This window comes from Streptomyces marinisediminis, from assembly GCF_026262575.1.
Classification (GTDB): domain Bacteria; phylum Actinomycetota; class Actinomycetes; order Streptomycetales; family Streptomycetaceae; genus Streptomyces; species Streptomyces marinisediminis.
The window spans coordinates 56,575-170,877 of the sequence record NZ_JAPKFL010000002.1 but is presented as its reverse complement, the minus strand read 5'-3'; the positions used below and the strand labels follow the sequence as shown (position 1 = coordinate 170,877).

Genomic DNA, 114,303 nt, shown 5'->3' with positions numbered 1-114,303 from the left:
ACGCCAAGCCGGGCGCGGGCGTCCCGGGCCGGGGTCGGTACCCGCGTCGAAGCCCGGGAGTTCTGGTGCCGCGGCTCGCACCGCCGGCGCCCCGGAGCCGGGCGTACCGGCGGCCCGGAGAGCGTCAGAAGCGGAGCTGGACCGCGCCCGCGAACCGGTCGTGCAGGCCCCGCGTGTCCCGGTCCCACACCAGCGCCGGGATGACGAGGAGCAGCAGCAGCGTCCGCAGCAGGACGCGGGGCAGCGACAGCCGTCCGCCGTCCACGGAGACCACCCGCAGGCCCACGATCCGCTTGCCCGGGGTGCAGCCCAGCGTGCCCAGGGTCAGGAACGACATGACGCCGAACAGCAGCAGCGCCCAGTTGCCCGCGTCCCGCGAGCCGTCACCGGCGAGCAGGCCGTAGGCGATCAGCAGGCACAGCAGCCAGTCGATGAAGATCGCCGCGAGCCGGCGGCCCGGTGGCGCGATCGATCCGGAGCCTTCCTCCGGGAGCCCGAGCCGTTCGCCGCGGTAGCCGAAGTCGACCCCCATGTCCTCGGCCGCGGCGCGCGGGCCCGAGAGCCATGATCCGATTGCCTGCCGTTTGTCCACCCGACCACGGTAACCCGCCCGGCGCGGCGCTCGGACGGCGGCCGCCCGCACCGTCCGGCGGGCGGCGACCGTATGCCACCGCACCGCGGTGGCGCCGACGACGCCCGGGTCACCGCTGGGTCACCGGCCGGGCACCGCCCGTCCGGTTAACATCGGCGAAACAATCGGGTCATGCTGGAGAAATGCCGCCTGCCTAGGGTCGAGGAACAGCGGACCACCGCACTGGGCTGCGACCTGAAGCTGCAATCCCGTCCCGTCGCGGCGGGACTAGGAGGATTTGGATGTTCCAGAACGCCGAAGAGGTAAAGAAGTACATCGCGGACAACGACGTCAAGTTCATCGACGTCCGGTTCTGCGACCTCCCCGGGATCATGCAGCACTTCACCGTCCCGGCCGCCACGTTCGACCCGGCCGAGAACCTGATGTTCGACGGCTCCTCGATCCGCGGCTTCCAGGCGATCCACGAGTCCGACATGGCGCTCGTCGCGGACCTGTCCACCGCGCGCCTGGACCCGTTCCGCAGGGACGCCACGCTCAACATCAACTTCTTCATCCACGACCCGATCACCGGCGAGCAGTACAGCCGTGACCCGCGCAACGTGGCGAAGAAGGCCGAGGCCTACCTCGCGTCCTCCGGCATCGCGGACACCGCGTTCTTCGGCCCCGAGGCCGAGTTCTACGTCTTCGACGACGTCCGTTTCGAGACCAAGGCCAACGCGGGCTACTACCACATCGACTCCGTGGCCGGTGCCTGGAACACCGGGGCGATCGAGGACGGCGGCAACCGCGGGTACAAGGTCCGCTACAAGGGCGGCTACTTCCCGGCCCCGCCGGTCGACCACTTCGCCGACCTGCGCGCGGAGATCTCCCTTGAGCTGGCCGAGGCGGGCCTGGAGGTCGAGCGCCAGCACCACGAGGTGGGCACCGCGGGCCAGGCGGAGATCAACTACAAGTTCAACACGCTGCTGGCCGCCGCCGACGACCTGATGCTGTTCAAGTACATCGTCAAGAACGTCGCCTGGCGCAACGGCAAGACCGCCACCTTCATGCCCAAGCCGATCTTCGGCGACAACGGCTCCGGCATGCACGTGCACCAGTCCCTGTGGAGCGGCGGCGAGCCCCTGTTCTACGACGAGCAGGGCTACGCGGGCCTCTCCGACACCGCCCGCTACTACATCGGCGGCATCCTCAAGCACGCCCCGTCGCTGCTGGCCTTCACCAACCCGACGATGAACTCCTACCACCGCCTGGTCCCGGGCTTCGAGGCCCCGGTCAACCTGGTGTACTCGCAGCGCAACCGCTCCGCCGCGATGCGCATCCCGATCACCGGCTCGAACCCGAAGGCCAAGCGCGTCGAGTTCCGCGCCCCGGACCCGTCCTCCAACCCCTACCTGGCCTTCGCCGCGCTGCTGATGGCGGGCCTGGACGGCGTCAAGAACAAGATCGAGCCCGCCGAGCCGATCGACAAGGACCTCTACGAGCTCGCCCCCGACGAGCACGCCAACGTGGCCCAGGTCCCCACCTCGCTCCCGGCCGTCCTGGACGCCCTGGAGGCCGACAACGAGTACCTCCAGGCCGGCGGCGTCTTCACCGCCGACCTGATCGAGACGTGGATCGACTACAAGCGCACCCACGAGATCGCCCCGATGCAGCTCCGCCCCCACCCCCACGAGTTCGAGCTGTACTTCGACATCTGAGAGCCGCCCCGCCGCTATCAGCGGCGGTACCCGGAAAACCGCTCTGAGCTGCGACTTCATCTCTCATCGCTTGTCACCGGTTCCGGTCGATTCTCGGAGTCTTGTGTAATCTCTGTGCAAGATGATCACCGGGAACTGACAGCACAGCAGAGACCCCCCGACCATCAATCGGGGGGTCTCTGTCGTTCGCGTCAGCGGCAGGGCGGTGCCTGCTCCACCTGCTCGCCGTTCGCGGTGGCGAGCAGGCGGCACAAGCGGGCGTGTAGCGACTCGGCTTCGTGGAGCGGCAGGGTAAGCGTCAGGTCCGCGTGGTGGCGCTCGTTCCGCAGGAGCCAGAGCGGGATGGTGATGCGGCCGTCATCGGTCAGCCGGGCGGGCTGTCCGGTGATCATTTCGATGCGCCAGTCAGCGGCCATCGTGTGCCACCCCCGTGCCCATCTCGGCCTTGAGCCACGCGGGGGAGTGCGGCTGCTCCGCGTACCAGCGGGCGCAGTCCTTGCACCCGTAGTGCGCGAACGCGGGGCCGCTGCTCCGCTCGAAGAGGCCAATCATGATCTCCGCACCCGGCTGCCTGCACAGGTTGCAGACCTTGTTCGGGTCAAGCGGGCCACTGACGGGCCGCTCTGGTCCCCACTCGGCCCCGTGCCGGTTCCGGTGCAAGCTGTCGTGGTCGGCTGGCTCGGTGCAGGGGAAGCGGTCGGGGTGGCCGAACGGCCGGTAGCGCTCGCCGGGGTGGTGAGCGCCGCATGTGGGCACGTTCATGCCGACCTCCCGACGTGCACGCCGTGCATTACCTCAGCGCCGACGTCGACACCGTCGAGGGCAAACGCCAGGGCCTGCCGCCGCTGGTGCTGCTCGTGCGCGACGAAGTAGGGCCGGACCACCGGAAGAGCGTCGGCGTCGATGATCGTGTCTTCCGGACGGCACGCCCGCAGAGTCGGCGCCGGTTGCGGCGGCGGGACAGGACGGAGGCGTACGGCGGAGGGCGGGCGGCTGGTCACCAGCACCGCAAGCCCCCTCACCAGTTCGAACCAGCGGCGGATAGTCTCGGTCATGTCGACGCTCCTGTAAGCGTGGGCCATGCCCCCGGGCCGTTCGCGCGGTCGCGGGGGTGCTGTCACTCACAGCGTCTCGACATGCACAGACCGGAAATATCAGAGTTCACTGATAGCTCCGGCCAAAGGGTGACGCTAAGTCATACGCCCAGCCATGCGCCGAAGTTCGAGAATGTCTCCGGCATCCTGCGCTTGGCAGACTCCAGCCCGGCGTAGGTCTCCCTGACCAAGGGGTGGTACTTCGTCTGCTGGGGGGCCACCTTCCGCGCGTGCTGGAGGCTCTTGAACGCCGAATCGGCGCGGCCCATCCAGAGCTGAGCGCGGGCGACCTCGGCGTAGTGGTGGCTGGTGCGCGACTTCGGCCAGTCCTCGGGGATCGTGAGCGTGGAAGCCGTCTCGACGGCTTCGGGGTACAAGTCCTGTTCGGCCAGCGCCGCCACGCGGTGCACGCCGACGTTCGTCGGACCGAAGGCGAGCCAGTGCACGCGCTCAGCAGGGCCAGTGCGCGCCGCGATCCGCTCGGCTTCGTCAAGGTGCCCCTGTGCCGCGTCCCCGTCCTGGCTGCGGGCGTACAGCACGGACGCCCCGAGGTGGAGCTGCCCGGACGCCACGTCGCGCTCCCGGCTGCTCGGGGCACCGTCCACCGTGGCGAGTCCGAGACTGACCAGACGCTTGCCGGTTCGGTACTGGCCCGCTCGGAGATAGGCCAGGGCGCGCATGTACTGGCGCACACCGGAGAGCACCGGGTCCGAGGCGCGCTGTGCCGCCCACTCCATGCGATCAAGGGCGACCGTGCACAGGTCGTGGTAACCGAGCTTCGTCGTCACGTCATAGGCGGTCCGGTACGTGGACGCGAGCACCTGCCAGGCCCGGTCTGAGGCGTCGGAGTGGGCCGCCGTCGTGGCTTCGTGGATGAGGCTCGGCAGCGTCGTGGCCACCGCCTTGAGATCGGTGGCGCGTACCAGGGCGCACAACTGCTCGGCGTCCCGAGCCAAGTCGTCCAACGCACGAGGTGCGACGTCGACATCGGGTCCGAGGTCGTACACATCCAGAGCTTCGCGGATCGGCTGAATGAGCCCGTCCAGTTGATCGCGGCGCAGTTCTTCGAGGTACGGCTGCCCGGTCAGTTCAGAGACCGGGATAGACAGGGCACGCGCCAACGCACCGATCACAGAAGGGCTCGCGGGCATCACGCCCTGCTCCACCTTCGTGATGGTGCTGTACGACACGTGGGACAGATCGGCGAGCTCTCGCTGTGTCAGTCGGCGGACCTTGCGCACGTGCGCGACACGTGCGCCGGTGTGCTCGTCAGTGTGCAGGGGCATACTGGGCTCCGTTCTGCGTCGACAACAGAACAGTACTCCCGGCCCGGCGTCGGGGTACGTGCGTACGGCCCCCGTGCCAACGGGGGCCGTAGTGCTGAGGCGACGCTCCCAACTGTCCCGCTATCAGGGGCTCAGTCGCGTCGTGCCGGGCGAGCCGCGTGGAGCACGACGCAGAACGTCACGACGCGCTGGCGGCCCAGCAGAGCCGTGTTCACTGCTCATGTACGTCGTTCTCGCGCTCCAGCTCGGCCAGCCGCTCGCGCGCGCGTGCGCCGGTGCCTGCCCACCGCGAGGGCGGGTGCCCGTCGAGTACGGCCCGCAGTTCCGCGCACTCCTGCTCCCTTGCCGCCGCCGCGCTGGCGAGCCCGCCGACGACGGATCACGCCACGGCGCCGGCACTCCGCACCGCAGTAGGCCGGCGGCGGCCCGTCGACGCGGGCCGTAGCGGCTCAGAGCAGATGCGGCAGCGGCCAGCCATGAGTTTCCGGCACCTCAGCACCGATGTTCAAGATCTGCCGGACCCGCCAATGATCACGCTGGTAGTGGAAGCTGACGAGAGATGACCGTGCCATCGAGCGCCTTTTGACCTGCCAGGCCCGGTCCAATAAGCGCGAGTGCGACGGGCCCGGGTTGTGCCTCATCCTACTCGGGGAAGTCGTCATGCGAGTGGGGCTCTTCCACCCTGCATGTGCGCTGGCGTGATGGAGGGTGAGGACGGCATGGACGAGGGCGGTGGTGCGGGTGGCCGAGCATCGCGGCTTGCACAAGAAGCGACAGGACTTGATGGCGGCCATGGCCGTTTGTCGAGGTCCTCGTAGCGGCGGTGCCCGTTCTCGGTGTCCTCGATCACCCCGGTGAGCCGGCCGGTGAACCGGCTGTGGACCTCGGCGAGGGTTGGGGCGAAGTAGCCGCCAACATCCAGCAAGCTGACCGTCCCGCCTGCGGCCCGGGACTCGAGGTAGTCCAGGGCGGTGTCGTCGTCGGTGAACAGCTCGCGGGTGAGGGTATCGACCGGAACGGCCTGCTCGACCTCGCGCTTGGCGGCCGGGTGGATGGACTTCGGCTTGGGCAGCACCGCGGTGAGCCGGGTCATCGCGGCGACCGCGCGGACGAACGCGGGACGCTCGGCGAGTAGGTGCGTGATCAGGAACGACGCGGTCTGCTCACCCGGGTCGAACTGGGTGGCGATCCGGGCGAAGTAGGCGTCCAGCCGGGCGCGTTCGAAGGTTTCCATGGCAGTTCCCTCTCATCCGTTCCGTCCGGGCCGTGCGAGGAGATGTGGGTTCAGCGGGTGCGGGCGCGTCCGAACAGCAGCCGGTCGGCTGCGAGGACGGCGTCCAGGTAGGTGTCGACCTGGGCGGCGTCAGCGGACTGCGGCAGCGGGTCCAGGCCGAGCAGGAGGATCGCCTCGCCGTTGCGGGCGAGTAGTTCGGTCCAGGACCGGCGGGTGGGCAGCCGCAGCCGGCGGGAGGCGCCGGGGATGTGCAGCAGCACCTGATCGCCGACGGTCTGAAGGCAGGGCTCCAGCTCCGGGATGACCTCCCAGGCGCCGGTCAGGCCACCGAGGGCGGCGGACAGCCGCCGCATCCTGGCCTCGGCCGTCTCGGTGGTGCCCGAGCCGGTCAGGGCAGGGGTGTGGGTGATCAGGATGTGCGCGATCTCGCCCCCGTCCGGGCGGGTGCCGGGCCAGGTCCAGGCGGCGAGCGACACCAGCAGCCGCAGCTCGGGGCCGGGCGGGGTGAGAAGGACGCTCATGGGGTCGTGCCTTCAGCAGTCTTGAAGCAGGACCAGACGACCTTCCCGAACGGGGTACGGTCGTGGGCTCCCCAACCGTCGACGAGCGTGTCCACCAGGACCAGGCCGCGTCCGGAGGTGTCCGTGCTGGCGGCTTGGCGGGCCTGGGGGTGCTGGCTGCGGCTGTCGTGCACTTCCAGGCGTACAACTTCGTCGTCGACGTCGAGCTTGACCAGGAAGCCGCGGCCGGGGGCGGTGCCGTGGACCAGCGCGTTGGTGACGAGCTCGGAGACGCAGAGCCGGATGTCCTCGGCGCGGTCGGACAGGCCCCAGTCCGTCAGGGCCTCGGAGGCGAAGGACCGTGCCTGGCCGACCGACTCGGGCCGGGCCTCGAAGAACCGCTGGGTCGTCTTGGTCATCACGGTCCTCATGACTCGGCGTCCAGGACGCGGGTGGTGCCGGGATGGCGGCGGCGGACGGGGCCGCTGCGGGAGACGGAGTGGTGGGTGGTGCGGGGCTTACGGACCAGCAGCAGCCGCGAGCCGGCCGCCTCGATCCGGCGCCCGCGTCCAGCGGCTATGGCCTTCGGCCCCAGGTGCGACATGGCCGGGGCGATCACGCCATAGACGTCCGGCAGCGCGAGCACGTCCAGCAGCCCGGTGAACGCCGCCGACGCCGGCCCGGCGGCCGCGTCGCGGTCGGTAAAGACGCCGGACAGCTGCAGCTCGTGGCTGCGACAGTACTCGGCGAGCGAGGTGACCAGCGCGTCCTGCCGTGCTCGGGAGACCCGCACCAGCCGCAGAAAGCCGTAAACGACCGGGCCACTGACCGGGCGATGCTCCGTGAGGGGTTCCATGCTCAGGACCGTCCAAAAGGCTCGACAGGTGGTGACGTCTTAAGCGTGTCGTCCGGCCAACTTGCAGCCAATCAACGGCCGTTCTACTTCCGTTCCACTTCTGTCCCGCTGCCTGCACGGATCTGCTTCGATGACCGGTGGAAGGGAGCGACGCGTGGCGACCGTGCACCACTGGACCGGCCTGGAGGCCAAGGCCCTGCGGCTCGCCCTGCGACTGAGCGTGCGGGCCTTCGCCCAGCAGCTCGGCCTGGCGGTCGCGACTGTGTCCAAGTGGGAGTCCAAGCTCGCCATCACCGAACCCAGACCCGACACCCAGGCCATCCTCGACACCGCTCTCGGCCGCGCGGACGCCGCCGTCCACCTGCGGTTCGAAACGCTCCTGTCCGAGATGACCAGCCCGCTGACCACTGCCCGGCGGCGTGTCACCGCCTCCGGCCCCCGGGCCTGGGAGTACGAATCCTGGGCCGACGACCTCGACCGTGTCGTGGTCGCCCTGTCCCGGCAGAACTTCGCCTTCGCCGACAGCCTCCTCACCCGGTGGCTCGGCCGGTTCAAGGCCCCCGAGCTGGACGAGAAGGGCCTGTATCTCTTCGCCCGCTCCACCGCCCTGCTCGGCGACCTGAGGCGCGACCAGGGCGTCGTCCTGGGCCCGCTGTCCGCCCAGCACTCCTATGCCAGCGCCCGCGCGGTCTTCACCCAGCTCGACATCCCCCGCCGCGTCGCCCAGCTTGACCTGTCCCTCGCCGTGGTCACCGAGATGTCCGGGAAGCTGGAGATCGCCGCCCGCAACTACGAAACCCTCGCCGTCGACGACCGGCTCTCCCGCCGCGACCGGGCCAGGGCCCGGCTGTGGGTGGGGACTGCGCTGAGCAAGGACGGCCAGCACGACTATGCGACCCGCGTCATGCAGGCCGCGACCCGTGACTTCGAAGACCTCACCGAACCGGACGACTGGTCGGTGGCCCACCAGAAACTCGCCCTCGCCCGCCGCGGCGCCGGCGACCTCACCCAGGCCCTGCACTTCATCGACATCGCCCGCAACAGCGGGACCACCGAATCACCGATGCAACGCGTGCGACTGGACACCGCTCATGGCCACATCCTGCTCTCCGACACGGCGACCCGGGATGATGGACACCTCGTCCTCGACCAGGTCGCCCAGGTGGCCGCGCAGTACGGACTCGTGCACCAACTGCGCAGTATTGAGGGCATCAAGGCCATGAGCGAGGGGCCGACCGGCCCCCGGCAACGGTGACCAGGGAGAACGCGTGAGCAACGACCAGCAGGCCATCACTGAGGACCAGTGGCGCCAGGCCAAGCTGATCTGGGACTACCACCAGATGCAGCACGAGCTGCGGCCCGTCAACGTGGCGATCGGGCTGGGCAGCCACGACCTCGGCGTCGCCGCCCATGCCGCCGAGCTGTATCGCTCTGGGCTCTTCCCGACCCTGGTGTTCACCGGTGGCAACAGCCCCACCACTGCCAAGGTCTTCCCGCGCGGTGAGGCCGTCCACTTCCGCGAGCACGCCATCGACCTCGGCGTCCCCGCCGAGGCGATCCTGCTCGAGCCGAACGCGGCGAACACAGGGCAGAACATCACCCTCTCGCGTGAGGTCCTCGCCGCCGCCGGCATCCACCCCAAGACGGTGCTGCTGGTCTCTAAGCCCTATATGGAAAGGCGGTCGTTCGCGACCGCCCGCAAGCTGTGGCACGATGTCGAGATTCTGTGTGCGTCGGAGCCGCTGGAGTTCGACGACTACCTGAAGTCCATCGGCGACGAGAAGCTCGTCCTGGACATGCTCGTCGGCGACCTCCAGCGGGTCATCGAGTATCCGAAGCTCGGATTCGCCATCGAGCAACAGGTCCCGGAGGACGTGCATGCCGCGTACGAATCCCTCATCCGCGACGGCTTCACCAGCCGCCTCATCGCCTCGTGACCTGCCTGCCCCTGGCGGGCTGTGCGCGATCCACCAGCCCAACGTGTTCCCGAGGCTGACGACGCTGGCCAAGCTGTTCGCGGCGGACTACTGGATCGTCCTGGACGACGTGCAGTTCACCCACCGCGACTACCAGCACCGAGCCCGTCTCGCCGACCTCGATGACCCGGCCCGTCAGCAGTGGCTCACCATCCCCACCCACCTCCCGGACGGGCGGTCCACCCTCATCCGGGACGCCGTGATCGACGACCCCGCCCTGGCCCGCCGCCGGACCGCCGGGATGCTGCCGCAGCACTATGGCGCCAGCCCCCACTGGCCCGCTTTCGCGAAGGCCCTGGACCCCGTGCTGGACGCGTTCACCACCGGACGGACCGCGGCCGTCGCCCAGATGTCCACCCGCGTCTTGCTGGACCTGATCGGCTGGCGGGGCCAGATCCTCACCAGCAGCCGTCTGACCGTCCGGCCGGGCCGATCCGTCCGGCTCGCCGACCTGGCCGCCGCGACCGGCGCCCGCACCTATCTGTGTGGGACCGGCGGCATGAGCTATCTCGATCCGGATCCGTTCGCGGCCCAGAACGTCGCCGTGGCCCCGTTCCGGCCGCCGGCCACTGGCATCTGGTCCTCCGGTCGCCGCCTCAGTGCCCTGTGGGCCCTGGCAGCACTCGGCCCGGACGCCACGGCCGCCCGCCTCCGGACTCTCGCCGCCGACCAATGCCGTCTGCAGACGGCAGCCTGAGCGAGCCGTCCCCCTCCTCGAGACGGGGGGAGGTACACCGAACGTCCCCAATCGCGTACGACTCGGTGAGCGACGTGCGCGGTTCAGGAGTTCTCCCGCCGGATCATCTCCCGCAGGCTAGTCCGGGCGGCTGCCAGTGAGCTGTACTGATCTTCGTGGAGTCCCTGAAGCCTGGGTTACGCTTCCAGGCGTGAGGAGAACCACGAGCAATGCCAGCACCCCGTAGATATCCCGATGAGCTGCGTGAGCGGGCGGTGCGCGAGGTCCGCTCGACCGGCCGTCCTGTGGCCCACGTCGCCCGCGACCTCGGCATCCACAAGGAAGCCCTGAGGTCCTGGGTCCGCCAGGCCGAGGCGGACGCCGGTGAGCGTGACGACCGGCTGGGGACTGCCGAGCGCGACGAGTTGAAGGAACTTCGCAAGGAGAACGCCGGGTTGAGGCGGGCCAACGAGATCCTGAAGGCCGCCTCGGTGTTTTTTGCCCTGGAGATCGACCGTCCCCGGACGAGGCCGAGCAGGTGATCGACCACCTGCGCGACAAGGGCCTCGGGGTCGATCCCGTCTGCCGGGTGCTGGAGCTGTCGCCGTCGACGTACTTCGCGCGCAAGACGCGGCCGAAGTCGGCCCGCCGCCTGCGCGACGAAGAACTGGTCCCGCTGGTCACAGCCGCGTGGGAGGACTCCGGCCGCACCTACGGCGCCCGCCGCGTCACCCGCGCCCTGGTCCGCGCGGGACACGCGGTGGCCCGCTGCACGGTCGAGCGGCTGATGCGCGAGCTCGGCATCGAGGGCGTCATCCGCGGGCAGCGCCGCCGCACCACGGTCCCCGAGCCGGCCGCGCCGCGCCCGCCGGACCTGGTCAACCGCCGTTTCACCGCCGAGCGGCCCAACCAGTTGTGGCTGGCGGACCTGACCTCCATCCGCACCTGGTCGGGGTGGGTCTACGTGGCGTTCGTCCTGGACGCGTAATGCACGCCGGATCGTGGGCTGGCAGGCCGCCACGCACCTGCGCACGGACCTGCCGCTGGACGCGCTGGAGATGGCGCTGTGGCGGCAGAGGGTCAAGAAGGACGCCGGGCTCATCCACCACAGCGGCAGAGGGTCGCAGTACGTGTCCATTCGATATACGGAGCGTCTCGCGGAGGTTGGAGCTTCCGCGTCGGTCGGTTCCGTCGCGGACAGTTACGACAACGCGATGGCCGAGGCCCTCAACGGCACATGCAAGGCCGAACTGATCGAACATCAGGGGCCATGGCGGGACTTCGACCAGGTCGAGCGGGCCGTCTTCCAGTGGGTCGCGTGGTACAACGGTGAACGACTCCACTCCGCCCTCGGCTACGTACCACCCGACGAGTACGAACAGGCACACTGGGCGCAACTGGACGACGTCCCGCAGACCGCTTGAACACACGATCGCGGACTCCACGAAACTCGGTGCAGCTCACTCCGAGCGTGGGCGCGGAGGCTGCCCGCCGTACGGGCGGGTGCAGCACCCGCGACTTCGAGCAGGACCGAAGCAGCCTGATACGAACCGGCTGATGCCTCGCCACATCGTGTGGCGAGGCCTCTGACCGTCATCAGCGGCGTCGGCCCGCGTTCCTCGGACTCCGTGTTCGTGCCGCGGCCGAAGGTGTGGTGCGGGGGAGAGGGGTGACGTGCCGGGGACGTTGGTTCGGCTGCGGGCTGCCTGAGTGCGCCGGTGCGGTTGCGCGGTGATACGCCAGTTGAGGCCGCGGCGGTGCGCCCGGCGCCGGCGGGTTTTCGGTGGGTGGCGACTTCGGCGGGGACTTTCCGGGAGTGTGGCGGCGGTGTCGGCCCGGGCGAGGGTGGTGGTCAGTGTGGCGCAGGCGGTGTCGGTGAGGGACGGCTGGCTTCTCGCGCGGCCTGGGGACGTGCCCGCGGCGGCGTGGTCACTGGCCCACTCGGCCGTCGATGCGCTCGCGCAGGAGGTCGGCGTGGCCGCAGTGCCGCGCGTACTCGGCGATCTGCATCACCAGGATGTCGCGGAGCGGGGCCTCCCCGGTCCGCGTGCCGAGGTCGGTGCGTCCGGCGATGAAACGGTCGGTCAGTTCACTCTCGGTCCGCCACTGGCGCCACGCGTCCTCCACGACGGCCGGGTCGGCGACCGCGCCGTTCCAGTCGCCGTCCCGGTCTTCGGCGGTGCGGTAGATCCTGGGCGAGTCCTCGCCCGCCAACCGGCGGAAGTGCCGTTCTTCCTCGGCCATGTGCCGCACCAGGCCGAGCAGGGACATGGTGGACGGCGGTACGGAGCGCCGGGCCATCTGTCCGGCGTCCAGGCCCGCACACTTCATCTCGAGGGTGAGGCGGAAGTGGCGCAGGTAGTCCAGCAGCGTGCCGCGTTCGTCGACCGTCTCGGTTTCGGCCTCGCGCGGGTCGTCGTCCGGGTCGACCCACATGTCGGGGTAGACGGTGGCGACGGTCCACCGGGTCACCGCCGCTTCGTTGTCGCGCTCGCCTGGTTCCATGGGTGCATCCTGGTGCGCATCGACCCCGTCCGCCACTGAAATATCGCGTCTGAGGCGGCAGGCGGCAGGCGGCCGGCGGTCGGCGGTCGGCCGGGCGCGTCCCGCCTCCGCGGCGTCCCGTCCGCCGGGGGGGCCGTGCAGACGTTTCCGGGTCGCCGCCCGCTGCCGGAGGTCCGCCCGGGTCCGGAGGCCGTGCGGCGCACCCGTGGCTCCGGCTGCGGCCCCGGGGCGGCCCGGCTGGAGGAGGGGGCCGAACGGGTGAGGTTTTTTGCCGGGGTGGCAACTTCGGTTGTTGGGGTGGGGGTGGCCGCGCAGGCTCGGTGTGGCGGTCTGCGAGGGGAACCGCGCGGGGGAGAGCAACCGTGAGCAGTGTGAGAAGGGTCAGGACGGCGCATGACGGCACATCGGCACCATGAGGACATCGACTGGGAGGCCATGGCCGACCAACTGGAGCGCGAGGCGGAGCTGTACGCGGACTTCCTCGGGGACGCGGGGGAGTGGCTGCGCAAGCTGCGCGGGGACGACCCGGCCGTGCGCCGGGTGCTCGACGTGGGCAGCGGGCCCGGGGTGGTGAGCTGCCACCTGGCGCGCGCCTTCCCGGACGCGGAGGTCGTCGCCGTCGACCAGGCCGCCGGGCTGCTGGAGCGGGCGCGGCAGCGGGCCGTCGAGCAGCGGCTCGCCGAGCGGGTGCGCACGCAGCGCGCCGAGCTGCCCGAGCAGTTCGGGGAGCTGCCGAAGGCGGACGTGGTGTGGACGAGCCATGCCGTGCACCACATCGGGGACCAGCAGGCGGCGCTGGAGGGGCTGGCGGCGACACTGCGGCCGGGTGGCCTGCTGGCCGTGGTCGAGCGGGGGCTGCCCGCGCGCTACCTGCCCCGGGACATCGGCATCGGCCGCCCGGGGTTGCAGGCCCGGCTCGACGCGGCGAGCGAGGACGGTTTCAACGCCATGCGCGCGGAGCTGCCCGGCACGGTGGCGACGGTGGAGGACTGGCCGGGGCTGCTGACGCGGGCCGGGCTGCGGCCGGCCGGCAGCCGCACCTTCCTCACCGAGCACCCCGCGCCGCTGGAGGAGCGGGCGCGCGCGTACCTGCACACGCGCCTGGCCCGGACGATGGAGCAGAGCGGCGAGCAGCTCGACGCCGAGGACCGCGCCACCGTGGCCCGCCTGCTGGACCCGCAGGACCCGGCCGGGCTGCTGCGCCGGGCCGACGCCTTCTACCTGACGGCCACCACGGTCCACACCGCCCGCGCGGCCGGCTGAGCCGGGGCCGCGCTACTTCGTGGCCACGATCAGCGGCGAGGCGGCCAGGACGTCGAGGGTCTCGACGGTGCGGAACCCGGCCGCCGTCAGCCAGGCGCGGTAGGTGCTGAGGGGGAAGACGTCGCCGTCCGCGGAGAACAGGAGCAGGTCGGTGGCCGCGAAGAGCAGGGGGAGGTCGGGAGCGGTGCGCTCGTCGTTGGGCAGCCAGTCCCCGATGAGCAGCGTGCCGCCCTCGCGCAGCGCGGTGTAGGCCCTGTGCAGCAGCCGAGGCCCCCACTCGGGGCCCTCGGTGTGCACGATGTACCCGAGCGTCACCAGGTCGTAGCCGGTGCCGAAGTCGGTCTCGCGCAGGTCGCCGCAGCGGTGTTCGTAGCGGTCCGCGACGCCGAAGCGCTCGGCGTGGGCACGGGTGACCTCGGAGACCTCGGCGTGGTCGACGGTCGTCACGCGGGCTTCGGGCTGGTCCAGGGCGAAGGCCAGGGACCAGGCGCCGGAGCCCGCGGCGACGTCGAGGATGCGGCGGAAGCCCGCCCGGGTCTCCTCCGGCAGCGCGGCCACGGCCGCCCGGGCCGCGCCGAAGCTCATGGGGAACCAGGCGGAGACCAGGGCGGGGAAGTTCTCCCGGCCGTCCCGCTCCTTCTCCCAGCGCGCGACGGGCCGCCCGGTGCGCGCCACGTCGGTCAGCCGGGGCCACTGCTGCCACAGGGTCCGCGTCTCGCGGCACAGCGCGCCGAGGTAGGACGGTGAGTCGCGCACGAGGTAGCGGCGCGCCGCGGGGGTCAGGGCGTAGCCGGGGCCGTCGTGGGCCGGATCGAGGTAGCCGAGCGCCGTCAGGGCGTCCAGCAGGCGGCGCACGGCGCGGGGGTGGGCGGCCGCCGCGGTGGCGACGTCCTCGGCCGTGCGGGCACCGGCGGCCAGGTGGGAGAAGAGGTCGAGCTCGACGGCGGTGACCAGCACCTGCGTGGCCCGGGGGGCCCACAGGTCGTCGATGATCTGCTCCGGGGTGACGAACGCGCCCGCCTCGTCCACCGTCTCGCCTCCTCGCGGCCCCGTGTCACGTCCCGATGTCACGGCGTGATCATCGATGCCGGTGTCTTGTCCGCTGGTCATCGCTGATGATCGGATCGTTACGATACCCGTCGGCCTGCCGAAGTCACCCGGGGCGCGGGTGCGTTGTCCGGTACGGCGGCCGTACAGACCGACATGGGGATGAGACATGACTGCCAGGACACGGCGTGTTGAGGCTCCACGCGCCCGGAACCTGCTGGACGTCCTGCGCGAGCGCGCCGCGGCGGCCCCGGAGGCGGTGGCCTTCACCTTCCCCGCGTTCGACGAGCGCACCGGCCTGGAACTGCCCGGCACGCGGCTGACCAGGGGCCGGCTCGACGCGCGGGCCCGCGCCGTGGCCGCGGGCCTCCAGGCGGTGGGGGCGGGCCGGGGGCGGGTGTTGCTGCTGCTGCCGCCGGGCCCGGACTTCGTCGGCGCGCTCTTCGGCGGCTTCTACGCGGGCTGCTGCGTCGTCGCCTGCGCACCGCCCAAGGCCGGGGCGACGGACGCAGAAAGGTATCTGCAGATCGGGGCGGACGCCGACGTGGCCGCGGTCGTCGCCCACCGGGACCGGGCCGCCGAGCTGCGCCGTGCCTGGGCGGCCTCCGGGGCCCCCGACGTGCCGTGGCTGGACGTCGACGGACCCGGCGCCGCTCCGGAGGACTGGGCGCCCCCCGTCGTCGACGGCGGCGACCTGGCACTGCTCCAGTACACCTCCGGCTCCACGGGGGCGCCCAAGGGCGTTATGGTCACCCAGGACAACCTCCTGGAGCAGCTCCGCGTCTTCCGCGACCTGGCCGAACTCCCCGACGGCGCCGACGTGGTGACCTGGATGCCCGTCTACCACGCGCTCGGCATCGCCGGGACGGTGACCCTCTCGCAGTTCATCGGCGGCCACTGCACGCTGCTGACCCCGGACGACTTCGTCGCCGAACCCTTCCGCTGGCTCAAGGCCGTCTCCGACGCCACCGGGCCCGTCTTCAGCTGCGGCCCCAACTTCGCCTACGACCGCTGCGTGGAGCGCGTCACGCCCGAGCAGCGCGCCCGGCTCGACCTCAGCCGCTGGCACGCCGCGTTCAACGCCGCCGAGCGCATCCAGCGCCGCACCATCGAGGCGTTCACCGAGACCTTCGCCCCGCACGGCTTCCGCCGCGCCGCGTGGTTCCCCGGCTACGGGCTCACCGAGGTCACCCTCGGCGTCTGCGGGCGCCGCACCCCGCGGCCGTCGGCCCTCACCCTGGACGCGGCGGCGCTCGAAGCCGGGCGCGCCCGGGAGGCCGAGGGCGGCGAGCGCGCCACGGAGCTGGTGGGCTGCGGCGTGCCGCACCCGCGAGTGCGGCTGCGCGTGGTCGACCCGGTCTCCCTCACCGAGTGCGCCGAGGGCGAGGTGGGGGAGGTGTGGCTCGCCGGGACGGTCGTCAACCAGGGCTACTTCCGCCGCCCCGAGCAGACGGCCGAGACCTTCGACGCGCGGCTGGCCGACGGCGACGGACCCTACCTGCGCTCGGGCGACCTGGCGTTCCGGCACGGCGAGGAAATCGTGGTGTGCGGGCGGCTCAAGGAGCTCGTCATCATCCGCGGCCGCAACATCCACCCGCAGGACGTGGAGGCCGCCGCCCGCCGCGCCCACCCGGCGCTCGCCACGGCTCCGGCCGCCGCGTTCTCCGTCGACGCCGAGGAGGGGGAGCGGCTCGTCCTCGTGCAGTCGGTCACCGGCGTCGCCGAGGCGGAGCTGCCCGCGGTGGCCGCCGCCGCGCGGGCCGCCGTCGCGGCCGAGCAGGAGGTCGAGCCGCACGCCGTCGTCCTCGTCGCGCCCGAGGAGATACCGATGACCGGCAGCGGCAAGATCCGCCGCACCACCTGCCGGCAGGCGTACCTGGACGGCGCGCTCACGGCGCTGTACGCCGCGGGGGCCGCCGGTCCGGGCGGGGGGCGCGCCGACGCGGGCCGGCTGGCGACGGGACCGGAGGCGGGGGCGGTCGCGCGGGTGGCGGGCCAGGGGGAGCCGGGGGCGGCCCCGCTGCGCCAGACGCTGCTCGCGCTGCCCACCGCGCTGCGGCCGCCGGTCCTGGCCGCCGAGGTGCGGCGCCGCATCGCCCTGGCCCTGGGGACCGGACCGGACGCCGTGCCGCAGGACCAGCCGCTGGTGCGCCTGGGCCTGGAGTCCCTGCGCACCGTCGAGCTGCGCCACGCGCTCGCCCGCGACTTCCGTGTCGCCCTGCCGCTGGCCGAGTTCCTGCGCGGCACCGTCGAGGACGTGGCCGCCCGCATCGCGGCGGAGCTGGCGGGCCCCGCCGGACACACCGGTCACGCCGGTCACGCCGGACACGTCCGTCCCGCCGGACACACGGACGCCGACCCCGGCCCCGGCTCCGCGCCCGGCGCCGCGCCCGGACCCGGCGACGGGTCCGCGTCAGGCGCGTCCGGCGCCGCGGCCCGGCCCGCGCCGACGTCCGACCCGGCCGCCCGGTACGAGCCGTTCCCGCTCACCGAGCTCCAGCACGCCTACTTCGTCGGCCGCGGCGGCGGCTACGAGCTCGGCTCCACCTCCATCTACCTCTACACCGAGTACGACACCGTCGGCCTGGACCTGGCCCGGCTGCGCCGGGCGCTGAACGCCCTGGTCCGGCGGCACGACATGCTGCGGGCCCAGGTGGGCTCCGACGGCACGCAGCGGGTCCTGCCCGACGTCGGCGAGGTGCCCGTCACCGAGTACGACCTGCGCGCGGCCCCCGCCGAACGCCGCGAGGCCCACCTGCGCGAGCTGCGCGAGCGGTTGAGCCACCAGGTGCTGCCGCTGGACTCCTGGCCGCTGTTCGACGTCCGCGTCACCTGGACGGAGGGCGCCCGCGCCCGGGTGCACGTGGGCATCGACCTGCTCGTCGCCGACGTCGCCAGCGTCCGCCTGTTCTTCCTCGAACTCGGTGACCTCTACGCCGATCCCGACGCGCCCCTGCCCGCGCTGCCCGTGTCCTTCCGCGACCACGTGCTCGCGGCCGAGCGCCTGCGCGAGAGCGACGCCCACGCCCAGGCCCGCGCCTACTGGCGGCGCCGCGCCGAGACGCTGCCGCCCAACCCCCGGCTGCCGCTGCGCCCCCGCGCCGCGTCCGACGGTCCGGTGCGCCGTACCCGGCGCGCGGCCCGGCTGGAGGCCGCCGCCTGGGCCCGGGTGCGCGAGCGCGCCGCCGCGCGCGGCCTGACCCCCTCGGCCGTCCAGCTCGCCGCGTACGCCACGGTGCTCGGCACCTGGTCCCGCGACGGCCACTTCACCCTGGACGTGCCGCTGTTCAACCGGCACCCGCCGCACCCGGGCATCGAGGGGGTCATCGGCGACTTCACCACCGTCACCCTGCTGGAAGTGGACCTGCGTCCCGGCGGCGGGTTCACGGCGCTGGCCGAGCGCCTCCAGCGGCAGTTGTGGCAGGACCTGGAGCACCGGCAGGTCAGCGGCGTGGCGGTCATGCGCGAGATCGCCCGGCACCGCGGCCTGCCCGCGACCGACTTCGCCTCCGTGGTGTTCGCCAGCGCCCGCGAACAGGGCCGCGACCAGGAGTTCGCCCAGGGCGAGCTGGGCGCGCGCTGGCTGGGGGAGACCGTCTACGCCGTCTCCCAGACGCCGCAGGTACTCCTTGACCACCAGGTGTACGAGGACCGCGGCGCGCTCTCCTACAACTGGGACGCCGCCGAGGAGCTGTTCCGGCCGGGGACGCTGGACGCCATGTTCGACGCCTACACGCGTCTGCTGGGCGCCCTGGCGGCCGAGGACGAGGCCGCGTGGGGGCCGGACGGCACCGACGTGCTGCCCGAGGCGGACCGGGCCCTGCTGGCCGCCGCCAACGACACCGCGGGGCCGGTGCCCGAGGGGCTGCTGTGCAGCGGGTTCGTCGCGCGGGCCACCGCCCACCCCGAGCGCACCGCCGTCGTCGCGGCGGGCCGGACGCTGACCTACGGCACCCTGCACCGGCGGGCCTGCCGGCTGGCCCGCCGGCTGCGCGCGGCGGGCGCCGCACCGGGGCGGCTCGTCGCCGTCGGACTGGGCAAGGGGGCCGAGCAGGTCGTCGCCGTGCTCGCCGCGCACCTCGCGGGGGCCGCGTACCTGCCCGTCGACCCGGACCTGCCGCCCGCCCGGCAGCGCCGGCTGCTGGAGCACTCCGGCGCCCCGCTGCTGCTGACGCCGCCGACGGGCCCGGGGTGCGAGCCGCCGCCGGGCGTCACCGTGCTGACCGTGGACCCGCGCGCCGGGGAGGCGGTGAGCGACGCGCCGCTGGAGCCGGTGGCCACGCCCGCCGACCTGGCCTACGTGCTCTACACCTCCGGCTCGACGGGCACCCCCAAGGGCGTCGCCGTCTCGCACCGGGCCGCCCTGGGCACCGTCGCCGACTTCGCCGAGCGGTGCGCGCTGGGCCCGGCGGACCGGGTGCTGGCGCTGTCCGCGCTCGGCTTCGACCTCTCCGTCGCCGACCTCTTCGGCGTGCTCGGCGCGGGCGGCACCGTCGTACTCCCCGAACCGGAGGCGGGCGCCGACCCGGCGCGCTGGCTGGAGCTGCTCGCCGAGCACCGGGTGAGCGTGTGGAACTCGGTGCCCGCGCTGCTCCAGATGCTCGTCGACCACGTGGGCACCGGCGTGCCGCACCCGGGGCTCGCGCACCTGCGGCACGTGTGGCTGTCCGGCGACTGGGTGCCCGTCGACCTGCCGGGACGGCTGCGCGCGCTCGCCCCGGACGCGCGCGTCACCGCCGCGGGCGGCGCCACGGAGGCGGCCATCTGGTCCGTCGCCCACGAGGTGGTGCCCGCCGACGCCGGACGCGACACCGTCCCGTACGGCACCGCCCTGCGCAACCAGCGCGCCGACGTGCGCAACGACCGGCTGGAGCCCTGCCCGGTCGGGGTCGTCGGGGAGATCTGCATCGGCGGGGCCGGGCTGGCCGAGGGCTACTGGCGCGACCCCGAGCGCACCGCCGCCGCCTTCGTCACCGACCCGCGCACCGGCGAGCGGCTCTACCGCACCGGCGACCTCGGACGCTGGCTGCCGGAGGGCGAGATCGAGATCCTCGGGCGGGAGGACCGGCAGGTCAAGATCCGCGGCCACCGCATCGAGCTGGGCGAGGTGGAGGCCGCCCTGCTGCGGCAGCCGGAGGTGGCCGCGGCCGCCGTGACCGTCGTCGGCGGCGACGACGGCACCGCGCGGCGGCTGGCCGCCGTCGTCGTCCCGGCGGACGCGGACCGGACGCGGCCGGGCGCGGCGGGCGCGGCGCACACGGGCCCGGTGGGCGCCGAGGCGGACGGGGCCGACGCGCAGCCGGACGCCGCCGCTCGGCCGGGCGCCGGGGCGGAGCCGGGCGCCGAGGCGGCGGGCGGGGCCGAGGCCGGGTACCGCGCGTGGTTCGGCGACGTCCTCACCGACCCGCTGGAGCGGCTCGCCTTCACCGCCCGCCGCCCGGGCCTGCGCACCGACCTGCCCGGCCCGGCCCACCCGCTGCCCGGCGCCGAGCCCACCGCCGCCCCGGCCCGCGCCAGCCACCGCGCGTTCGCGCCGCACCCGGTCTCCGTGCACGCCCTGGCCCGCCTGCTGGAGCCGCTGCGCTCCCACGAGGGCGGCTCGGGGCCCCGGTACCGCTACGCCTCGGCGGGCGGCCTCTACCCGGTGCAGACCTACCTCTACCTCGCCCCCGGGCGGGTGGCCGGGCTGGACGGGGGCGTCTACTACCACGATCCGCGCGAGCACCGCCTCGTCGCGGTCACCGGCGGCCCCGTCGTCGAGGCCGCCGTGCACGTCCCCGACAACCGGCGGATGTTCCGCGAGGCCGCGTTCTCCGTCTTCCTCGTCGCCCGGCGCGCCGCCGTCGACCCGCTGTACGGGGCCCGCGCGCGGGACTTCTGCCTGCTGGAGACGGGGCAGATGAGCCAACTGCTGGAGGAGGCCGCGCCCACCGCGGGGCTGGGCATGTGCCAGGTCGGCGTGGTGCGCGCCACCGGCGCGCTGCGCCGCGCACTCGCGCTGGAGAAGGGTGACGAGCTGCTGCACGGCCTGCTCGGCGGCGCGCTCCCGGCCCCGGACGCGACGACGGCGGGCCGGGCCGCACCGGACGCGCGCCCGCTGGCCGAGGTGCTGCGCGAACGGCTGGCCGCCGCGCTGCCCGCCCCGCTCGTCCCCGCCACCTTCACCGAGGTGCCCCGGCTGCCGCTGACCGGGCGCGGCAAGCTGGACCGCCGCGCGCTGACCCGGCTCGCGGCGCGGGCGCCCGCCGGAACGGCCGCCGCGCCCGAGGACCCGGGCGCCCCCGGGGCCGCCGGCGACACCGAGCGCGTCCTGCTGCGCGTGCTCCGCGCCGAGCTGGGGCTCGACGGCCTCACCGTGCACGACCACCTGCCCGACCTGGGGGTGGACTCCGTCGTCATGGTGCGCCTGCACCGGGCGGTCCAGTCGGCGCTGGGGCGCGCCTTCCCGCTGGTCACCATGTTCGAGCAGCCCACCGTCCGCCGGCTGGCCGACCACCTGGCCGAAGCGGACGGCGACGGTGCCCCGCCCGCGGCGGACGGGACCGCCGCCCGGCCGCCCGCCCGCACCCGCAGTGAACGCCGCCGCGCCGCGCGGCGCCAGGCCTAGCGCGACAGGAGCCCCCATGCCACCGACCGAGCCCGCGCTCCGCCTCTTCTGCCTGCCCTACGCGGGCGGCACGGCCCGCGCCTACGCCGACTGGCAGGACGCGCTGCCCGCCGGTATCGAGGTGTGCCCCGTCGAACTCCCCGGCCGGGGCAGGCGCTTCGGCGACCCCGTGCACACCGGGCTCGAACCGCTCGTCGACGACGTCGTGGCCACCGTCGCCGACCGGCTCGACCGCCCGTACGCCCTGTACGGGCACAGCTTCGGCGCCCTCGTGGCGTTCGAGACCGCGCGGCGCCTCCAGGAGCGGGGGCGCCCGCCCGCCCGGCTCGCCGTCGCGGCCTTCCGCTCCCCGGGCACCCCGCCCGCCGACCCGCCGCTGTCGGCCCTGCCCGACGCCGGGTTCCGCCGCTTCCTGGGCGAGCTGGGCGGCACGCCGCGCGAACTCCTGGACGACGACGCCTTCATGGAGCTGATGCTCCCCGTCATCCGGGCCGACTTCCGCATCGCCGAGACCTACGGCGACCGGCCGGACGCCCGGGTGAACTGCCCCCTGACCGCCTTCGGCAGCGCGGACGACCAGCGCTTCGGCCTGCCCGAAGTGCGCGGCTGGACGGCTCACACCACCGCGCGCGCCACCTTCCACCAGGTCCCGGGCGGCCACTTCTTCCTGCACAGCCACCGCGACCGGCTTCTGGAGCTCCTCGCCGCCGAACTCACCCGCTGACCGGCGCGCGGCCCCGCCCCGTTCCCCGCCCCGCACGCCCCGGCCCCGGGACGCGCCGGAGCCGCCGCCGCGGGGCGGGGGCTCCGGTCGCCGGTGGGTTCAGCCCGCGGCGCGGTGCGCGGCGAGGTAGCCGGTCATGGCCTCGGTGAGCCGGCCGCGCAGCAGGTGCCGGTCGGCCTCGGCGAACGGGGCCGCCACCCGCGCGGTGATGTCCTGGCCCACGTGCGCCTGGACGATCGCGCGGGCCTGCGCGGCCATGCGGTGCGCGGTCCGCGAGTCGGCTCCGGCGACCCTCTCCACGGCCGGCGCCGCCAGCCGCAGCAGCTTCAGCGCCAGCGCCCCCGCCCGGCCCGTCAGCGGGCGCTCGTCCGTCGTCAGGCCCCAGCCGAACGGGTACTGCGGGGCGTACCGGGCGTCGCCGACGTTGATCGGCACCTGTGCCGCGGACTTCGGCCACGTCACCGGGAGCCGCCCGGTGAAGGGCCGCTCGCCGTACAGCACGTCCGCGACGCCGCCGCCCTCGGTGCCCGGCAGCCAGGAGGCCACCAGCGCGTCGATGGCGCCGAGCCGGTCGCCCAGGAGCTGCGGGCGGCCGGAGACGATCAGGACGGCGCACTCCATGGCCGCGCACACGGTGTCCACGGCCGCCCGGTCGGCCTCGGACAGCTCCAGGTCGTGCCCGTTGCCGACGTCGCCGACGCCTTCCGCGTACGGCGTCTCGCCGACGACGACCACGCCCACCTCGTGGCCCTCGGTCGGCGCCGAGGCGTCGCGCGAGTAGGTGACCGACTCCGCTCCGGCCGCCTCGCGCATGCCCTCCAGGATGGTGGTGCCCGGCGTCGTCTCCCCCGAGGCGCCCTGCCAGGTGATGGTCCAGCCGCCGGACTGGTTGCCGATGTCGTCGGCGTTGGACCCGGCGACGTACACCTTCCGCGAGGGGTCGAGCGGCAGCAGGCCGCCCTCGTTCTTCAGCAGCACCTGGGAGGCGGCCACCGCCTCGCGCGCCACCGCGCGGTGCTCGGCGGAGCCGACGCGGTCCAGGTGGGCGGGGTCGGCGTAGGGCCGCTCGAACAGGCCGAGCCGGAACTTCTGGGCGAGGATGCGCGCCACGGCGTCGTCGACCCGCTCCGCGGGGACACGGCCCGCCCTGACCTCCGCCACGAGGGTGGCGTGGAAGTCCCGGTAGGCGGTGGGGACCATCACCATGTCGACGCCCGCGTTGACGGAGGTGCGCACGTCGCTCGGGTAGTCGCCGGGGATCTGGTCGATGGCCTGCCAGTCGCTGATCACGAAGCCCTCGAACCCCATGCCGTCCTTGAGCACGCCGTTGATCATCTCGTCGTGCGCGTGCATCTTGACCGGCCCGGCGTCGTCGTCGGTGAGGTCCAGCGACGAGTAGGACGGCATCACGCTGCCGACGCCCCGCTCCACCGCGTCCTCGAACGGCGCGAGGTGCACGGCCGCCAGCTCCTCGCGGCTGATCCGCGTCACGCCCTGGTCGATGGTGTAGTCGCCGGTGGTCGAGGAGCCGTACTCGGTGCCGCCGTCGCCGACGTAGTGCTTCGCGGTGGCCAGCACCCGGTCGTCCGCGTCCAGCGCGGAGCCGTCGGCCGGGCCCTGGAGGCCCCGGACGACCGTGTTCATCGCGGTGACCAGCGCGGGATCCTCGCCGAACGACTCGTACCCGCGGCCCCAGCGCTCGTCGCGCGTCACGCACAGGCAGGGCGAGAAGTTCCACGGCACGCCCGTCGCGCGGACCTCGGCGGCGGTGACCTCGCCGGTGCGCTCGGCCAGCTCGGGGTCGCGCCCCGCGCCGAGGCCGATGTTGTGCGGCATGATCGTCGCCCCGACGACGTTGTTGTGGCCGTGCACGGCGTCGACGCCGTAGAGCAACGGGATCTGGAGGCGGCTCGCCCGGGTGCGGAGCTGGAAGCCGTCGACCATCCGCGCCCACGCCTCGGCGGTGTTGGGCGTGGGCACGGAACCGCCGCCGGAGAGCAGCGAGCCCAGGTCGTAGGCGGCGATGTCGCCCGGGGTGCGCAGGGCGCCGCGCTCGGCCTGGGTCATCTGCCCCGCCTTCTCCGCCGGCGTCATGCGGCCCAGCAGGTCCGCGACGCGTTCGGCCACCGGCAGCCGGGCGTCCAGGTAGGGCAGGCCGTGCGCGTTGACGACGACGCGCGGCTCCTCGGCGGGCGCGGCGGCGCCGGCGACGTCGAGCGTGAGCGGTACCGTCTCGGCCGCTTCCGCGTCCGCGTCCCGCAGGGTGGCGACGGACACCGTGCGGGTGGCGCCGGACTCCGTGCCCGCCGGGAAGGTCAGCGTGCCGGAGGAGGCGGTGTAGTCCTCGCCCGGGGTGGCGGTGCCGTCCCCGGTCGCGTAGCCGACGGTCACCGGGGCGGCGAGCGGCTCCGCGCCGGTGGTGGCGACGGTGACCGCCACGCGCGCCGTGCCGCCCTCGTCCACCGGGTGCACGGCGTCCACGGTGACCCGCGCGGTGCGCGTCGGGTCGGGCGTGCCGTACAGCTCGACGCCGTCCATCGCGAACGTGCCGGCCCGCCCGGTGGGCAGGGTCACCGCGTAGCCCCACACCTGGGAGAGCCCCAGCACCTGGTCGATGCCGCCGACGGGCTGGTGGTCGGTGCGGTAGGTGAACCGGCTGAACGGCAGCTCCACCAGCCGCCAGCCCTGCCAGTCGTCGGTGAAGGACGCCGTCCACAGCTCGGACGCCTCGCCGTGCGCGCCTCCGTCCTTGATCTCGACCTGGACGCGGGGGCCGGGCCCGGGCGGCAGCGGCGCGGTGTCCTGGGTGTGCTGGGTGTTCTGCCCGTACCACCACAGGCGCAGACCCCGGTGCGCGCTCCAGTCGTGCGGGGGTTCGGCCTCGGCGAAGTTGTGGCTGAAGCCCCCGTAGCCGCTGATGTCGTAGCGCCCTTCGAGCACGCTGTCGCCCTCGGGCGCGTCGGCACGGGCGACGAGGTCGAGCGCGGGGTGGTCGTCGGCGTCGCCGCCCCAGGTGAACAGGCCGCCGTCGGGCGGTCCGGCGAAGGGCACCTCGCCCTCGAACCGGTCCACCGGCACCGGGTCCGGCTCCGCGGCGGCGGACGGCCCCGCGGTGGTGAAGGGCAGCAGCCCCGCGAGGACCGCGACGGAGGCGAGCAGGGCGGTTCTGCGCCGCCCCACCCGTCGTTTCCTGTATGTCCTGGGCATGACATTCCCTTCGTTGGGAGCGCTCACACGGGTCTCGGCGGAGTTAACTGGGCGGTGGGTATGCCGTCAAGGCTTCACGCCAGAACTGGCGCCGGATCAACTCGTATGGCGTGCCCACGCCTTCTGTGTTCACCTTCCGAACGCGGCGGCCCCGGGTCGGCGGGCGCCGCCCGCACCCCTTGAGACGGCGGCGGCCGTGCGGGTGTGCGATCGTTGCGGGCCATGAGCACACCCGACGCGCCCGACACGGGCGCCCCGTCCGCCCCGCCCGGCGCCTCCGCGGCGGGCGCCTCCGCGTCCGGTCCGGCCGCCGCGTCCGGCGCCGTGCGCGACCCGGCCGGGGCGCGGGAGCGGGTGCTGTACGGCTGCATGGGTCTGGGCGGCGCCTGGGACACCACGCCCTACGGACCCGCCGACATCGACCACGCCGAGGCCGCGATCAGCGCCGCGCTCGACAGCGGGATCACCGCCTTCGACCACGCCGACATCTACCGCCACGGCAAGGCGGAGGCCGTCTTCGGCGAGGTCCTGGCCCGGGCGCCGGGGCTGCGCGAGCGCGTCACCGTGCAGACCAAGTGCGGCATCCGCCCGCCCGAACCGGGCCGACCCGGCCAATACGACCTGCGCGGCGCCACCATCGTGCGGCGCGTCGAGGAAAGCCTCACCCGGCTGCGCACCGACGCCGTCGACGTGCTGCTGCTGCACCGCCCGGACCCCCTGGCCGACCCGGCCGACGTCGCCGCCGCGCTGCACACGCTGCACCGCCAGGGACTGGTGCGGCGCTTCGGCGTCTCCAACATGAGCGGGCCGCAGATCGCGCTCCTCCAGGCGCACCTGGACGTGCCGCTCGTCGCCAACCAGCTCGAACTGAGCCTGCACCGGCGGGACTGGCTGGAGTCCGGGGTGCTGGTCAACACCCCGGCCGCCGCCGAGGTGGGCTTCCCGCACGGCACGGTCGAGCACTGCGTGGCGCACGGCCTGCGGCTCCAGGCGTGGGGCGCGCTCGCCCAGGGCCGCTTCACCGGTCGGCCCGGCACGCCGTCCGAGGAGGCCACGGCGCGCCTGGTCACCGCGTTGGCCGAGCGCAAGGGGACGACCCCGGAGGCGATCGTCCTGTGGTGGCTCCAGCGCCACCCCGCGCGCATCGCCCCCGTGGTCGGCACCGCCCGCCCCGAGCGCGTCCGCGCCTGCGCGGACGCCGCACTCCGAGAGCCCGACCTCACCCACGAGGAGTGGTACGCGCTGTGGACCACCGCCCGGGGCGCACCGCTGCCGTAGCCGACGTCCACCGCGGTCGGCGTCGCCATCGCTCTCGCCGCCGCGGTAGCTCGTCGCGGTGCCCGGGTCCGCTGCCCGGGTCCGGGCGCCGGGGAGGGGGCCCCGTCGCCGGGAAGCCGTTGTCAGTGCCTTCTGCGAGGATGGCCGACAGGCGGAAAGGCTTGGGCGACGGGAGGGCGACGCCATGGCAGAACACCAGGTCAGCGAGGATTTCCCCCGGCTGGCGGACCCGTTCAGGCGCGAGCTGCTCGCGCACTGCTACCGCATGCTGGGCTCGGTGCACGACGCCGAGGACTTGGTGCAGGAGACGTACCTGCGCGCCTGGCGGGCGTACGAGAAGTTCGAGGGCCGCTCCTCCATGCGGACGTGGCTGCACCGCATCGCCACGAACACCTGTCTGGACGCGCTGGAGAGCCGCGCCAGGCGCCCGCTGCCCACCGGCCTCGGCGCGCCGAGCGCGGACCCGGGCGACGAGCTGGTGGAGCGGCGCGAGGTGCCGTGGCTGGAGCCGGTCCCGGACGCCCTGGTCGGCGCGGCCGGGGCGGACCCGGCGTCCGTCGTCACCGGGCGGGAGAGCATCCGGCTGGCGTTCGTCGCGGCCTTGCAGCACCTGCCGCCCAAGCAGCGCGCCGTCCTGCTGCTGCGGGAGGTGCTCAAGTGGCGCGCGGCGGAGGTCGCCGAGCTGCTGGACACCTCGGTCGCCTCGGTCAACAGCGCGCTCCAGCGGGCCCGGGCCCAGCTCAGGCAGACGGCGCCGACGGAGGACACCGTCGTGGAGCCCACCGCGGCGGAGCAGCGCGAGCTGCTCGACCGCTACGTGGCCGCCTTCGAGGTCAAGGACGTGGCGGAGATCGTCAAGCTGTTCAGCCAGGAGGCCGTCTGGGAGATGCCGCCGTTCACCGGCTGGTACCAGGGCCCGGCCGTCATAGGCGAGCTCATCGACACCCGCTGCCCCGGCGGCCCCGGCGACATGCGCCTGGTGGCCACGCGGATGAACGGGCAGCCGGCCTTCGGGCTCTACATGCGCGGGGAGGACGGCACGTACCGGCCCTTCCACCTCCAGGTGCTCACGCTCACCGGGGCGGGCGTCTCGCACGTCGCCGCGTTCTTCGGGCCGAAGCTGTTCGCCACCGCCGGGCTGCCCGAGTACCTGCCCGCCCGCCCCACGGACTGACCCGCCCCACCGGCTGCCCGGGCCCTGCTGACGGGCGGACCACACCGACGGACGGCCCGCACCGCCAGACCGCCCGACGCATCGACCGACCGACGAAAGGCCGCCGCCGTGGACGCCAAGCTGCTGAGGCTCGTCGGGGCCGCGACCGCCGCCTACGGGCTGCTGGTCACCGCGCGCCCCCAACTTCTCGCCCGCCCCTCCGGCCTGGTGGACGCCACCGGCCACACCGCTCCGGCGACGGCGATCGCACTGACCCCGCTGGCCTGGCGGGACGCCGCCAGCGGGCTCGCGATGCTGGCGGCGCCGGGTGACGCGGCCCTGCGCACGGCGGCCGTGCTGCGCGCCGCGGCGGACTTCGGGGACGCCGTGCTGCTCGGCAGCACCCTCCCCGGCCGCACCCGGCGCTGGGGCGCGGTCGCCGTCTCCGTGGGCTGGGGCACCCTGACCGTCGCGGGGCTGCTGCGCCGCGCGCCGGACCGGCCCCTTGCCGACCACCCAGCAAAGGACGCCCCGCTCCCGTGAGGGGCGCCGGGCCCGGCCCGGAGCGTGCGGGGCCCGCATTCCGGGGTAGGCGGCCCGCGGCTGCTCCGGGCAGACGGCCCCCGGCGGCCGGAGCTGCCGCGACCGCACCGGCCCGAGGCTCCGCTTCCGTGCCGCCCCACCGGGTCGGCACCGTCGCAGAAGGCAGGCATCCGCACGTGGACGACCCCCGTTACGCCCTCTACACCTCCCCGCCCAGGCCCGGGGCGCTCGTGCTGTTCCTGCACGGCGGCCGGTCCGAGGCGCTGGAGGCACCGCCCTGGCCCAACCTGCCGGGGCTGCGGATGCGTCCGTTCGTCCGCGCGGTGGCCCGTGCCTGCGCGGACGTGCGGCCGGCCGTGGCGCAGGTCCGCTACCGGCACCGGGGCTGGAACGGGGAGCGGGCCGACGCCGCGCGGGACGCCGGGGCGGCGCTCGCGTCGCTGGTGGAGCGGCTGGGCCCGGTGCCGGTCGTGCTCGTCGGCCACTCGATGGGCGGCCGGGCCGCCCTGCGCCTCGCGGCCCACCCGGGCGTGCGCGGCGTCGTCGGCCTGGCGCCGTGGTGTCCGGCCGGGGAGCCGGTCGAACACCTGGCCGACCGGCGGCTGGTCCTGCTGCACGACGCGGGCGACCGCGTGACCGACCCGGGCGGCACCTGGTCCCTCGTGGCGCGCGCCCGGGACGCCGGGGCCTCCGCCTGCGGCGTCGTCCTGACCGGCAGCGACCACGCGATGCTGCGCCGGGCGGGCCTGTGGCACACGCTGGCCACCGCGGTGACGCGCGGCCTGCTCGTACCAGAGGCGATGCCGCCCGCGGTCACCGCCGCGCTCACCGCCCCCGCCGCGACGGCGCCCGGCCCGCTCGCCGCGAGCGACGCCCTGCGCGCGAACACCCCACCCCCCGCCCGCCCCCACCCACCTCCCCCTGACCCACGCGCCCCCCGGCGAGGTCCGCTCGCGGGCGCGGGGTTCAGGGGCGGCGGGTGGCGCGGAGGTAGGCGCGGTTCATCGCGGCGATGGTGGGGAGCGGGATGCCCGCCGGGCAGGCGCGTGCGCACTCTCCGGCGCTGGTGCAGCCGCCGAAGCCCTCGGCGTCCATCGCGGAGACCATGGACAGCACCCGACGGTCCGCCTCGGGAGCGCCCTGCGGCAGCGTGTTCAGGTGGTTGACCTTGGCGGCCGTGAACAGCGCCGCCGAACCGTTCGGGCAGGCCGCCACGCACGCCCCGCAGCCGATGCAGGCCGCGTCCGCGAAGGCCCGCTCCGCGTCGGCGGCCGGGACGGGCGTGGCGTGGGCCTCGGGCGCGCTGCCGGTGGGCGCGGTGACGTAGCCGCCGGCGCCGATGACGCGGTCGAGCGCGGAGCGGTCCACGACGAGGTCCTTGACGACGGGGAACGCCGCCGCCCGCCACGGCTCGACGTCGACCACCTCGCCGTCGGCGAAGGAGCGCAGGTGGAGCTGGCAGGCCGTGGTGGGCTCGGGCCCGTGCGCCCGGCCGTTCACGACCATGCCGCAGGCGCCGCAGATGCCCTCCCGGCAGTCGTGGTCGAAGGCGACGGGCTCCTCGCCGCCCAGCGCGAGGCGCTCGTTGAGCACGTCCAGCAGTTCCAGGAACGACATGTCCGCGCTGAGGCCGTCGACCTCGTACTCGGCCAGGTGCCCGGGGGCCTCGGGCCCGGACTGGCGCCAGACGCGCAGGGTGAGCCTCATGTGTAACTCCGCTGGGTGGGGTGGACGTGCTCGAAGGTCAGCTCCTCGCGGTGGAGGACGGGGGCGCGGCCGGTGCCGGTGAACTCCCAGGCGGCGACGTAGGCGAACTCCGCGTCGCGGCGGGCCGCCTCGCCGTGCGGTGTCTGGCTCTCGACCCGGAAGTGCCCGCCGCAGGACTCGGTGCGGTGCAGCGCGTCCAGGCACATCAGCTCGGCCAGCTCCAGGTGGTCGGCGACACGCCCGGCCCGCTCCAGTGCCTGGTTGAGCGCGGTGCCGCTGCCGGGCACCCGCACCCGGCGCCAGAACTCCGCGCGCAGCGCGGGGATGCGCTCCAGCGCGCGGCGCAGCCCGTCGGCGTCGCGGGCCATGCCGCACGTGTCCCACAGCAGCGCGCCCAGTTCGCGGTGGAAGGAGTCGGCCGTGCGGTCGCCGTTGTTGGACAGCAGCGCGTACTGCCGGTCGGTGACGGCGAACACGGCGTCGTGGACGGCCGGGTGGTCGGCGTCCACCGCCCACGAGGCGTCGCGCGGCAGCCGGGCCAGGTAGTCGCCGAGCGCGGGCGGCAGGACGAAGTAGCCGTCGGCCAGGCCCTGCATGAGCGCGGAGGCGCCGAGCCGGTTGGCGCCGTGGTCGGAGAAGTTGGCCTCCCCGATGGCGAACAGGCCCGGCACGGTGGTCTGGAGGTCGTAGTCCACCCACAGCCCGCCCATCGTGTAGTGGATGGCCGGGTAGATGCGCATCGGCACCCGGTAGGGGTCCTCGGCGGTGATGCGCTGGTACATCTCGAAGAGGTTGCCGTACCGGCGGGTGACGGCCTCGCGGCCCAGGCGGGCGATGGCGTCGGCGAAGTCGAGGTAGACGCCCTGCCCGCCGGGGCCGACGCCGCGGCCCTCGTCGCAGACGTTCTTCGCGGCCCGGGAGGCGATGTCGCGCGGGACGAGGTTGCCGAACGCGGGGTAGAGGCGTTCGAGGTAGTAGTCGCGTTCGTCCTGCGGTATGCGGTCCGGCGGGCGGGTGTCGCCCGCGGCCCTGGGTACCCAGATCCGGCCGTCGTTGCGCAGCGACTCGCTCATCAGGGTGAGCTTGGACTGGTGGTCGCCGGAGCGCGGGATGCAGGTCGGGTGGATCTGGGTGAAGCAGGGGTTGGCGAAGTACGCGCCGCGCCGGTGCGCGCGCCAGATCGCGGTGGCGTTGGAGTTCTTGGCGTTGGTGGACAGGTGGAAGGCGTTGCCGTAGCCGCCGGTGGCCAGGACGACGGCGTCCGCGAGGTAGGTGTCGACGCGCCCGGTCACCAGGTCGCGGGCGACGATGCCCCGGGCCCGGCCGTCCACCACGACGAGGTCCAGCATCTCGGTGCGCGCGTGCATCGTGACGTTGCCGGCGGCGATCTGGCGCGCGAGGGCCTGGTACGCGCCCAGCAGCAACTGCTGCCCGGTCTGCCCGCGCGCGTAGAAGGTGCGCGAGACCTGGACGCCGCCGAAGGAGCGGGTGTCCAGCAGGCCGCCGTACTCGCGGGCGAACGGCACGCCCTGGGCGACGCACTGGTCGATGATCTCCACCGACACCTGGGCGAGCCGGTACACGTTGGACTCGCGGGCGCGGAAGTCGCCGCCCTTGACGGTGTCGTGGAACAGCCGCCACACGGAGTCGCCGTCGTTGCGGTAGTTCTTGGCCGCGTTGATGCCGCCCTGCGCGGCGATGGAGTGCGCCCGGCGCGGCGAGTCCTGGTAGCAGAACTGCTCGACGCGGTAGCCCTGCTCGGCCAGCGTCGCACCGGCCGCGCCGCCGGCGAGCCCGGTGCCGACGACGATGACGGTGTGGCGGCGCCTGCCCGCCGGGTTCACCAGCTTGGCCTCGAAGCGCCGCCGGTCCCAGCGCTCGGCGATCGGCCCGCCGGGCGCGGCGGTGTCCACCAGGGGCTCGCCCAGGCGGTAGCGGGCGTAGGGGGGTGTCGGCTCGGCTTGCGGCATGTCAGCTCACCACCTTGGTCATGACGGCGACGGGGACGACGAGGAATCCGGCGGTCAGCGCGAGCGCCAGCCCGGTGCCGGTGGCCCGCAGCGCCCGCTCGGCCCGGGCGCCGGCCAGCCCGAGCGAGCGGGCGGCGGCGAGGAGGCCGTGGCGCACGTGCAGGCCCAGCGCGAGCATGGCGACGCCGTAGACGGCGTTGCCGTACCACGTGCCGAACGTGGCGACGACGTTCTGGTAGGACTGCCCGGGCCGCCCGTGCGGGTTCACCGTGCCGGTCGTCAGGTCCAGCAGGTGCCACACGACGAACAGGGCGAGGATGACGCCGCCCCAGCGCATGGTGCGGGTGGCGTAGTCGGTGCGGGCGCGGCGGTGGGCGTACCGCACCGGGCGGGCGGCCCGGGCGCGCCGGGTGAGCTGGTACGCGGCGACGCCGTGCAGCACCACGGCCGTCAGCAGCCCGGCGCGCAGCAGCCACAGGAACCACCCGTGGTGCAGCACCGGCGCTCCGATCGTGCGCAGCCAGTGCGCGTAGCCGTTGAACTCCTCGGGGCCGAAGAAGATCTTCAGGTTGCCCAGCATGTGCGCCACCAGGTACGCCAGCATGACGGCGCCGGTGACGGCCATGACCGCCTTCTTGCCGACCGTCGAGCGCCACACCAGGCGCACCGGGGAGGGCGGCCGCCCACCCTCGGCGTGCCGTGCCGCGTCCGCCGGCCGTGCTCCGGCCGCCCCGCCTCCGGCCGCCCCGCCTCCGGCCGCTTGCGCCGTCCGCCGCGCCCGTGCCGTCCGCGCGGCCCGTGCCGCTCGCGCTGCCCGTGCCGCCGCCGTCCGTCGCGGGGGCTTCGTCGCCGTTGCCATGCCTGCGACGGTAGGAGCGCCCCGGGTGATCCGTCCAAGACATAGTGTGGCTGATTACCATAGGGTCGGCCTATGGAGCCGTCTAGGCTTGGCGCCATGCAGCTCCAGCAGCTCCGGTACTTCGCCGCCGTCGCCGAGACCCGGCACTTCACCCGTGCCGCCCAGCGCGAGCACGTCGCCCAGCCCTCCCTGTCCCAGCAGATCCGCGCGCTGGAACGGGAGCTGGGCACCGAGCTGTTCCACCGGGCCAGGGGCCACATCGGGCTCACCGACGCGGGGGAGGCGCTGCTGCCGCTCGCCCGCCGCATCCTCGCCGACGCCGACACCGCGCGGCGGGAGGTGCAGGAGGTCGCCCGGCTGAGACGCGGCCGGGTCCGGCTCGGCGCGCCGCCCAGCCTGTGCACGAGCGTCGTGCCGGACGTGCTGCGCCTGTTCCGCGACCGCTACCCGGGCGTGGAACTCGCGGTGCACGAGGGCGGCTCCCGGGACCTGGTCGGCGTGCTGGCCGCCGGCGAGCTGGACCTGGCGCTCGTCATCACGCCGCTGCCCGGCCAGGCGCCCGCGCTGGCCACCACGGAGCTGCTGCACGAGGAGCTGGTGGTGGTCTCCGCGCCGGGCGAGCCCGCGCCCGCCGACGGTGCCCTGCGCGTGGCCGACCTGCGCGACACCCCGCTGGTGATGTTCCGGCACGGCTACGACCTGCGGGAGCTGACCCTCGCGGCGTGCCGCGCCGCCGGGTTCGAGCCCCGGTTCAGCGTCGAGGGCGGCGAGATGGACGCCGTGCTCGGCTTCGTGCGCGCCGGGCTGGGCCTCGCCGTGGTGCCGCGCATGGTGGCCGACCGCTCGGGGCTGCGCACCACCCCGCTGGCCCCGCCGGGCCTGCGCCGCACCGTCTGCGTGGCCCACCGCGCCGACGTCTCCCCGCCCCGGGCGGCACGCGAGCTGGCGCGCGTCCTCACCGAGCAGCTTCGCGCCGCGCCCGGCCCACCAGATGAGCGGCCACGAAGCCGAACGCGTTGAGCGCGGTGTGCGCCAGCGCCGGGGCGAGCAGGCCGCCGCGCCGCCGCAGCGCGCCGAGGGCCAGCCCGCCGAGCGCTCCGGCGGCGACGTTGCCCGCCGCCGTCGCCCACCGCGCGGCGCCGGACCCCGCCGGGACGCCCGCCGCGCTCGCCCGCGCCAGCGCCGGGTTCGCCTCGACCAGCGCGGCCGACGGCGCCACGTGCCACAGCCCGAAGAGCGCGGCGGCCACCGCGTCCGCGCGCCGCGTGCCCCAGCGCCGCGCCAGCAGGGCGGGCAGCACGCCCCGGAACGCCGCCTCCTCCAGCAGCACCGTGCCCACCGGGACGTCGAGCAGCGCCTGCCGGAGCAGCCCGGGCAGGTCGGGCGCCGCCCGCCGGTCCGCGAACAGGGCGCGCGTCGCGGGGAGCACCGTGCCGCACGCGTAGGCCCCGGCCACGCAGCAGGCCGCCACCGCCCCGTGCCGCGCGCCCCGCGCGAGCCCGTCCGCGCCGAGCCCCACCTGCGCCCGCGTCAGGCCCGCGCGCCTGGCCACCCCGGCGAGCGCGGCGGTGGCCACCACCGACACCGCGTTCCCCGGCCCCGGCGCCAGCCGCGCCTTCGCCACCTGGGCGGCCGCCAGCACGCCCAGCGCCGCCCCCGTCTCCCGTCCCACACCCATGCGCCGACCCTCTCACGCCGCGCCGACCGGTTCGGCCGCGCGGCGGCACCGTCCGGCGCCCCGAGCCGTGGCCGTGGTACCGGTGGGTACCACGGCCACGGCTCGGGGCGGGCACCTCGTGCGAAGGCGGTGGGCGGCCGCCGGAGAGGGCGGCGTCCGCGTCACGTCGTCAGCAGCACGCCCACGTAGGCCGCGCCCGCGACGATCACCCAGGCGGTGGTGCCGAGGGCGGCGAGGCGCCAGCCGGTGCGGGCCAGCGAGGGCAGGTGGACGCCGGTGCCGAGACCGAAGAGGGCCGCAGCCAACAGCACTTCCCGCAGCCCCGCGGCGGCGTCCAGCAGACCGGGCGGCAACAGGCCGGTGCTGCGCAGCGCGGCCAGGGCGAGGAAACCGGCCACGAACAGCGGTACCAGCGGTGGACGCCGCCGCGCCCCGCCGCCGTGCCCTCCTTGCGCGCGTCGCCGCGCCGCTGACACACCCACCACGGCCACCACGGCCGCCAGCGGGGCCAGCATGACCACACGCATCAGCTTCACCAGCACCGCGTCGGTCAGCGCCGCGTCACCGGCGGTCTGCGCGGTGGCCACCACCTGCCCGACGTCGTGGACACTGGCGCCGACCCAGCGTCCGAACGCGGCGTCCGTCAGCCCGAGGGGAGCGTGCAGCAGTGGCAGGACGGCGATCGCCAGCGTGCCGCACAGCGTCACCAGCGCGACGGAGGCGGCCACGTCCCGGTCGTCACTGCGCCGCCCCTCACTGACCGCCGCGATGGCCGACGCCCCGCAGATCGCGTAGCCGGTGGCCACGAGCAGCGGCTGGTCACCGGGCAGCCCGGCCCGTCGGCCCAGCCACAGCGTGCCGCCGAACGTCGCGACGACGACGACGAGGACCATGGCCGTTGTCGCCCAGCCGAGACCCAGCACGGTGCCCAGGCTCAGCTCGAGGCCGAGCAGAACCACCCCGGCCCGCATCAGCCGCCGCCCGGCCAGCGCCAGTCCCGGGCGTCCGCGCCTCCGCACGAACCCGCGCAGCCGCGGCAGGTGCGCGACGGCGATGCCCAGCGCGATCGCCGCCGTCAGTACGGGGAGCGCGGGGAAGAGCAGGTGCGCGCCCCACGCCGCGGCCACCCCGCCCCCGACGAGAGCGAGCCCGGGCACCGGACCCGCCCCGCCGGGCCGTCCGTGCGGCAGCCGTACCACGCGGGGTCGGGCGGACGGTCGTCCCGCGGAGCCGCGCCCGTGCCGGGTGCCGAGGGCCGCCATCAGCGGTCGGTCGGCGTTGCGCCGGCCGGTACGTCGTCGGCGGGGAGGGTGTAGACGCGGCGCACGCTGGAGCCGAGGCGGGAGACGTCCGCGCCGTAGACGTGCAGGGATATGGCTCGCCGCGCCCCCCCGTTGCGCACGCGGTGGATGTCGCCGGGAGGGGCGAAACCGCACACCGCGCCGCGCCTGTTCACCACGTCCTCGGTGGCCACCAGGCGCGCGCTCCCACCGGGTCCGGAGGCGGGCAGCAGTTGGTAGCGCCGCTCGTGCTCCTCACCGGCGTGGACGCCGGTGACGCACCAGGAGACGTGGTCGTGCACGGGCGTGCACTGGCGGGGCAGCCACACCAGCGCGACGAGCGAGAAGCTGCCGTCGCTCTCGGCGTGCAGCAGGTGCTGGCGGTAGTGGTCGGGATCGCCCTGGCACTGCGCGGGTGTCAGCAGGTCCGCGGCACCGAGGTGGGGTGCCAGCTTCTCGCCGACGAGGTGGGCGGTGACGTCCGGGGGCGACCCGAGACGCACGGCGGCGCGGACGTCCTCGACCAGTGCCGTGAGCCGGTCGGTCACCGGCGGCGGGGGGGCGGTGTCGAGCGTGGTGGAGGGAGGGGGAGGAACCATGCGGGCAGCGTCACCGCGCCGCGCCTATCATGTCCAACGAGGGTTTCTTCGCCCTTCCCCTGCATGTGCTTATGGATTGGACCTCAGCAGCCGACGCGGTTCTCCGCGACCGTCCGCAACTCCCGCAGCACCAGAGCCGTGGCCGGTGTCTCCAGGTGCTCGCGCAGCACGTAGGCGGAGATGTGGCGGCGTGTGGGCGGGTCCAGCGCCCGGCCCACCACCTTGCGGTGCACCAGGAAGGACAGCACGAGTCCCGGCATCATGGCGATACCGAGTCCCTCGGCGACCAGGCTCTGCACCACCAGGTTGTCGTCCGTGGTGAACGCGATGTCCGGGGTGATACCCAGTTCGCCGCACTCGTGCAGGAAGTTGGCGCGGCACCGTACGCATCCGGTGATCCACCGCGCGTCGGACAGGTCGGCCAGGCGTACCGCCCGGCGCCGTGCCAGGGGATGGTCCGCGGGCAGCAGAACCGTCAGCTGGTCCTCCATGAGCGGTATCTCCACCAGACCGGGCGGCACCTGTTCGTGCAGCCCTGGATAGGTGAACGCGAGGGAGATGTCGGCCTCGCCACGCACCACGCGGTGCAGTGAGTCGGGGGGCTCGTCCTCCTGCAACGCGACCCGCACACCCGGATGGTCGTGCGCCAGCCGGGCCAGTGCCTCCGGCACCAGGGTCGCGCTCGCGCTCGGGAAGGCGCAGACCCGCACGTGCCCGGCTTCCAGGCGTCGCAGCGCGGCGAGCTGCTGCTGCGCGACGACCATACCGTCGAGGATCGCCCCGGCGTGCCGGGCCAGTGCCTCACCCGCTTCCGTCAACCGCATGCGGCGACCGGCGCGTACGAAGAGCGGCGACCCGACACTGCGCTCCAGCGCTCTGACCTGCTGGGTGATCGCGGGCTGGGTATAGCCCAGCGCCCGGCCCGCTGCCGTGTAGGAGCCGGTCCGGATGACCTCCTGGAACGTGCGCAGGTGTCGCAACTCGAACATGCTCGAACAATAAGCGGAACTTGGCCATGCGGAGCCCGCCGGTTCCGGTCAGGGCCGAAACGTGTCCGTCAGGCCGCGCGCAGGGCGTCGCCCGGCGTGCCGCCCCGCGCGGCCGGCAGCCGGACGCCGAGGTCGCGGCAGACGGCGTCCGCCGCCCGCGCGGCCGAGCGCAACGCCCCCTGGGGCGTGCCGGTGTCCCGGTGGTCACCGCACAGGTACAGGCCCGTCAGCACCCGCACCGCCCGCCGCGCGTCGTGCGGCGCGGGCATCGCCGGGACGGCGTCCGCCTGGTGCCGGGCGGCCAGCAGGTCCCACCGCCCGGCCGCGACGCCGTGCAGCGCGGCCAGTTGGGCACGTGCGGCGCGGTCCAGCGCCGCGGGGGGCTCGGCGGCGGCCGCGCCCAGCACGACCGAGGTGACCAGCGTGCGCCCCGGACGCGCGCGGGACGGGTCGACGGCCGAGGCCACCATCGTGTACGTCACGGGGCCGCGCCGCTCCCCGTCCAGCACGAGCACGCGGTCGGCGGCCGGGGGTGCGGCGTCCGCGGCGTGGTGCAGCACCGTCACCGGGTGGAAGGCCGGCACCCGCACCCCGGGCAGCAGGCGGGCCGCGTCCCGCGCGCCGGTCGCGACGACGACCGCGCGGCAGCCGAACCGGCCCCGCCCCTCGGTCTCCACCGCGTTCGCCGACACCCCGACCGCGCGCGTCGAGGTGCGCACCGTGCCCGGCGGCAGCCCCGCCGCCAGCAGCTCCGGCACGGCCGCCGCGCCCCCGGCCGGCAGGGACAGACCGCGCCGGGCGAAGCCGCGCAGCGCCAGGTCCGTCACCCGGCTGGAGGTCTCCAGCTCCGGGTCGCCGAGCAGGGTGGCCACCAGCGGACGCAGCAGGGTGTCCACCGTGCGGAACGGAATGCCGCGCGTGACCAGCGCCCGGGCCGCCGGCAGCTCGGGGCGGGCCCGCAGCCGGTGCGGCTCGGTGACCGCCAGCCGGGCGAGCTGGCCGCGCAGCCGGGCCGCGTCCAGCGCGGTGCCCAGGGCCCGGGCCGGGTGCCGGGCACCGCCGGGGCCGCCGAGCCGCACCGACCGGGCCCCGCTGATCCGCACCGTGTGTCCGCCGCCCCGGATGGCGACGCCGGGCGCGAAGGGGCGCAGCTCCAGCTCCGCCAGGCCGGGGCTGGTGCGCAGCTCCGGCCAGTCGGCGCACAGCAGTTGGCCGCCTCCGTCCAGCCGGTAGCCCGACAGGTCCTCGGTGGCCATCCGGCCGCCGACGCGCTCGGCCGCCTCCAGCACCGTGACCGTGAGCCCGGCCCCGGTCAGGTGCCGGGCGGCCGCCAGCCCGGCCAGGCCGGCTCCGATGACGACGACGTCCGCGTCAGTCGTGCGACGTGTGGGTGCGGTGCCGAACACGGGCCCTCCCGAGGTCGAAAGCCTTACCTGAGCTGTTCGAACGGTGGCGCTGTACCGCTCATGCCCCCCCACGGCGTGGCCAAAGCTTCACCGCTCCCGACCCTACGGACGGCCCGCCTTCACCGGACGCGCGCACGTGGAGTGCACGGTCGCACACCGGTCGCGCATGCGCCGCGGCCCGCCGCCCCCGTGCGCCCCGCCCCCGTCCGCCTGGTTCCGTCCGCCTGGCCACGTCCGGCGTCTTCCACCGCGCCGCCGCGTGGGGCGGCCTACCGTGCCGTGGGGGACGCCGCCGCCCGTACCGCGTCCTCGATGCGCGGGCAGGCGAAGGCGAACCCGCTCTCCAGCAGCCGCCGCGGCAGTACCCGGGTGCTGGCCAGCACCTCCTGCGCGAAGTCGCCGAGCACCAGCCGCAGCGCGGGCGCCGGTGCCGTCGCCAGGGTCGGGCGCCGCAGCACCCGGCCCAGCGCCGCCGTCACCTCCCGGTTGGTGGCGGGCTCGGGGGCGGTGAGGTTGACCGGGCCGTCGAGCCCGTCAGCGGCGAGCAGGTGCCGCAGCGCCGCGATGTGGTCGTGCAGGGCGATGAAGCTCCAGAACTGCCGCCCGTCACCCAGCCGGCCGCCGAGCCCCGCCCGGAACAGCGGCAGCAGGCGCCGCCCCCAGGCACCGCCCGCCCCGGAGACGACCATCCCGGTGCGCGCGTGCACCGTGCGCACCCCGGCCCGCCGGGCGGGCTCGGCCGCCGCCTCCCACTCCCGGCACACGTCCGCCAGGAACCCGGTGCCCGGCGGGGCGCTCTCGTCCACGGCGCGCGTGCCGGTGTCGCCGTAGTAGCTGATCCCGCTCGCGCACACCAGCACGCGCGGCGGGGTCTCCAGCGCGGCGAGGGCCCCGGCCAGCGCCCGGGTGCCCAGGACCCGGCTGTCCCGGATCTCCCGCTTGTACGCCGCCGTCCACCGGCGGTCGCCCACGCCCGCGCCCGCCAGGTGCACCACGGCCTCGACGCCGGCCAGACCGGCGGCGTCGACGTGACCGCGCGCGGGGTTCCACGTCACCTCGTCCCCGGACGCGGCCGGGCGCCGCACGAGCCGGACGATCTCGTGCCCCTCGGGGCGCAGCGAGCGTGCGAGGGCTGAACCGATGAGGCCGGAGGAACCGGTGATCGCGATGCGCATGCGCCCATCCTCGCGTCCCGGGCGTCAGCCGCGGAAGCGGGCCCACAGCCGGGGGAAGCGCTCCGCGAGCACGCGCGCGTCCTCGAAGGCCAGCGGGGTGCCGACCGGCTCGGGCGGCGGCTCGGCCAGGCCCAGCTCGGGCAGCTCGCCGCCCAGCAGCGCCTCGTACGCCTCGTCCGCCGCGTAGCCCAGCTCCTCCGCCTCCCCGTCGACCTCCGGGTCGAAGTCCTCCAGCAGCTCCGCGAGGGCGTCCGGGTCCTGGTGCAGCGCGCCTTCGAACACCGCGCGGCCCTGGCCGATGAGCCAGCACCGGAACGCGTCGAACACGTCGTCGCTGGCTCCGTCGAGCAGCACCCAGGCCGCCCCCCACACGTCCCAGCGGTAGGCGCGCTGGTAGCGGGCCTCGAAGTGGCGGGCGAAGTCGGTGACCGTCTCCGGGTCGAGCTGGGTCAGCCGTTCGACGAGCAGCTCCGCGTGGTCGTCCGGGTCCCCGTCGGCGGCCTCGCGGGTGCTGTCGATCAGCTCCCAGAACTCGTCCTCGTGCAACGTCACGGGACCAGCATCCGCCCCGGCCCGCCCGCGCGCACACGCACTCCCCCGGCCGGGCGAACCCGCGCGGAAACACGACAGCAGATGTCGGGTTTGGCTGTGAGCGTGAGCGCGTACGCCGACGAGGGAACGGGAGCGGTCGATGACGACGCGAGAGAGCCGGGAAGGCCGAGAGAGCCGGGAAGGCCGAGTGAACCGAGAGGACGCGGAGGCCGCCGCGGAACGGCCGCTGGCGGGCCGGGTGGCGCTGGTGGCCGGGGCCACGCGCGGGGCCGGACGGGCGATGGCCGTGGAACTGGGCCGGGCCGGGGCCACGGTCTACGCCAGCGGCCGCACCACCCGCGAGCGGGTCAGCGAGGTCGGCCGCGCCAGCGAGACGATCGAGGAGACGGCGGAGCTGGTGGAGGCGGCCGGGGGCACGGGCATCGCCGTGCCCACCGACCACCTGGTGCCCGAGCAGGTGGCGGCGCTCGTCGAGCGCGTCGACCACGAGCAGGGCCGGCTGGACGTGCTCGTCAACGACATCTGGGGCGGCGACCACCTCGTGCAGTGGGGCAAGCCCATGTGGGAGCACGACCTCGCCATGGGCCTGCGGGCCGTGCGGCTGGGCGTCGAGAGCCACCTGGTCACCAGCCACCACGCCGTACCGCTGCTCATCCGGCACCCCGGCGGGCTGGTGGTGGAGGTGACGGACGGCACCGCCGAGTACAACCGCCGCTACCGCGAGCCGCTCTACTACGACCTGGCCAAGAACGGCCCGCTGCGCGTCGCCTACGCGCTGGGCCAGGAGCTGGCCCCGCACGGGGCGACCGCGGTGGCCCTCACCCCCGGCTGGCTGCGGTCGGAGACCATGCTGGACACGCACTTCCGCGTCACCGAGGAGACCTGGCGCGAGGCCCTCGCGACCACACCCGAGTTCGGCATCTCCGAGTCGCCCGTCTACGTCGCCCGCGCCCTGGTGGCGCTCGCCGCGGACCCCGACGTCGCCCGGTTCAACGGCCGCTCGCTCTCCAGCGGCCGGCTCGCCAGGGAGTACGGCTTCACCGACACGGACGGCTCCCGCCCGGACGCCTGGAGCTACCTCCGCGACACGGACGCCGGACGCCGCGCCGACCCCCTGGACTACCGCTGACCCGCGCCCGCACCCGCCGGAGCCCCCGTCAGCCGCGGTGCGGCGCGGGCCCCGGCGGTGGCGGCGGCCCGGAGCGGGCCGGGCACGACGCGCCCGGGGCCGGTGCCACCACGCCCGGACCGGCGCCGGCCTTCCGCGGCGCGACCGTCGGCTGCGCCCCGCCGCCGAGGGCCGCCTCACCGGGGCGCGGGCCGACGGGGCGGCGCACGCGTTGCCGGGGCGACGCCCAAAGCGGCGGGGCGGCGCCCGGCACCGGGCGTCGGGAGCCGCAGTGCGGCCGTCGCCCGTGCCCCACCGCTGACACTCGCCCCCGTCGAGGCCGGGGCCCGGCCCGGCGGATGACGACGCGGACGGTGCCGGCACCCGGCCGACGCCGCGCCCGGCCGACGCCGCGCCCGGCACCAGACGCGGGCGGTGCCCCGGGCGCGCGGGGTGCCCGGGGCGCTCCGGGGCGGTGTCGCCGCGCTGGGGGCGGGCGTCAGGGGTGGTAGTGGGCGGCCATCGTGCGGGCCGCTCGCGCGAAGCGGGCGCGCAGGGCGGGCGGGGCCAGCACCTCCGCCTCCGGGCCGAGTGCGAGCAACTGGGTGTACGCCACCTCCTGCGACTCCACCGGCAGGGTGATCGTCACCCCGCCGTCCGGGGAGGCGCCGGCCGGGGCCGCGCGGGCCAGCGCCTCCTCCGCCGCCGCGCGGTCCCCGTGCACGTGCCGCAGCCGTCGCGCCCCCGCCTCGGTCAGCCGGACGACGACCTCCTCGCGCAGCAGCGAGCGGGCGAACGCGGCGGCGTGCTCTTCCCAGAACGCCGGGAGGTCGAACTCCTCCTCCCGGGTGAACGCCTCGCCCGGCTCGACGGCCACCACGCGGTCCACCCGGTAGACGCGGAACTTCTCGGCGACCCGGGCGGCCAGATACCACACGCCCGCCTTCAGCACGAGCCCGTAGGGCTCCAGCTCGCGCACCACCGCGCCACCGGGCCGCCCGTAGCGCACCGTGACACGGCGGTCGGCCCACACCGCACGGGCCAGCTCGGCCAGCGGCGCGGGCGTCGTCGGCTCCTGCCACCAGCCGGGTGCGTCCAGGTGGAAGCGCTGGGCCACGCTGCGGCGCGCGTCGCCCAGCTCGGGCCGCAGCGCCGCCAGCACCTTCAGCCCCGCCGCCGAGGCGGCGTCCGCCAGGCCCAGGTCGCGCAGGACCGCGGGCACCCCCGAGAGGAACAGCGCCTCCGCCTCGCTGCGGCCCATCCCCGTCAGCCGGGTGCGGTACCCCCCGATCAGGCGGTACCCGCCCGCCCGGCCCCGCTCCGCGTACACCGGGACCCCGGCCTCGCCGAGCGCGGCGACGTCCCGGACGACCGTCCGCTCCGACACCTCCAGCTCCGCCGCCAACTCGGCCGCCGTCATGGTCCGTCGGTTCTGCAGGAGCAGCACCAGCCTGATGAGTCTCGCCGCGCGCATGGCCGCATTGTCCCCACCGGCGGCCACGGGGGTCGCGCCGGACCGCCGAACCGTCAGGCGCCGCCGGGTAGGCGGATGTCCGGGGGCGCTGTTACCGTCCGAGCCATGAGCGATCAACCTCGCGAGCAATGGGGTACCCGGGCGGGCTTCATCCTCGCCGCGATCGGTTCGGCGGTCGGTCTGGGCAACATCTGGCGCTTCCCGGCCGAGGCCTACCGCAACGGCGGGGGCGCCTTCCTGCTGCCCTACCTCATCGCGCTGCTGACGGCGGGCCTGCCTCTGCTGATCATGGAATACACGATCGGCCGGCGCCATCGGGGCTCGGCCCCCGCGTCGTTCCGACGGCTGGGCAAGCCGGCCCAGTTCATCGGCTGGTGGCAGGTGGCGATCTGCTTCGTCATCGCCACCTACTACGGGCTGATCCTCGCCTGGGCCGTCCGCTACGTGGGCTTCTCGGTGGGCCAGGAGTGGGGCGGGGACGCCGAGGGCTTCCTCTTCGTCGACTTCCTCCAGGTCGGCGACACCCCGGGCGAGATCGGCGGGTACGTGCCCGGCGTCTTCTGGCCGCTGCTCGCGGTGTGGGTGGTCGTGCTGGTCATCCTCGCCCTGGGCGTGCGGCGCGGCATCGAGACCGCCAACAAGATCTTCATCCCGCTGCTCGTGGCGTTCTTCGTCGTCCTGGTCATCCGGGCGCTCACGCTGGACGGCGCGGCCCAGGGCCTGGACGCCTTCTTCACCCCGGACTGGGGCGCCCTGACGGACGGCAACGTCTGGGTCGCCGCCTACGGGCAGATCTTCTTCTCGCTGTCCGTCGGCTTCGGCATCATGATCACGTACGCCTCCTACCTGGGCCGCCGCTCCGACCTCACCGGTTCCGCGCTGGTCGCGGGCTTCGCCAACAGCTCCTTCGAGATCCTCGCCGGCATCGGCGTCTTCGCCACGCTCGGCTTCCTCGCGGCCGGCAGCGGCGGCGCGGTGTTCGACACCGAGGGCGGCCTCGGCCTCGCCTTCGTCGCCTTCCCGACCATCATCTCCGAGATGCCCTGGGGCGGCTTCTTCGGCGTGCTGTTCTTCGGTTCGCTGGTCATCGCGGGTCTGACCTCGCTCATCAGCATCGTGCAGGTCATCGTCTCCGCCGTGCAGGACCGGCTGCGCATGGCCCGCGTCCCGGCCGTGCTGATGGTGGGCGGCCTGGTCGCGCTGGCGTCCGTGCTGCTCTACCCGACCGAGGGCGGGCTGTACCTGCTGGACGCCGCCGACCGGTTCATCAACCGCTACGGCATCGCGCTGGCCGCGCTGGTCGCCGTCGTCTTCGTCGCCTGGATCCTGCGCAAGCTGCCGATGCTCCAGGGCGACGCCGACGCCACCTCGGCGGTCCGGCTGGGCCGCTGGTGGCGGGTGTGCCTGGGCGTCGTCACCCCCCTCGTGCTGGGGCTGATGCTCATCGACGCGCTCACCCAGGAGCTGGGCGAGAACTACGAGGGCTACCCGACCAGCTTCCTGCTGTGGGCGGGCTGGGGCGTGGCCGGGGCCGCACTGCTCGTCGGCATCCTCCTGGCCCTCATCCCCTGGCGCCGCGAGGACACCCCCGTGGCCGCCCACAGCGATGACCAGAGGAGCAAGTGATGTCAGTCAGCGCCGTCGTGATGCTGATCGTGTCGATCGTCGTGGTGTGGGGCGGCCTGCTCCTGGCCGTGCTGCGGCTGCGCGCCCACCCCGAGGTGGCGGAGCCGCCGGAGTCCCCGGAGAGCCACTCGCTCTGACGCCCCCGGGGCCCCGGACACGGGGACGGGACCCCGCGGGCGACGGCCGCACGCACACGGAGGGGCGGGGCCCGGCTCGGCAGCCGGGCCCCGCCCCTCCGTGTCGCCCGACGGGCCGTCAGGCCAGGCCGTACCGCTCGGCGGCCTGACGGACGGTCTCCTGCTTGACCTCACCGCGCCGGGCGAGCTGGGCCAGCGCGGAGACGGCGATCGACTCGGCGTCCACCCCGAAGTGGCGGCGGGCGTTCTCCCGGGTGTCGGACAGGCCGAACCCGTCGGTGCCCAGCGAGGAGTAGTCCTGCGGCACCCACTGGCTGATCTGGTCCGGCACCTGCCGCATCCAGTCGCTGACCGCCAGTACCGGGCCCGGCGCGTCCTTCAGCACGCGCGTCACGTACGGCACCCGGTCCTCGCCGCGCAGCGCGGCCGCCTCGCACTCCAGCGCGTCGCGGCGCAGCTCGCCCCACGACGTCGCCGACCACACGTCCGCCGCGACGCCCCACTGCTCGGCCAGCAGCCGCTGGGCCTGGAGCACCCAGTGGATCGCGGTGCCCGAGGCCAGGAGCTGGATGCGCGGCGCCTGCGCGTCCGCCGCCTCGCCCTGGCTGAACCGGTACAGCCCCTTGACGATGCCCTCCTCGACGCCCTCGGGCATCGCGGGCTGCGGCATGGGCTCGTTGTAGACCGTCAGGTAGTAGAAGACGTCCTCCGGGTCCTCCCCGTACATCCGGCGCAGACCGTCCTTCACGATCACGCCGATCTCGTACGCGAAGGCCGGGTCGTAGGAGAGCGCGGCCGGGTTCGTCGCGGCGATCAGCGGCGAGTGCCCGTCGGCGTGCTGGAGGCCCTCGCCCGTCAGCGTCGTGCGGCCGGCCGTGGCACCCACGACGAAGCCCCGGCCGAGCTGGTCGGCCAGCGCCCAGAACTGGTCGGCGGTGCGCTGCCAGCCGAACATCGAGTAGAAGATGTAGAACGGGATCATCGGCTCGCCGTGCGTGGCGTACGACGTCGCGGCGGCGGTGAAGTCCGCCATCGCGCCGGCCTCGGTGATCCCCTCGTTGAGGATCTGCCCGTCCTTGGCCTCCTTGTAGTACATGAGCTGGTCGCGGTCGACCGGGTCGTAGGTCTGGCCCAGCGGCGAGTAGATGCCCGCGGAGGGGAACAGCGCCTCCATGCCGAACGTGCGCGCCTCGTCCGGGACGATCGGGACCCAGCGCTTGCCGGTCTCCTTGTCCCGCATCAGGTCCTTCACCAGCCGCACGAAGGCCATGGTGGTGGCCACCGCCTGGCTGCCGCTCCCCTTGGCCATCGCCGCGAACGGCCGCTCCGCGGGCTCCGGCAGCGCGACGGGGTGCACCGTGCGCGCCGGGGCGGGGCCGCCCAGCTCCGCGCGGCGCTCCCTGAGGTAGCGCACCTCGGGGGAGTCGGCGCCCGGGTGGGCGTAGGGGACCAGCTCGTCGTCCAGCTCGGCGTCCGGGATGGGCAGCTCCAGCAGGTCCCGCATGGCGCGGAACTCCTTGCCGGAGAGCTTCTTCATCTGGTGGTTGGCGTTGCGCGACTCGAAGCCCGGGCCCAGCGTCCAGCCCTTGACCGTCTGCGCCAGGATCACCGTCGGCGCGCCCCGGTGTTCGACGGCCGCCTGGTACGCCGCGTACACCTTGCGCGGCTCGTGACCGGCGCGCGAGGTGTGGAAGCACTCGGTGATCTTGTCGTCGGTGAGCAGCTTCGCCAGTTCCGCCAGGGCCGGATCCGCGCCGAAGAAGTGCTCGCGGATGTAGGCGGCGTCGCGGGTGGCGTACGTCTGGAACTGGGCGTCGGGCACGTCGCGCAGGCGGCGCAGCAGCGCGCCGGTGGTGTCGAGCTGGATCAGCTCGTCCCAGGCGGTGCCCCACAGCGACTTCACCACGTGCCAGCCGGCCGCGCGGAACTGCGCCTCCAGCTCCTGCACGATCTTGAAGTTGGCGCGCACCGGGCCGTCCAGGCGCTGGAGGTTGCAGTTGACGACGAAGGTGAGGTTGTCGAGTCGCTCCCGGGCGGCGAGCGCCAGGGCGGCGGTCGACTCCGGCTCGTCCATCTCGCCGTCGCCCAGGAACGCCCACACGTGGCTGGTGGAGGTGTCCTTGATCCCGCGGTTGCTCAGGTAGCGGTTGAAGCGCGCCTGGTAGATCGCCGACAGCGGGCCCAGGCCCATCGACACGGTGGGGAACTCCCACAGCCACGGCAGGCGGCGGGGGTGCGGGTAGGACGGTACGCCCTTGCCGCCCGCCTCCTGACGGAAGTGGTCGAGGTTCTCCTCGGTGAGCCGCCCCTCCAGGAAGGCGCGGGCGTAGATGCCGGGGGAGGCGTGGCCCTGGATGTAGAGCTGGTCGCCGGAGCCGTGCCGCCGCGGGTCCTCCTTGCCGCGGAAGAAGTGCTGGAAGCCGATCTCGTAGAGCCAGGCCGCCGAGGCGTAGGTGGCGATGTGGCCGCCGACGCCGTAGCGGCTGCCCCGGGTCACCATCGCGGCGGCGTTCCACCGGTTCCACGCGGTGATGCGGCGCTCCATCTCCGGGTCGCCGGGCAGCTCGGGCTCGGCGGCCGTCGGGATGGTGTTGACGTACTCCGTCTCCAGCAGCCCCGGGACGGCGAGCCCGCTGGTGCGCGCGTGCTCGACGGTGCGGCGCACGAGGTAGGCGGCGCGCCGCGGTCCGGCCGCGTCGGCGACCGCGTCCAGGGACTCGCGCCACTCGGCGGTCTCCTGCGGGTCACGGTCCGGGAGCTGGTCCAGCTCGCTCGGCAGGGTGGAGTCGGTCATCTGGCCGCCTTCCGGGATGGGGACGGTGGGGTGGTGCGGGGGGTGCGGGCAGGACAGGGGTGAGCCCGCGCCGATGACCATAAGCCTCGATCGATGATCGATCAAAGCGGCCTACGGGAAAATCCGCTTCCACGAGCCAAAATCGGCATTCTGTGCCACGAAACCTGTCACGCCGTGCCGTGTTCGGCGCTCAGGGCACGGCACCGACGACACGGGGCGCCCAGGGCACGGCGCCCAGGGCACGGCGCCCGCCTCTGCGAGCCGCGAGCCTGGGGGTCCGGGAAGCGAACCCGGGGCGAGCGCGGCGGAGGCGGCAGGCACCGGCTCCGGGAGCACGCTGCCGGAGCCGCACGGGGCGGCGGGGACGAGGCCGACCGCCCGGGGTCCGGCGGCACGCGCCGGGGCGGCGCGGTCGGGGCCGCGTCACTCCCTCGGGGCCGGGGCGCAGCCCAGCACGTGCTCCTTCACCAGCTTGGCCACGTCCGGGTCGGAACGCCGGAACGCCGCCACCACCGCCTCGTGCTCCTCGGCGTACGACTGCTGCACCGTGCCCAGCCACCGGATCGACAGCGCCGTCCACACCTCGATGCCCAGCGACTCCCAGGTGTGCAGCAGCACGCTGTTGCCGGACGCGCGGACCAGCTCCCGGTGGAAGGCCACGGTGTGCCGCACCTGCGCCTCGCCGTCCCCGGCGCGGTCCGCCTCGTACAGCGCCGCCACGTGCGGCTCCAGCACCGTGACGTCGGCGGCCAGGCGCGGGGCGGCCAGCTCCGCCGCCATCTGCTCCAGGCCCGCGCGCACCGGGTAGATCTCCTCCAGGTCGGCCGCCGACAGGGCGCGCACCCGCACGCCCTTGTTCGGCGCCGACTCGATCAGCCGCAGCGTCTCCAGCTCGCGCAGCGCCTCGCGTACCGGCGTCTGGCTGACGTGGAGCTCCACGGCGATGCGCCGCTCCACGATCCGCTCACCCGGCTTCCACCGGCCGCTGACGATCCCCTCCACGAGGTGTTCGCGGATCTGCTCGCGCAGCGAGTGGACGACGGGCGGTGCCATGGGCGCTCCTAACTGTCGCCTTCGACAATACGGCGCCGCGCCCTCACGCTACTCACCGGTCACCCCACTCGGTGCCGCCGTCCGGACCGCTGGGCGCCGCCGCCCCGGGCCGCGGGCCGCACGGGTGAGGGCGTCCCGTAGGGTCGCACCGTGCCCGAGATGACCGCGCTGCCCGCCGCGGACCGGCTCCGTGCGGCCGACGCCCTGGCCGAGCCGTCCGCCGGTGCCGTCGCCGGCGGTGACTCCCCCGGCCCCCTCGCGCGCCCCGTCCGCGCCCGGGCCCGGTGGCTCTCCCCGGCGGCCGCCGGGCAGGCGCCGCCGCGGGCCGCCCGGACCGACGGCCGCCTCACCGGCACGCTCGCCCGCCCGCCCGCGCCGATGCCAGGCGGGCGGCACCACGCGGACGGGGCGGAGCTCCTGGCGCACCGCGCCGCGCGCGACCCGGGCGTGGTGCGGGCCCTGCTCGCCGCCGGCGGACGCGGCGCCGCCGACGCGGGCCTCACCCCGCTCGTGCCCGGCGCCCGGCCCGTCAGCGCCGCCGTGGAGTGCCACCGCGCCACGGGCCGGACGGAGTCCGGCGCGACGCCCGGCCACGCCACCGACACCAGGGGCACGCCGGACCCCACCACCCACTTCCGCCCGGGGCCGCGGCCCGGCGAGGGGAGCTGACGATGGCGGCGCAGGGACTGGAACTCCTGGCCATCGGCGCGGCCGGGGTCGCCGCTGGCGGCATCAACGCCGTCGTCGGTTCGGGCACGCTCATCACCTTCCCCACCCTCCTGGCCTTCGGCTACCCGCCCGTGCTGGCGAACGTCTCCAACAACGTCGGCCTCGTCCCCGGTGTCCTCGGCGCCGCCTACGGCTACCGGCGGGAGCTGCGCGGGCAGCGCCGGCGCATCCTGCGCTTCGGCCTCGGCTCGCTGCTGGGCGGCTTCGCCGGGGCGCTGCTGCTGCTGACGCTGCCCCCGGAGACGTTCACCGCCGTCGTCCCCGTGCTCATCCTCAGCGCGTGCGTCCTGGTCCTCCTGCAACCGCGGCTCAACCGCTGGGTCAAGCGCCGCCGTCCGGTCGACGACGGCAGGGACGGCGGGCTGCCCATGTGGCTCGGCGTCCTCGGCACCGGCGTGTACGGCGGGTACTTCGGGGCCGCGCAGGGCGTGCTGCTGATGGGCCTGTTCGGCAGCTTCCTCCGGGACGACCTGCAACGGCTCAACGCCGTCAAGAACGTGCTGGCCGCCATCGTCAACGGGGTGGCCGCCGTCGTCTTCATCGCCGTCACGCACGTGGACTGGGCCGCCGCCGGAGCCGTCGCCGCCGGGGCCACCCTCGGCGGCTTCCTCGGCGCCCGGGTGGGCCGCCGCCTGCCCCCGGCCGTGCTGCGCGTCGTGATCATCGTCGTCGGCGTCACCGCCTCCGTCGCGCTCGTCGCGGGCTGACCCGGCCCCGGCGACCGTCCGGACCGGCCCGGCGCCCCCCGCGCCCCCTCACGCCTCCGGGTCGCGCAGACCCACCGCGTCGTGCCGCCAGAACGGCTGCGGGTAGACGAGCGTGCCCGTCATCCACGGCTCGTGCGCGGGGAGCCGCACGACCTGGAACGCCGCGTCCGGTATCCGCAGCGACGGCTTGCGGAACCCGTGCTCGCCACCGGGCTCGAAACCGAGGCGCGCGTAGTACCGGGGATCGCCCTCCAGGAACACCAGCGGCACACCCCGCGCGGCCATCCGCTCCAGCCCCGTGCGCACCAGGGCCCGGCCCACCCCGCGCCTCCACCGCTCGGGGAGCACCGCCAGCGGGCTGAGCACCTGGACGTCGACGAGCCGGCGCGGCGCGTCCAGCAGGCTCTGGGTGAACATCACGTGCCCCACCACCCGCCCCCGCTCCTCCGCGACGAGCGACAGCCCGTGCCCGGCCGCCACGCTCTCGCGCAACGACTCCACCAGCGCCGCGACGACCACCCCGTGGTCCCCGAACGCCCGCAGGTTCACCTCCCGCACACCGTCGGCGTCCCCCACCCGCTCCTCACGCACGTCCATGCCGACGACCCTAGAACCCGGCCGCCCCGGCCCGCACGCGAATTCGGCCGCCCGTCCGCCGGGACGCCACCCCGCCGCGCCGACCGTGCGCGGGGCGCCGTCCCGGCGGGCGGGCCGGGACGCACCCGGCTGCCCCGCTCCCGCCGGGCAGCCGCCCCGAGCGGCGCCCGGCGCGCTCCGTATCCCGCCGACCGCGCCCCGGCCGACCGCAGCGCTCCGGTTCCGGAGCACCCCGCGGGCGGGCGGGCCGCCCCGGCCGCCCGGTCGAGCCCGGCGCCGTGTGCGTCACGGGCGGGAGCCGGGCACCCGCCCCGCCCGCGTGCCGGACGGCCGCCACCGCAGGCGCGCGTCGTGCGCCGCCCGTCCCGCGCCTCCCGGCCCCCGGGTCGGGAGCGGACGCCGACGACGAGCGTGCCGGTGTCACCGCGCTCACCGGTACGGGTGAGGCGGTGCGGGACAGGACCCATTGCCCCGTTCGGGTGCCTGCTATGTTGCGGGCCAGCCGACACCCCCGGCCGAGCTCCGCCTCGGTGCCGGGGAGCGCCGGGCCGCCCCGGCACGGACGCGGCCGCCCCGCACGCCCCCGCGGGCCGACCTCGGAGCCCGGCGCAGGGCCGGGAGACCGCCGGCTTGTCCCCTCCGGGCTCCGGCCCCCGACCGCGAAGGGAAACCCATGCCCGACGTCTCCGTGCGCCTCGCCGACGCCGCCGACCGCCCGGTGCTGGAACGCCTCTGGCTGATGTTCCACCACGACCTGTCCGGCCTCTCCGGCGCGCTGCCGAACCCGGACGGCACCTTCCGCACCGATCGCCTCGACGCCGCCTTCTCCGGCCCCGACTGGGCCCCCTACCTGCTGCGCCGTGCCGACCGTCCCGTCGGCCTCGCCTTCGTGCGCAACCTGCACGCCTCCCCGTACGTGCTGAACAGCTTCTTCATCGTCAGCGGCGCCCGGCGGACCGGGATCGGGCTGCGGGCCGCACAGCAGGTGATCACCCGGCACCCGGGCCGCTGGGAGATCGCCTTCCAGGAGAGCAACACGGCCGCCGTGCGCTTCTGGCGCCGCGTCGCCACCACGATGGCCGGTGCCGCGTGGACGGAGGAACCCCGGGCCGTGCCCGGACGGCCGGAGCTGCCCCCCGACCGGTGGATCGCCTTCACCACCGCAGCCGGACCGAGCGTCTGAGCCCCGCCCCTAACCCGCCGCCGCCGACCAGAACCCCGATTCCACGTGCGGCAGCGGCGCCCGCCCCCCGGGCTTCTCGGGCCGCGGCACGTCGGACTCCCCGGCACAGGGAGTGGAAGCCTTCAAGAAGGCCTGGCCCGCGGCCCCGAACGGCAGTCTGATGCCGAAGCCTTCGGGAGTCTCCGCGTAAACGGCCGGGTTCTCCGGGTGCTCCCGCACGGCGACGATCTCGTAACCGTGCCCCGTCCAGTGGCGTGCCACGTTTCCAGGAAGCGCGCGCGGCGCTGCTCCGACACCACGGTCACCATGGCGCGGCGGCGGGAGACTGCTCCGGTCCCCGTCTCCTGGTTCTTCCAGTCCGTGCACGCCTGACGCGTGCTCTTCCCCTCCACCCACTCGACTGCGGGCCGGAGCGCTCCGAGTGTGTCGTGGCCTCCCGCATGGTCGGTGCCGACGGGACCCGGTCCCGGACCGGAGCGGTGCCGCAGGCGGCCAGGGACAGGAGAAGGAGCGGTACGACGAGGGTGTGGCTCCGCTCGCGTGTCCCTCAACCGGTCGACGTCGCGGACCAGAACGCGGACTCGCGGTCGGGCAGCGGAACGTCTCCGCCCTTGCCGTCGCCGCCGTTCGCCTCCGTCGCCGGAGGAGCGACCTCCGATTCCTCCACACAGGGCGTGACGACGTCGAGGAACACCTGTCCCTGGTAGCCGACGACCAGGGACAAACGGAAATCCTCCGGGGTGGACGCGAAAATGGCCGGGTTCTCCTTGTGGTCTCGCACACTGGTGATCTCGTAGCCGCTGTTCTTCCAGTGCCGCTCCACGACGCCCAGCAGGTTGCCACGCCGCTCCCCGGAGACGATCGTCAGCACGGCGGCGCGCCGGGTGACCGAACCAGTCCCGGTCAGATCGTTCGTGGCGTCCGTGCACGCGCCCTCGGTGGACTCCCGATGGCTCCACTCGACAGGTGGTCGGACGGCGTTCCAGGTGCCGAGGACGATGTCGTCCGCCTGCTCGGCGGCTTCCTGCATGTTCATGGTGGACTGCTTCTCCGTCGGTTGTGCCTGGCTGTTCGAGCCACACCCGGAGACGGCCAGTACCGCCAGTGCGACGGCCGCGGTGCGCAACTTCATCGGGGGGACTCCGTGGTGATCAGGTCAGGGCGGTTGGCCACGATCGCCCCGATGTTCTGGGTGGACTCCGGGTCCTTTTCGGGATCGAAGTAGTTCGAGTGCGCCGGGGTCGCGCCCTCGCCGTCGAGGAACGGCCGTGGGCCGTCGTCGACGCGGAACCGGTTGGCGTCGAACGCCTCGCTCGCCGGGTCCTTGCCGAACCAGATGTCGTCGTCCCCGATGTCGGCCAGTTCATACCCGACGTACCCGCCGAGCGGCCCGAAGATCAGCCCTCCGGCCCCGCCGGCCACCTCGCTCTTGGACGGCAGCTTCGTCACGGGGTCGTTCTCCGCGGCCCCGACGTAGACGTGCTCCTTGCCAACGCCGAGCTCGGAGGCGTTGCCGGCGTCCACGCCCGGGCTGCCGACCAGGATGATGTCGTCCGCTCCGGGGATTCCGCCCCGCTCCTGGGCCGCCAGACCCACGGTCAGGGAGCCGTAGGAGTGGCCGATCGCGGTGATGTGCGGGTCGGCGTGCTCGTTGGTGGCGCTCAGGCCGTCCATGAAGGCGTTGTAGGCCGGGGCACCGGCCGCCGCGTGGTCCTTGCTCATGACGTCGGCGTTGTCGAGGATCTCGCTGGCCGGCAACTGCGGCGCGTCGTAGCCGAGCCAGACGATCGAGGCGCTGGACGGGTCGTACATGCGTGCGGCGAGGGCGGTGTCCTGGGCGCGCTTGAGGTCGTTGCGTGCGAACGCCTCGTCCAAGGAGGTGCCGAGCCCCGGGACGTAGGCGGAGACGTTGCGGGAGGTGTCGGGGTTGCCGTAGCTGACGATGGCGCGGCCGTTGCCCTCGTCGTCGACGCCCAGGAGGTACATGGGCGGGTGGCTGCCTTCGCGGAGCTTGTGGTCGATGACCTCCAGGCCCGCGAGCTGGTTGCGGGCCTCCTCGGTGTCGACGGTCTCCAGTTTGCCCATGAGCAGGGGCAGGTAGGTGCGGTTGGCCTCGTCGCGGGCGGTGGCGGGGATGCCGTCGAGGTTGCCGATCGCGTCGGGGTAGAGGGTGAGGTACTGCTGCCGCTCGTCCTCGCTGAGCCCGTCCCACCAGCGCTTGCGGTCGGCCGGGGCGAGCTCGGTGGGGACGTCGCCGAGGTCGAGGTAGCCCTCGGCGGCCTCCCGGGTGGCGCCGGAGTCGCGGTAGGCGTCGGTCCACATGGCGTCGGTGACCTCGAGGCCGGGTTTGGTCTTGAGCCGGCCGATCGCCTCCGCGTAGCTGCTGTCGACCTCGCGGGCCGCCCGCACGGCCCGCCCGATGCGGTCGGCGATGTCCTGCGCCTTGGCCCGGTTGGGGTTGGGGTCCAGCGCCTGGGCGGGCCAGTCGACGATGCCGTCCCACCAGCCGCCGTGGCCCTCCACGGTGCCGCCCGCCGCGGTGGTGCCGTCGGGCTTCTCGCCGGCCGCCGGGTAGCTGACCGAGCCGTCGGCGTGCACGGTGAACTTCAGTGCGGTCGCGTCCTCGACGGCTTCGGTCACCGCCCGCTGGTGGGGCCGCAGCTCGTTGGCCAGGCCGTCCAGCGCCGTGCTGGCCAGGCCGCACTCCACGTAGACGTACTGGAAGTTCTCGCTGAGCCGCTGCAGCCGTTTGACGGCCGCCTGCTCGGCCTCGCCCTCCTGGGAGTCGCGCAGCCGGGCCGTCATCCGGTGGTCGACGTCGTCGCGGGCGGCGTCGGCCCGGTTGCGGACCTCGGCCCAGCCGTCAGCGGCGTCCTCGAGCCCGGACAGGTTGAGGTCCCGCAGTTCCTGCCATGTCAGCGCGCTGGTCATGGCTCAGCGGCCGCCGTCCGGCCGGGTGCCCTGGAACGTGGCGGTGGTCGCCGACTCGTTCTCGCCGTGCTCCTTGGCCACCGAACCGAGCTTGCCGACGAGGCTGTCGCACTCCTCGCGGGCGTCCTCCAGCCGCGCCTCCCAGGTGGAGCGCACGCCGTCCAGCTCGACCACGCTGGCCAGCCCCGCGCCCTCGGCCGCCACGCCCTGGTGCGAGGTCTCCAGCGTGGACTTGGCGCTGCCCATGCTGTCCCGCAGGCGCTCGGCCGTGCCGGCCGCCGACGTCCACGGACCCGCACTGTGCCGGAGCTTGCCGCCCCGGGGGGCACCGCCCTCCGTCGAGGCCAGGGACAGCACCGCCGACCCGTCCCCGGCGGGCGGGGACGCGCCGTCGCCCGCCGACCCGTCCGCCGGCCGTTCCGCCAGGGCCAGGAGCTGTTGCCAGGCCTGTGGCAACGCGTCAGGCGCCATACCGTCTCCCCCGTCCGTGGATGCTGCCGTCGCGAGGCGTCACCACTCTAGGCCGGGCCGCAGCCGGCACGGCGGTGGGGACGCCGCGCGGTGGCCGTACGAAGGCCACCGCGGCATCCTGCCGCGTCCGGGGCCGGTGCGCCATGAGTACGGGTACTCAGATCGGCCCCGCACCCGCACCGGGCCGATGCCGCCGCGTCCCGCGCCGCCCAGCCCCGCCCCCGTCCGGCGCCGCGCCGACCGCCGCCTTACGCCGCACGGTCCCGGACGCGGCGGTGCCCCGCTCCGGCGTGGGCCGGGGCGGGGCACCGCCGGGGTGACCGGGGGCGGTCAGAGACCGAGTTCGCCCTCGAACTCGCCCGCCTCCAGACGGGCCTTGACGTCCGCGAGGTAGCGGGCGGCGTCGGCACCGTCGACGAGCTGGTGGTCGTAGGAGAGGGTGAGGTAGGCCATGTCGCGGATCGCGATGGTCTCGCCCAGCTCCGGGTGGTCGACGACGACCGGGCGGCGCACGGTGGCACCGATGCCCAACTCGGCGACCTGCGGGTAGTTCACGATGATCGTGTCGAACAGCGCACCGCGCGAACCGGTGTTGCTGATCGTGAACGTGCCGCCGGACATGTCGTCGGGGCTGAGCCCGCCGCCGCGCACCTTGCCCGCCAGCTCGGCGGTGCGCTTGGCGATGCCCGCCAGGCTCAGGTCGCCGGCGCCCTTGATGACCGGGACCATCAGGCCCTTCTCCGAGTCCACCGCGATGCCGACGTTCTCGACGTCGTGGTAGGTCACGGTGCCGTCGTCGTTGATCTTGGCGTTGACGGCCGGGTGGACCTTCAGCGCCTCGGCGGCGGCCTTGACGAAGAACGGCATCGGGGAGAGCTTCACGCCCTCCCGCGCGAGGAAGGACTCCTTCGCCCGCGCCCGCAGCCGCATGATCCGCGTGACGTCGACCTCGACCACGGTGGAGAGCTGCGCCTGGTTGTGCAGCGCCTTCATCATGTTCTCGGCGATGACCTTGCGGATGCGGGACATCTTCACCGTCTGCCCGCGCAGCTCGGACGGCTGGGCCGCCTGCGCCTTCGGGGCGGACGGCGCCGACGCGGCCGGTGCCGGTGCCTTGGCGGCCTCGGCCGCCGCCAGCACGTCCTGCTTGCGGATGCGGCCGCCGACGCCGGTGCCCTTGACCGTGGACAGGTCCACGTCGTTCTCGCCCGCGAGCTTGCGGACCAGCGGGGTGACGTAGGCGCCCTCACCGCCCGCCGGGGCGGGCGCGGCCGGAGCCGGCTGCCGCGGCTGGGCGGGGGCCGGAGCGGGCTGCGCCGGGGCGGCGGCCGGCTGCTGCGCGGCCGGCGCCGGGGACGGCGTCGGGGCGGGCTGCGGCTCGGGGGCCTCGCGCGCGGGCTCGGGCTGGGGCTCCGGCTGCGGCTGCGGCTCCGGCTGGGCCTCGGCCTGCGGCTGCGCGGCCGGCTCCGGCTGCTGCGGCTCGGGCTGTGCGGCCGGCGCCGCGCCCTGCTCGCCGATCACGGCCAGCTTCGCGCCGACCTCGGCCGACTCGTCCTCGCCGACCAGGATCTCCAGCAGCGTCCCCGCCGCCGGGGCCGGGATCTCGGTGTCGACCTTGTCGGTGGAGACCTCCAGCAGCGGCTCGTCGGCCTCGACCTCGTCGCCGACCTGCTTCAGCCAGCGGGTGACGGTGCCCTCGGTGACCGACTCGCCCAGCGCGGGCAGCACGACGTCGGTACCGGAGGCCGAACCGCCGGCGGAGGCCGGGGCGGCCTGCGGCTCGGGCTCCGGCTCGGGCTGCGCGGCCTGCTGCGGCTCCGGCTGGGCCTGCTGCTGCGGCTCGGGCTGGGCCTGCTCCGGCTCGGCCCGCTGCGGCTGCTCCTGGGCCGCCGGGGCGGGCTCGCCGCCACCGGAGCCGTCGTCGATGACGGCCAGCTCGGCGCCGACCTCCACCGTCTCGTCCTCGGCGACCTTGATGGAGGCCAGGACACCGGCCGCCGGGGCGGGGATCTCGGTGTCGACCTTGTCAGTGGAGACTTCGAGCAGGGGCTCGTCGGCCTCGACAGTGTCACCCTCGGCCTTGAGCCAGCGGGTGACGGTGCCCTCGGTGACGCTCTCGCCAAGCGCCGGCAGGGTTACGGAAACCGCCATGGTTTCGGTTGCTCCTTACGAAACGTACGGATGGGGTCGCGCCCGACGCGATCAGTCGTGGGAGTGCAGCGGCTTGCCGGCCAGCGCCAGGTGCGCCTCGCCGAGAGCCTCGTTCTGCGTGGGGTGGGCGTGGACGAGCTGCGCGACCTCGGCGGGCAGGGCCTCCCAGTTGTAGATGAGCTGGGCCTCCCCGACCTGCTCACCCATCCGGTCGCCGACCATGTGCACGCCGACCACGGCACCGTCGCGCACCTGGACCAGCTTGATCTCGCCCTGCGTCTTGAGGATCTTGCTCCGGCCGTTGCCACCCAGGTTGTACTTGAGCGTCACGACGGCGTCCGCGCCGTACCGCTCCTTGGCCTTCTCTTCGGTGAGGCCGACGGAGGCGACCTCCGGGTGGCTGTAGGTGACGCGCGGCACGCCGTCGTAGTCGATCGGCACGACCTTCTGCCCGGCCAGCCGCTCCGCGACGAGGATGCCCTCGGCGAAGCCGACGTGCGCGAGCTGCAGCGTGGGGATGAGGTCGCCGACGGCGGAGATCGTCGGCACGTTGGTCTGGCAGTACTCGTCGGTGAGGACGTAGCCGCGGTCCATCTCGACGCCGGCCTCCTCGTAGCCCAGGCCCTGCGAGACCGGGCCGCGGCCGATGGCGACGAGCAGCAGCTCGGCCTCGAACTCCTTGCCGTTGGCGAGGCTGACCTTGACACCGCCGTCGGTGTACTCGGCCTTCTCGAAGAAGGAACCGAGGGAGAACTTGATGCCGCGCTTGCGGAACGCCCGCTCCAGCAGCTTGGAGCTGTTCTCGTCCTCCAGCGGCACCAGGTGGGGCAGGCCCTCGACGATGGTGACCTCGGTGCCGAAGGACTTCCACGCGGAGGCGAACTCGCAGCCGATGACGCCGCCGCCCAGGATGATCGCGGACTTCGGCACCCGGTCGAGGGTGAGCGCGTGGTCCGAGGAGATGATCCGGTCGCCGTCGATGGTCAGCCCCGGCAGGGACTTCGGCACCGAGCCGGTGGCCAGCAGGATGTGCCGGCCCTCGTAGCGCCGGCCGTTCACGTCCACCGACGTGGCCGAGGACAGGCGGCCCTCGCCCTCCACGTAAGTGATCTTGCGCGAGGCGATCAGCCCCTGCAGGCCCTTGTACAGACCCGAGACCACGCCGTCCTTGTACTTGTGCACGCCCGCCATGTCGATGCCCTCGAGCGTGGTCTTGACACCGAACTCGGCGCCTTCGCGCGCCTGGTCGGCCAGCTCGCCGGCGTGCAGCAGGGCCTTCGTGGGGATGCAACCGTAGTGCAGGCAGGTTCCGCCGACCTTGTCCTTCTCGATCAGGGCAACGTCCAGACCAAGCTGCGAGGCGCGCAGGGCAGCGGCGTAACCGCCGCTACCGCCGCCGAGGATCACTAGGTCGAAAACGGTGCTGGCGTCGTTCGCCACGTCACGTCCTCCATGCATGGGTGCGCCGGAGCCGGTCGGCTGTGACCGGGCGGCTGTGCGTTCGGCCGCTGTGTTGCTTCGGCCCTGTGGGTTGAGCGGGCCCCTGTCCTGCCGAGACACCATCTTCGCATTTGTCGACGCCGAACGGGACGCGGGGCCGGGGTGTGAGACGATTCGCGGCCCCTGGCCAGCGGCGACGCCCTGTTCCCCGCCGGGGGAGAGGCGCGCTGATCGCTGCCAGCGAACACGGCGGGCCGCCGCCGCGTCCCCGCCGGGCCCGCCGGTTCCGCACACCGGCCGGGGCCGTCGGCCGGGCCCGCGTCCTGCACCACGCCGCACGCGGTGACGCGGCGGCGCGCCGTCTCGCCGCCACGCGGAGTGCCGCCGGAGCCGGGGCCGGGGCTGGGGGCCGAAATGCGGCGCGGGCGCGCGTCCGGCCGGGTCGCCCGTGGGACGGCCGCGTCCGCGCGCCCGCGCCGCCGACCCCGGACCCGCCGGGCACGCGCGCGCGTGGGGCCCGGGCGGGTGCCCGGGCCCCACGCGCGCGTCACCGTCAGCCGAGCTCGCCGGCCGCCGTGCGCTCCGCGAGGCGGAGCAGGGTGCGCACGGCCGAGCCGGTGCCGCCCTTGGGGGTGTAGCCGGACGGCGCGGCCTCGTTGAACGCCGGGCCCGCGATGTCCAGGTGCGCCCAGGGCGTGCCCTCGCTGACGAACTCCTGGAGGAACAGGCCGGCCACCAGGCCGCCGCCCATGCGATCGCCCATGTTGGCGATGTCGGCGATGGTGGAGTCCAGCCCCTTGCGCAGCCCGGCCGGCAGCGGCATCGGCCAGGACTGCTCGCCGGCGTCCTCGGCCGTCTCGTGCACCTGGGTGCGGAACGCGTCGTCGTTGGACATGATGCCGAAGGTGCTGGTGCCCAGCGCCATCACCATCGCACCGGTCAGCGTGGCCACGTCGACGATGGCGTCCGGCGACTCCTCGCCGGCGCGGGTCAGCGCGTCGCCCAGGACGAGGCGGCCCTCCGCGTCGGTGTTGAGCACCTCGACGGTCTTGCCGCTGTACATGGTCAGCACGTCGCCGGGGCGCACCGCGCCGCCGGAGGGCATGTTCTCGGCGAGCGCCAGCCAGCCGGTGACGTTGACGGCCAGCCCCAGCCGCGCGGCGGCCACGACGGCGGAGAACACGGCGGCGGCGCCGCTCATGTCGCACTTCATGGTCTCGTTGTGGCCGGCCGGCTTCAGCGAGATGCCGCCGGAGTCGTAGGTGATGCCCTTGCCGACGAGCGCGAGCGTCTTGGTGGCCTTGGGGTGGCTGTAGCCGAGCCGCACCAGGCGCGGCTGGCGCTGCGAGCCCTGGCCGACGCCCATGATGCCGCCGTAGCCGCCCTTGGTGAGCGCCTTCTCGTCCAGCACCTCGACCTTCAGGCCGTGTTCCTTGGCCGCGGCCTGGGCCCGCGCGGCGAAGGACTCCGGGTACAGGTCGTTGGGCGGCATGTTGATCAGGTCGCGGGCGCGGGCCACCTCCTCGGCCAGCACCGTGGCCCGCTCGATGGCGGCCTTGTGCGCCTTGTCCCGGGACTTGGCGCCCAGCACGGTCGCCTCGGCCAGCGGCGCGCTCGCGTCGTCCGGGGCCCCGGCCTTGCCGGACGCGTCGCCCTTCGCGCTCTTCGCGCCCTTCGCGTTCTTGGTCGCGGCCTTCCTGGCGGCGCCCGCGTCCGTGCCGCGGTAGGCGGTGTAGGCGTAGGCGCCGAGCAGCACGCCCTCGGCGACGGCCGCCACCGACGCCACGCCGTCGGCGACCGGCAGGGCGAACGCCGCCTTGCGGGTGCCGGCCAGCGCCCGGGCGGCGGCACCGGCCGCGCGGCGCAGCGTCTCGGGAGCGTAGGGCTCGCCGTCCTCGGGCGCCGAGCCGAGGCCCACGGCCAGCACGACGGGCGCCTTCAGGCCCTCGGGCGCGGGGAGTTTGGTGATCTCGCCCTCGCCGCCGCCCGCACCGAGCGTCTCCAGGACGGTGGCGAGCCGCCCGCCGAAGGCCTGGTCCACCGTCTCGGCGCCCGGTGCGACCACCGGGGTGCCGGAGTCGTCGGTGCCCTTGGCGACGCCGACGACGATGGCGTCCACGCGCGTCGTTGCGGCGGACGAGGTACTGAGGGTCAGAGCAGTCACGGTCCTGGCGATCCTGTTCTTCGGAGTTTCGTGGGACATCCCTGAGCGTCGGGTGGGCTCCGAGCCTACGCCTCACCGCGCGCCGCCGGGCGGGCGGTGGCGCACCCGGTCGGTCCGGCCGGGCGCCTCAGCCCACCGCGAGCACCAACAGGGCGCCCGTGGCGGCCACTTCGGACACGGCTCCGAAGACGTCACCGGTGACCCCGCCCAGCCGCCGCACGCACCGGCGCAGCAGGAGGCTCGCCGCGCCCAGCCCCATCAGCACCGCCGCCGCACCGCTCAGCGCACCCGGGCCGCCGCCCGGCAGCGCGCCCTGGGCGGCGGCCAGCGCCACCACGGTCCCGCCCACCGCCCACGCCCCCGAGGGCGGCACGGTCCCGGCCACCACCGCGCCCAGCCCCTCCGGGCGCGCGCCGGGCACCCCGCGCCGCGCGGCGCACGTCAGCGCGGTCCGGGCGGTGACGGCGGCCACCGTGGCGCCCGCGAGCCCGGCCGCCCACCCCCGGGCGAACAGCGCGTCCAGCACGGCGACCTGGCCCAGCAGCACCAGCACCAGCGTCACCACGCCGAAGGGGCCGATGTCCGAACGCTTCATCACGGCCAGCGCCCCCGCGGCGTCCCTGCCGCTGCCCAGCCCGTCGGCGACGTCGGCCAGCCCGTCCAGGTGCAGCCCGCGCGTCAGCACCGCCGGGACGGCCACCGCGGCGACCGCGGCCACCGCCGTACCCGCGCCCAGCACGAGCAGCAGCGCGCCGACGGAACCGGCCGCCAGGCCCACCACCGCGCCGGCCACCGGGGCGCACAGCAGGCCCGCCCGCGCGGTCTCGCGGTCCCAGCGGCGCACGCGCACCGGCAGCACCGTCAGCGTCCCGAAGGCGAACCGCAGCCCGTGCGCGAGACGGGCGGGCAGCCCGCGCGTCCGCCGCGCCCGCGCGCCCTGCGGGCCGGCGGCGGGAACTCCGTCCGTGGGACGTGCCGGTGTGTCACCCATGGCCGCCCAGGCTAGCGGCGCCCGCGGCGCCACCCTGAACCGATGGGCGCATGGTGGTACCGCGAGGTGGTCGTGACGGGCAGGCTGCCGCTGGCCCTGGCCCTGCTCGCCTTCGTCGCCACGTTCCTGGTCATCCGCACCGTGACGCGGATGATCCGGGCCGGCCGGGGCCCGTTCCGCAACGTGACCGGCCCCGGCGGGACGCACATCCACCACGTCGTGCCGGGCATCGTGCTCATGGTGGTCGGCGGCTTCTGCGCGCTGGGGTTCAGCCGACACCACGCCGCCGCCGAGGTGATGGCGGTCGTCTTCGGCGTCGGCGCCGGGCTGGTGCTCGACGAGTTCGCGCTCGTCCTGTACCTGGACGACGTCTACTGGAGCGAGGACGGCCGCAAGAGCGTGGAGGCCGTCGTGCTCACCGCCGCGCTGGGCTCCCTGCTGACGCTGGGCTTCGCGCCGTTCGGGACGGAGGAGCTGACGCCGGAGGAGCGGGAGAACCGCTTCTCGCTGGTCTCGGCGGTCGCGGGCAACGTGCTGCTGGCGCTGGTGACGCTGGCCAAGGGCAAGTTCCGCCTGGCCGTGGTCGGCGTCCTGGTGCCGTTCGTGGCGCTGTTCGGCGCGGTGCGGCTCGCCCGCCCCGGGTCCTGGTGGGACCGGCGGGTCTACCGCGGCAGGCCGCGCACCCGCGCCCGGGCACGGCGCCGCGCCCACCGGTACGCCGCCGGCTGGGGTCGGCTCGGCCGCAGGCTGGACGAGTTGCTGGCCGGCACGCCCGACGACCGGCCCGGGCCGCCGCGGCGCCCGTCCCGCTGACCGGCGTCGGCCGGGGCCCGGCCGGGGCGGGGCGCGGGTGACGCCGGTCAGGCGGGCGGTCAGGTGGCGTCCACGACCTCCGCGCCCGTGGGCGCCGCCTCCGGGGCGGGCCCGGCCTCCGGCAGCTCCGCGGCGAGCGCGGCGGCCGCCTGCACCAGCGGCAGCGCCAGCAGCGCCCCGGCGCCCCCGCCCACGGTCACCCCGTGGTCGACCAGCGGCTCCAGGCCCATCCGGTCCAGCGCCTTGGCCTGGCCCGGCTCGCCGCTGCGCTGCCCGGCCAGCCACCAGTCCGGCGCCCGGAACGCCACCCGCTGGGCCACCAGCGCGGCGGCGGCCGAGACCACGCCGTCCAGGACGACCGGCGTCCGCCGCACCGCCGACTGGAGCAGGAAGCCCGTCATGGCCGTCAGGTCCGCGCCGCCCGCCGTGGCCAGGAGCTGGAGCTGGTCGCCGAGCACGGGCCTGGCCCGGCGCAGCCCGTCGCGGACGGCGGCACACTTGCGCATCCACGTCAGGTCGTCGATGGCGGTGCCGCCGCGCCCGGTGACCACCGAGGCGTCGGTGCCGCACAGCGCGGCGATGAGGATGCCCGCCGCCGTGGTCCCGCCGACGCTCAGGTCGCCCAGGACGACGACGTCGGTGCCCGCGTCGGCCTCCTCGTCGGCGACGGCCACCCCCGCCCGGAACGCCTGCTCGGCCTCCGCGGCGGTCAGCGCGTCCTCGACGTCGACGCGGCCGCTGGAGCGCCGCACCCGGTGCCGGGTGACCTCGGCAGGCAGCTCCTCGGCCGCGCAGTCCACGGCCATGTCCACCACGCGCAGCGGCACCCCGGCGCGGCGGGCGAGCACCGCCGCCGCGCTCGCGCCCTCCAGCGCCGCCCGCACCAGCGCGGCCGTGCCCCCGGCCGGACGGCCGGACACGCCCAGCTCCGCGACCCCGTGGTCCCCGGCGAAGACCACCAGGCGGGGCCGCTCCACCGGGGCCACCGGCACCCGGTTCTGCGCGGCGGCCAACCACTCGCCCAGCTCGTCCAGCCGCCCGAGCGCTCCGCGCGCCAGCCCGGTGCGCGCCCGGCGCTCCTCGGCGTCCCGGCGCACGCCTCCGTCCGGCCGCTGCACGCGGTCCCCGAAGTCGTCCAACAGCAGGCGGTCTTCGCTCTCGGCGCTCATGGGGCGAGGCTACCCGCAGGCGCCGGGGCGGCGGCCTCAGCCCTCCTGCGGCCCGCGCAGCGTCAGCGCGTGCCCGGCGACGACCAGGAGCACCTGCTCGCACTCGGCGGCGAAGGACGCGTTCAGGCGCCCCAGCGCGTCCCGGAAGCGGCGCCCGGACGGCGTCGCCGGGACGACGCCGGAGCCCACCTCGTTGCTGACGGCCACCACCGTGCGGCTGGTCGCCCGCACCGCCGCCACCAGCTCCGCCACCCGCGCGGTCAGCTCCCGCTCCGCGCCCCGGGCCCACGCCTCCTCCGACCAGGCGTCGATGGCGTCCATGGTGTGCGTCAGCCACAGCGCCAGGCAGTCGACGAGCAGCGGCGGGCCGGAGCGGTCGGCCAGCAGCGGCAGCAGGTCGCAGGTCTCGGCGGTGCGCCAGGTGCCCGGGCGCCGCTCGCGGTGGGCGCTCACCCGGGCGGCCCACTCCAGGTCGCCCTCCCGGGTGCCGCCGGTGGCCACGTAGAGCACGTCGGGGAAGGCCGCCAGCCGGCGTTCGGCCTCGACGGACTTGCCCGAGCGGGCGCCGCCCAGCACCAGCGTCCGGCGCGGCACGTCGGGCAGTTCGTGGAAGTCCCCGGCCCGCACCGTCGTGCCGTCGGGCACCGCGCGGGCGCCCAGGGCGGCCAGCCGGCGCCGCAGCTCGGCCCCCGGCGGCTGGGTGTGGTCGATGTGGACGGCCAGGACGTCGGTCGTCGCCCCGACGGCCCGGGTGGCGCGCAGCCTGGCCAGCGCCTCCGGGCGCCCGCACACGTCGAGCAGCACGACGTCGTAGGGCGTCTCGGAGTCGCGGGCGCCGGCCGGGGAGGCCGCGGGCGGCAGGTACAGCAGCCGCCGCCCGTCCGGGCCGGTCACCGCGTAGCCGGTCCCGGGGGTGTCCAGGGCCACCGCCTCCACCCGGTGCCCGCTGATCAGCACCAGCTCCTGCCCGTGCGGCACCCGCACCGGGGCCGGCAGCCCCGCCGGCACCGGGAGCGCCGGGCCGTCGTGGGGGTGGGACAGCAGCACCTGCCGCACACCGTGCAGCGACTGGCCCGCCCGTGCGGCGGCCAGCGCCGGGCCGGGGGTGAGGTCGAGCAGCAACGTGCCGTCGACGAGCAGCGACGTGGCGGCCCGCGCCCGCGCCGAGGTGGAACTCGCGCACACCGCGCACGGGCAGTCGGGGCGGGGGAGTCCGGCCGGTGCGCCGGTGCCGAGCAGAGTCACGTCCACGCACCGATCGTCTCGCGTCCCGCTCCGGACGGCGCGGGCGACCCGCGAGTACCCTTCGGGCAGTGGTGCCGATGATCTCCCAGGAGGCGGACGTGGCGTGGACGTGGCGGTTCGAGCAGGCGGACGGGACGCGGGTGGAGCCGGCCGTCCCGGTGGAGGACTTCTCCACGCAGGGTGACGCGGAGTCCTGGATCGGCGAGCACTGGCGCGAGCTGCTGGAGGGCGGCGCCGAGCAGGTCCGGCTGCTGGAGGACGGCACGGAGGTCTACGGGCCGATGTCCCTGCGCGCGTCCGAGGACTGAACCGCACGCCGGGCCCCGCCCCGCGCGCCCGACCCGGCTCGGTGTGGTGCGGGGCGGGGCGGGCCCGGTGCGGCGTGCGCGGGCGGGTCGGCCCGGGGCTCAGGCCTCGCCGAGCGTGACCCGCACGGACGTCTCCGCGCCGCCGCGGCGGTAGGTGAGGCCCACCTCGTCGCCCGGCTTGTGCCCGGCGACGACCTCCGCGAGCGAGGCGACGTCGGTGATCTCCTCGTCGTCCACACGCACCAGGAGGTCGCCGGGCCGCAGCCCGGCCTCGTCCGCCGGGCCGCCCGCGGCGACGTCCACGACGGCCACGCCCCCGGGCTGGAAGTCCGGCCCCAGCACCGCCCGCACGGTGGCGCCGAGCGTGGCCCGGCCGGCGTCCACCACCCGGCCGTGCTCGATCATCTGCCCAGCCAGGTCGCGGACCGTCTCGGCCGGGATGGCGAAGCCGATGCCCGGTGCCGGGGCGGCGCCGGACCGCGGATCGCGGGCGGCCAGGGTGGGGATGCCGATGACCTGCCCGCCGAGGTCCACCAGCGCGCCGCCGCTGTTGCCGGGGTTGATGGCCGCCGAGGTCTGCACCATGTTGCCGATCGTCGCCTCGCCCTGGCCCTCGCTGACCGAACGGCCCACGGCCGAGACGATGCCCTGGGTGACGCTGGAGGACAGCCCGAGCGGGTTGCCCATGGCCAGCACGATCTGGCCCACCTCGACCCGGCCGGAGTCCCCGAAGGCGGCGGGCCGCAGCCCGTCCGGCGGATCGGCCAGCCGGATGACGGCCAGGTCCGACTCCTCGTAGGCGGCCACCAGGTCCGCCCGCAGCGGCCGGCCGCCCGTCGCGAGCGTCACCTCGAAGCGCTCGGCGTCCCCGACGACGTGGGCGTTGGTGACGATGTGCCCCCGGTCGTCGTACACGACGCCCGAGCCCAGGTCGCGCTCCGTCTCGATCTGCACGACGGACGGCAGCACCTGGCGCACGACGTCCTGGTACCGCTCCTGGAGCCGGTCGGGATCGCCGCCGGGGCCGCCGTCCGGGCTGGACGGCGCCGGGGCGGACGGCGACCCGGACGGCGAGGGCGGCTGCCGCTCCCGCTCGCCCGCCACGCCCGCGCACCCGCCGAGCACCAGCGCACCGGCGGCGACGATCCCCACGGCCCTGAGCCCACGCACTGTCATGCCGGAAGTGTCCCCTCCGGGGGGCCGGCGCGCAGGGCGAGCCGGCGGCGGCCACCGGGGCCGGTCGGGTGACCCCGGCCGGGTGGCCGCCCGGCGTCACAGCGCCGGGAACAGCCCGTCGTCCGAGAGCATGCCGCGGACCTCGTCGATCGTCGCCCCGCGCTCCGGCAGGATCAGCTCCGACGGCTCCAGCGTGTCGTCCGGCATCGGCGTGCCCAGGCGGTGGACGGCGTCGAGCAGGGCCTCCAGCGTGCGGCGGAACCCGGCCTCGTCACCGCCGTCCAACTCCGCCTGCAGCGCGTCGTCCAGCTTGTCGAGCTCGGTGAAGTGGCTGTCGTCCAGCTTCACCTGGCCTTCCCCCATGATCCGTACGATCACGTCGCGCTCCTCCTCAGCGGGGCGCACGGCCCCGGCCGTCACTGCTTGTCGAACCTCGGCGCGTTCTGGCCGTCCTGCCGGCCCTGCGGAGCCTGCTGGCCCGGCTGGGCGGTGCCGCCCGCGCCGCCCTCGATGGCCTGCTGGTCGCCGCCGGAGCCGCCCGCCAGCTCGGCCTTCATGCGCTGGAGCTCCAGCTCGACGTCGGAGCCGCCGGAGATGCGGTCCAGCTCGGCGGTCAGGTCGTCCTTGGCCGTGCCGGTCGGGTCGTCCAGCGCGCCGGAGGCGAGGAGCTCGTCGATCGCGCCCGCGCGGGCCTGGAGCTGCGCGGTGCGGTCCTCGGCCCGCTGCACGGCCATGCCGACGTCGCCCATCTCCTCGGAGATGCCGGAGAACGCCTCGCCGATGCGGGTCTGGGCCTGGGCCGCGGTGTAGGTGGCCTTGATGGTCTCCTTCTTGGTGCGGAAGGCGTCCACCTTGGCCTGGAGCCGCTGCGCGGCCAGGGTGAGCTTCTCCTCCTCGCCCTGGAGGGTCTGGTGCTGCGTCTGCAGGTCGGTGACCTGCTGCTGGAGGGCGGCCTTGCGGGTCAGCGCCTCGCGGGCCAGGTCCTCCCGGCCGAGCGCCAGCGCCTTCCGGCTCTGCTCCTCCAGCTTCCCGCCCTGCTGGTTGAGCTGGTTGAGCTGGAGTTCCAGGCGCTTGCGCGAGGTGGCCACGTCCGCGACGCCGCGCCGCACCTTCTGCAGCAGCTCAAGCTGCTTCTGGTACGAGTAGTCGAGCGTCTCGCGCGGGTCCTCGGCCCGGTCCAGGGCCTTGTTGGCCTTAGCGCGGAATAGCATCCCCATCCGCTTCATGACACCGCTCATGGGCCTCGCGCGCCCCCTTCGTAACGGACTGTTCGAGCCTGAAGCATCCCTACGGAACCCACAGTACGGGCCCCGCCTCCATTAGCGCACCGCCGCGGCCCTGAAGTGCTCATTCTCCAGGACGATCGTGCGCCCGGACGCCTCCCGCGGAGGGAGTAGGCGCCGCTGCCGGGTGCCCGCTCCCGGCAACCCGGCGACGGTCACCGTTGCCGGATCGTTCCCGGTGCGGGTGCGGGTCACACCTGGGCACGCCGTAGGCTTGAGGCGTGTTCCGAAGCCGTTCCAAGGATGAGCAGGCCGCGCCCGCCGAGCCGGTCGCGGACCCGACGCAGCAGCCGCGCGACCCGCAGGCGCCCAAGGGCCGCCCCACGCCCAAGCGCCGGGAGGCGCAGAGCCAGCGGCGCCAGATCACCAAGGCGCCCGCCAACCGCAAGGAGGCGGCCAAGCGCGCCCGGGAGGCCCGCCGCACCGAGCTGGCCAAGCAGCGCCAGGCGCTGGCCAGCGGGGACGAGCGGTACCTGCCGCTGCGCGACCGCGGCCCCGTGCGCCGCTTCGCCCGCGACTTCGTGGACGCCAAGTGGCACGTCGCGGAGTTCTTCCTCCCGATCGCCGTCGGCATCCTCATCCTGAGCATCGTGCCCAGCGTGCAGGCGCAGAACATCTCGCTGCTGCTGTGGCTCGGCGTCATCGTCATGATCGTCGTGGACTCGATCGGCACCGCGCGCCGGCTGAAGAAGGCGCTGCGCGAGCGCTTCCCCGGCGAGAACCTGCGCGGCGTCACGATGTACGCGCTCATGCGCACCCTGCAGATGCGCCGCATGCGCCTGCCCAAGCCGCAGGTCGCCCGGGGGCAGGCCCCCCGCCGCTGATGACCGCGACCCCGCAGGCGCCCGCGAGCGGTCGCGGCTCCGGTTTAGTCGCGCCCGGAAGCGGTACGGACGCCGTCCGGTCACGGGACGCGGTGCACCACACGCTCGTCGCCCGGCAACTCGACGACCAGCTCACGACCCGGTTCCCCGTGGGACGGCGGCTGCGCGTGCTGGACGCCGGCTCCGGGCCCGGCACGCGGGCGCTGCGGCTCGCCCGCTGTGGCCACGAGGTCACGGGCCTGGAGGTGGACGCGGGCGCGCTGGACGCGGCACGCGGCGCGCTCGCCGCGGAACCGGCCGGGATACGCGCCCGGGTCCGGCTCGTCGCCGGGGACGCCCGGAAGACCGGCGCCCTCTTCCGCCCCGGCACGTTCGACGCCGTGCTGTGTCACGGCGTGCTGGGCCGGGTCGAGGAGCCGGGTCCGGTACTGGCCGGGCTGGTGCGCGTGCTGGCGCCCGGTGGCCTGCTGTCGCTGCTGGTGCGCAACGCGGACGCGCTCGCCCTGGGCCCGGGGCGCGCGGGGGAGTGGGACGCCGCGCTGGCCGCGTTCGACGCCCCGCACTACGTCGACCGCCACGGCGCTCCGGCCCGCGCGGACCGGCTCGCCGCCCTCACCGCGACCCTCGCCTCCCTGGGTGCGCCGCTGCGCGCGTGGTACGGGGTGGGGGTGTTCCACGACCCGGCCGACGACGCACCGAGGGCGTCCGGGGGGACGGAGCGGGAGGCGCTGCTGGCCGCCGAGGAGCGGGCCGCGCGCACCGACCCCTACCGGGCGGTCGCCGCGCTGCTGCACCTGTGCGGCGTGCGCGGCTGACCGCCTCGGTGGATCCGCGGGTCAGGGAAGCGCCAGCATCCGCTCCAGCGCCAGCTTGGCGAACTTCTCCGTCTCCGGGTCGACCTGGATGCGGTTGACGACGGTGCCGTTCGCCAGGGACTCCAGCGCCCAGACCAGGTGCGGCAGGTCGATGCGGTTCATCGTCGAGCAGAAGCACACCGTGCGGTCCAGGAAGGCGATCTCCTTGCCGTCGGCGGCGTACCGGTTCGCCAGCCGCCGCACCAGGTTCAGTTCGGTGCCGATGGCCCACTTCGAACCGGCCGGGGCGGCGTCCAGGGTCTTGATGATGTACTCCGTCGACCCCACGTAGTCGGCCGCCGCGACCACCTCGTGCTTGCACTCGGGGTGGACGAGCACGTTGACGCCGGGCATGCGGCGGCGCACGTCGTCCACCGAGTCGAGCGAGAAGCGGCCGTGCACCGAGCAGTGGCCGCGCCACAGGATCATCTTCGCCGCGCGCAGCTCCTCGGTGCTCAGGCCGCCGTTCGGCCGGTGCGGGTTGTAGACCACGCAGTCGTCCAGGGACAGCCCCATGTCGCGCACGGCGGTGTTGCGGCCCAGGTGCTGGTCGGGCAGGAAGAGGACCTTCTCACCCTGGTCGAACGCCCAGTCCAGCGCCCGGCGCGCGTTGGAGGAGGTGCAGATGGTGCCGCCGTGGCGTCCGGTGAACGCCTTGATGTCGGCGGAGGAGTTCATGTAAGAGACGGGCACGGTGACGTCGGCTATGCCCGCGTCGGCCAGCACGTCCCAGCACTCGGCGACCTGTTCGGCCGTGGCCATGTCCGCCATCGAGCAGCCGGCCGCCAGGTCGGGCAGGACCACCTGCTGGGCGTCGGAGGTGAGGATGTCGGCGGACTCCGCCATGAAGTGCACGCCGCAGAAGACGATGTACTCCGCCTGCGGCCGGGCCGCGGCGTCCCGGGCGAGCTTGAAGGAGTCCCCGGTCACGTCGGCGAACTGGATGACCTCGTCGCGCTGGTAGTGGTGGCCGAGCACGAAGACGCGCTCGCCGAGCTTCTCCTTGGCGGCCCGGGCGCGCTCCACCAGGTCCGGGTCCGAGGGCGCCGGCAGGTCGCCGGGGCACTCCACGCCGCGCTCGGACCTCGGGTCGGCCTCCCGGCCGAGCAGCAGCAGGGCCAGCGGCGTGGGCTGGACGTCCAAGGGCTGGGCGGGGTTCACGAAAGTCACTCCTCTTGGCGAATCCGGGCGCCTGGGAAGTCGCGGCACGCACGCACCCTCCGGTCGAGGGCCGCCCGTCTGGTCCGGGGCCGCGCGTCGAACGTACGACCCTTTCTCGTCTATCTGACGTTATCCATGATAGCCGCTTCGCGTCACTTTGACGATGCCGGTCCCGCGATGTGACGCACACCCCTCGCGGCATGCCCCGCGCCGCTCGGGAACCGTGACCGGGTGGCGCGGGATGTGCGAGCATGAGAAGCGGAAAGACGTGCCAGGACCGGAATGAATCCGGGAGCCCGCCTGTTCCCCAGGTGGCCAAGCAGTCCGAACAACCCGGGAGAGAAGCAGATGTCCGTATCGGACGAGACCGCTACGACGACTGACGGCATCATCCTGTCCGACGCCGCGTCGGCGAAGGTCAAGAGCCTGCTGGAGCAGGAGGGCCGGGAGGACCTGGCGCTGCGCGTCGCCGTTCAGCCGGGCGGCTGCTCCGGCCTGCGCTACCAGCTCTTCTTCGACGAGCGTTCGCTCGACGGCGACGTCGTGAAGGACTTCGGCGGCGTGAAGGTCGTCACCGACCGCATGAGCGCCCCGTACCTCAACGGCGCCTCCATCGACTTCGTCGACACGATCGAGAAGCAGGGCTTCACGATCGACAACCCCAACGCCACGGGCTCGTGCGCCTGCGGCGACTCCTTCAGCTGAGCCGAACGGCCCACGCGCCGACGCCGGAGGGCGGCACCCCGCACGGGGTGCCGCCCTCCGGTCCGTCGCGCCGCGCCGCGCCCGGCTACCGCTCGGGGATCGGCTCCCCGGCGGCGTCCACCACCACGCGGTCGCCCAGCGGGCGGTCCAGCGAGACCCGGAGGGTGTGCTCCTTGGCCATGAGCACGCACACCTGCCCCGGCTCGCGCGTGTGTTCGGTGACCGTGACCCGCACCTGGTCACCGGCCGCCTCGGCCGTCGCGCGGTAGTCCCCGCACACCCCGCCGGTGAAGCGCAGGACCAGCTCCCGGCCGGCGACGCCGTAGGAGGCGACCGGCATCCCCGCGTGCGGCGGGCCCACCGGGTCGTCCGGGTCGGCGGGCGGGACGGCGCCGGGTCCGCTCCCGTTTCCCTGCGGCGGCTTCGCGGTGGGCTCGGCCGGAACCGGCCGGTCGGGCACCGGGTGGCCCGGCTCGGGCTGGCCGGGGGGCTGGCCGGGCCCGGGCTGGTCGGGCGCCGGGTGGACCGGTGCGGGAGGCGCGGGCAGGGTGTCCTGCCCCGCGCCGGAGTCGGCGCCCGGGCCCGGCGTCAGGAACCGGGGCGCCACGGCCGGGAAGCTGACGGTGGCGCCGTCCTCCGCGCCGCCCGCGCCCTCCGTCCGGAACAGCCAGGACGGCACGAGCAGCGGCTGTCCGTCGGAGGTCAGGGCGGTGAGGGCGAACTCGGCGCCGGTCACCGTGCGCGACCCCTCCCGCGCGCCCGCGGGCACCTCGCAGGGTGCCTGGACGCACCGGATCGCCGCCCCCGCGCCGCTCTCGTTCAGCTCGCGCAGCGTCTCCCGCGCGCTCAGCACCGGATAGACGGCCCCCCGCTCCAGCCGCCCCAGGTGCCCGTCGGCCTGGACGACGACGCCGTCCGCGCCGACGGTGACGGTGGTCTGCCAGCCCCGCGTCGGCAGCTCGCCGGCCTCGGGCGCGGCCACCACGGTGCGCAGCGCCCCCGCCGTCCGCTCCGCGTCGACGTCCGCCCCGGCCAGACCCGCCGCCGCCAGCACCGGCGCGGCGATCTCCCGCGCCTCCTGGGGCGACACCGGCGGCGCGATCGGCTGGGCGGGGCCCGTGCCGGTGCCCTTCCCGTCGTCCGGGCGGACGTAGCGGGTGAAGGTCCAGGTGCCGCCGTCGGTGCCGTTCACCACCAGGGCGGGCCCCGCACCGTCGGCGCCGTCCGCCGCCCGCCAGCCCTCCCCGGTCTTCTCCGGCCCGGCGGCGATGCCCAGTGCCCGGGCGAGCGCGGTGACCGCCTCGGCGTCCACCTGCCCCGCCGGGCGGTGCACCGACGCCTCTCCCGGCCCCTGCGGCAGCTCGCCCTCGGCGCGGTACTCCGCCCGCGAGCCCTCCGCCGTCCCGCCGTCGCCGCCGTAGCCGTCCAGGGCCAGCGGGGCGGGGTCGTCCGAGCGTGCCGCCGCGGGCCCGGCCTCGCCCTGGTCGCCGCCGGCGGCGGCCCAGAACGCGCCGCCGCCCGCCAGCAGCACCGCGGCCGCGGCCGCCACGGCCACCAACCGCCCCCGGCCTCCGCGCGCTTCCTCACCGTCGGGGCGTGGCCCCCTGCGCTCCGTGCTCACCGCATCGCTCCCTCGGCTCCGCGTGTTGCTTGCGCGGATCTGACGGACGCCGGCGGCTCCCGGTTCCGCGGCCGGGGCGCCGCCCGCCGCGGTCGCGCTCAGTCGCCGTAGTCGGACATGCCCTCCAGCAGCCGGGTGGAGCGGTCGGGGACCCGGACGCCGTGCAGCGGCCGCGGCGGCGCCGCGGGGGCCGCGGGCGCCGGGGAGCGCCGCCAGCGCCCGTCCATCCGCGCGCCGTCGCCACGCAGTTCGTCCAGGGTCTCCGCCTCCGGCCGGGCGCCCGGGTCGGAGGCGGGGAAGGGGGTGGATGAGGTGGGGGAGTGCTTGTCCATGCCTCGACGTTACGCGGCGCAGTGCCGCCGGGTAAGCCCTACTTTCGGGTAGTAACCGCCGGTAGGTTCCGCTGCCCAGGAGGCGCGGGCAGCGGTAGCGTGTGGTGTCCGTCCGCCCGTCGCCTGACAGGAGCAGTCCGTCGTGCGCATCGCCGTCTCCGGCTCCATCGCCACCGACCACCTCATGACGTTCCCCGGCCGCTTCGCCGACCAGCTCGTCGCCGACCAGCTCCACACCGTCTCCCTGTCCTTCCTCGTGGACACCCTCGACGTCCGGCGCGGCGGCGTCGCGGCCAACATCTGCTTCGGCATGGGCCAGCTCGGCGCCCGTCCGGTGCTGGTCGGCGCGGCCGGCGCCGACTTCACCGAGTACCGGAGCTGGCTGGACCGGCACGGCGTCGACACCGGCTCGGTGCGCATCTCCGACGTGCTGCACACCGCCCGGTTCGTGTGCACCACCGACGCCGACCACAACCAGATCGGCTCCTTCTACACCGGGGCCATGAGCGAGGCCCGGCTCATCGAACTCCAGTCGGTCGTCGACCGCGTGGGCGAGCTGGACCTGGTGCACATCGGCGCCGACGACCCCGAGGCGATGATGCGCCACACCGAGGAGTGCCGCACCCGGAACCTCCCCTTCGCCGCCGACTACTCGCAGCAGCTCGCGCGCATGAGCGGTGCGGAGATCCGCATGCTCACCGAGGGCGCGGCCTACCTGTTCGCCAACGAGTACGAGACGGCGCTGATCGAGTCGAAGACCGGCTGGTCCGCCGAGGAGGTGCTCACCAAGGTCGGCACCCGCGTCGTCACGCTCGGCGCGCGGGGCGTGCGCATCGAGCGGGCCGGGCACCCCGCCATCGAGGTCGGCACCCCGGAGGAGGAGACCAAGGCCGACCCGACGGGCGTGGGCGACGCCTTCCGCGCCGGCTTCCTGTCCGGGCTCGCGTGGGGCGTGAGCCTGGAGCGGGCGGCCCAGGTGGGCTGCATGCTGGCGACGCTGGTCATCGAGACCGTCGGCACCCAGGAGTACGCGCTGCGCCGGGCCCACTTCATGGAGCGCTTCACCAAGGAGTACGGCTCGGACGCCGCCGAGGAGGTCCAGGCCCACCTGGGGTGAGCCGCCCGGCCCCGCGCGCCCGGCCCGGCCCGCGTGCTCGGGCCCGGGTCGGGCGCCCGCGTCCGCCCGGCGCCCCGGCCCCCTGCGGCGTTCCGGCTCCCCGCGTGCGCGCCCCGGCCCGCCGCGCCCTTCGGCGCGGGCGGGCCGCTCAGCGGCGCCGGACGCGGAAGGCCGTGCCCTCGGCCCCCAGGTACTCGTGCCCGCGCATCTCGCACCAGGCCGGGATGTCCAGCCGGGCCGCCTCGTCGTCGGCCAGCACCGTCACCACGTCGCCCACCGGCACGTCGTCGATCACCTTCGCGAGTTCGATCACCGGCAGCGGGCACAGCGTGCCCAGCGCGTCCACGGTGACGCCGTCCCCGGTCCGGGCGGCGCTCGCCCCGGCCGTCAGCGAACCGCGCACCGAGGCGACGGCGTCCGGCAGCACCGCCAGGAACGCGTCCACCTCCTGCGCCGTCGTCCCCCGGGGGAGTGAAACGCGGACGTTGCCCTCCGACAGCACGCCCATCGCCCGCAGCACGTGGGAGGGCGTCAGCGTGCTGGAGGTGCACGAGGAACCGGAGGACACGGAGAACCCCGCGCCGTCCAGCGCGTGCAGCAGCGCCTCGCCGTCGGCGTACAGGCAGGAGAAGGTCACCAGGTGCGGCAGCCGCCGCAGCGGGTCGCCCACCACCTCGGCGTCCGGCACCAGCGAGGGCACCGCCTGCCGGATGCGGTCCACCAGGGGGCGCAACCGGTCCGCGTCGGCGGCCGCCTCGGCCTGCACGGCGCGCAGCGAGGCGGCGGCCGCCACGATCGCGGGAAGGTTCTCGAACCCCGGCGCGCGGCCCCCCTCCCGCTCGTCCAGGGGGCCGGGCGGGGCGAACCGCACCCCCTTGCGCACCGCGAGCAGGCCCACGCCGCTGGGGCCGCCCCACTTGTGCGCGCTGGCCGCCAGCAGGGACCACGGGCCGCCGACCTGGCCCCAGCCCAGCGACTGGGCGGCGTCCACCAGCAGCGGCACCCCGGCCTCCCGGCAGGCTTCGGCCACCTCGGCCACCGGCTGCACCGTGCCCACCTCGTGGTTGGCCGACTGCAGGCAGGCCAGCGCGGTGCCCGCGGGCCCGGGCCCGCCAGCGGCGCGCGGCGCCCCGGGCGCGTCGGCGCCTCCACCGGCCTTAGCCGCGTCCCCCGGACGCAGCAGCGCGGCGAACTCCTCCGGCGCGACGCGCCCGCCCCGGTCCACCGGGACGCGGGCGACCGCGCCGCCGGCCGCCTCGTGCGCCTCGGCGGCGTGCAGCACCGCCGAGTGCTCCACCTGCGAGACCACCAGACGCCGCCCCGCCCGGCGCCGCCCGGCCAGCGCGCCGGCCACTCCGGCGTGCAGGGCGTGGGTGCCCGACGGGGCGAAGACCAGCTCGTCCGGGCGGCAGCCCACCGCTTCGGCGGCCGTCTCCCGGGCGGCGTCCAGCAGCATCCGGGCGCGCCGGCCCTCGCGGTGCAGCCGCGCCGGGTCGGCCCACCCCTCGTCCAGCGCGGCCAGCAGGGCCTGACGGGCGACGGGGTGCAGGGGGGTGGCGGAGGCGGCGTCGAAGTAGGGCACCCCCGCACGCTAGCGCGCCGTCGGCCCGCCTCCCAGCGCCGCCGCCCCGCGCCACCCGGGGCTCGGGGCCCCGCTTCCCGGCGCCCGCGGGCCGCCCGCCGGTGCCCAGGCCCGTCCCGCCACCGCCCGGGCCGCGACTCCCGGCGCCGGCGGCGGCCCTTCCCGCGACGGGCCTGATCAGGCGGCGGACGCCGGGGTTCCACCCCATCGGAGGGACCGGCGGCGCGTTAGCCACCCTCCCCGCACGGCCTCAGACGGTGTCCAGTAGGGTTTGGTCCGCATAAACATCAGACCCTGCCCGCGCCAGGGCCGAGCGCCCCGATCACCAGGTCCGCGCCGGCCGAGCGGGCGAGACTCTCGGGAAGGCGCTACGTGAGTCCCAACGGCTCCGACCGCTCGTCGCGGCGCCCGATGCGGCGGATGCTGCCGCCGGCGCTGGGCGCGGCCCTGGTCCTGGCGACCGCCACCGGTTGCACATCGGAGGACCTCCCCCGGCTCGGCATGCCCACCCCGGTCACGGAGGAGGCGCCGCGCATCCTCGCCCTGTGGCAGGGCTCCTGGATCGCCGCGCTCGCCGTGGGCGTCCTCGTGTGGGGCCTGATCCTGTGGAGCGTGATCTACCACCGGCGGTCCCGCACCAAGGTCGAGGTCCCGGTTCAGACCCGGTACAACATGCCCATCGAGGCGCTCTACACCGTGGTCCCGCTGATCATGGTGTCGGTCTTCTTCTACTTCACGGCCCGGGACGAGTCCCGGCTGCTGGAGACCTCCGACCGCCCCGACCACGTCATCAACGTCGTGGGCTTCCAGTGGAGCTGGGGCTTCAACTACATGGAGGACGTGGACGGCGACCCGTCCACCGACAACCGGGACGCCCCCGAGCTCGACGGCATCCCGGACCGCATGCTGGAGGCCGTGCCCGAGGGCGCCGAGGGCGTCTACACGCTCGGCACCCCGGGTGACGAGAACCCCCAGACCGGCAACCCGGGCCCGACCCTGTGGCTGCCGCAGGGCGAGACCGTCCAGTTCATCCTGACCTCACGGGACGTCATCCACTCCTTCTGGGTGGTTCCGTTCCTGATGAAGCAGGACGTGATCCCCGGTCACACCAACCGCTTCGAGGTGACCCCCACCAAGGAGGGCACCTTCCTCGGCAAGTGCGCCGAGCTGTGCGGCACGGACCACGCCCGGATGCTGTTCAACGTCAAGGTCGTCTCTCCCGAGCGCTACCAGCGGCATCTGGAGGAGCTGGCCGAGCAGGGGAACACCGGCTACCTGCCCGCTGCCATCGACCAGACGGACGCGGCCGAGAATGCGGAGACGAACAACCCGTGAGCATCCTCAACGAACCCCAGGGTGCCGCAGCGGCGGAGGACTCGTACGAGAACGAGTTGCCGGTGCGGCGCAAGGAGCCCGGCAACGTCGTGGTCAAGTGGCTGACGACCACGGACCACAAGACGATCGGGTCGCTCTACCTCATCACCTCGTTCGCGTTCTTCGTGATCGGCGGTGCCATGGCGCTCGTCATGCGCGCCGAGCTGGCCCGCCCCGGCACGCAGCTCGTGTCGAACGAGCAGTTCAACCAGATGTTCACCATGCACGGCACGGTGATGCTGCTGATGTTCGCCACCCCGCTCTTCGCGGGCTTCGCGAACTGGATCATGCCGCTGCAGATCGGCGCGCCCGACGTGGCGTTCCCCCGGCTGAACATGCTGGCCTACTGGCTGTACCTGTTCGGCTCGACGATCGCCGTCGCCGGCTTCCTGACGCCCAACGGCGCCGCCAGCTTCGGCTGGTTCGCCTACACCCCGCTCTCCAGCGTGGAGCACTCCCCGGGCATCGGCGCCGACATGTGGATCATGGGCCTGGCGCTCTCCGGCTTCGGCACCATCCTCGGCGCGGTCAACTTCATCACCACGATCATCTGCATGCGCGCCCCCGGCATGACGATGTTCCGCATGCCGATCTTCACCTGGAACGTGCTGCTCACCGGTGTGCTGGTGCTGCTGGCCTTCCCGGTGCTGGCCGCCGCGCTGTTCGCCCTGGAGGTGGACCGCCAGTTCGGCGCGCACATCTTCGACCCGGCCAACGGCGGCGCGCTGCTGTGGCAGCACCTGTTCTGGTTCTTCGGCCACCCCGAGGTCTACATCATCGCGCTGCCGTTCTTCGGCATCGTCTCGGAGGTCATCCCGGTCTTCTCGCGCAAGCCGCTGTTCGGCTACGTGGGCCTCATCGGGGCGACGATCGCCATCGCCGGCCTGTCGGTGACGGTGTGGGCGCACCACATGTACGTGACCGGCGGTGTGCTGCTGCCGTTCTTCTCCTTCATGACGTTCCTCATCGCCGTGCCGACGGGCGTGAAGTTCTTCAACTGGCTCGGCACCATGTGGAAGGGCTCGCTGAGCTTCGAGACGCCGATGCTGTGGACGATCGGCTTCCTGATCACCTTCCTCTTCGGCGGCCTCACCGGCGTCATCCTGGCCTCGCCGCCGCTGGACTTCCACGTCTCGGACTCCTACTTCGTGGTGGCCCACTTCCACTACGTGGTGTTCGGCACCGTCGTCTTCGCGATGTTCGCCGGCTTCCACTTCTGGTGGCCGAAGTTCACCGGGAAGATGCTGGACGAGCGGCTCGGCAAGATCACCTTCTGGACGCTGTTCGTCGGCTTCCACGGCACGTTCCTGGTGCAGCACTGGCTGGGCGCCGAGGGCATGCCGCGCCGGTACGCCGACTACCTGGCGGCCGACGGCTTCACCGCGCTCAACACGATCTCCACGATCAGCTCGTTCCTGCTCGGCGCCTCGCTGCTGCCGTTCTTCTACAACATCTGGAAGACGGCCAAGTACGGCAAGCGCATCGAGGTCGACGACCCGTGGGGCTACGGCCGTTCGCTGGAGTGGGCGACGTCCTGCCCGCCGCCGCGGCACAACTTCCTCACGCTGCCGCGCATCCGGTCCGAGTCCCCGGCCTTCGACCTGCACCATCCGGAGATCGCCGCGTTGGACCAGTTGCGCAACCGCGCGGCTGACGAGCCCGCCCTCGCCGGTGCCGGCAGCGCGTCCGCCGGCCAGGACGAGAAGGAGGCGGGCCAGTGAAGGTCCAGGGCAAGATGTTCATCTGGCTGTCGCTGTTCATCCTGGCGATCGCCATCGTCTACGGCCTGTGGTCCCGCGAGCCGGTGGGCACCACGGCGCTGTTCCTCGCCTTCGGCCTGGCCATCATGGTCGGCTACTACCTCGCCTTCACCGCGCGCCGCGTGGACACCGGGGCGCAGGACCGCGAGGACGCCGACGTCGCCGACGACGCGGGGGAGCTGGGCTTCTTCAGCCCGCACAGCTGGCAGCCGCTCGCCCTGGGCGTGGGCAGCGCCCTGGCCTTCATGGGCATCGTCTTCGGCTGGTGGCTGATGTGGTTCTCCGCGCCGGTCATCCTCCTCGGACTCTTCGGCTGGGTGTTCGAGTACTACCACGGCGAGGGCCAGAACCAGTAGGGCGGACGAGACGGGCACGCACCGCCCGGCAAGTCAAGGGTCATCCCCGGAGCGCGCTCCGGGGATGACCCGTTTGTACGTATCCAACGCGCCCAGAGAGCCTACTCTTCATACTTTTTAGGACATGAGGCACGGGACGCATGGATCGAAACGAATCGCGCAGGGCTGTGCCCTGCTGGTGGCGTCGGCGATAACCGCGACCGCCTGCGCCAACTCCTCCGACCCCTTGGCCGCCGAACCCTACGACGCCGCCGACCACGTCGCCGTCAACGCGGGCGAAGTCGCCGTCAGCGCGGGCGGGCGGGGCTCCCGTCCGGTCGCCGCCGACCAGCCCCTGGAGGTCACCGCCACCGGGGACGAGGGCCGCATCACCGACGTCGTGGTCGTCGACCGGATCGGCCGCCAGGTGCGCGGCGAACTCTCCGCCGACGGCGCGCGGTGGCGCAGCACCAGCCCGCTGGCCGCGGACGCCGCCTACACCGTGCGGGTCAGCACCGAGAACGCGGACGGCCGCCGCGGCCGCACCGAGTCCACCTTCGCGACGCGCGCCGTGCCCGAGAGCCAGCGGCTCGGCGTGGAGTTCGGCCCCGAGGCGGGGACCTACGGCGTCGGCCAGCCGATCACGGCCGAGCTGACCGAGGAGGTCAAGGAGCCCGACCAGCGCCGCGTCGTCGAACGCGCCCTGGTGGTGAACTCCACGCCCAAGGTCACCGGAGCCTGGCACTGGGTGGACGGCACGAAGCTGCACTACCGCCCGAAGGAGTACTGGCCCGCCCACGCGTCCATCACCGTGGAGAGCCGCCTGAACGGCCTCCCCATCCGCAAGGGCCTCTACGGCGGCGCGACCGACCCGCTGAAGCTGCAGACCGGCGACCGGGTGGAGGCCGTGGCGGACGCCGAGAGCCTGCGGATGACCGTCCGGCGCGACGGGGAGGTCGTCAACACCTTCCCCATCACCACCGGCAAGGCCGGGTTCCGCACCCGCAACGGCACCAAGGTGGTGCTCGGACAGGAGTCCTTCGTCCGGATGCGCAGCACCAGCATCGGCATAGGCCCCGGCAGCGCGGAGTACTACGACCTGCCGGTGCACTGGGCCACCCGGCTGACCTGGAGCGGCGAGTACGTGCACGCGGCGCCCTGGTCGGTGGGCTCCCAGGGGTACGCGAACGTCAGCCACGGCTGCACGGGCATGTCGACCTCCGACGCGCGGTGGTTCTTCGAGAACGTCCGCGCCGGCGACCTGGTGACCCACGTCAACACCGAGGGCACCGACATGCCCGCGTTCGGCAACGGCTTCGGTGACTGGAACCTGTCCTGGACGGAGTGGCTGGCCGGCAGCGCGCTGGCCGCGGAGTCCGCGGACGGCGGACAGCCCGGCGGCCGGAGCGCGCCGCGCCCGTCGGTGTGAGCCCGCCGGACGCCGGCCCGCCCGGAGGCCGGGCCGGCGTCCCGCTGAGCCGTCAGGCGGCCGCGGAGGGCGTGCGGCGCAGCAGCCCGGCGAGGGCGTCGGCCACCGCCGCCGGGTCCACCGGGTGGGCGACGACGGCCTCGGCGCGGCTCCAGGTCGCCAGCCAGGAGTCCTGCGGGCGCCCGATCAGGAGCAGCACCGGGGGGCACTGGTAGATCTCGTCCTTGATCTGGCGGCACACGCCCATCCCGCCGGCCGGGACGGCCTCGCCGTCCAGCACGCAGGCGTCGATCCCGCCGGCCTCCAGGGCGCTGAGCACCGCGGGCAGCGTGGCGCACTCCAGGTAGGTCACGGCCGGGCCGTCCGCGGCCGGGCGCCGGCCGGCCGCCAGCCGCACCTGCTCGCGGGTGCCCGCGTCGTCGCTGTAGACCAGCACCGTGGCAGTGGGCTGCATCGTTCCTCCGCGTTCGTCTTCACAACAGGGCTGAACAGGTGGTGCGCGTACAGGCCGGATGCTACTCCCTCGCCCCCGCCGCGGCACAGCTCCGCGCGTCCCCCGTACGGGCCCGTTTGGCCAGGACACAGGGGGTGGACACACCGAACAGCACCCCCCGGAGTGAGGACGGAATAAGCGACCGACATAATGTCGGTCGTGGCGACAGCAACAGCAGTAGAAACCGGGCACGCGCACCCGTCGGTCAACCGGCCGAACCTCACCAGCGTCGGGACCATCATCTGGCTGAGTTCCGAGCTGATGTTCTTCGCGGCCCTCTTCGCGATGTACTTCACCGCGCGGTCGGTCATGGGAGCGGAGTTCTGGTCCGAGAAGGCGGACGCGCTCAACCTGCCCTTCGCGCTCGGCAACACGACGATCCTGGTGCTCTCCTCCCTCACCTGCCAGCTCGGCGTCTTCGCCGCCGAGCGCGGTGACGTGAAGAAGCTCCGTGCGTGGTTCGTGGTCACCTTCATCATGGGTGCCGTCTTCATCGGCGGGCAGATCGTCGAGTACGTGGAGCTGGTCAAGCACGAGGGCCTGTCGCTCTCGTCGGACGCCTACGGGTCGGTGTTCTACCTGACCACCGGCTTCCACGGCCTCCACGTCACCGGTGGTCTGATCGCGTTCCTGTTCGTCCTCGGCCGGACGTACATGGCGCGGCGGTTCACCCACCACCAGGCGACCGCGGCCATCGTCGTGTCCTACTACTGGCACTTCGTCGATGTCGTCTGGATCGGCCTCTTCGCCACGATCTACCTGATCAAGTAGTCCCGGCGCGGCCGGGACACCGCAGAGCCATAAGCATCGACGCAGAAGATCCTGACACCGGGGTAATCCGTGAAAAAGCTCTCCGCACGACGGCGCCATCCGCTGGCGGCGATCGTCGTACTCATCTTCGCGCTGGCGGCCACCGGGGGGCTGTACGCCGCGTTCGCTCCCGCCGGTGAGGCGCAGGCCGGTGAGACGGCCGCCGCCCAGTCCCTTGCCATCGAGGAGGGCAAGAAGCTCTACGCCGTCGGCTGCTCAAGCTGCCACGGCACGGGCGGTCAGGGAACCTCGGACGGCCCCTCGCTGGTCGGCGTCGGTGCGGCCGCCGTGGACTTCCAGGTGGGCACCGGCCGCATGCCCATGCAGGCCCCCGGCGCGCAGGCCCCGGAGAAGCCGAGGATGTACTCCCAGGCCGAGATCGACCAGATGGCCGCCTACATCGCCTCCCTCGGCCCCGGCCCCGCGATCCCCACCGAGGAGCAGTACGGCACCGAGGACCTCAGCGGCGAGGAGATCGCCGAGGGCGGCGTGCTCTTCCGCACCAACTGCGCGCAGTGCCACAACTTCACGGGTGAGGGCGGCGCCCTCACCCGGGGCAAGTACGCCCCGGACCTGACCGACGTCGACGCCAAGTACATCTACGAGGCCCTGCAGACCGGTCCGCAGAACATGCCGTCCTTCCCGGACACCGTGATGCCGGAGAAGGAGAAGCGGCAGATCATCGCCTATCTGCACCAGGTCAACTCCTCCGACGCGAAGACGCCCGGCGGCTTCAAGCTCGGCGGCTACGGCCCCGTGGCCGAGGGCCTGTTCGCCTGGGTGATCGGCCTCCCGATCCTGGTCGGCGTCACGGTCTGGGTCGCGGCCCGCAACGCGAAGGCCAGGAAGTCATGAGTAGCGAGACTGGACCACACGAGACCGTGTCTGACGAGAACCTGCCCGCCGAGCAGGGAGCCGAGCCCGGCACCGCGGCGGAGAAGGCGAACGGCAACCCGTTCGCCGACCCGGGGCTGCCGCCCCACGACGACCGCATCCAGGACATCGACGAGCGGGCCGCCAAGCGCTCCGAGCGCACCGTAGCCCTGCTCTTCGTCGTGTCGATGCTCGCCACGATCGGGTTCATCGCGTCCTACGTGATCATCCCGGTGGAGCAGTACGTCTACCTCTTCCCGCTCGGCCACATCAGCGCGCTGAACTTCGCGCTCGGCATGACGCTGGGCGTCGCGCTGTTCTGCATCGGCGCCGGCGCCGTGCACTGGTCGCGGACGCTGATGAGCGGCCACGAGATGGTGCAGGACCGCTACCCGATCGGGGCCGAGGAGGACACCAAGAGCGCGGCGCTGGCCGCCTTCGGCGACGGTGCCCGCGACTCGCAGCTCGGTCGGCGCAAGCTGATCCGCAACACCATGTTCGGCGCGCTGGCGCTGGTGCCGCTGTCCGGCGTCGTCCTGCTGCGCGACCTCGGGCCGCTGCCGGAGGAGAAGCTGCGCCACACCATGTGGGAGCGCGGCCTGCGGCTGATCAACGAGAACACGATGGAGCCGCTGCGGCCCGAGGACATCGTCGTCGGCTCGCTCTCCTTCGCCATGCCCGAGGGGCTGGAGCCGGAGGGGCACGACTTCCACACGGAGATCGCCAAGGCCGCGCTGATGCTGGTGCGCCTGGAGCCGGAGGACATCAAGGACCCGCAGGAGCTGGACTGGTCCTACGAAGGCATCGTGGCGTACTCGAAGATCTGCACGCACGTCGGCTGCCCGGTCAGCCTCTACGAGCAGCAGACCCACCATGTCCTGTGCCCCTGCCACCAGTCCACGTTCGACCTGGCCGACGGCGCGCGCGTCATCTTCGGCCCGGCCGGCCACCCGCTGCCGCAGCTCCGCATCGGCGTGGACGACGAGGGTTACCTCATGGCGCTGGGCGACTTCGCCGAGCCCGTCGGCCCGAGCTTCTGGGAGCGCGGATGAGTAACACAGAGCACAACCCGCGCCCCCGGGCCAAGGCGCCCGCGGGTGAACGCGTCGCCGACTGGGCGGACGGCCGCCTGGGCATCTACGGCGCGGCCAAGAAGAATCTGCGCAAGGTCTTCCCCGACCACTGGTCCTTCCTGCTGGGCGAGATCGCGCTCTACTCGTTCGTGATCATCCTGCTGACCGGCGTCTACCTGACGCTGTTCTTCAAGCCCAGCATGGCCGAGGTGCACTACCACGGTTCCTACGTACCCATGCAGGGCGTGGTCATGTCCGAGGCGTACGCGTCGACGCTGGACATCAGCTTCGACGTGCGCGGCGGTCTGCTGATGCGCCAGATCCACCACTGGGCGGCGCTGATCTTCCTGGTGTCGATGTTCGTGCACATGCTGCGCGTCTTCTTCACCGGCGCGTTCCGCAAGCCGCGCGAGCTGAACTGGCTGTTCGGCTTCCTGCTGCTCGTGCTGGGCATGTTCACCGGCTTCACCGGCTACTCGCTGCCGGACGACCTGCTCTCGGGCACCGGTCTGCGGTTCGTGCAGGGTGCGGTCCTGTCCGTGCCCGTCATCGGCACCTACCTGGCGATGTTCCTCTACGGCGGGGAGTTCCCCGGCACGGACATCATCCCCAGGCTCTTCGCCGTTCACGTACTGCTGCTGCCCGGGCTGATGCTGGGTCTGGTGGTCGCCCACCTGATCCTGGTCTTCTACCACAAGCACACCCAGTACCCGGGCCCCGGCCGGACCAACAAGAACGTCGTGGGCTTCCCGCTCATGCCGGTCTACATGGCCAAGGCGGGCGGCTTCTTCTTCCTGGTCTTCGGCGTCATCGCCGCGATCTCGGCCGTCTTCCAGATCAACCCGGTGTGGGTCATCGGGCCGTACCGTCCGGACCAGGTGTCCACCAACGCCCAACCCGACTGGTACATGGGCTTCTCGGAGGGCCTGATCCGGATCATGCCGGGCTGGGAGTGGGTCATCCCGACCGGGCACACGATCAACTTCGGCGTGTTCGTCCCGCTGATGGTCTTCCCGCTGGTACTGGCCGTCATGGCGCTCTACCCGTTCTTCGAGTCCTGGGTGACCAAGGACAAGCGCGAGCACCACCTGCTGGACCGGCCGCGCAACGCCCCGACGCGCACCGGCATCGGCGCCGCGTGGATCAGCTGGTACTTCGTGATGCTCGTCGGCGGCGGCAACGACCTGTGGGCCATCTTCTTCGACATGTCGATCAACGCGATCACGTGGTTCGCGCGCATCGGGTTCTTCGCCGTGCCGATCCTGACGTTCCTGATCACCCGCCGCATCTGCCTGGGACTCCAGCGCCGGGACCGCGACAAGGTGCTGCACGGCCGGGAGACCGGCATCATCAAGCGCCTGCCGCACGGCGAGTTCGTCGAGGTGCACGAGCCGCTGCCGCAGGACCAGCTCCACCTGCTCACCCAGCACGACCAGCCCAAGCCCGCCGAGCTGCCGCCCCCCACCGACGGGCACGGCGTCCGGCGCAAGGTGGGACCGGTGGAGAAGCTGCGCGTGCGCATCAACCGCGGCTACTACGGGCCGAAGGCACAGATCCCCAAGCCGACGGTCCGGGAGTACGAGGAGATCACCAGCGGCCACGGTCACCACTGACCGCCCGCCGCTCGGGCGGCCGCCCGGCCCTGGCGCCGGGCGGCCGCGCACCCGCGGGGCCCCTGCCGCCGTCCGGACGTCCGGACGGTGGTACGGGGCCCCGCGGCGTGGGCGGGGCCGATAGGGTGCGGAGGCGGCGGCCCGACGCGGCCGCGCACCCCGCACCGAGCACAACACCAGGAGCGTGCCCATGAGCGCTGTGACCCCCGCCGGAGGCGACACCATGGCGGACCGCTCCTGGCCGGACGTGCTGAGCGCGCTCCTGGGCGGCCGCGACCTGGCGGCCGAGGACACCACCTGGGCGATGGACCGCATCATGCGCGGTGAGGCCAGCGACGCCCAGATCGCCGGGTTCGCCGTCGCGCTGCGGGCCAAGGGGGAGACGGTCGAGGAGGTCACCGGCCTGGTCAGGGCGATGTACGCGCACGCCCACACCATCGAGGTGCCCGGGCCGACCGTGGACATCGTCGGCACCGGGGGCGACCGGGCGAAGACGGTGAACATCTCCACGATGTCCGCCATCGTCGTGGCCGGGACCGGGGCGAAGGTGGTCAAGCACGGCAACCGGGCCTCCTCGTCGGCGAGCGGGGCCTCGGACGTGCTGGAGAAGCTCGGCGTCAACCTGGAGCTGACGCCGCGGCGGGTGGTGGAGGTCGCCGAGGAGGCCGGCATCACCTTCTGCTTCGCGGTCAAGTTCCACCCCGCGCTGCGGCACGTGGCCGGCGCGCGGCGCGAGCTCGGCGTGCCCACGACGTTCAACTTCCTGGGCCCGCTGACCAATCCGGCGCGGGTGCGCGCGCAGGCCACCGGCGTCGCCGACGCCCGCATGGCGCCGATCCTGGCCGGCGTGCTGGCCGAACGCGGCACGTCCGCGCTGGTGTTCCGCGGCGACGACGGCCTGGACGAGCTGACCGTGACCTCCACCTCCACGGTCTACGTCGTACGGGACGGCGCGGTGCGCGAGGAGCGGTTCGACCCCCGCGACGTGGGCGTCGACCTCGTGCCCCTCCAGGCGCTGCGCGGCGCCGACGCCGCGTACAACGCGGAGGTCGCGCGGCGGCTGCTGGACGGCGAGCGCGGCCCCGTGCGCGACGCCGTGCTGCTCAACTCGGCGGCCGCGCTGGTCGCCCTCGCGCCGGGCGAGGGGCCGCTGACCGGCCAACTGGCCGCGGGCATGGCGCGGGCGGCGGAGTCCGTCGACTCCGGCGCGGCGCGGGCCGCGCTGGAGCGCTGGGCCGCGGCGACGCACCGGTAGGCGGCCCGGCTCCCGGGCGGGCGCGCTCCCGACGGGCGCGCTCTCCCGCCCCCGGGGCGCGTCCGGGACCGACCACCACCCCGGCCCGTCCCGGACCGACGCCGCTCGGCCCGTCTTGGACGCATGCTCCGGGGCGGGCCCCGGCCCGCGTCTCGCGCCGCCACCCCCGCGCCGCCCCCGCCGGCCGGCCGGGGCGGTACGGGCCGGGCTGAGGGGCGGCGCGCCCTGTGGCATACTGCCGTCAGGTCACGAGTGACAGCGACGAAGGCCCCGGCCCGCTGTCCGGCAACCCTCCAACCGTGGCGGGGTGCCCCGGGTGATGACCGGGCCGCACGACAGCAAGGTCTGCGGCAAGCGCGGTCGAGGGAGTCCCCCATGAGCAAGCGAATGCGCTAGGCCCCGTCGGGCCCGGGCCGTCGTGCCCCCGCACACCGCACTCAGCGCTCAGCACTCAGCGCTTCCTCGCCCTTGTCCTCCCTGGAGCTTCACCATGTCCCTGGCCACCACCACGCCCGTCACAGCCTGCACCGAACCGGTCGCGCACGGCTCGCTCGCCGCTCCGCTGCCGGTGCTCGGGGACGGCGTCCGGGTGCCCCTCGCCGACGGCGGCGAGGCCGAGTACGCCGCCCTCGACTACGCCGCGAGCGCCCCCGTCCTGCGCCGGGTGTGGGACGACGTCGCCGCCTACGCGCCGTACTACGGCAGCGTGCACCGGGGCGCCGGGCACCTCTCGCGGCTGTCCACCGAGCTGTTCGAGCGCAGCCGGGCCACCGTCGCGGAGTTCCTCGGCTGCCGCGCCGGCGACCAGGTCGTCTTCACCCGCTCCACCACCGACTCGCTGAACCTGCTCGCCGCCGCCCTGCCCGCCGGCACGCGGGTCTTCGTCTTCGCCGACGGCCACCACGCCGCGCTGCTGCCCTGGCGCGGCCGGCGCACCACCTGGCTCGACCTGCCCGAGAGCCCCGCGCACGCCGTCCGCCTGCTCGACCAGGCGCTCGACGGCGCGCCGGAGGGGCCCAAGCTGGTGTGCGTGACCGGGGCGTCGAACGTCACCGGAGAGCTGTGGCCGGTGGCGGAGCTGGCGGCGGTGGCCCGGCGGCACGGCGCGCGCGTCGTACTGGACGCGGCCCAGCTCGCCCCCCACCACCCGGTGGACCTCGGCGAGCTGGGCGTGGACTGGGCGGCCTTCTCCGGGCACAAGCTCTACGCGCCCTTCGGCGCCGGGGTGCTCGCCGGGCGCGCCGACTGGCTCGCCCAGGCCGAGCCCTACCTCGCGGGCGGCGGCGCGAGTCGCGGCGTGGTGCGCGAGGCGGACGGCACGGTGCGCGTGCAGTGGCACACCGGCGCCGCGCGCCACGAGGCCGGCTCGCCCAACGTCGTCGGTGCCTACGCCATCGCCGCCGCCTGCCGGGCGCTGACCGAGGCGGGCTTCGACCACCTCGTGGCGCGCGAGCAGGCGCTGCTGGGGCGGCTGCTCGCCGGGCTCGCCGGGCTGCCGGGCGTGCGGGTGCTGTCCCTGTTCGGCGTGGACGCCCCCCGGGTGGGCGTGGTGTCCTTCACCGTCGACGGGTGGCGCTGCGCCGACTTCGCGGCCGCGCTCTCCGACGGCTACGGGATCGGCGTGCGCGACGGGCTGTTCTGCGCGCACCCGCTGCTGCGCGCGCTGCTGGGCGTGGCGGCGACGCGCCCGGGGGAGTGCGGGGGCGGGGCGGCGCCCGAGGGGCGGGAGCTGGGTGCGGTGCGGGTCAGCTTCGGCGCCGGCACACCCGTCGAGCACGTCGACCGCTTCCTGACGGCCGCGCGCGAGCTGACCGGCCGGCCGCGCCGCTGACGGGCGGGCGTGCCCCGGGCGGCGGCGCGCTCCGGGCGGGGCGCTTCCCGCTCGGGGCGCTGCGTCGCGCCCGGGAGCCGGGCGCCCGCGCTCAGCCCTCCAGGCCGATCGCGAAGGCGGCCTCCAGGTCGTGCTGGGAGTAGGTGCGGAAGGCGATGTGCGTCTCGGTGGACACCACGCCCGGCACCTTGCTGATGCGCCCGGGGATGACGTCGGCCAGGTCGTCGTGGCGGGCCACCCGCACCATGGCAATCAGGTTGTGCGCGCCGGTCACGGAGTACACCTCGCTCACGCCCTCCAGCGCGGCGATCTGCTCGGCCACCTCCGGGATCGAGTCGGTGCTGGTCTTGATGAGCACGATCGAGGTGATCACGGCCTCGTCACTCCCTCCGGTCGCCTGAGCGGGCCCGCTCACTCTAGCCTCCGGACGGGCGGCCGGGCGGCCCGGCCCGGTGGCTCGCCCGGCGGGGGTCACCCGGCTTCGGTGACGGCTCGGCCACGGCGCGCCCCAAGCCGCGCACCGGTCCCGGTCCAGGTCGTAGGGTTGCGCGTACGGCGGCTTGAGCCCGCCTCGACGGCACCCGACAGACGAGGACGAACCATGCCGCTCCCGCAGCACACGGCGGCCCCGCGCCGCCGTCGCGAGCCGTGCGGCGGCCGGGCGCGCCGCGGCGCCGGACGCGCCGGCGGGGCCGGGTACGTCGGCGCGGCCGCGGCGTCCGGCCGGCCGGCCGGGCCCGCGGTGCCGGGGGCCGGGGCGCGCGAGGCGCCGGGCGGGGCGGCGGGACCGGTGCGCCGCCGGTGCGGCGCGGGCCGGGTGGAGCCGGTGGGCCGTCCCGGCGGACGGGGCTGAGGGACGCGAGCGAACGGACGGGAGTCGGGACGTGCAGGAGACGCCGGGCGGTGAGCCGCGGCCGGAGCGGCAGCGCGCCGCCGAGGCGCTCGACCGCCCGCTGCCCGAACGGGTGCGGCACAAGGTCGTCACCCTCACCAGCGATGCGCTCGGCGCCCTGACCGTCGCGGAGCTTCCCGGGCCGCTGCGCCAGTACGCCCGCTTCACCCCCGCACGCCGGGCGAGGTTCGGCGGCAACGCGATGGCCGCCGCCCTGGAGACGGACACCGCCTTCCGGCAGCGCATCGCCGCGCGGCTGCGGGAGCTGGACCCGGAGCTGACCGAGGCGCTGCGCGTCGGCTCGCCGCCCGCCGCGGCCGACCCGGTCGACGTGGCGGCGCTGGCGTACGTGACGCGGCCCGAGGGCTGGGTCAAGCTCGTGGCCGCGGCCGGTGAGGAGGCCCAGCGGGCCCAGGCCGAGAAGGCGGGCGAGGAGGCCACCCGCGAACTGGCCCGGCTGCGCGCCGAGCTGGCCCAGGCCCGGGAGGCCGGGCGGGACGGCGGCGAGCGGCACCGGGCCGAACTGGAGGCCGCCCGGCGCGAGATGGACGGCCTCAACCGCAGGCTGCGCAGCGCGCAGAGCGACGTCAAGCGCGGTGAGGCGGCGCTGCGCAAGCTGCGTGCCGAGCTGGCGGAGGTGCGGGCCCAGGCGGCGGCGCAGAAGGCGGCGTCCGACAGCGAGGCGCGGCGGCTGCGGGCCCGGGCCGCCGAGGCGGAGTCCGCGCTGGAGGCGGGCCGCCGGGCGGCGCGCGAGGACCGCGGCGTCGCCGACATGCGGGTGCGGCTGCTGCTGGACACCGTGCTGGACGCCGCCCAGGGGCTGCGCCGGGAGCTGGCGCTGCCGCCCGCCGCCCAGCACCCGGCCGACACCGTCGAGGCCGTGGAGCCGGGCCGGATGAGCCCGAAGGACGTCGCCCGCCGCGCGCTGTCCGAGGAGGACCCGGCGCTGCTCGACCAGCTCCTGGCACTGCCGCAGGTGCACCTGCTGGTGGACGGCTACAACGTCACCAAGACCGGCTACCCCACCATGCCGTTGGAGAAGCAGCGGCTGCGGCTGCTCGGGGGGCTGGCGGTGCTGGCCGCGCAGTCGGGCGCCGAGGTCACCTGCGTCTTCGACGGCGCGGAGCTGGCCTCCCCGGTGCTGCTGGCGCCGCCGCGCGGCGTGCGGGTGCTGTTCAGCAAGCCGGGGCAGACGGCCGACGAGCTGATCCGCCGCCTGGTGCGCGCCGAGCCCGCGGGGCGCCCGGTGGTGGTGGTCTCCACCGACCGCGAGGTGGCCGACGGGGTGGCCGAGGCGGGCGCCCGCCCGGTGGCGTCCGCCCTGCTCCTGCGGCGACTTGCCCGCACCTGAACCCCGCGTCCCTTTCGCTCCGTTCGGGCCGTACTTCGCACCCTGTGCCCGCATCGGGTCTTCACGGAGCGTCAAACCGCTGTTGCTATTGGTGTGATGTTGGTAAAGGATGGGCGCCGGGCATGAGATTTTGGCCGCAAGGATTTGAAGCCGCGTTCCGTGGCTGGCTAGTGTCGGGCCCCGAACCTTCGCACGGTCGGTCACCCATCCGGGGTGTCGGCGGAGGTACCGCCTTATCCGCGGCACTGTCGCGGAGCCGGGCCGAGGACGTGCGCGGCGCGGCAGGCGGCTGAGGAAGAAGGAGCTCGCCCCAAGTGGCGTCCCACCGTCGTCCCAAGCAGCCGGGCCGTACCCGCGCGAGCGTGCTCACCGCCACCGCGGCGGCGGCCGTCGCGATGTCGACCAACTCCGCCTACGCCGACCCGGCGCCCGACCGGGACAAGCGGGGCGTGCAGGCCGAGATCGACCGGCTGCACGAGGAGGCGGCGGAGGCCACCGAGAAGTACAACGGCGCCGAGGAGCGGGCCGACGAGCTCCAGGAGCAGGTCGACCGCATCCAGGACTCGGTCGCCCGCGGCCAGGACGAGCTCAACGACCTCCGCAACGCCCTGGGTTCGGCGGCCACCGCGCAGTACCGCAGCGGCGGCCTGGACCCCTCGGTGCAGCTCCTGCTCTCCTCCGACCCGGACGACTACCTGGAGCGGGCCTCCGCGCTCGACCAGCTCAGCGGCAAGCAGGTCGCCGCGCTGGAGCGCATCCAGGACAAGCAGCAGAGCCTGGAGCAGCAGCGCGACAGCGCCGCCGAGAAGCTCGACGACCTCGCCGAGACCCGCGAGGAGCTGGAGGACCAGAAGAAGAAGGTCCAGGGCAAGCTCTCCGAGGCGCAGAAGCTCCTCAACACGCTGACGGAGGAGGAGCGCCAGGAGCGCCTGGAGCGCGAGCAGCGCGCCAGCCGGGCGTCCAACGAGCGCGCCGAGCTCGGCACCCCCGGCAACGAGGCCCCGCCCCCCACCGGGCGCGCGTCCTCCGCGTACGAGGCGGCCACCACCCGCGCCGGTATGCCCTACGCGTGGGGCGCGGAAGGCCCCAACTCCTTCGACTGCTCCGGCCTGATCTACTGGGCCTACAAGCAGGCCGGCATCACCGTGCCCCGCACCTCCCAGGGCCAGTCCAGCGCGGGTACGCGCATCAACTCGATGAGCGACCTGCGCGTCGGCGACCTGGTGATCCTCCGCAACGACCTGGGCCACGTCGGGTTCTACGCGGGCAACGGGCAGATGCTGCACGCGCCCTACCCGGGCACCTCGATCCGCTACGAGTCCATCTCCGGTTCCGGCATGCCGTTCATGTGGGGCGTGCGCATCTAGCTCCCGCTCCCGTGCCGCCCGCGCCCGTCAACGAAGTGGGTTTTCGCTCCCTCCTGCGAGCGAATCGCCGTCGGCGAAACCCGGGGCGCGCAAGCCCGTGACCTGCGTCGCCCTCGCCACCTCGGGGCGGCGCGGCCCACCCGCCGCGTTGGACGCTCCGTGTGCGGCCCGTTACTGTGCGGGCGCCATTCCCGGCAAGGGACACGCACGGATCGCGGAGCAGTCGTGGGTTCGCACCGACACACACCGGTCACCGGCTTCGGCCGGGGCGCACGGGTCACCGTCCTGACGGCCGCCGCCGCGTCGGCCGCCGCGATGTCCGCCGTCCCGGCGGGCGCCGACCCGCGGGGCCCGGCCCCGGCCACGGTCAGCGAGCGCGTCGACCGCCTCTACGCGCAGGCGGAGCAGGCCACCGAGCGGTACAACGCGACCGCCGAGCACGTCGACGACCTGCGCGAGCAGGTCTCCCGGGCGCAGGACCAGGTGGCCCGCGGCCAGGAGAAGGTCAACCGGCTGCGCGGCACGCTGGGTTCGCTGGCCGGGGCGCAGTACCGTTCCGCCGGCCTCGACCCGGCCGTGGCCCTCGTGCTGTCCACCGAGCCGGAGGCGTACCTGGACCGGGCCGCCACCCTGGACCGCATCAGCAGCCGCCAGGTGGGCGAGCTGCGCGAACTGCGCGCCGCCCAGCGCCTGCTGGACACCCGCCGCACGCGGGCGGCCGAGCGGCTGGCCGAGCTGGAGGACGAGCGCAGGGAACTCGGTGAGCAGCGCAGGGCCGTGCAGAGCAAGCTCGCCGCGGCGCAGCGGCTGCTGAACACCCTCACGGCCGAGGAGCGCCGGGAGCGCCGGGAGCGCGAGCGGGCCGCCCGCCAGGCCGCCGCCCGCCCCGCGCCCACCGCACCGGACGCCTCGGACGCCGCCGGATCGGGCCGCGCGGCCGCCGCGCTGCGCGCCGCGCAGAGCGCCGTGGGTCGCCCCTACGGCTGGGGGCAGGCGGGCCCGCACGCCTTCGACTGCTCGGGGCTGACCCAGTGGGCCTACGCCCAGGCGGGCGTCTCCCTCCCGCGCACCTCGCAGGCGCAGGCACACGCCGGGCAGCGCGTGGCGCAGGCCGGGATGCGCCCGGGCGACCTGGTCGTCTACCGCTCCGACGCCAGCCACGTGGCGATCTACGCGGGCAACGGGCAGGTCGTCCACGCCCCCTACCCCGGCGCGCGGGTGCGCTACGACCCGGTCCACATGATGCCGGTCAGCGCCGTGACGCGGCCCTGAGCGCGCCGCCCGCCGCCCGGTCGGCCCCCGGCCGTGCCGGGGCCGCCGCGGTGACGGTCGAGCGCCACAGCCCCGCGCAGGAGAGCACCGCGGCGGTCGCCAGCAGCCCGTTGCGCGCCACGAGCAGGGCCACGCCCAGCGGCTCGCTCGCCACCACGGCGTCGAAGAACACCGGGAACTCCAGGAGCGTCAGCGGCGTCGCCGCGAGCACCAGCAGCGCCGGGCGCGTCTGGCGCCGGGAGCGCAGCGCCAGGCAGACGGCCGCCAGCCCCACCAGCCACACCAGGTACTGCGGGCTGATGACCCGGCTGGTGACGGTGAACAGCAGCACGGCGGCCAGCGCGGCGTCCGCGAGCGTCGCGTCGCACCGGACGTCCGCGCGCAGCCGCCACCACAGCAGCCAGCCGAACGCCGCGGCCGTCAGCAGCAGCGAACCGGTGGCCACGGCCTCCACCCCGGGCCCCAGGAACTCCATCGACCCGTAGTGCAGCCGCACCTCGCCCGGCCAGCCCAGCCACCGGGCCACGTGGAAGACCAGCGCGCCCAGCGACTCCACCTCCACGCCCCGGTCCCGCTGGGCCGTCACGAACGCCCAGCCGCCAGGGCGCGCGAGCGCCAGCACCAGTGCGCAGCCGGCCCCCGCGGCCAGTGCCGCCCCGGCCAGCCGCCGCGCCGGACGGCCCCAGCGGGCCCCGGCCAGCAGCAGCGCGGGCCACACCTTCACCAGCGCGCCGAGCCCGACCAGCGCGCCGGCGAGCCGGGGCCGCCGGGCGGCGGCCAGCAGCGCGCCGACGGCGAGCGCGGTGACCATCAGGTCGTAGCGGGCGTACGCGGTCGGGCCCAGCAGCGGCACGCCGGCCACCCACAGCCACGCCCCCGCCCGGCCGCGCTCCGGCCCGCGTCCCGCCCGCAGCAGCAGCCCGAACACCAGCGCGTCGGTGGCGCAGGCCAGCACGTAGAACGCCGCCGGGTAGGCCAGGAAGGGCAGCAGGTCGGGCGCCAGGACGGGCAGCGCCGCACCCGGCGGGTACTGCCAGGCCACGTCGTGGAGCGGATAGGTGCCCTCGCGCAGCACCTCGGCCCAGCCCTGGTAGATCACCGACACGTCCGTGGTGACGTCCGGGCCGCGCGGCCGCCACACGCCGAAGACGGTCAGCAGCAGCGCGGCACGGGTCGTCAGCCAGGCGAACAGGGGCAGGCGCATACCGCGACCGTACGCGGTGCCGCGGCGGGGCCGGTACCGGCGAAGCGGTACTGTCGTCGCCGATGCACACGCCCATGCCCAAGACGCTCATCGTCACCAACGACTTCCCGCCCCGTCCCGGCGGCATCCAGGCGTTCCTGCACAGCATGGCGCTGCGCCTGGACCCCGAGCGGGTCGTCGTCTACGCCTCCACCTGGAACCGCACCGCCGCGGGCCGCGAGGCGACGGCGCGCTTCGACGCCGAGCAGCCGTTCACCGTCGTGCGCGACCGCACCACCATGCTGCTGCCCACCCCCCGCGTCACCCGCCGCGCGGTCCGGCTGCTGCGCGAACACGGGTGCACCTCGGTGTGGTTCGGCGCCGCCGCGCCGCTGGGCTTGATGGCCCCGGCGCTGCGCGCCGCGGGCGCCCGGCGCCTGGTGGCCACCACGCACGGGCACGAGGCGGGCTGGGCGCAGCTCCCGGGCGCGCGGCACCTGCTGCGCCGCATCGGCGAGTCCACCGACACCCTCACCTACCTCGGCGAGTACACCCGCTCGCGCGTCTCCACCGCGCTCACCGCGCAGGCGGCCGCCCGCATGGCGCAGCTCCCGCCGGGCGTGGACGAGCGGACCTTCCACCCCGGCTCCGGGGGAGCCGAGGTGCGCGAGCGGCTCGGCCTCACCGGCCGCCCCGTGATCGTGTGCGTCTCCCGGCTGGTGCGGCGCAAGGGCCAGGACACGCTGATCGAGGCGATGCCGCGCGTCCTGGCCGACGTGCCCGACGCGGTGCTGCTGCTCGTCGGCGGCGGCCCCTACGAGGCGGACCTGCGCAAGCTGGCCGAGGCCCGCGGGGTGGCGGCGTCCGTGCGCTTCACCGGCGCGGTGCCCTGGTCGGAGCTGCCCGCCCACTACGGCGCGGGAGACGTTTTCGCCATGCCCTGCCGCACCCGGCGCGGCGGGCTGGACGTCGAGGGGCTGGGCATCGTCTACCTGGAGGCGTCGGCGACCGGGCTGCCCGTGGTGGCCGGGGACTCCGGCGGCGCCCCCGACGCCGTCCTGCCCGGCGAGACGGGCTGGGTGGTGCGCGGCGGCGACGCGGCGCAGACGGCCGAGCGCGTCACGGCGCTGCTGCGCGACCCCGAACTGCGCCGCCGCATGGGGCAGCGGGGCCGCGCCTGGGTGGAGGAGCGCTGGCGCTGGGACCTGCTCGCCGACCGGCTGCGGGACCTGCTCTGACCCGCGGCGCCCCGGGCCGCGCTTGCGGGCGCGGCGCGGCGCGGCGACGCTGGAGGCGATGGACCCCGTCGCCGCGCTGGACCGGATCGCGTACCTGCTGGAGCGGGCCCAGGCGCCCACGTACCGGGTGCGGGCGTTCCGCAGGGCCTCCGCCGTGCTGGCCGCACTGCCGCCCGGTGAGGCCGAGCGCCGCGCCCGCGACGGCACGCTGACCCGGCTCAAGGGGCTGGGCGACACCACCGCGCAGGTGGCGCGTGAGGCCGTCGCGGGTGCCGTGCCGGGGTACCTGGCCCGGCTGGAGGAGGAAGCCGCCGCCCCCGAGGAGCTGGGGGAGGCCGCCCAGCGGCTGCGGGACGCCCTGCGGGGGGACTGCCACACCCACTCCGACTGGTCCGACGGCGGCAGCCCCATCGACGTCATGGCCCGCGCGGCGGCGGACCTCGGCCACCAGTGGGCCGTCCTCACCGACCACTCGCCGCGCCTGACGGTGGCGCGCGGCCTGTCGCCGCAGCGGCTGCGCGAACAGCTCGACGTCGTGGCCGCGCTCGGCGCGGAGCTGGCGCCGTTCCGGCTGCTGACCGGTATCGAGTGCGACATCCTCGCCGACGGCTCGCTCGACCAGGAGCCGGAGCTGCTGGACCGGCTGGACCTCGTGGTCGCCTCCGTCCACTCCGAACTGCGCATGCCCGCCCGGGCGATGACGCGCCGCATGGAGCGTGCCGTGCGCGACCCCCGCGTCGACGTGCTCGGGCACTGCACCGGGCGGCTGCGCGGCGGCCGCCGGGCCCGGCCGGAGTCGGAGTTCGACGCCGACCGGGTCTTCGCCGCCTGCGCCGAGTCCGGGACCGCCGTCGAGATCAACTGCCGCCCCGAGCGCCTGGACCCGCCGCTGCGGCTGCTGCGCCGGGCGGTGGCCGCCGGGTGCCTCTTCGCGGTCGACACCGACGCCCACGCGCCGGGCCAGCTCGACTGGCAGGGCAACGGCTGTGTGCGCGCGGTCGAGTGCGGCGTCCCGGTGGAGCGCATCGTCACCACCTGGGACGCCGACCGGCTGCTGGCCTGGACCCGACGGTGAGCGCCGGCGCCGGGTGAACGGCGCGGCGTCCGGCGGGGCGGAGCCGGGCGGCGGGGTGCCGGGAGGGGCGGGGCCGCGCCGCGTCGGCCGCGTCAGGGGTAGAGGGCCTCGATCTCGTGCGCGAAGTCCTTCGCGACGATGTTGCGCTTCAGCTTCAGCGACGGCGTGATGTGTCCGGACTCCTCGGTGAACTGGGTCGGCAGCACCCGGAACCGGCGCACCGACTCCGCGCGCGAGACGGCCGCGTTGCCGTCGTCCACCGCCTGCTGCACGGCGGCCAGCAGCTCCGGATCGGCCAGCAGGTCGGTGCGGCTCAGCCCGCCCTTGCCGTGCTCCTCGGCCCAGCGCGGCAGGAACTCCTCGTCCAGCGTGATCAGCGCGCCCACGTACGGCCGCCCGTCCCCGACCACCATGCACTCCGCGACCAGCGCGTGGGCGCGGATGCGGTCCTCGATCACGGCCGGGGCGACGTTCTTGCCGCCCGCCGTCACCAGGATCTCCTTCTTGCGCCCGGTGATGGACAGGTAGCCGTCCGCGTCCAGGGTGCCGATGTCACCGGTGTGGAACCAGCCCTCGGTCAGCGCGTCCGCGGTGGCGGTCTCGTTGTTCCAGTACCCCGAGAACAGGTGCTCGCCGTGCAGCATGACCTCGCCGTCGTCCGCGATGCGCACCACGGAGCCCGGCAGCGGCTGGCCGACGGTGCCGATCTTCTGCCGGTCCCAGGGGTTGAACGCGGTCGCCGCGCACGACTCGGTCAGGCCGTAGCCCTCCAGGACGGTGAAGCCGATGCCCCGGTAGAAGTGGCCCAGCCGCCCGCCGAGCGCGGCGCCGCCGGAGATGGCGTGCGTGGCCCGGCCGCCGAGCACCGAGCGCAGCTTGCCGTAGACGAGCCGGTCGAAGAGCTTGTGCTTCAGCTTCAGCCCGAGGGACGGGCCGCCCGGCGCGTCCAGCGCCTCGCTGTAGGCGATGGCGGTGGCCGCCGCGCGGTCGAAGATCCGGCCCTTGCCGTCGCCCTCGGCCTTCGCCCGGGCGGTGTTGTAGACCTTCTCGAACACCCGGGGCACGCCGAGCACGATCGACGGCCGGAAGGAGGCCAGCTCGTCGGTGAGCGTCTTGATGTCGCCGACGTGACCGAGCCGGATGGGCGCCATCACCGCCGCGATCTGCACCATGCGCCCGAACACGTGGGCCGCGGGCAGGAACAGCAGCACCGAGTCCTGGCCGGGGCGGAACAGCGGCCCCAGCCGCTCCACGACGTTGCCGCACTCGGCGAAGAAGGAGCGGTGGGTCAGCACGCAGCCCTTGGGCCGCCCGGTGGTGCCGGAGGTGTAGACGATCGTGGCCGGGTCGTCGGCGCGGGCGGTGGCGCTGCGCTCGTCCACGGTCTGGTCGTCCACGCCCGAGCCCGCCGCGATGAGGGCGGCGACCGCGTTCTCGTCGAGCGTCCAAACCTCGCGCAGCTCCGGCAGCCGGTCCCGGATCTGGCGCACCGCCTCGGTGTGCGCCGCGCTCTCCACGACGATGCCCACGGCGCCGGAGTCGCCCAGGATCCAGGCGATCTGTTCCGGGCTGCTGGTCTCGTACACCGGTACGGTCACCGCGCCCGCGCTCCAGATCGCGAAGTCCAGCAGTGTCCACTCGTAGCGGGTGCGCGACATCAGGGCCACGCGGTCGCCCGGCGCGACCCCGGCGGCGATCAGGCCCTTGGCGACGCCGTTGACCTCGGCGAGGAACGCGGTCGCCGTCAGGTCCTCCCAGCGGGCCGGGTCGCGCGGGTCCTTCCGCGCGACCACCGCGAGGTCGGGGTACTGCGCGGCGTTGCGGCGGACCAGATCGGTGAGGTTTCCGTCCGCGGGGACCTCGTAGAGGGCCGGAAGGCTGAACTCGCGCAAGACTGCTGCTCCTCGTCGGCACCGCCGCGGGCCGGGCTGACCTCGCGTTGCTGGGACGGTTTGGGACGGCCCGGACGTTACCCATCGGTAGACGCAGGGGTACAGACCCGCCGCCCAGATGTTCCGTGTGTCACACACCCCGCCGGACCGCCTGCGGCGACAGTAACACCGGGCGCGGCGCCGCCGCGGCGCGTTCGTCCGGGCCCTGACCTCGGCCGCTTCCGGCGTGCCGGGCCCGCCGCGCCGGCCCCGGTGGTCCGGGCGCGGCCGTCCCGCCCCCCGGGGCCGCACCGCGCGGCGACCGTAGGGTGACCGCATGCGGATACACGTGGTGAGCGACGTGCACGGGAACAGCGCGGACCTGGCGCGCGCCGGGGAGGGCGCCGACGCCACCCTGTGCCTGGGCGACCTGCTCCTCTTCCTCGACTACGCCGACCACAGCCGCGGCATCTTCCCCGAGCTGTTCGGGGAGGAGGCCACCAGCCGCTACGTCGAGCTGCGCACCGCGCGCCGCTTCACCGAGGCCCGTGCCTTCGCCCACCGGCTGTGGGAGACCGTGGACCGGGCCGCCGCCGTGGAGGCCGGCGTCCGCCGCCAGTACGCGGAGCTGTTCGCCGCGATGCCCACCCCCACCTACGCCACCTACGGCAACGTGGACCTGCCGCGGCTGTGGCCGGAGTACGCGCGGCCGGACACCACCGTGCTGGACGGCCAGACGGTGGAGCTGGGCGGCCTGACCGTCGGCTTCGTGGGCGGCGGGCTGCGCACCCCCATGAACACGCCCTACGAGCTGGACCCGGACGCCTACGCCGAGAAGGTCGCCGCCCTCGGCGCCGTCGACGTGCTGTGCTCGCACATCCCGCCGGAGGTGCCCGAGTTGTGCTACGACACCGTCGCGCGCCGGTTCGAGCGGGGCAGCACCGCGCTGCTGGAGGCGATCCACGCCACCCGGCCCCGGTACGCGCTCTTCGGCCACGTCCACCAGCCGCTGGCGCGGCGGATGCGGGTGGGCGCCACCGAGTGCGTCAACGTCGGTCACTTCAACGCCTCCGGGAAGCCGTTCGTCCTGGAGTGGTGACGCGGCGGCCCGGCGCCGGGGCCGGGCGGTGCGCCGCCGCGCCGCCCCGCCCGGCGGCAGGGGCGGCGACGGGTGGCGTGCGGTGTCCGGCCCGCGCGGTAGCCTGCCTGCGCACAGGCGGAGCACGGTTTCAACGGTCACGCGGAGGACCCCAGCGATGGCGGAACACACCAGGTCGAGCATCACCATCGACGCGGCACCGGCCGAGGTGATGGGGGTCATCGCCGACTTCGCCCGCTACCCGGAGTGGACCGGCGAGGTGAAGGAGGCCGAGGTGCTGGCCACCGACGAGCGGGGCCGCGCCGAGAAGGTGCGCCTGCTGCTGGACGCCGGCGCCATCCGCGACGAGCACACCCTGGCCTACACCTGGCACTCGGCGCACGAGGTGAGCTGGACGCTGGTGAAGTCCCAGATGCTGCGGGCCCTGGACGGTTCCTACCACCTCGCCCCGGTCGGCGCCGGGGGCACCGAGGTCACCTACCAGCTCACCGTGGACGTCAAGATCCCCATGCTCGGCATGATCAAGCGCAAGGCGGAGAAGGTCATCATCGACCGCGCGCTGGCCGGGCTGAAGCAGCGCGTCGAGTCCGGCGGCGCCGACCCCGGCCCCCGCGAGGGCTGAGGTGCGCCGCACCGTCCTGGTCACCGGCGCGGGCGGGGCCGGACGCACCACCGTGGCCGCCGCCACCGCGCTGGCCGCCGCGGACCAGGGCCACCGCACCCTGCTGCTGAGCGCCGACCCCGCGGCCGACGCGGGCACCGCACACGTGCCGGGGCTGCGGTGCGCGCGGGTGGACTCCGGCGCCCGGTTCCGGTCGGCCGTGCTCGCCCTCCAGGAGCGCTGCGGCGCGGCGCTGGACCTGCTCGGTGCGCGGCCGCTGGACGACGACGAGCTGGCCGAGCCGCCCGGCGCGCGGGCCGTCGCCGTCCTGCACGCGCTGCACGACGCGCACGCCGGGGCGGGCGAGCCCTGGGACGTCCTGGTCGCCGACCTGCCGCCGGTGCCCGACGCCGTCCACCTGCTCGCTCTGCCCGAGCAGCTCTCCCGCTCCCTGCGCCGCCTGCTGCCGCCCGAGCGGCAGGCCGCCCGCGCGCTGCGGCCGCTGCTGGCGCAGTTCGCCGGGGTGCCGATGCCCGCCGAGTGGCTCTACGACGCCGCCGGGCGGGCCGGAACCGCCCTGGCCGCCGCGGAGCGGGTGCTGCGCGCACCCGGGACCTCGGCGCACCTGGTCCTGGCCGCCGAACCCGGCGCCCCGCGCCTCCTCGGCGAGACCCGCGCCGGGCTGGCGCTGCACGGGGTGCCGCTGGGCGGCGTCACCGTCAACCGCCTGCTGCCCGCCCGGTCGCCGGACCCGTACGTGCGCCGCCTGGGTGCGGCGCAGCGCGCGGCCGCGGACGCCGTCCGGGAGGCGGCCGGCGGCCTCCCGGTGCGGGAGCTGCCCTGGCTGCCCGAGCCGCCGCGCACCGCCGACGGGCTGCGGGCGCTGGAGGTCTGCGAACCCCCGCTCACGGGGCCGGCCCCCGGCGCCGTGATCGAGGACCGCCGCGCCGAGGACGGGATGCTGGCGTGGCGGCTGCCGCTGCCCGGTGCCGTCAAGGAGCACACCGCGCTGGTGCGGCGCGGGGACGAGGTCGTGGTCACCGTCGGCCCGCACCGGCGGGCCCTGCCCCTGGACGGGGCGCTGGCCCGGTGCGCCGTGGCCGGGGCCCGGCTCGCGGACGGTGAGCTGACCGTCCGCTTCCGGCCCGACCCCACGCTGTGGCCCGCGGGCGGCTGACCGGTACTGTCGAAGGTCCAGGGAGACGACGCGACGCATCCGGGAGCCCGTCATGAGCGATGCCCGAGGACGTGAGCCGAACGGTCCGGACGCCGACGCCTGGGCCGAGGCCTGCGCGGAGGACCTGGCGGCCGAGCGGGCCCGCCGCCGAGCCCGTGGCGGGCCGGAGCCCGCGGGAGCCGCCGAGGAGCTGCGGCGGCTGGCGGAGACGGTCGCCGACCGGCTCGCCGGGCTGGCCGGGTCGGTGGGCGGCGCGGCGGGTCCTGGCCAGGACTGGGCGCGTCAGCTCGCGGACGGCGCCCGGGCGGCGGTGGAGCCGGTCGTCCAGCGCAACCCGGAGGTCTTCGAGCACCTGTCGGCGGCCGGGAGCGAACTGCTGGCGGCCTACCGCTCGGCGGTCGCCGGGCAGGAGCGGCGCTGGACGCGCGACGCGCGGGACACCGGCCGGGCCGCCGGTCCCGGGCCGTCGTCCGGCGGCGCGGAGCCCTCCGGGGCGGGGCCCTCGTCCAGCCCGGAAGCCTCCGGCGCGGGGCCGTCGGCTTCCGGTGCGGGGGAGCGGGCGCCCGGCGCCGATCGTCCCTCGGGCCGGGGCGAGGGCCGCGACGAGCCGCCCGGCGCCGAGCGCATCGAACTGGACTGATCCGTTCCGCCCGACCCGCGGGCCACCCCCCGCGGCCGGGTCCGCCGGACCGTCCGTGGCGGTGCCTCAGCTCCGGTAACGTTGAGTTCAGCGGGGCTCTACCGGATAACTGAGGGACTTATGGGACTCACCATTGGCGTCGACATCGGCGGTACCAAGGTCGCGGCCGGGGTGGTCGACGAGGACGGCAACATCCTGGAGACCAGCACGGTACCGACCCCGCAGACGGCCGAGGGCGTGATCGACGGCATCGCGGACGCCGTGCGGCAGGCCAGCGCCGACCACCAGGTGGAGGCCGTCGGCATCGGCGCCCCCGGATACGTGGACGACAAGCGCGCCACCGTGCTGTTCACCCCGAACCTCACCTGGCGCCACGAACCGCTCAAGGACCGGGTCGAGCAGCGCATCGGCGTGCCGGTGGTCATCGAGAACGACGCCAACGCGGCGGCCTGGGGCGAGTTCCGGTTCGGCGCGGGCAAGGGCCATGAGGACGTCGTCTGCATCACCCTGGGCACGGGCCTGGGCGGCGGCATCGTCATCGGCGGCCGGCTGGTGCGCGGCCGGTTCGGCGTCGCGGCCGAGTTCGGCCACATCCGCATGGTGCCCGACGGGCTGCTGTGCGGCTGCGGCAACCAGGGCTGCTGGGAGCAGTACGCCTCCGGCAGCGCCCTCGTGCGCTACGCCCGGCAGCGCGCCGCGGCCACGCCCGAGAAGGCGGGCACGCTGCTCGGCCTCGGGGACGGGACGCCCGGCGGCATCCAGGGCAAGCACGTCAGCCAGGCGGCGCGCGAAGGCTGCCCGGTGGCCATCGACTCCTTCCGCGAGCTGGCCCGCTGGGCGGGCGCCGGGCTCGCGGACCTCGCCTCGCTGTTCGACCCGGCGGCGTTCATCGTCGGCGGCGGGGTCTCGGACGAGGGAGAGCTGGTGCTCGAACCGATCCGCAAGTCCTACCGGCGCTGGCTGGTGGGCGCGCAGTGGCGCCCGCAGGCCCAGGTGCTGGCCGCCCAGCTCGGCGGCAAGGCCGGACTGGTGGGCGTCGCCGACCTGGCCCGGCAGGGCTGACGCTCCCCGCCCGGCGGCGCGAGGCCGTACCGTGAGGGCATGACGACGCTCCGGGACCTCCCCGCTTCCGTCACACATGCCGACGGTACGGCCGTCGTCCGCCTGCTCAGCTACAACGTCCGCTCGCTGCGCGACGACGAGGGGGCGCTGGCCGGTGTCGTCCGGGCCTGCGCCCCCGACGTCGTCTGCGTGCAGGAGGCGCCGCGCTTCTTCCGCTGGCGCAAGGCCGCGGCCCGGCTGGCCCGGGCCACCGGGCTCACCTACGTCACCGGTGGCGCCACCGCCTGCGGTCCGATGGTCCTCGCCTCGCTGCGGGCCACGGTCGAGCACGCCGAGGACGTGCTGCTGCCGCGCACCCCGGGGCTGCACCGGCGCGGCCTGGCCACGGCGGTGCTGCGCTTCGGGCCGTACGCGCGGCTGACCGTCGTGAGCTGCCACCTGAGCCTGCGTCGCGCCGAGCGGTACGCCCAGGCGGGCCTGCTGCTCGACCGGCTCGCGGCCACCGGACCGCTCCCCGCCGTGGCCGCCGGGGACCTCAACGAGCGCCCGGACGGCCCCGCGTTCCGGCGGCTGACGACGCGCCTGGACGACGGCTGGGCGCTGCGCCCGTGGGGCCAGGAGCACACCTCACCGGCGCACGGGCCGCACCAGCGCATCGACGCGGTGCTGACCCGCGGGGTCGAGGTGCTGGGCTGCGGGGTGCCGCGCGGGCTGCCCGGCGTCAGCGACGCCGCGCTGCGGGCCGCCAGCGACCACCTTCCGGTGCTCGCCGCGCTGCGGGTGCCCCCCGCTCCGCCCGGCGCGCCTCCTGCCGCAGCAGCCGGTTGACGAACACGCCCGTCACCAGCGCCACGGTGCTGAAGACGAACAGCAGGATCAGCATGTGTCCCCCCGAGGTCACCTGCGCACGGCCGCTCCCCTCGGCGGCCGTGCCACCGAGGCTAGTCGACCGCCGAGGGCGTGGGGCGGGCGGGTTCGCCGCGGGTCACACCACCGCGCCGCGGCCCGGATCGTCCCAGTCGTCCTCGTCGCCGTCCCGCAACCGCGTCAGCAGGGTGGCGAAGCCGCCGAGGAAGCCGCCGACGCCGAGCGTGGAGATCCACCAGGTGAAGTCCCACTGGAGCAGGACGGCGGCCAGCAGCAGCGCCGGGCCGCCGAGCACCGCGAGCCAGGCGAACTTGGTGGTGGTGTCCGCCCGCGGGAGCGGGGGCGGCTCGGGCGGCACGAAGTGGTCCTCGTCCTCGGAGGGCGGCGCCGGCTCCCAGTCGCGCGGTCCCGCGCCCGCCGAGTAGACGGTGAAGCTGCGCACCGGGGCGTCCTCGCCGTCCCCGCCGTCGGCCCGGGCCTCCCCGCGCCGTCCCGGCTCGGCCGGTGCCTCGCGGGCCTCCACGGGCTCGCGCTCGGCCCGCGCCTCCTCCGGGGAGGCGGGGCCCCGCGCGCCGTCCGGGCCGCGGCCCTCGCCGCCGTCGCCCGGGCCGCCGTCCCCGTCGCCCGGGCCGCCGTCGTCGACGGCGGTGCCGCCCGGGCCGCCGCCCGCGCCCCCGTCGTCGACGGCGGCGGTGCGGTCGTCGTCTCCGGCGCGCTCACCGTCGCCCGGGGCGCGGCCCTCGCCCTGCCCGGCCTTGGTCCACACCCCCGGCGGGTCCGGCGGCTCGGCGCCGTAGCCCGCCACGATCTGCGCCCACGCGGCCTCTTCGTCCAGGGGTTCCCTGCCTTCGCCCTGGTCCTTCTCACGCCCCGTCACGTGCCGCCTTCCTCGCTGCCAGCCGGGTGATGAACGCGTAGGAGTCGGCGAAGACCTTCTCCGCGTCGTGGTCCAGTGTGGCCACGTGGTAGCTGTCCGCCAAAACGGTCTCCGTCACGTCGGTGGAGGACACGCCCGCGAGCACGAGCGCCGAGTCGCCGGGCGGCACCACGTGGTCGACCCGGCTGTGCAGCACCAGCAGCGGCTGCGTCACCTGCGGCAGCTCGCCGCGGGTGAGGTTCAGCAACGCGCGCAGCGAGTGCGCCGCCGACAGCGGCACCCGGGTGTAGCCGACCTCCTCGGGCCCGTCCTTGCGGATGTCGCCGATGATGCCCTTCGTCGTGCGGACCAGGTGGCGCGCGACGGGCAGCGCGTAACCGGGCACCCGCGGGAACGTCATGGCCGGGTTGACCACGACCACGCCGCCGACCGCGTCCCCGTGCTTGGCCGCCAGCCGCAGCGCCAGGGCGCCGCCCATGGACAGCCCCGCGACGAACACCCGGCGGCAGCGCCGCCGCAGCGCGTGCAACTCGCGGTCGAGCGTCGCGTACCAGTCCTGCCAGCCGGTGACCGCCAGTTCCTCCCAGCGCGTGCCGTGCCCGGGCAGCAGCGGTACGCGCACGCTCAGCCCCCGGTCGGCCAGGTACCGCCCCCACGGCTTCACGGACTGCGGGGAGCCGCAGAAGCCGTGGCACACCAGCACGCCGATCTCGTCCGAGCCGTCGTGCCGCATCGGCTCGCACCCGGGTAGAAGCTGCACCGTCGGTCTCCGTTCGGGCACGCGAGGAGTGGGTCCTGTCACCCTACGCGCGTGCGGCGGCACCGGGTAGCCCGGTACGCCCGCCGGGCGGGGCGCCGTGGCGGGATATGGTTCTCGACGTCGACACAGGAGGTTCCGGGGTGCTGTACGGCGCGATGAAGGTCTCGGTCGGCGGGACGCTGAAGCTCGCCTTCCGTCCGTGGGTGGAAGGCATCGAGCACGTCCCGGCCGCGGGGCCGGCGATCCTGGCCAGCAACCACCTGTCCTTCTCCGACTCCTTCTTCCTGCCCGCCGTGCTGGACCGCAAGGTCACCTTCGTGGCCAAGGCGGAGTACTTCACCACCCCGGGAATCAAGGGCCGGTTGACGGCCGCGTTCTTCAAGGGCGTCGGCCAGCTCCCGGTGGACCGCTCCGGCACGCGCGGCGCCGCCGAGGCCGCCATCAACAGCGGCATCCGGGTGCTGGAGGAGGGCGGCCTGTTCGGCATCTACCCCGAGGGCACGCGCTCCCCGGACGGGCGCCTCTACCGGGGCAAACCCGGCGGGCTGGCCCGCATCGCCCTGGCCACCGGGGCGCCGGTGATCCCCGTCGCGATGATCGACACGGAGAAGATCCAGCCGCCGGGCAAGGTGGTGCCCAAGCTCATGCGCCCCGGCATCCGCATCGGGCGCCCGCTGGACTTCAGCCGCTACCAGGGCATGGACGGCGACCGGTTCATCCAGCGTTCGCTGACCGACGAGGTCATGTACGAGATCATGAAGCTGTCCGGCCAGGAGTACGTCGACATCTACGCCACCGCCGCCAAACGGCAGATCGCGGAGGCGGAGAAGGCCGAGAAGGCGGCGGAGAAGGCGGCCAGGGACGCGGCCAGGGCCGCCGCGAGGGAGCAGGACGACCAGACGGGCGGCCAGGCCGCCTGACCGCGGTACCTCCGGGGGGAGCGACGATGACCAGTACGCACGACGGGCCCCGCCCGAGCACGGCGCGTTCTCCCGACGGCCCGCACGACCCCCCGCCGGCCCCCGGCGCCGCGTCCGACGGCCCCCCGCCCGTGGGACACGGACCCGGCGGCGTCCCGTCCGGGGGGCTCGCACCCGGCCGCGCTCAGTCCGGCGGCGTTCCGCCCGGGGACCGCCCGCCTGGCGGCTCGGTGTCCGGTGGCCGTGCGCCTGGCGGCTCGGTGTCCGGTGAACGCGTGCCCTCCGCCAAGGTTCCCGCGTCCGCCGTGCCCGCGCCCGGTGGGCCTGAGGCCCTCGTCCCGGCGTCCGGTGGGCCGGTGGCCGGGACCTCCGCGCCGGGCGGCCTCGACTCCGCCGTGACCGCGCCCGGCTCCCGGGGCGTGGGGGCCGTCGCGGGGTGGCGGGGACGGCTCGCGGGGCGGTTCCGGGTGACGCGGATGTCCGTCGAGCAGCCGCTGTGGCGGGCGCTCGCCGGGTACCGGGTGCTCACGGCCGCCTACGCCGTCGGCGTCTTCGGCTACCACGCCGACGCATACGACCGGGACGCGCTGGGCGCCGCCTACCTCGCCGTCCTCGCGGTGTGGACGCTGGCCACCCTGCCCCGCGTCTCCTCGGCCGCGCGCTGCACCCCGCGCTTCCTGGCCGCCGACCTCACCCTCGCGCTGACCGGCATCCTCATCTCGCCGCTCGCCGACACCGCCTCCGTGGTGCGCCCGACGCTGCCCTCCATCTGGGTGGCCGGGGCCGTGCTGGCGTTCGCCATCAAGGGCGGCTGGCGGTGGGCCGCTGCCGCGTCCCTGGTCATCGGCGCCGCCAACCTCGTCGAGCGCGGCGCGCTGAGCCGGGACACGGTCCACAACATCCTGCTCGTGACCGTCGCGAGCATCGGCATCGGCTACGTCGTGGAGGTGGCCCGCAGTTCGGAGCGGGCGCTGGCCGAGGCGCTGCGCATCGAGGCCGCCACCCGGGAGCGGGAGCGGCTGGCGCGCGACATCCACGACAGCGTGCTCCAGGTGCTGGCCATGGTGCAGCGGCGCGGCTCCGCGCTGGGCGGCGAGGCGGCGGAGCTGGGCCGGATGGCGGGCGAGCAGGAGGTGGCGCTGCGCGCGCTCGTCTCCAGCGGCATCGGCGTCCGCGGCGGTGCCGCCGCGGCGGGCGCGGAGCCCCCGGCCCGGCCCGCGCGCGGTGGGGCCGACGGGGGCGCGCCCGGCCCACCCGACCTGCCCGGCCTCTCCGACCAGGCCGGTGCGGACGCCGGTGCCCCGGTGGACCTGCGGCCGCTGCTGGCCCTGCACGCGGACGGCCGGGTCACCGTGTCCGAGCCCGGCGCACCGGTGCCGCTGCCGCCCGGCGCGGCCCGCAGCGTCGCCCAGGCGGTGGGCGCGGCCCTGGACAACGTGCGCCGCCACGCCGGGGCGTCGGCCCGGGCCTGGATTCTGCTGGAGGACGAGCCCGACGCGGTCCTGGTGACGGTGCGGGACGACGGCCCCGGCATCCCGGCGGGTCGGCTGGAGGCGGCGGAGGCCGAGGGCCGCCTCGGTGTGTCACTGTCGATCCGCGGCAGGCTGCGCGAGCTCGGCGGCAGCGCGGAGATCGTCTCGATTCCCGGTCAGGGTACGGAGGTTGAGCTGAAGGTGCCGAAGCGATGACGGAGACCGCCGACGCCGCCGGGGAGCCCGGCGTCCGGGTGATGGTGGTCGACGACCACCCCATGTGGCGCGACGCCGTGGCCCGCGACCTGGCGGCGGCCGGGTTCGAGGTGGTGGCCACCGCGGGGGACGGGTCGCAGGCGGTGCGCCGTGCCGAGGCCGCGCGCCCCGACGTGCTCGTGCTCGACCTCAACCTGCCGGAGCTGCCCGGCGTGGAGGTGTGCCGGCGGCTGGTGCGCGAGGACTCGGCAATGCGCGTGCTGGTGCTCTCCGCGAGCGGCGAGCACGCCGACGTGCTGGAGGCCGTCAAGTCCGGGGCCACCGGCTACCTGGTGAAGTCGGCCGGTCCCGGGGAGCTGATCGACGCGGTGCGCCGCACGGCAGCGGGGGACCCGGTGTTCACGCCCGGGCTGGCGGGGCTGGTCCTCGGGGAGTACCGGCGGCTGGCCGGCGAGGCCCGGACGGCCGACGCCCCGCGCGAGGCGGGCCGGCCGGAGGCGCCGCACCTGACGGAGCGGGAGACGGAGGTGCTGCGCCTGGTCGCGAAGGGGCTGTCGTACAAGCAGATCGCCGAGCGGCTGGTGATCAGCCACCGCACGGTGCAGAACCACGTGCAGAACACCCTCGGCAAGCTCCAGTTGCACAACCGCGTCGAGCTGGTGCGGTACGCGATCGAGACGGGTCTGGACGAGGGCTGAGCGACGGTAGCCTAGCGTCTGCCCGAAACGTGACAGGAGGGACGAACCATGCGCGTCGGAGTGCTGACCGGCGGCAGTGACTGCCCCGGCCTCAACGCGGTCATCCGCGCCGTCGTCCGCAAGGGCGTGCAGAGTTACGGCGACACCTTCACCGGCTTCCGCGACGGCTGGCGCGGCGTGCTGGAGGACGACGCCACGGAGCTGGACATCCCGCAGGTGCGCGGCACGCTCCCGCGCGGCGGCACGGTGCTCGGCTCCTCCCGCACCGACCCGCTGGCCGAGGCCGACGGTCCGGCCCGGGTGCGCGCCACGCTCGCCGCGCGCGGGCTGGACGGACTCGTCGTCATCGGCGGCGTCCACACGCTGACGGCCGCCGCCTCCCTCGCGGACGAGCACGGCATCCCCTGCGTCGGCGTACCGAAGACCATCGACAACGACATCGCCGGGACCGACTACACCGTCGGCTTCGACACCGCCGTCACCGTGGCCACCGAGACCATCGACCGCCTGCACACCACCGCCGAGTCCCACAAACGGGTGCTCGTCGTGGAGGTGATGGGCCGCAACAGCGGCTGGATCGCGGTGCACGCCGGGCTCGCCGGGGGCGCCAACGGCGTCCTGATCCCCGAGCGCCCCTTCGACCTGGACCGGGTCTGCGGGTGGGTGCGCTCCCGGTTCGGCGCCAGCTACGCCCCCATCGTCGTCGTCGCCGACAACGCCCGCCCCGCCGGCACCGAGGTGCGGCTGGGCGGGCTGTCGGGCATCGGGGAGTGGCTGGGCCGGGAGATCGAGCGGCGCACCGGCCACGAGGCCCGCGCCACCATGCTCGGCCACATCCAGCGCGGCGGCACCCCCACCCCGTTCGACCGCTGGCTGGCCACCCGGTTCGGGCTGCACGCCATCGACGCGGTGCACGCGGGGGCGTGGGGCCGCATGGTCGCGCTCCGCGGCACCGACGTCGTCCGCGTGCCTCTGGCCGACGCCCTCGCCACGCCGAAGACCGTCGACCCGGCCCGCTACGCCGAGAACGAGGTGTTCTTCGGGTAGCCCCCGCGCCGCCGCCGCGTCACGGCGCGGCCCGCGGCCCCCGGGCGGGCGCGCCCGCGCCCGCGAGCAGGTCGGCGACGAGCGCCGCCCCGTCCAGGGTGAGCACCGACTCCGGGTGGAACTGGACGCCGGCGAAGCCGGGGCCGCGCAGGGCGTGGACGTCGCCCGTGGCCGCGTCCCGGGCCAGTTCGACGCCGTCCAGGGCCAGCCGGGCGGCGGTCGCGTCCGTGCAGCGGGCGGTGAAGGAGTTGTAGAAGCCGACGGTGTGCGCCCGGCCGAAGAGGTCGACGCGCTCCTGGGCGCCCTGGTACGGCCGCTCCTTGCGCACCAGCGGCAACCCCAGCTCGGCCGCGAGGAGTTCGTGGCCCAGGCACACGCCCAGCAGGCCGCCGCGGTGGCCGCGCAGCAGTCCGGCCGCCAGCGCGCGCAGGGCCCGCATCCTGGGGTCGCGGGTCGTGCGCGGGTCGCCGGGGCCCGGCCCGAGCACGACCGGGCCCGGGTGGGCCGCCGCCGCCGCGGGCAGCCCCGGCTCGTCGTAGCGGCGCACCGTGACGTCGAGCCCGGTGGAGCGCAGCACGTGGGCCAGCATCGCGGTGAAGCCGTCCTCGCCGTCCACCACGAGGGCCCGGCCGCGCACGGGGCCGCGCTCACGCGGTGCGCGCAGCCGCAGCCAGAAGGGGGCGAGGCCCGCGCGGCGGGCGTCCAGCGCGGCGCGGACGCGGGGGTCGGCGGCGAGAGCGGGCCGCCGGGCGGGTGCGCCCGGGCCGGCCGGGCGCACCCCGAGCGCGGTGAGGACGGCGGCCGCCTTGGCGTGCGTCTCGGCGACCTCGCCGGCCGGGTCGGAGTCGCGCACCAGCGTGGCGCCGACCGGCACGCGGAGGCGGCCGTCGGCCGCGTCGATGTCGGCGGTGCGGATGAGGATGGGGGAGTCCAGGGTCTGCGCGCCGCCCGCGTCCCGGCCCAGCAGGGCCAGCGCGCCCGCGTAGTAGCCACGGCCGCCGTCCTCGTGGCGCCGGATGACGCGGCAGGCGTTCTCCAGCGGACTGCCGGTGACCGTCGCCGCGAACATCGTCGCGCGCAGCACCTCGCGCGCGTCCAGCGTGGTGCGCCCGCGCAGTTCGTACTCGGTGTGCGCGAGGTGGGCCATCTCCTTCAGCCGGGGGCCGACGACCACACCGCCCATGTCCCCGACGGCGCACATCATCTTCAGCTCCTCGTCGACGACCATCGACAGCTCGGCCGTCTCCTTGGCGTCGCCGAGGAAGTCCAGCAGGCCCTCGGCGCCCGGCCCCTCGGGCGGGTAGCGGTAGGTGCCGCTGATCGGGTTCATCACCACCGTGCCCCCGCTCATCCGCACGTGCGCCTCCGGGCTCGCGCCGACGAGCGTGCGGCGTCCGGTGTGCACGACGAACGTCCAGTACGCGCCGCGCTCCCCGGTCAGCAGGCGCCGGAAGAGCGCCAGGCCGTCGCGCGGCGCGTAGCCCTCGACCGTGCCCCGGAAGACCCGCCGGACGACGAAGTTGGCCCCCTCCCCGGCGCCGATCTCGTCCGCGACGACGCGGCGCACGACGTCCGCGTAGGCGGCGTCGTCCACGTCGAACGCGCCTTCGGTGACCGCCACGGCATGGCCGGGGAGCGCCGCCACCACCTCCGCGACGGGCAGCTCGTGCCGCTCGTGCGGGAGCAGCACCGTCAGCGGCGTGCCGTCGTCGGTGACGTCGAAGCCGCGCTCGCGCAACTGCCGGAACGGCACCAGCGCGAGCGCGCCGAGCCCGCCGCCGTCGGGGAGCTGCGCCAGGTGTTCGACGTCGCGCACGGAGCCGACGAGCACCTCCACGACGTCGTGGTCGCGCCCCGGGGCGCGGCGGCGCAGCAGGGCGAAGGGCGGAGCGTCGGGGGCGAGCAGGGCGTCGAGGACGCCGGGGGAGCGGGGCACGGTGTTCTTCCTTCCGTCTTGCCGAGGATGCCGGAGAGGAAGCGGCCCGCCGGGGGCGTACACGCCGAAGGCCGCCTCTCGGGCGGCCTTCGCGTGGGTGGGTCGGGGTACGCGCGTCAGTGGGCCGCCGAAGGAGCGGTCCACCACCAGGAGCCGGCGTGCGGCTGCGCGAACATGGCCGGAACTCTACCCCCCGCCGCCGCCCGCCGCACGGAGCGTGTGCCGGGGGACGCGGTGCGCGCCGCGCGTCTTGTGCCGTGCTCTCGTGCCGTGCTCTCGCGCCGTGCGACGCCCCGCGTGGCGCCCGCCGTGCCCGTGCGCGGGGGCAGGGGCCGGGGCCGGGGCCGGGGCCGAGCGTCCGGCCCGTCCGGTCCCGGGGCAACGTTCGCCGGAAGTTCGCCTCCTCCCTCTGTACGGCGCGCGCCGGGTGCGGGACGTTGACGGGCGTCGTCGTCTACACCGGGGAGTAACTTATGGAGCGTCGTACCTTCCTCCGCGCGGCCTCGGCCGGGGCGGGCGCCGCCGCCCTGTCGGGCGTGCTCTGGCAGAACGCGGCCGCCGCCTCGACCCGGGCGCTGCCCGGCGCCGGTCCCTACGGCCCGCTCAGAGCCCCCGACGCGAGCGGCCTGGCGCTGCCGGAGGGCTTCACCGGCCGCGTCGTCGCCCGCTCCGGCCGCCCGGTCGGCGGCATCCTGTGGCACGGTGCCCCCGACGGGGGTGCCTGCTTCCCCGACGGCGACGGCTGGATCTACGTCTCCAACAGCGAACTGCCGCTCATCGGCGGCGTCTGCGCGATCCGCTTCCGCGCCGACGGCTCCGTGGACCGGGCCTACCGCACCCTGTCGGGCACCATGCTCAACTGCGCGGGCGGCGCCACGCCGTGGCACACCTGGCTCTCCTGCGAGGAGGCCTTCCGCGGCCGGGTCTACGAGACCGACCCCTACGGCCGCCGCGAGGCCGTCGCCCGGCCCGCCATGGGCCGCTTCAAGCACGAGGCCGCCGCCTGCGACACCGAGCGCCGCGTCGTCTACCTCACCGAGGACGAGTCCGACGGGTGCTTCTACCGCTTCACGCCCGACGAGTGGGGCGACCTGGCCGACGGCCGCCTCGACGTCCTGTGCCGCGCCGCCGACGGCGGCGTCGACTGGCGCCCGGTGCCCGAGCCGGAGGCCTCGCTGTTCGGCCCGCAGACCCGGCGCCAGGTGCCCGAGGCCCTGCACTTCGACGGCGGCGAGGGCTGCCACTACCACGACGGCGTGTGCTACTTCACCACCAAGGGCGACGGCCGGGTGTGGGCCTACGACGCCCGTCGCCAGACGCTCGGCCTCACTTACGACGGCGGCGGCAGCCTCGACGGCGTCGACAACGTCACCGGCACCGCGGGCGGCGACCTCTACGTGGCCGAGGACGGCGGCAACATGGAGATCAACATCATCACGCCCGACGGCGTGGTGGCGCCGGTCGTCCGCGTCGACGGCCACCCCGAGTCCGAGATCACGGGCCCGGCCTTCTCCCCGGACGGGACCCGGCTGTACTTCTCCTCCCAGCGCGGCGCCTCCGGCTTCGTCGCGGGCACCGACGGCGTCACCTACGAGGTGCGCGGCCCGTTCCGCCGGTAGCCCCCGGGCCCCGGGCCG

98 protein-coding genes, 2 pseudogenes and 1 riboswitch are annotated in these 114,303 nt (G+C 74.9%); of the genes and pseudogenes, 51 read left to right on the top strand and 49 right to left on the bottom strand.

Annotation, left to right across the window (positions count from 1 at the left end; genetic code table 11):
* Positions 1–124: 124 nt before the first annotated feature.
* On the bottom strand, positions 125–592 hold the full coding sequence (locus OSB71_RS02420) for an RDD family protein (RefSeq protein ID WP_265943612.1): 468 nt from the start codon (positions 590–592) through the stop codon (positions 125–127).
* A 281-nt stretch (positions 593–873) separates the two neighbouring features.
* On the opposite strand from OSB71_RS02420, the gene glnA reads away from it, so the two are divergent.
* Positions 874–2,289, top strand: coding sequence for a type I glutamate--ammonia ligase (glnA, locus tag OSB71_RS02415; RefSeq protein ID WP_265943610.1), 1,416 nt, complete (start codon positions 874–876; stop codon positions 2,287–2,289).
* A 191-nt stretch (positions 2,290–2,480) separates the two neighbouring features.
* Here glnA and OSB71_RS02410 read toward each other — a convergent pair whose 3' ends face one another.
* The 8 genes from OSB71_RS02410 to OSB71_RS02375 form a co-directional block, all read right to left on the bottom strand.
* Complete coding sequence (locus OSB71_RS02410; RefSeq protein ID WP_265943608.1) at positions 2,481–2,705, bottom strand: hypothetical protein; 225 nt, start codon at positions 2,703–2,705, stop codon at positions 2,481–2,483.
* The gene (locus OSB71_RS02405; protein WP_265943606.1) at positions 2,695–3,051 is read right to left on the bottom strand and encodes a hypothetical protein; all 357 of its coding nucleotides are present in this window, start codon (positions 3,049–3,051) and stop codon (positions 2,695–2,697) included. The genes OSB71_RS02410 and OSB71_RS02405 overlap by 11 nt, the downstream gene beginning before the upstream one ends.
* Positions 3,048–3,344: a hypothetical protein gene (locus tag OSB71_RS02400; protein ID WP_265943604.1), complete on the bottom strand. Its 297-nt coding sequence runs from the start codon at positions 3,342–3,344 to the stop codon at positions 3,048–3,050. The genes OSB71_RS02405 and OSB71_RS02400 overlap by 4 nt, the downstream gene beginning before the upstream one ends.
* 140 nt (positions 3,345–3,484) lie before the next feature.
* Positions 3,485–4,669 (bottom strand): helix-turn-helix domain-containing protein, encoded by a 1,185-nt coding sequence (locus OSB71_RS02395; RefSeq protein ID WP_265943602.1) that lies wholly within the window; start codon positions 4,667–4,669, stop codon positions 3,485–3,487.
* Between the two features lie 658 nt (positions 4,670–5,327).
* Positions 5,328–5,903: a hypothetical protein gene (locus OSB71_RS24560; RefSeq protein ID WP_416237180.1), complete on the bottom strand. Its 576-nt coding sequence runs from the start codon at positions 5,901–5,903 to the stop codon at positions 5,328–5,330.
* 50 nt (positions 5,904–5,953) lie between these two features.
* Positions 5,954–6,424 carry a hypothetical protein gene (locus OSB71_RS02385; RefSeq protein ID WP_265943600.1) on the bottom strand — a complete coding sequence of 157 codons (471 nt, stop codon included), beginning with the start codon at positions 6,422–6,424 and terminating at the stop codon, positions 5,954–5,956.
* Positions 6,421–6,822: an ATP-binding protein gene (locus OSB71_RS02380; protein WP_265943598.1), complete on the bottom strand. Its 402-nt coding sequence runs from the start codon at positions 6,820–6,822 to the stop codon at positions 6,421–6,423. Before OSB71_RS02380 ends, OSB71_RS02385 begins: the two co-directional genes overlap by 4 nt.
* An 8-nt stretch (positions 6,823–6,830) precedes the next feature.
* A complete protein-coding gene (locus OSB71_RS02375) occupies positions 6,831–7,259 on the bottom strand; it encodes a hypothetical protein (RefSeq protein ID WP_265943596.1) in 429 nt (142 codons plus the stop codon).
* A 154-nt stretch (positions 7,260–7,413) separates the two neighbouring features.
* Here OSB71_RS02375 and OSB71_RS02370 point away from each other — a divergent pair, with 154 nt between their 5' ends.
* The 4 genes and pseudogenes from OSB71_RS02370 (at position 7,414) to OSB71_RS02355 (ending at position 11,335) form a co-directional block, all read left to right on the top strand.
* Complete coding sequence (locus tag OSB71_RS02370) at positions 7,414–8,514, top strand: helix-turn-helix domain-containing protein (RefSeq protein ID WP_265943594.1); 1,101 nt, start codon at positions 7,414–7,416, stop codon at positions 8,512–8,514.
* A gap of 13 nt (positions 8,515–8,527) precedes the next feature.
* Positions 8,528–9,196, top strand: coding sequence for a YdcF family protein (locus OSB71_RS02365; RefSeq protein ID WP_265943592.1), 669 nt, complete (start codon positions 8,528–8,530; stop codon positions 9,194–9,196).
* Positions 9,138–9,932: a WbqC family protein gene (locus OSB71_RS02360; RefSeq protein ID WP_416237179.1), complete on the top strand. Its 795-nt coding sequence runs from the start codon at positions 9,138–9,140 to the stop codon at positions 9,930–9,932. The genes OSB71_RS02365 and OSB71_RS02360 overlap by 59 nt, the downstream gene beginning before the upstream one ends.
* Before the next feature lie 209 nt (positions 9,933–10,141).
* Positions 10,142–11,335 (top strand): annotated as a pseudogene (locus OSB71_RS02355) (IS3 family transposase).
* Between the two features lie 505 nt (positions 11,336–11,840).
* On the opposite strand, the gene OSB71_RS02350 reads toward OSB71_RS02355, so the two are convergent.
* On the bottom strand, positions 11,841–12,416 hold the full coding sequence (locus OSB71_RS02350; protein WP_265943588.1) for a DinB family protein: 576 nt from the start codon (positions 12,414–12,416) through the stop codon (positions 11,841–11,843).
* A gap of 393 nt (positions 12,417–12,809) precedes the next feature.
* Here OSB71_RS02350 and OSB71_RS02345 point away from each other — a divergent pair, with 393 nt between their 5' ends.
* Complete coding sequence (locus OSB71_RS02345) at positions 12,810–13,679, top strand: class I SAM-dependent methyltransferase (protein WP_265943586.1); 870 nt, start codon at positions 12,810–12,812, stop codon at positions 13,677–13,679.
* Positions 13,680–13,691: 12 nt separating this feature from the next.
* Here the strand turns inward: OSB71_RS02345 and OSB71_RS02340 are convergent, their stop codons facing one another.
* Positions 13,692–14,750, bottom strand: coding sequence for a class I SAM-dependent methyltransferase (locus OSB71_RS02340; RefSeq protein WP_265943584.1), 1,059 nt, complete (start codon positions 14,748–14,750; stop codon positions 13,692–13,694).
* Between the two features lie 145 nt (positions 14,751–14,895).
* Between OSB71_RS02340 and OSB71_RS02335 the strand changes: the two genes are divergently transcribed.
* Together OSB71_RS02335 and OSB71_RS02330 are read left to right on the top strand one after the other, a co-directional pair.
* Positions 14,896–21,333, top strand: a complete 6,438-nt coding sequence (locus OSB71_RS02335; protein ID WP_265943582.1) for a non-ribosomal peptide synthetase — start codon at positions 14,896–14,898, stop codon at positions 21,331–21,333.
* A gap of 16 nt (positions 21,334–21,349) precedes the next feature.
* Complete coding sequence (locus tag OSB71_RS02330) at positions 21,350–22,057, top strand: thioesterase II family protein (RefSeq protein ID WP_265943580.1); 708 nt, start codon at positions 21,350–21,352, stop codon at positions 22,055–22,057.
* A 99-nt stretch (positions 22,058–22,156) separates the two neighbouring features.
* On the opposite strand, the gene OSB71_RS02325 is transcribed toward OSB71_RS02330, so the two are convergent.
* A complete protein-coding gene (locus OSB71_RS02325; RefSeq protein ID WP_265943579.1) occupies positions 22,157–25,264 on the bottom strand; it encodes a glycoside hydrolase family 3 N-terminal domain-containing protein in 3,108 nt (1,035 codons plus the stop codon).
* A gap of 369 nt (positions 25,265–25,633) precedes the next feature.
* Here OSB71_RS02325 and OSB71_RS02320 point away from each other — a divergent pair, with 369 nt between their 5' ends.
* The 4 genes and pseudogenes from OSB71_RS02320 to OSB71_RS02305 all read left to right on the top strand — a co-directional run.
* The gene (locus OSB71_RS02320; RefSeq protein ID WP_502362172.1) at positions 25,634–26,542 is read left to right on the top strand and encodes an aldo/keto reductase; all 909 of its coding nucleotides are present in this window, start codon (positions 25,634–25,636) and stop codon (positions 26,540–26,542) included.
* A 184-nt stretch (positions 26,543–26,726) separates the two neighbouring features.
* Positions 26,727–27,716: a sigma-70 family RNA polymerase sigma factor gene (locus OSB71_RS02315; RefSeq protein WP_265943577.1), complete on the top strand. Its 990-nt coding sequence runs from the start codon at positions 26,727–26,729 to the stop codon at positions 27,714–27,716.
* A 108-nt stretch (positions 27,717–27,824) separates the two neighbouring features.
* Positions 27,825–28,238, top strand: coding sequence for a hypothetical protein (locus tag OSB71_RS02310; protein ID WP_265943576.1), 414 nt, complete (start codon positions 27,825–27,827; stop codon positions 28,236–28,238).
* A 302-nt stretch (positions 28,239–28,540) separates the two neighbouring features.
* Positions 28,541–28,966: pseudogene (locus tag OSB71_RS02305) on the top strand (alpha/beta fold hydrolase); the annotation flags it as partial.
* A gap of 238 nt (positions 28,967–29,204) precedes the next feature.
* On the opposite strand, the gene OSB71_RS02300 reads toward OSB71_RS02305, so the two are convergent.
* From OSB71_RS02300 to OSB71_RS02290, 3 genes are read right to left on the bottom strand one after another with little or no spacing between them, the layout of a single operon-like run.
* The gene (locus OSB71_RS02300) at positions 29,205–29,945 is read right to left on the bottom strand and encodes a succinate dehydrogenase/fumarate reductase iron-sulfur subunit (protein ID WP_265943575.1); all 741 of its coding nucleotides are present in this window, start codon (positions 29,943–29,945) and stop codon (positions 29,205–29,207) included.
* Complete coding sequence (locus tag OSB71_RS02295) at positions 29,942–31,915, bottom strand: fumarate reductase/succinate dehydrogenase flavoprotein subunit (protein ID WP_265943574.1); 1,974 nt, start codon at positions 31,913–31,915, stop codon at positions 29,942–29,944. The genes OSB71_RS02300 and OSB71_RS02295 overlap by 4 nt, the downstream gene beginning before the upstream one ends.
* A 1-nt stretch (position 31,916) precedes the next feature.
* Complete coding sequence (locus OSB71_RS02290; RefSeq protein WP_416237178.1) at positions 31,917–32,573, bottom strand: succinate dehydrogenase cytochrome b subunit; 657 nt, start codon at positions 32,571–32,573, stop codon at positions 31,917–31,919.
* 297 nt (positions 32,574–32,870) lie between these two features.
* Between OSB71_RS02290 and OSB71_RS02285 the strand changes: the two genes are divergently transcribed.
* Positions 32,871–33,794 carry a LysR family transcriptional regulator gene (locus OSB71_RS02285; RefSeq protein WP_265943572.1) on the top strand — a complete coding sequence of 308 codons (924 nt, stop codon included), beginning with the start codon at positions 32,871–32,873 and terminating at the stop codon, positions 33,792–33,794.
* Here the strand turns inward: OSB71_RS02285 and OSB71_RS02280 are convergent.
* The 7 genes from OSB71_RS02280 to OSB71_RS02250 form a co-directional block, all read right to left on the bottom strand.
* On the bottom strand, positions 33,730–34,452 hold the full coding sequence (locus tag OSB71_RS02280) for a CPBP family intramembrane glutamic endopeptidase (RefSeq protein ID WP_265943571.1): 723 nt from the start codon (positions 34,450–34,452) through the stop codon (positions 33,730–33,732). The two genes, OSB71_RS02285 and OSB71_RS02280, sit on opposite strands and share 65 nt — an antisense overlap.
* A 161-nt stretch (positions 34,453–34,613) precedes the next feature.
* Positions 34,614–35,714 (bottom strand): YeiH family protein, encoded by a 1,101-nt coding sequence (locus OSB71_RS02275; protein WP_265943570.1) that lies wholly within the window; start codon positions 35,712–35,714, stop codon positions 34,614–34,616.
* Entirely contained in the window at positions 35,714–36,331 is a 618-nt protein-coding gene (locus OSB71_RS02270; RefSeq protein WP_265943569.1) for a cysteine dioxygenase family protein, read from the bottom strand. The genes OSB71_RS02275 and OSB71_RS02270 overlap by 1 nt, the downstream gene beginning before the upstream one ends.
* An 83-nt stretch (positions 36,332–36,414) precedes the next feature.
* On the bottom strand, positions 36,415–37,320 hold the full coding sequence (locus OSB71_RS02265) for a LysR family transcriptional regulator (RefSeq protein ID WP_265943568.1): 906 nt from the start codon (positions 37,318–37,320) through the stop codon (positions 36,415–36,417).
* 68 nt (positions 37,321–37,388) lie between these two features.
* Positions 37,389–38,726, bottom strand: coding sequence for an FAD-dependent oxidoreductase (locus OSB71_RS02260; protein WP_265943567.1), 1,338 nt, complete (start codon positions 38,724–38,726; stop codon positions 37,389–37,391).
* A gap of 269 nt (positions 38,727–38,995) precedes the next feature.
* Complete coding sequence (locus tag OSB71_RS02255) at positions 38,996–39,901, bottom strand: TIGR01777 family oxidoreductase (protein WP_265943566.1); 906 nt, start codon at positions 39,899–39,901, stop codon at positions 38,996–38,998.
* Between the two features lie 24 nt (positions 39,902–39,925).
* Positions 39,926–40,447 carry a DUF4240 domain-containing protein gene (locus OSB71_RS02250; RefSeq protein WP_265943839.1) on the bottom strand — a complete coding sequence of 174 codons (522 nt, stop codon included), beginning with the start codon at positions 40,445–40,447 and terminating at the stop codon, positions 39,926–39,928.
* Between the two features lie 193 nt (positions 40,448–40,640).
* Between OSB71_RS02250 and OSB71_RS02245 the strand changes: the two genes are divergently transcribed.
* On the top strand, positions 40,641–41,582 hold the full coding sequence (locus OSB71_RS02245) for an SDR family oxidoreductase (RefSeq protein ID WP_265943565.1): 942 nt from the start codon (positions 40,641–40,643) through the stop codon (positions 41,580–41,582).
* 478 nt (positions 41,583–42,060) lie between these two features.
* Here OSB71_RS02245 and OSB71_RS02240 read toward each other — a convergent pair whose 3' ends face one another.
* Complete coding sequence (locus OSB71_RS02240; protein ID WP_265943564.1) at positions 42,061–43,035, bottom strand: helix-turn-helix transcriptional regulator; 975 nt, start codon at positions 43,033–43,035, stop codon at positions 42,061–42,063.
* Positions 43,036–43,140: 105 nt separating this feature from the next.
* Between OSB71_RS02240 and OSB71_RS02235 the strand changes: the two genes are divergently transcribed.
* Together OSB71_RS02235 and OSB71_RS02230 are read left to right on the top strand one after the other, a co-directional pair.
* The gene (locus tag OSB71_RS02235) at positions 43,141–44,661 is read left to right on the top strand and encodes a sodium-dependent transporter (RefSeq protein ID WP_265943563.1); all 1,521 of its coding nucleotides are present in this window, start codon (positions 43,141–43,143) and stop codon (positions 44,659–44,661) included.
* Complete coding sequence (locus OSB71_RS02230) at positions 44,661–44,798, top strand: methionine/alanine import family NSS transporter small subunit (protein WP_265943562.1); 138 nt, start codon at positions 44,661–44,663, stop codon at positions 44,796–44,798. Before OSB71_RS02235 ends, OSB71_RS02230 begins: the two co-directional genes overlap by 1 nt.
* 118 nt (positions 44,799–44,916) lie before the next feature.
* Here OSB71_RS02230 and aceE read toward each other — a convergent pair whose 3' ends face one another.
* Both aceE and OSB71_RS02220 read right to left on the bottom strand, forming a co-directional pair.
* Entirely contained in the window at positions 44,917–47,592 is a 2,676-nt protein-coding gene (aceE, locus tag OSB71_RS02225; protein ID WP_265943561.1) for a pyruvate dehydrogenase (acetyl-transferring), homodimeric type, read from the bottom strand.
* 423 nt (positions 47,593–48,015) lie between these two features.
* Positions 48,016–48,645 (bottom strand): GntR family transcriptional regulator, encoded by a 630-nt coding sequence (locus OSB71_RS02220; RefSeq protein ID WP_265943560.1) that lies wholly within the window; start codon positions 48,643–48,645, stop codon positions 48,016–48,018.
* A gap of 150 nt (positions 48,646–48,795) precedes the next feature.
* On the opposite strand from OSB71_RS02220, the gene OSB71_RS02215 reads away from it, so the two are divergent.
* A complete protein-coding gene (locus tag OSB71_RS02215; RefSeq protein WP_265943559.1) occupies positions 48,796–49,314 on the top strand; it encodes a GNAT family N-acetyltransferase in 519 nt (172 codons plus the stop codon).
* A gap of 2 nt (positions 49,315–49,316) precedes the next feature.
* Complete coding sequence (locus OSB71_RS02210) at positions 49,317–50,081, top strand: sulfite exporter TauE/SafE family protein (protein ID WP_265943558.1); 765 nt, start codon at positions 49,317–49,319, stop codon at positions 50,079–50,081.
* 48 nt (positions 50,082–50,129) lie between these two features.
* On the opposite strand, the gene OSB71_RS02205 is transcribed toward OSB71_RS02210, so the two are convergent.
* Positions 50,130–50,678 (bottom strand): GNAT family N-acetyltransferase, encoded by a 549-nt coding sequence (locus OSB71_RS02205; RefSeq protein WP_265943557.1) that lies wholly within the window; start codon positions 50,676–50,678, stop codon positions 50,130–50,132.
* A 673-nt stretch (positions 50,679–51,351) separates the two neighbouring features.
* On the opposite strand from OSB71_RS02205, the gene OSB71_RS02200 reads away from it, so the two are divergent.
* Positions 51,352–51,861: a GNAT family N-acetyltransferase gene (locus tag OSB71_RS02200; RefSeq protein ID WP_265943556.1), complete on the top strand. Its 510-nt coding sequence runs from the start codon at positions 51,352–51,354 to the stop codon at positions 51,859–51,861.
* A gap of 547 nt (positions 51,862–52,408) precedes the next feature.
* On the opposite strand, the gene OSB71_RS02195 is transcribed toward OSB71_RS02200, so the two are convergent.
* The 7 genes from OSB71_RS02195 to OSB71_RS02165 form a co-directional block, all read right to left on the bottom strand.
* Positions 52,409–52,993 (bottom strand): hypothetical protein, encoded by a 585-nt coding sequence (locus OSB71_RS02195; protein WP_265943555.1) that lies wholly within the window; start codon positions 52,991–52,993, stop codon positions 52,409–52,411.
* Entirely contained in the window at positions 52,990–54,792 is a 1,803-nt protein-coding gene (locus OSB71_RS02190; RefSeq protein WP_265943554.1) for an alpha/beta hydrolase, read from the bottom strand. Before OSB71_RS02190 ends, OSB71_RS02195 begins: the two co-directional genes overlap by 4 nt.
* Positions 54,793–54,795: 3 nt before the next feature.
* Positions 54,796–55,263, bottom strand: coding sequence for a hypothetical protein (locus OSB71_RS02185; RefSeq protein ID WP_265943552.1), 468 nt, complete (start codon positions 55,261–55,263; stop codon positions 54,796–54,798).
* Between the two features lie 330 nt (positions 55,264–55,593).
* Positions 55,594–57,414, bottom strand: coding sequence for a 2-oxoglutarate dehydrogenase, E2 component, dihydrolipoamide succinyltransferase (sucB, locus tag OSB71_RS02180; RefSeq protein WP_265943550.1), 1,821 nt, complete (start codon positions 57,412–57,414; stop codon positions 55,594–55,596).
* Between the two features lie 51 nt (positions 57,415–57,465).
* On the bottom strand, positions 57,466–58,854 hold the full coding sequence (lpdA, locus tag OSB71_RS02175; protein WP_265943548.1) for a dihydrolipoyl dehydrogenase: 1,389 nt from the start codon (positions 58,852–58,854) through the stop codon (positions 57,466–57,468).
* Between the two features lie 553 nt (positions 58,855–59,407).
* Positions 59,408–61,018: a leucyl aminopeptidase gene (locus OSB71_RS02170; protein ID WP_265943546.1), complete on the bottom strand. Its 1,611-nt coding sequence runs from the start codon at positions 61,016–61,018 to the stop codon at positions 59,408–59,410.
* Between the two features lie 127 nt (positions 61,019–61,145).
* Positions 61,146–62,009, bottom strand: coding sequence for an adenosylcobinamide-GDP ribazoletransferase (locus OSB71_RS02165; protein ID WP_416237177.1), 864 nt, complete (start codon positions 62,007–62,009; stop codon positions 61,146–61,148).
* A gap of 42 nt (positions 62,010–62,051) precedes the next feature.
* Here OSB71_RS02165 and OSB71_RS02160 point away from each other — a divergent pair, with 42 nt between their 5' ends.
* Positions 62,052–62,822, top strand: coding sequence for a hypothetical protein (locus OSB71_RS02160; protein WP_265943545.1), 771 nt, complete (start codon positions 62,052–62,054; stop codon positions 62,820–62,822).
* Between the two features lie 59 nt (positions 62,823–62,881).
* Here OSB71_RS02160 and OSB71_RS02155 read toward each other — a convergent pair whose 3' ends face one another.
* The gene (locus OSB71_RS02155) at positions 62,882–63,991 is read right to left on the bottom strand and encodes a nicotinate-nucleotide--dimethylbenzimidazole phosphoribosyltransferase (RefSeq protein ID WP_265943543.1); all 1,110 of its coding nucleotides are present in this window, start codon (positions 63,989–63,991) and stop codon (positions 62,882–62,884) included.
* Positions 63,992–64,027: 36 nt separating this feature from the next.
* Positions 64,028–65,242 (bottom strand): bifunctional adenosylcobinamide kinase/adenosylcobinamide-phosphate guanylyltransferase, encoded by a 1,215-nt coding sequence (locus OSB71_RS02150; protein ID WP_265943541.1) that lies wholly within the window; start codon positions 65,240–65,242, stop codon positions 64,028–64,030.
* 71 nt (positions 65,243–65,313) lie between these two features.
* Between OSB71_RS02150 and OSB71_RS02145 the strand changes: the two genes are divergently transcribed.
* Positions 65,314–65,544: a hypothetical protein gene (locus tag OSB71_RS02145; RefSeq protein ID WP_265943835.1), complete on the top strand. Its 231-nt coding sequence runs from the start codon at positions 65,314–65,316 to the stop codon at positions 65,542–65,544.
* A gap of 99 nt (positions 65,545–65,643) precedes the next feature.
* Here the strand turns inward: OSB71_RS02145 and OSB71_RS02140 are convergent, their stop codons facing one another.
* From OSB71_RS02140 to OSB71_RS02130, 3 genes are all read right to left on the bottom strand, one after another.
* Positions 65,644–66,720 (bottom strand): S1C family serine protease, encoded by a 1,077-nt coding sequence (locus OSB71_RS02140; RefSeq protein ID WP_265943539.1) that lies wholly within the window; start codon positions 66,718–66,720, stop codon positions 65,644–65,646.
* A 96-nt stretch (positions 66,721–66,816) separates the two neighbouring features.
* A complete protein-coding gene (gene pspAA / locus OSB71_RS02135; protein ID WP_265943537.1) occupies positions 66,817–67,098 on the bottom strand; it encodes a PspA-associated protein PspAA in 282 nt (93 codons plus the stop codon).
* Between the two features lie 38 nt (positions 67,099–67,136).
* Positions 67,137–67,946, bottom strand: a complete 810-nt coding sequence (locus tag OSB71_RS02130) for a PspA/IM30 family protein (protein WP_265943833.1) — start codon at positions 67,944–67,946, stop codon at positions 67,137–67,139.
* Between the two features lie 278 nt (positions 67,947–68,224).
* Between OSB71_RS02130 and OSB71_RS02125 the strand changes: the two genes are divergently transcribed.
* Positions 68,225–68,827: a DUF3043 domain-containing protein gene (locus tag OSB71_RS02125; RefSeq protein ID WP_265943535.1), complete on the top strand. Its 603-nt coding sequence runs from the start codon at positions 68,225–68,227 to the stop codon at positions 68,825–68,827.
* Positions 68,828–68,919: 92 nt separating this feature from the next.
* Positions 68,920–69,642: a class I SAM-dependent methyltransferase gene (locus OSB71_RS02120; RefSeq protein ID WP_265943533.1), complete on the top strand. Its 723-nt coding sequence runs from the start codon at positions 68,920–68,922 to the stop codon at positions 69,640–69,642.
* A 21-nt stretch (positions 69,643–69,663) separates the two neighbouring features.
* Here OSB71_RS02120 and nadA read toward each other — a convergent pair whose 3' ends face one another.
* Complete coding sequence (nadA, locus tag OSB71_RS02115; protein WP_265943531.1) at positions 69,664–70,842, bottom strand: quinolinate synthase NadA; 1,179 nt, start codon at positions 70,840–70,842, stop codon at positions 69,664–69,666.
* Positions 70,843–71,190: 348 nt separating this feature from the next.
* Between nadA and OSB71_RS02110 the strand changes: the two genes are divergently transcribed.
* Positions 71,191–71,547 carry a HesB/IscA family protein gene (locus OSB71_RS02110; protein WP_265943529.1) on the top strand — a complete coding sequence of 119 codons (357 nt, stop codon included), beginning with the start codon at positions 71,191–71,193 and terminating at the stop codon, positions 71,545–71,547.
* An 85-nt stretch (positions 71,548–71,632) separates the two neighbouring features.
* Here OSB71_RS02110 and OSB71_RS02105 read toward each other — a convergent pair whose 3' ends face one another.
* Positions 71,633–73,096: a hypothetical protein gene (locus OSB71_RS02105; RefSeq protein WP_265943527.1), complete on the bottom strand. Its 1,464-nt coding sequence runs from the start codon at positions 73,094–73,096 to the stop codon at positions 71,633–71,635.
* A 170-nt stretch (positions 73,097–73,266) separates the two neighbouring features.
* Complete coding sequence (locus tag OSB71_RS02100; protein WP_265943525.1) at positions 73,267–73,500, bottom strand: hypothetical protein; 234 nt, start codon at positions 73,498–73,500, stop codon at positions 73,267–73,269.
* 142 nt (positions 73,501–73,642) lie between these two features.
* Between OSB71_RS02100 and OSB71_RS02095 the strand changes: the two genes are divergently transcribed.
* Entirely contained in the window at positions 73,643–74,617 is a 975-nt protein-coding gene (locus OSB71_RS02095) for a carbohydrate kinase family protein (RefSeq protein ID WP_265943523.1), read from the top strand.
* Positions 74,618–74,765: 148 nt separating this feature from the next.
* On the opposite strand, the gene OSB71_RS02090 is transcribed toward OSB71_RS02095, so the two are convergent.
* The gene (locus OSB71_RS02090; protein ID WP_265943521.1) at positions 74,766–76,199 is read right to left on the bottom strand and encodes a cysteine desulfurase/sulfurtransferase TusA family protein; all 1,434 of its coding nucleotides are present in this window, start codon (positions 76,197–76,199) and stop codon (positions 74,766–74,768) included.
* Between the two features lie 372 nt (positions 76,200–76,571).
* Here OSB71_RS02090 and ctaC point away from each other — a divergent pair, with 372 nt between their 5' ends.
* The 4 genes from ctaC (at position 76,572) to OSB71_RS02070 (ending at position 81,097) form a co-directional block, all read left to right on the top strand.
* Positions 76,572–77,534, top strand: a complete 963-nt coding sequence (gene ctaC, locus OSB71_RS02085; RefSeq protein WP_265943519.1) for an aa3-type cytochrome oxidase subunit II — start codon at positions 76,572–76,574, stop codon at positions 77,532–77,534.
* Positions 77,531–79,294, top strand: a complete 1,764-nt coding sequence (gene ctaD, locus OSB71_RS02080) for an aa3-type cytochrome oxidase subunit I (RefSeq protein ID WP_265943517.1) — start codon at positions 77,531–77,533, stop codon at positions 79,292–79,294. Before ctaC ends, ctaD begins: the two co-directional genes overlap by 4 nt.
* Positions 79,291–79,689 (top strand): cytochrome c oxidase subunit 4, encoded by a 399-nt coding sequence (locus OSB71_RS02075; RefSeq protein ID WP_265943515.1) that lies wholly within the window; start codon positions 79,291–79,293, stop codon positions 79,687–79,689. Before ctaD ends, OSB71_RS02075 begins: the two co-directional genes overlap by 4 nt.
* A gap of 124 nt (positions 79,690–79,813) precedes the next feature.
* Positions 79,814–81,097: a L,D-transpeptidase gene (locus tag OSB71_RS02070; RefSeq protein WP_265943513.1), complete on the top strand. Its 1,284-nt coding sequence runs from the start codon at positions 79,814–79,816 to the stop codon at positions 81,095–81,097.
* Between the two features lie 52 nt (positions 81,098–81,149).
* On the opposite strand, the gene OSB71_RS02065 is transcribed toward OSB71_RS02070, so the two are convergent.
* Complete coding sequence (locus tag OSB71_RS02065; protein WP_265943511.1) at positions 81,150–81,551, bottom strand: hypothetical protein; 402 nt, start codon at positions 81,549–81,551, stop codon at positions 81,150–81,152.
* Between the two features lie 189 nt (positions 81,552–81,740).
* Here OSB71_RS02065 and ctaE point away from each other — a divergent pair, with 189 nt between their 5' ends.
* The 6 genes from ctaE (at position 81,741) to OSB71_RS02035 (ending at position 89,045) form a co-directional block, all read left to right on the top strand.
* Positions 81,741–82,361: an aa3-type cytochrome oxidase subunit III gene (gene ctaE / locus OSB71_RS02060; RefSeq protein ID WP_265943509.1), complete on the top strand. Its 621-nt coding sequence runs from the start codon at positions 81,741–81,743 to the stop codon at positions 82,359–82,361.
* A 69-nt stretch (positions 82,362–82,430) separates the two neighbouring features.
* Positions 82,431–83,255 (top strand): cytochrome bc1 complex diheme cytochrome c subunit, encoded by an 825-nt coding sequence (gene qcrC / locus OSB71_RS02055; protein WP_265943507.1) that lies wholly within the window; start codon positions 82,431–82,433, stop codon positions 83,253–83,255.
* Complete coding sequence (gene qcrA / locus OSB71_RS02050) at positions 83,252–84,325, top strand: cytochrome bc1 complex Rieske iron-sulfur subunit (protein WP_265943505.1); 1,074 nt, start codon at positions 83,252–83,254, stop codon at positions 84,323–84,325. Before qcrC ends, qcrA begins: the two co-directional genes overlap by 4 nt.
* A complete protein-coding gene (gene qcrB / locus OSB71_RS02045; RefSeq protein WP_265943503.1) occupies positions 84,322–85,959 on the top strand; it encodes a cytochrome bc1 complex cytochrome b subunit in 1,638 nt (545 codons plus the stop codon). Before qcrA ends, qcrB begins: the two co-directional genes overlap by 4 nt.
* A gap of 190 nt (positions 85,960–86,149) precedes the next feature.
* Positions 86,150–87,214: an anthranilate phosphoribosyltransferase gene (trpD, locus tag OSB71_RS02040; protein ID WP_265943501.1), complete on the top strand. Its 1,065-nt coding sequence runs from the start codon at positions 86,150–86,152 to the stop codon at positions 87,212–87,214.
* 244 nt (positions 87,215–87,458) lie between these two features.
* Positions 87,459–87,577: riboswitch (SAM riboswitch) on the top strand.
* A 127-nt stretch (positions 87,578–87,704) separates the two neighbouring features.
* A complete protein-coding gene (locus OSB71_RS02035) occupies positions 87,705–89,045 on the top strand; it encodes an aminotransferase class V-fold PLP-dependent enzyme (RefSeq protein ID WP_265943499.1) in 1,341 nt (446 codons plus the stop codon).
* 91 nt (positions 89,046–89,136) lie between these two features.
* Here OSB71_RS02035 and OSB71_RS02030 read toward each other — a convergent pair whose 3' ends face one another.
* Entirely contained in the window at positions 89,137–89,418 is a 282-nt protein-coding gene (locus OSB71_RS02030; protein ID WP_265943497.1) for an Lrp/AsnC family transcriptional regulator, read from the bottom strand.
* A gap of 511 nt (positions 89,419–89,929) precedes the next feature.
* Between OSB71_RS02030 and OSB71_RS02025 the strand changes: the two genes are divergently transcribed.
* The 3 genes from OSB71_RS02025 (at position 89,930) to OSB71_RS02015 (ending at position 93,927) form a co-directional block, all read left to right on the top strand.
* Entirely contained in the window at positions 89,930–91,288 is a 1,359-nt protein-coding gene (locus OSB71_RS02025; RefSeq protein WP_265943494.1) for an NYN domain-containing protein, read from the top strand.
* Positions 91,289–91,602: 314 nt separating this feature from the next.
* The gene (locus tag OSB71_RS02020; RefSeq protein ID WP_265943492.1) at positions 91,603–92,655 is read left to right on the top strand and encodes a C40 family peptidase; all 1,053 of its coding nucleotides are present in this window, start codon (positions 91,603–91,605) and stop codon (positions 92,653–92,655) included.
* Positions 92,656–92,880: 225 nt separating this feature from the next.
* Positions 92,881–93,927 (top strand): C40 family peptidase, encoded by a 1,047-nt coding sequence (locus OSB71_RS02015; protein ID WP_265943490.1) that lies wholly within the window; start codon positions 92,881–92,883, stop codon positions 93,925–93,927.
* Here the strand turns inward: OSB71_RS02015 and OSB71_RS02010 are convergent.
* Positions 93,905–95,131, bottom strand: a complete 1,227-nt coding sequence (locus tag OSB71_RS02010; RefSeq protein WP_265943488.1) for a glycosyltransferase 87 family protein — start codon at positions 95,129–95,131, stop codon at positions 93,905–93,907. The two genes, OSB71_RS02015 and OSB71_RS02010, sit on opposite strands and share 23 nt — an antisense overlap.
* A gap of 74 nt (positions 95,132–95,205) precedes the next feature.
* Here OSB71_RS02010 and OSB71_RS02005 point away from each other — a divergent pair, with 74 nt between their 5' ends.
* Positions 95,206–96,348, top strand: a complete 1,143-nt coding sequence (locus OSB71_RS02005) for a glycosyltransferase family 4 protein (protein WP_265943831.1) — start codon at positions 95,206–95,208, stop codon at positions 96,346–96,348.
* A 58-nt stretch (positions 96,349–96,406) separates the two neighbouring features.
* Positions 96,407–97,423: a PHP domain-containing protein gene (locus tag OSB71_RS02000; protein WP_265943486.1), complete on the top strand. Its 1,017-nt coding sequence runs from the start codon at positions 96,407–96,409 to the stop codon at positions 97,421–97,423.
* 92 nt (positions 97,424–97,515) lie between these two features.
* Here the strand turns inward: OSB71_RS02000 and OSB71_RS01995 are convergent, their stop codons facing one another.
* Positions 97,516–99,315, bottom strand: a complete 1,800-nt coding sequence (locus tag OSB71_RS01995) for an AMP-dependent synthetase/ligase (RefSeq protein WP_265943484.1) — start codon at positions 99,313–99,315, stop codon at positions 97,516–97,518.
* Positions 99,316–99,631: 316 nt separating this feature from the next.
* Between OSB71_RS01995 and OSB71_RS01990 the strand changes: the two genes are divergently transcribed.
* The 6 genes from OSB71_RS01990 (at position 99,632) to OSB71_RS01965 (ending at position 104,701) form a co-directional block, all read left to right on the top strand.
* Positions 99,632–100,393 (top strand): metallophosphoesterase family protein, encoded by a 762-nt coding sequence (locus tag OSB71_RS01990; RefSeq protein ID WP_265943483.1) that lies wholly within the window; start codon positions 99,632–99,634, stop codon positions 100,391–100,393.
* Positions 100,394–100,550: 157 nt separating this feature from the next.
* Entirely contained in the window at positions 100,551–101,015 is a 465-nt protein-coding gene (locus OSB71_RS01985) for an SRPBCC family protein (protein ID WP_265943481.1), read from the top strand.
* 1 nt (position 101,016) lies between these two features.
* Positions 101,017–102,171, top strand: coding sequence for an ArsA family ATPase (locus OSB71_RS01980; protein ID WP_265943478.1), 1,155 nt, complete (start codon positions 101,017–101,019; stop codon positions 102,169–102,171).
* Positions 102,172–102,223: 52 nt separating this feature from the next.
* Complete coding sequence (locus OSB71_RS01975; RefSeq protein ID WP_265943477.1) at positions 102,224–102,811, top strand: DUF5304 family protein; 588 nt, start codon at positions 102,224–102,226, stop codon at positions 102,809–102,811.
* A gap of 120 nt (positions 102,812–102,931) precedes the next feature.
* On the top strand, positions 102,932–103,873 hold the full coding sequence (locus OSB71_RS01970) for an ROK family glucokinase (protein WP_265943475.1): 942 nt from the start codon (positions 102,932–102,934) through the stop codon (positions 103,871–103,873).
* A 39-nt stretch (positions 103,874–103,912) separates the two neighbouring features.
* Complete coding sequence (locus OSB71_RS01965; protein ID WP_265943473.1) at positions 103,913–104,701, top strand: endonuclease/exonuclease/phosphatase family protein; 789 nt, start codon at positions 103,913–103,915, stop codon at positions 104,699–104,701.
* Positions 104,702–104,858: 157 nt separating this feature from the next.
* Here OSB71_RS01965 and OSB71_RS01960 read toward each other — a convergent pair whose 3' ends face one another.
* Both OSB71_RS01960 and OSB71_RS01955 read right to left on the bottom strand, forming a co-directional pair.
* Complete coding sequence (locus OSB71_RS01960) at positions 104,859–105,617, bottom strand: hypothetical protein (RefSeq protein ID WP_265943471.1); 759 nt, start codon at positions 105,615–105,617, stop codon at positions 104,859–104,861.
* On the bottom strand, positions 105,604–106,377 hold the full coding sequence (locus OSB71_RS01955) for an alpha/beta hydrolase (protein WP_265943469.1): 774 nt from the start codon (positions 106,375–106,377) through the stop codon (positions 105,604–105,606). The genes OSB71_RS01960 and OSB71_RS01955 overlap by 14 nt, the downstream gene beginning before the upstream one ends.
* A 140-nt stretch (positions 106,378–106,517) precedes the next feature.
* Here OSB71_RS01955 and OSB71_RS01950 point away from each other — a divergent pair, with 140 nt between their 5' ends.
* The 4 genes from OSB71_RS01950 to OSB71_RS01935 all read left to right on the top strand — a co-directional run bounded on the left by OSB71_RS01950 (position 106,518) and on the right by OSB71_RS01935 (position 110,730).
* Complete coding sequence (locus tag OSB71_RS01950) at positions 106,518–107,297, top strand: lysophospholipid acyltransferase family protein (protein WP_265943829.1); 780 nt, start codon at positions 106,518–106,520, stop codon at positions 107,295–107,297.
* Positions 107,298–107,773: 476 nt separating this feature from the next.
* Positions 107,774–108,985: a MacS family sensor histidine kinase gene (gene macS, locus OSB71_RS01945; RefSeq protein ID WP_265943467.1), complete on the top strand. Its 1,212-nt coding sequence runs from the start codon at positions 107,774–107,776 to the stop codon at positions 108,983–108,985.
* Positions 108,982–109,683 carry a response regulator gene (locus OSB71_RS01940; protein ID WP_265943465.1) on the top strand — a complete coding sequence of 234 codons (702 nt, stop codon included), beginning with the start codon at positions 108,982–108,984 and terminating at the stop codon, positions 109,681–109,683. Before macS ends, OSB71_RS01940 begins: the two co-directional genes overlap by 4 nt.
* Positions 109,684–109,731: 48 nt before the next feature.
* Positions 109,732–110,730: an ATP-dependent 6-phosphofructokinase gene (locus OSB71_RS01935; protein WP_265943463.1), complete on the top strand. Its 999-nt coding sequence runs from the start codon at positions 109,732–109,734 to the stop codon at positions 110,728–110,730.
* A 19-nt stretch (positions 110,731–110,749) separates the two neighbouring features.
* Here OSB71_RS01935 and OSB71_RS01930 read toward each other — a convergent pair whose 3' ends face one another.
* The gene (locus OSB71_RS01930; RefSeq protein WP_265943461.1) at positions 110,750–112,666 is read right to left on the bottom strand and encodes an anthranilate synthase family protein; all 1,917 of its coding nucleotides are present in this window, start codon (positions 112,664–112,666) and stop codon (positions 110,750–110,752) included.
* Positions 112,667–113,139: 473 nt separating this feature from the next.
* Here OSB71_RS01930 and OSB71_RS01925 point away from each other — a divergent pair, with 473 nt between their 5' ends.
* Positions 113,140–114,285, top strand: coding sequence for an alkaline phosphatase PhoX (locus tag OSB71_RS01925; protein ID WP_265943459.1), 1,146 nt, complete (start codon positions 113,140–113,142; stop codon positions 114,283–114,285).
* Positions 114,286–114,303: the final 18 nt, after the last annotated feature.

Coding starts and splice junctions, on each gene's coding strand:
- OSB71_RS01985 (WP_265943481.1), top strand. CDS start 100,551: ATGGCGGAACACACCAGGTCGAGCATCACCATCGACGCGGCACCGGCC.
- trpD (WP_265943501.1), top strand. CDS start 86,150: ATGAGCGCTGTGACCCCCGCCGGAGGCGACACCATGGCGGACCGCTCC.
- OSB71_RS02220 (WP_265943560.1), bottom strand. CDS start 48,645: ATGGCACCGCCCGTCGTCCACTCGCTGCGCGAGCAGATCCGCGAACAC.
- glnA (WP_265943610.1), top strand. CDS start 874: ATGTTCCAGAACGCCGAAGAGGTAAAGAAGTACATCGCGGACAACGAC.
- aceE (WP_265943561.1), bottom strand. CDS start 47,592: ATGACCGACTCCACCCTGCCGAGCGAGCTGGACCAGCTCCCGGACCGT.
- OSB71_RS02100 (WP_265943525.1), bottom strand. CDS start 73,500: ATGGACAAGCACTCCCCCACCTCATCCACCCCCTTCCCCGCCTCCGAC.
- OSB71_RS02315 (WP_265943577.1), top strand. CDS start 26,727: ATGGCAGAACACCAGGTCAGCGAGGATTTCCCCCGGCTGGCGGACCCG.
- OSB71_RS02385 (WP_265943600.1), bottom strand. CDS start 6,424: ATGAGCGTCCTTCTCACCCCGCCCGGCCCCGAGCTGCGGCTGCTGGTG.
- OSB71_RS02230 (WP_265943562.1), top strand. CDS start 44,661: ATGTCAGTCAGCGCCGTCGTGATGCTGATCGTGTCGATCGTCGTGGTG.
- ctaE (WP_265943509.1), top strand. CDS start 81,741: ATGTCGGTCGTGGCGACAGCAACAGCAGTAGAAACCGGGCACGCGCAC.
- OSB71_RS01990 (WP_265943483.1), top strand. CDS start 99,632: ATGCGGATACACGTGGTGAGCGACGTGCACGGGAACAGCGCGGACCTG.
- OSB71_RS02110 (WP_265943529.1), top strand. CDS start 71,191: ATGTCCGTATCGGACGAGACCGCTACGACGACTGACGGCATCATCCTG.
- OSB71_RS24560 (WP_416237180.1), bottom strand. CDS start 5,903: ATGGAAACCTTCGAACGCGCCCGGCTGGACGCCTACTTCGCCCGGATC.
- OSB71_RS02200 (WP_265943556.1), top strand. CDS start 51,352: ATGCCCGACGTCTCCGTGCGCCTCGCCGACGCCGCCGACCGCCCGGTG.
- OSB71_RS02255 (WP_265943566.1), bottom strand. CDS start 39,901: ATGCGCATCGCGATCACCGGTTCCTCCGGCCTCATCGGTTCAGCCCTC.
- OSB71_RS02275 (WP_265943570.1), bottom strand. CDS start 35,714: ATGGCGGCCCTCGGCACCCGGCACGGGCGCGGCTCCGCGGGACGACCG.
- OSB71_RS02410 (WP_265943608.1), bottom strand. CDS start 2,705: ATGGCCGCTGACTGGCGCATCGAAATGATCACCGGACAGCCCGCCCGG.
- OSB71_RS02345 (WP_265943586.1), top strand. CDS start 12,810: ATGACGGCACATCGGCACCATGAGGACATCGACTGGGAGGCCATGGCC.
- OSB71_RS02300 (WP_265943575.1), bottom strand. CDS start 29,945: ATGAGGCTCACCCTGCGCGTCTGGCGCCAGTCCGGGCCCGAGGCCCCC.
- OSB71_RS02160 (WP_265943545.1), top strand. CDS start 62,052: ATGGGCGCATGGTGGTACCGCGAGGTGGTCGTGACGGGCAGGCTGCCG.
- OSB71_RS01965 (WP_265943473.1), top strand. CDS start 103,913: ATGACGACGCTCCGGGACCTCCCCGCTTCCGTCACACATGCCGACGGT.
- OSB71_RS02360 (WP_416237179.1), top strand. CDS start 9,138: ATGCCGCGTACGAATCCCTCATCCGCGACGGCTTCACCAGCCGCCTCA.
- OSB71_RS02320 (WP_502362172.1), top strand. CDS start 25,634: ATGGGTCTGGGCGGCGCCTGGGACACCACGCCCTACGGACCCGCCGAC.
- OSB71_RS01970 (WP_265943475.1), top strand. CDS start 102,932: ATGGGACTCACCATTGGCGTCGACATCGGCGGTACCAAGGTCGCGGCC.
- OSB71_RS02000 (WP_265943486.1), top strand. CDS start 96,407: ATGGACCCCGTCGCCGCGCTGGACCGGATCGCGTACCTGCTGGAGCGG.
- OSB71_RS02405 (WP_265943606.1), bottom strand. CDS start 3,051: ATGAACGTGCCCACATGCGGCGCTCACCACCCCGGCGAGCGCTACCGG.
- OSB71_RS02130 (WP_265943833.1), bottom strand. CDS start 67,946: ATGAAGCGGATGGGGATGCTATTCCGCGCTAAGGCCAACAAGGCCCTG.
- OSB71_RS02395 (WP_265943602.1), bottom strand. CDS start 4,669: ATGCCCCTGCACACTGACGAGCACACCGGCGCACGTGTCGCGCACGTG.
- OSB71_RS02350 (WP_265943588.1), bottom strand. CDS start 12,416: ATGGAACCAGGCGAGCGCGACAACGAAGCGGCGGTGACCCGGTGGACC.
- OSB71_RS02335 (WP_265943582.1), top strand. CDS start 14,896: ATGACTGCCAGGACACGGCGTGTTGAGGCTCCACGCGCCCGGAACCTG.
- OSB71_RS02155 (WP_265943543.1), bottom strand. CDS start 63,991: ATGAGCGCCGAGAGCGAAGACCGCCTGCTGTTGGACGACTTCGGGGAC.
- OSB71_RS02070 (WP_265943513.1), top strand. CDS start 79,814: ATGAGGCACGGGACGCATGGATCGAAACGAATCGCGCAGGGCTGTGCC.
- OSB71_RS02205 (WP_265943557.1), bottom strand. CDS start 50,678: ATGGACGTGCGTGAGGAGCGGGTGGGGGACGCCGACGGTGTGCGGGAG.
- OSB71_RS01940 (WP_265943465.1), top strand. CDS start 108,982: ATGACGGAGACCGCCGACGCCGCCGGGGAGCCCGGCGTCCGGGTGATG.
- OSB71_RS02280 (WP_265943571.1), bottom strand. CDS start 34,452: ATGGGTGTGGGACGGGAGACGGGGGCGGCGCTGGGCGTGCTGGCGGCC.
- OSB71_RS02035 (WP_265943499.1), top strand. CDS start 87,705: ATGTCCCTGGCCACCACCACGCCCGTCACAGCCTGCACCGAACCGGTC.
- macS (WP_265943467.1), top strand. CDS start 107,774: ATGTCCGTCGAGCAGCCGCTGTGGCGGGCGCTCGCCGGGTACCGGGTG.
- qcrB (WP_265943503.1), top strand. CDS start 84,322: ATGAGTAACACAGAGCACAACCCGCGCCCCCGGGCCAAGGCGCCCGCG.
- OSB71_RS02400 (WP_265943604.1), bottom strand. CDS start 3,344: ATGACCGAGACTATCCGCCGCTGGTTCGAACTGGTGAGGGGGCTTGCG.
- OSB71_RS02285 (WP_265943572.1), top strand. CDS start 32,871: ATGCAGCTCCAGCAGCTCCGGTACTTCGCCGCCGTCGCCGAGACCCGG.
- sucB (WP_265943550.1), bottom strand. CDS start 57,414: ATGGCGGTTTCCGTAACCCTGCCGGCGCTTGGCGAGAGCGTCACCGAG.
- OSB71_RS02270 (WP_265943569.1), bottom strand. CDS start 36,331: ATGGTTCCTCCCCCTCCCTCCACCACGCTCGACACCGCCCCCCCGCCG.
- OSB71_RS02065 (WP_265943511.1), bottom strand. CDS start 81,551: ATGCAGCCCACTGCCACGGTGCTGGTCTACAGCGACGACGCGGGCACC.
- OSB71_RS02145 (WP_265943835.1), top strand. CDS start 65,314: ATGATCTCCCAGGAGGCGGACGTGGCGTGGACGTGGCGGTTCGAGCAG.
- OSB71_RS02380 (WP_265943598.1), bottom strand. CDS start 6,822: ATGACCAAGACGACCCAGCGGTTCTTCGAGGCCCGGCCCGAGTCGGTC.
- OSB71_RS02330 (WP_265943580.1), top strand. CDS start 21,350: ATGCCACCGACCGAGCCCGCGCTCCGCCTCTTCTGCCTGCCCTACGCG.
- OSB71_RS02010 (WP_265943488.1), bottom strand. CDS start 95,131: ATGCGCCTGCCCCTGTTCGCCTGGCTGACGACCCGTGCCGCGCTGCTG.
- OSB71_RS01935 (WP_265943463.1), top strand. CDS start 109,732: ATGCGCGTCGGAGTGCTGACCGGCGGCAGTGACTGCCCCGGCCTCAAC.
- OSB71_RS02185 (WP_265943552.1), bottom strand. CDS start 55,263: ATGGCGCCTGACGCGTTGCCACAGGCCTGGCAACAGCTCCTGGCCCTG.
- OSB71_RS02295 (WP_265943574.1), bottom strand. CDS start 31,915: ATGCCGCAAGCCGAGCCGACACCCCCCTACGCCCGCTACCGCCTGGGC.
- OSB71_RS02210 (WP_265943558.1), top strand. CDS start 49,317: ATGGCGGCGCAGGGACTGGAACTCCTGGCCATCGGCGCGGCCGGGGTC.
- OSB71_RS02005 (WP_265943831.1), top strand. CDS start 95,206: ATGCCCAAGACGCTCATCGTCACCAACGACTTCCCGCCCCGTCCCGGC.
- qcrA (WP_265943505.1), top strand. CDS start 83,252: ATGAGTAGCGAGACTGGACCACACGAGACCGTGTCTGACGAGAACCTG.
- OSB71_RS02140 (WP_265943539.1), bottom strand. CDS start 66,720: ATGACAGTGCGTGGGCTCAGGGCCGTGGGGATCGTCGCCGCCGGTGCG.
- OSB71_RS02265 (WP_265943568.1), bottom strand. CDS start 37,320: ATGTTCGAGTTGCGACACCTGCGCACGTTCCAGGAGGTCATCCGGACC.
- OSB71_RS02240 (WP_265943564.1), bottom strand. CDS start 43,035: ATGCGCGCGGCGAGACTCATCAGGCTGGTGCTGCTCCTGCAGAACCGA.
- OSB71_RS01925 (WP_265943459.1), top strand. CDS start 113,140: ATGGAGCGTCGTACCTTCCTCCGCGCGGCCTCGGCCGGGGCGGGCGCC.
- OSB71_RS02195 (WP_265943555.1), bottom strand. CDS start 52,993: ATGAAGTTGCGCACCGCGGCCGTCGCACTGGCGGTACTGGCCGTCTCC.
- OSB71_RS01975 (WP_265943477.1), top strand. CDS start 102,224: ATGAGCGATGCCCGAGGACGTGAGCCGAACGGTCCGGACGCCGACGCC.
- OSB71_RS02190 (WP_265943554.1), bottom strand. CDS start 54,792: ATGACCAGCGCGCTGACATGGCAGGAACTGCGGGACCTCAACCTGTCC.
- OSB71_RS02235 (WP_265943563.1), top strand. CDS start 43,141: ATGAGCGATCAACCTCGCGAGCAATGGGGTACCCGGGCGGGCTTCATC.
- OSB71_RS02325 (WP_265943579.1), bottom strand. CDS start 25,264: ATGCCCAGGACATACAGGAAACGACGGGTGGGGCGGCGCAGAACCGCC.
- OSB71_RS02165 (WP_416237177.1), bottom strand. CDS start 62,009: ATGGGTGACACACCGGCACGTCCCACGGACGGAGTTCCCGCCGCCGGC.
- OSB71_RS02375 (WP_265943596.1), bottom strand. CDS start 7,259: ATGGAACCCCTCACGGAGCATCGCCCGGTCAGTGGCCCGGTCGTTTAC.